Origin of the sequence: Blautia parvula (assembly GCF_020215665.1) — a bacterium.
Classification (GTDB): domain Bacteria; phylum Bacillota; class Clostridia; order Lachnospirales; family Lachnospiraceae; genus Blautia; species Blautia celeris.
In genome coordinates, this window is record NZ_CP084061.1 from 2579730 (window position 1) to 2693336 (window position 113607).

Consider the following 113607-nt stretch of genomic DNA (forward strand, 5'->3'; position numbering starts at 1 on the left):
GGCACGCCTCAAATGGTCCGTAAGGGCTGTCTGACCGCAGTATGGTTTCCATATGTCCGTATTCCGTGCCGCCTTCAGCCAGCATGAGATAATATTTTCCAAACCATTTATAAAGATGCGGGCCTTCCGCATACCTGCCGCCGCATCCTCTGCTGATCACCACACTTTCCGTGAGCCGCTCCCCTGTAAAAGGATTTACCTGGCAGAGGAAGATCCCGGTTTTTCCTTCACTGTCCATACTGGTGGACGCAAAATACACCGTTCCGTCATCATCAAAAAGCAGGGACGGGTCAATTCCCCCCTGATCTACCCAGGCAGGCTTGGACCATCCTTTTTTCATATCCGTGGTATGTACAATAAAATTTCCTTTACCTGATGTATTCGTTGTCGTCATAAAAAAAGTTCCCTGATGATAACGGATTGTAGGTGCATAGATTCCTCCCGAAGGCCTGCACCCATGTAAATCAAGCTGAGATTCTTCTGTAAGGCAATACCCTTCAAGCTCCCAGTTCACAAGGTTTCTGCTGTGATAAACGGGAACTCCCGGATAAAATTCAAAAGATGAATTAACAATATAGTAATCCTCTCCTACCCGGCAGATTGACGGGTCAGGATTGTATCCGGAAATAATCGGGTTTCTGTATTTCATTTAAGTTGTCCTCCATTTTGTCTTGTTATAGTTGTGATTGTCAGGAAATGTCTCAGCCTTTCAGACCGGACATTTTTATTCCCTGGATAAAATATTTCTGGCAGGTGGCAAATATCACCAGCACAGGCAGCAGAGAAATCAGTGCCATGGACATCATCTGCCCAACCTGGACATTTCCCTGAGAGCCTTTGAAAAACTGCAGTCCGATGGCAATTGTAAACTTATCATTGGAGTTAAGATAGATTAACGGATTGAAAAAATCATTCCAGTTAAACACCAAAGCCATCACCAGAACAGCCAGCATAACAGGTTTTACTGCCGGAAGCAGAATCCTTGTGAAAACCTGCAGGGAATTTGCACCATCAATTTTTGCCGCCTCATCCAGTTCCTTTGGCAGAGTCCTGAAGAACTGGATAAATAAAAAGATATTGAACGCGCCTCCCCCAAGCCAGCTTGGGATAATAAGCGGCCATATGGTATCCACCATTCCCAGTTTGTAATAAAGCAGATACTGTGGAATCAGTGTGACCTGCGTCGGCAGCATCATGGTACCCAAGAGCACCATAAACAGAATCTTTGATAATCTGGACTGGAACCGTGCAAACCCATAGGCGACTACAGAGGATGACAGTACGGTCCCTACTGTGGCAAGAAAGGTAATCACCGCAGTGTTTTTAAAATAAAGCTGAAAATTGGCCCCTTTCCATCCTTCCACAAAATTCTCGATTGTACCATTCTTGGGAATAAGAGTGGGAGGCATACTATAGATATCCGACATTGGCTTAAAGGATGTGGAAACCATCCATATAAATGGGAAAAGGCAGATAACAGCAGCAATGACCAGCACAAAATATGTCAGTATCCTTGCCATTTGCTTTGTCTTTTTTTGTGATCTTGTACGCATATTTTATCTCTCCTTCTCCTTAATCATCATAAAACACCCAGAATTTAGATGTGGATACAACTACAATTGTGATCAGCATGATCACCGCAAACATACTCCAGGCCATCATGGAAGCATATCCCATCTTCCCATATAAAAATCCGTTGTTATACAAGTGCATAGCCGCCGTATAGGTACTGTTCAGCGGACCGCCGTTGGTGAGAATCAGCGGCTGCTGGAATACCTGAAACGCTGCGATCACTGTAACAATAAGATTAAAATATATGGTGGGCGTACACAAAGGCAGCGTAATATAAAACGTCTGCCGCAGGGAGCCGGCCCCGTCAATCTGTGCGCTTTCATAATAAGACTGCGGAATATCCTGTATACCTGCCAGCATAATGATAATGTTATTTCCTATGGTCCACAGCGACAGGATCACTATGGAAATCATGGCTACATTTTTATCCCCCAGCCAGTTTGGCCCCTTAATCCCCACAAGGGATAGTATGTAATTGATAATTCCGAAATCCTTCTGGAAAATCCATCCCCAAAGGATTGTCACCGCAACCCCTGAGGTAATGTATGGGATATAAAATGCAGTACGGAAAAATCCCAGACCTTTTACTTTCTTGCTCAGAAGCAGTGCAACAAAAAAGGCAAGTATAATGCTGCACGGAACGAACATAAATACATATTTCAGGGTATTCAAAAAAGCTCTCCTGAATAAAGTGTCATCCGTAAATGCATATTTCCAGTTATCCAGCCCCACAAATTCCCCGATTCCCGTAAGATTCATATTTGTAAACATCAAATAAAAAGAATACAAGATCGGATACAATGTAAGTACAAGGAATCCGATCAGCCAGGGAGCTGTATAAATATAAAAATTCCTGGCTTCTCTTTTTTTCATGGTTGTATATTTTTTTTGTTTTCCCGGTTTCCTCAAAATTCCCATGCCTCCAATCGACCATAGAAAGTACACACTGTGAACCCGCTATTGTCATGAATTGTCAGAGGTTACCCCCCGGTTCAAAATAACCCGGCGGATAACCTCTGCTTCTGTGTCATCCTGACTGTCAGTTGCCGTTTGCCTCGTTAAATGCCTTTTCCAGAGCCGGATAGTATTCTTCCATAGCTTCCTCTGCAGTCTTGCCGTCTATGGTTACTGACTGCCAAATCTGTGTATACACATCGCCGGCTGCTGAAAATGCACCGCCCCATATATTCAGTTTCGCACCGGACAGACCGTCAAGAAAAGCGCTGTTTTTGATCGGTCCATACTCTAAATCTTTGTAATAGGTCTCTGCAATATTTTTGCAGGATGTAAGACCGATCTTACTGGTTTCTTTCGCCATATCTTCATTTGCATACGCTGCTTCTTTCAGGAAAGTCCAGGCTGCATCTTTGTTCTTTGAAGTTTTCAGCATGGCATAGCCTGTGGCGTACATGAGATTGTTCTTTCCATTTTCCACTTTAGGCATAGAGACAGCATCCCATGAAAAATTATCTCCCACTTCCTCTGCGATCAGCTTTGTCTCAAATCCGCCCAGCGTATACATGGCCGCGTGTCCAGATACAAATAACTGTTCCTTCGGGAGGCTCTTTGCTGCTGTGTCATCCGGCATTGCCTTGCTCTGAACCAAATCTCCGAATAAATTCAGTCCGTCTTTTACTTCCTGGCTGTTAACTTCACATGTCTTTAAGTCATCTGAGTATGCACTTCCGCCTTTACAGATCACAGACAATCCTGCATCAATCCAATGGTTTACTATTCCGTAGGTAGCATCCGCTCCTTCTCCTCCGGCAAACTTTTTAGCGTTCTCTGCCAGGTCGTCCCATGTCCAGTCATTGGTAGGATACTCTACACCAAACTTGTCAAACATATCTTTGTTATAAGCCAGGACAAAAACATTCTCCAATAAAGGCATAGCCTCAAGTTTACCATCCGGGCGGTAATACGGTTCGATCATTCCCTCTGTTATTACAGATTTGAGGTCAACGCCTTCTTTTTCCACATAAGGATTCAGGTCTTCATAATATTCCGTATATAACCCATAATAATCCGGGGACATCTGGATAACATCCGGGCCGGTACCTGCCGACAATGCTGCTGTCATCTTCTGATCCCATACATGGTCAGCGGTAGGAATCACAGAATGTTCCACCTCTATTTCCGGATGTGCCTTCTGAAATGCCTCCACCATTGTCTCTCTTGATTTCTTCTCCTCATCTGCTCCCCAAGACCAGATTACCAGTTTTTTCCTTTCCTTGCCGTCTGCTGTTTTTGCGTTTGCCTTTTCTGAATTGCCGCCGCAGGCTGTCAAACCTGCAAGCATGACTCCAACCAGTCCCACAGCTGCCAATTTTTTTAATTTCATCATTCTTCCTCCATCCATTTTCAATAAATTTATATATACATCAAAGCTGCGCGCTGTACTTTGATATATGTTCCTGATTATGTAAAAACCTGCTAAACAGATTCTATATTTTTTACGGTCTCTCCCTCCAGAATTTCAAACGGAGAGTAATTCATGTATTTATATTTGTTTCCTTCTAATACATTTATTAAAACATCTACGCATTCAGCACCCTGGCGTTCCGGGTAGATGGCTATTGTTGTCAGCTTCGGCTCATATCTTTCTCTTGTAAAAAGCCCGTCAATTCCTATAACAGAAACATCTTCCGGCACACTGTATCCCAAAGACTTTAACTCTTCCATCATTCCAAATGCCATATCATCATTAAAACAAATGATGGCCGTGGGCTTATGTGCAGATGCCTTATACATCCTCGCTGCCCTTCTGCCTATGAAAAACAAATCCAGGTATACAAACCCTTCCGCTTCGCAGCTGAAGTCCTTCTGGCTGCTGTTCTTTGGTTTTTCTGTTTTATTCAAATCTCCCTGTACATCCAGGATATATTTCCTGTAATCTTTCCCTATTTCCTGCATCATCCGCTCTTTCCAGTAGCGGTAGCGGAGATTTGCGTAGCCCTCGTTAAAAGGAAGCGCCATACCAATTTTTCGATGGCCCTTTTTCCGGAGATAGTCAATCGCCGTATTGATAACTTTTCTATTATCAATAATAACTGCCGGCATAGGTTTGGCAAAAACAACTGATGGATCAAAACTCGCCGTAACTGTCGGCAGATAATAGTTTTTTCCGATACTTTCCGCATATGCCTGTGCCACTGTCTCTGTAGGAAAAAGCGCACCGTCTGCCAATGTCTTTTTCACCATCTCGAAATCCCGTTCATTCATGATAGCCATAACATGGTATCCCTTTTTTTCAGCTTCCCTGGCCATGCCATGATACATCTGGTTATAGTATGTTCCTGTAAGGTCTCCGCAGAAAAATAACAGCTGGTATGTCTTCCTCTGCTGCAATGCCATTGCAACAGGATTTGGCATATACCCTACGCGGTTCGCAATCTCCAGAATTCGTCTCTTTTTTTCATTGTCAACGTATCCGCTGTTGTTAAGTGCTCTCGAGACCACAGACACCGAAACACCGGCCTCTTTCGCTATATCTTTTCTGGTAACATTTTTTTCCATGATTTACTTAATTTTTCCTTTTGTGTAATATGCACTATTTGTATAGTCACAATACTATATGATATGGCCGAAATCTTCAATATACAGAAACATGGTCACGCGTCCACTTAGGCAAGTTGGTTACTTACACTCTGTTCTTAACAGCACCTTATGCATTTTGCAAAATACTGCCAATCCGAAAGACTATGATTCTCGCTACCCGTAAGCCCATGTGGCAGACTGCAAAGGTATTTGCATACCTAAAAGGCCGTCCAGAATCTGCCCCAAATAAAACAGCACGTCCCGATACATCTCCATGTCATTTCCCATATACACAGACAGCATCTCCAAACCGTTTAGCATGGCCGCCCTCTTCACCTGGATATGGGTTACTTTCACCCCGACCTCCGTGTTAATCCTCCCGGGCCTGTAATACCTTCCGGTGTTCTCCTGCACCGCCTGCCGGAATGCCTTGCTCATCGGATACAAAAACGACACCTCCTTTTATGACACACAAAAAGCACCAATCATTCATGACTGATGCTTTAAAATAATCTTATTTTGTTGAAAAGTAATTCACTGCAAACTATTTTTCTATTTTCTTTCTATCTCATCCTCAATAAGATGACTGGCAATTTCAAAAGCCTTTACACGCCTCTTAGCCAATGTAATCTGAGATTTATACCGGGAAGCATTTTCTTTTGCTTCAAACGTTTTTATCGTTTCTCTCAGCTTGTGCAGAGTTGAATCAATCTGTCTTTTCGCTTCCATTAATTCATCCATCGAATAATCCATACTCGTATTCCCCATTATCTCTATTCTTCCGAACTGACAATCTAATATTTATAAAAAACACAAAATATAAACTTGCAACTACTGAAAAATTTCAACTTGAAATCATGATCTCTAAAACACTGCTTACCGCATATATGCCAGTACCGCCAGATTACTTTGTTGTTTTTACATCTGTATACTTTATGACTTTAATATTTTTTTGTTTGGCAAGTGAAATTGTTTTTTCCTTACTCCCCTTAGAATTTCCGCTTCCCGATGTCAGAATAAGTTCAATTTCTTTTCCTTCAGGGAGCAGTTCCAGAATATTATTAAAAGGTGTGGAGGGAAAGCCTGCCCAAATCGGAACCGCTACAATCACTTTTTCATACTCAGATAAATCAAACGTAACTTCTTTAATTTCTGTTTTCTTCTGCCTTCTGGCGGCAAGAGACCCACAGACATAAGCATTGAAAGTGGAACGATTCCTTTTTTCCTTTACCTCAATCAAATCGGCATCTATATCCCGTGCCGTTTTTTCAGCCAGTTCCCTCGTTTTTCCTGTATAAGAATAATAAATAATTACAGATTTCATCCCTATCTCTCCCTTGCGCGAATATTTTTTCTGCCCCCCCCTCAAATGACCGGAGGGCTTTCCCACGACAGTGGCATATTTTTTTGAATTTACATTCTGATTTCCCGATTCTTTTTCATCGTTCCGATTCCTTTTGCACAGGCGGGAACGGATTCTCCGCTGATGTATATGCATCAGGGATTGCTTCCCCTTTAAACAGAGCATCCCCATTGCGCACTAAAATATCTTTTCCTGACTCTGTCCCCCAAACGCTGTGCCCGGAGCCGGGTGCAATTACAAATCTGACATCGTCAAAATATTCCCTGTACTGGTAATGCATCTGCCATGGCACAACACCGTATTCCGGCTGCACAACCAAAACCGGAGGTGTATTCTTTTCCTTTAAGGCAGCTGTGAAATCAGGGGATTTTTCAAGTGATTCTGTATTCAGTGCATTGGAAAGATAATTCATATGTCTCATCGGTCTTCCATCTTCTGTAATTCTGCAATCCCTACTAAAATCAAGATTTCCTTATGAGAAGCACGACGGTTTCAACGTGCGGTGAAAGTTGTCTTTTATACTACATGGCAAAAGAATTTATTATAAAAGTGCGGTGGGTAAGTTTAGTCTGTCCATTCACCCCACTTACCCCTTTTTAATTAAAATCACCCCTTTATGAAGTAATTTCCCCCTTTAATTTATCACATAAATTTTGTGATATTTAAATATGATACTATTTTTCATAGGTTATTTACTTACCGACATCAATATTTGTTCAACTTTATCTAAAAGGTAATCCGATGGTTCCTCACCATTTTCCTTCATATATATCATTTTTATTAAATCATTATCATCCGAGCTAATAATTAATTTTCCACTTTCTTTTAAACACCCTAAAGATGCTTTCTGGGCATTTGAATCAAAACCTTTTCGTGAAATAATAAAAGCCACATTCCTTAGCGCGACAGGAAACAAGTATTTTTCTGTAATATATATTAAGTTTTGCGAAATGTAATCCGAATAATTTTTATATTCAAAAACAACAAATTTTGTATGATAAAATGTTATAAGAAATTTCCAAAACTCCGTTGTCCCTTTTAACGAGCACAACAGATCCATACGGAACATCTCATCATCTGTTTTATGCTGTTCTGAAATTTTAAAAAACTCTGTGTCAAATAGATATTTTATTATTTCTGTGCAAATTATTTCATACTTCTTATCTGCATTATCCAACCTACCCAATCTACACTTTTCCAGCTTCTCTTGAAAAACTTCTACATAAGATATTGTCTCTTCATCTATTGTAATATCATTTGTTTCTACTTTTATATTTATTGGTTTTTTTGCTTCTACTTCCAAAGTGGAGTATGGAATGCAACTTGTCAATAATTGCAATAGCTCCTTATTTTCCTCACATAAATATATCAGATTACGTATATCCCATATTTCTACATCAAATCTATCAAAAATTTCTCTTTGTGAATCTTCATCGATTTCGCATGGCATGACAATAACAAAAGAGATTTTTTCAGCTAGATTATTAGAAAGCATAATCTGTTTATATTGTAAAATTTGCTTTAAAGCATTATTAAGAATAATCTTTGAATTATATAAATTTCTGTAAGACTTCACTTCTAAAACTATTTTTTTATCTTTTTCCGCAACTATATCTGCTCGCATACTACTTTTAGGCTCGTTGGATATACTAACTTCTCTTAATATATTTTTATATCCTTGATAATCTAATAATTTTATTAAAAAGCGCTCTATAAATTCTCTTTCAGTTATATACCCACTATAACCATCTTTTACTGCATCTTTGGTCGTATATGTATATAAACATTCTGCATCATAAAACCAATCTTCAGATGATTCTAAATTTTGCAGCACACCCAAAGCCTTTATATGTTCTATATTCAACAGTTTAAGGCAACTTTCTTTTTTTAAAAATTGAGCCTCATCACAAATCATAAAATCAAATCGACTAAAGTTCAATCTGTTTTTAATAACATCTTGATATGTCGTAATTAGAATTTTTTGTTCTTTTAGTTCACGTACATGTGTTGCTATATTCACATATTCAATCATTTGAAATACTGCAGCTTTTATCTGCTTACACAGCATAGACCTCGATGAAAGAATTAGTATAGATGCATTATTATTTTTTAATATTGTTTGTATTGCAACCGCAATAATTAACGTTTTACCAAGCCCTGTTGATATATACATTTTGGCTTTACATTTATCAGATTTGAAAAATTCATATATATTTTCAACCGCCTCTTTTTGATAATATCGAAGATTTTCCAAATATGTCACTTCCCTTCTACTGCCATCCTCATGTATCTTTACCTTACTAATTATTATCCCTTACTGTCCCTATCTAATTGCTTTAATAAGGCGATATGCCAAGATATTCACGTTTTGCTAAAGGGTATGGGTTTTGCCGGATTGTATCTTTTGCCCAACGAAACCCTCATTTTCAAACTATCCGGCGTTAACCCCGTCTCCTTATCTGCGGAAACTTATCCATCTCACCTTCCGCAAAAACACAACTCCATTTTCTCCAAACAATCCCACACCCCCGCCTAAAATCAAGGTTTCCGCACGAGAAGCACGGCGGTTTCCACATGAACCGTCTGACAAAACTGATCCACACAACACACCCTCTCCACCCGATACCCATCCCTCAAAAACACTTCCAAATCCCTACTCAAACTACTGGGCTTACAAGATATATAAACCATCTTCTCCACCCCATACTCCACAATCTTCGGCAGCGCCTTAGGATGAATCCCATCTCTCGGCGGGTCCAGCACGATGAAGTCGGGCTTCTCCTCGATCTCATCGATCACCTTCAGCACATCCCCAGCAAAGAACCGGCAGTTGTCAATCCCATTCAGCTCTGCATTCTCCTTCGCCGCCTGCACAGCCTCCTCCACGATTTCAACCCCGATCACCTTTTTCGCCACCGGCGAAAGTATCTGTGAAATGGTCCCTGTTCCGCTGTACAGATCAAACACGGTCATATCTTTCGTATCCCCGATATACTCCCTTGCCGTATTATACAGCACCTCTGCCCCATAAGAATTCGGCTGGAAGAAAGAAAACGGCGTCACTTTAAATTTAAGCCCCAGGATCTCCTCATAAAAATAATCCTTCCCATACAGTATCCTGGTCTCATCGCTCTGCACCATATCAGAGAGCGCGTCATTGATAATATGAAGAAATCCCACTATCTCCCCCTCCAAAGGCAGCGCCAGCAGTTCTTCCTTCAGCGGTTCCAGATCATGTTCCTCCTGGCTTGTAGTTACCAGATTCACCAGAATCTCCCCGGTTGTATTGGCCCTTCTCAAAAGCAGGTGGCGCAGATATCCCACATGCTGCATCTTCTTATAATAACTCACATTCCTGCTCCGGAAATACTCGCCCACACACTGCAGAATCTTCGTCATATCCTCGTGCACCAGCTTACAGTCATAAGCATTCAGCACATCATAGGTACTTCCCTTCTTATGCAGTCCCAGCGCCAGAGGGCCGTCCTTGTATTCATCACCGAAGGAAAACTCCATTTTATTTCTGTAAGCAAACTCCATGGGACTTCCCTTAATCCCTTCAAACACATAATCCGGGCTGCCGTCCTCATCCACCTGACCGGCATTTACAATCACCTTGTCCAGCAGATTTTTAACCTGCTCTGCCTTCATATTAAGCTGGTCTTCATACTCCATGGTCTGATACATACAGCCGCCGCAGGCCGGGAAAATGCTGCAGACAGGTTCGCGTTTCTCCAGCGGGGATTTTTCCAGCACCTCCAGAAGACGTCCTTCCAGACGGTCTCCCCTCTTTTTATTAATCAAAAACCGCACCTTCTGGCCCGGAATGCCATTCTTTACGGTAACGGTCCTGCCGTCTATGATGATACGTCCCTTGTTGGGGAAGTCTACTTTTTCAATGATTCCTTCGTAAATTTCTCCTTTTTTCAAAACTGTTCCTCCTGATATTGTTTAACAGAAAAAGAAGCTCCGGTTTCCCGAAGCTCCCTATTACTCTTTTTATTTGTCTTCATCCTCGTCATCGTCTTCAAAATAATCATCGAAGTCATCGTCGAAGTCCTCTTCAAAATCTTCCAGATAATCCGGAGTGAAGAAACGGTATACTGCATATGCTATTCCGGCAACAGCAGCTACTGCTCCGATGATAGCCAGAATCCATAAGACGGTATTCTTATTTTTTTCTTCTTCTTTCTTCTGTAATGCTGTGATTAAATCCTCAATACGATTCATAGCCTGCACCATCCTCTCTTACTTATGACATCCTGCACTGCTGCCCCGACTCTCCGGAGTTGCTGCCGGCTGTCTGTCAGTCTTTGCCGAATGTACTGCAAATTCCTTTATTATAGTTTCCTGTAAAAAAACTTTCATTCGGCTTGTTTTTAATATTATATCACGATAGGCAAAATTTTACTATCCTTTATTCAATATTTTCATATTGATTTATCCCGAGTTATTATTCACACACCACTGTCCCGCAAGGTGTTTTCAGGCTGAAGGCATGAAAATCCCGAGACAGCCCGCGCGATATGGAGCAGAATGCTCCATATCTGTGCATTGCGAAGCGTGTTGCTGGGCACGCAGTGAACAGTAATTATCCCGGTACCGGTCACAGAGTGAGCAGTAACTTTATTTCTATTCAGCTTCTGCAGATTTCTCAAATCTTATTCCACTTTTTTCAGTTTTGCAAATGACGCAAACATTTTCTTAGTCCCTGACTTGTCGAAATCCACGGTCACTTCATAGTCACGGCCGCCTTCCACGATATTTTTCACAACACCCACACCAAATTTGATATGCTTCACCGTGTCACCCACATTGTAAGACAGTCCCGCTGATTTTTTCACCTCAAACTGCTTTGGTATGAATGCAGGCTGCTTAAACGCCTGTTTCATCTGCTTCATCGTATTGGGAAGCGGAATCTCCTTGATCTTCTGCTCTTTAAAGTCTCTTCCCAGGTCCACCAGTTCCCTTGGTATCTCCCGGATAAAACGGGAGGGCTTATTGTACTGTGTCTCACCGCGTATCATTCTCTGCTGCGCACAGGTCAGCGTCAGATCCTTCATGGCCCTTGTGATACCCACATAACAAAGCCTGCGCTCCTCCTCCAGCTCTGCCGGGTCATCTGCCGTGATGGTCATATAACTCGGGAAAATACCATCCTCCATACCGGCCAGATATACATAAGGAAATTCCAGACCCTTCGCACTGTGCAGCGTCATAAGAAGCACCTGGTTTCCATCCCCGTCCACTGTGTCAATATCGGCGATCAGGGCAACCTCTTCCAAGAATCCGCTGAGTGTGGGATCTTCATTTTCCTCCTCATAGGAAACAATTTTTGTGATCAACTCGTCGATATTTTCAATCCTTGCGTCTGCTTCCTCTGTGCCCTCAGCCTTTAACTCCATCACATATCCTGTCTCCTCAATAATATCATTGAGCAGCTCTGACGGCGAAAAATACTCCGTCTTACTTCTGAGGCTCTGGACAAATGTGACAAAGGGTTCGATTTTGGCTGCTGCCCTTCCAAGGGTAGGAATATTCTCTGCTTCTTTCAAAGCATCGTAAAAGCTCATGTCGTGCTCAGAGGCGTAATCCTGCACCTTTGCAAGTGTGGTTGCCCCGATTCCGCGTTTCGGCACATTGATGATACGGCGCACAGCCAGATCATCTCTGGCGTTGTCCACAGTCTTCAGGTAAGCCAGCAGGTCCTTGATCTCCTTTCTGGCATAGAAGTTGACGCCTCCCACCAGTTTGTACGGAATATTTGCCATAAGGAATTTTTCCTCGAAAAGACGTGACTGGGCATTGGTCCTGTACAAAATGGCACAGTCTTTATACTGGCAGTCTGCTTCCCGCACTTTCCTGCTGATATCTCCCGCAATGAATTCGGCCTCCTCATATGCATTCATAAACTGCCTGTAATGCACCAGGGAACCTTCCTCATTGTCTGTCCACAGGGATTTCTCTTTTCTTCCTATATTATTATGTATCACCTCATTGGCAGAATTGAGGATATTCTGGGTAGAACGGTAATTCTGTTCCAGTTTGATCACCTTAGCGTCAGAAAATACCTTCTCAAATCCAAGGATATTTCCGATATTTGCCCCCCTGAATTTATAGATAGACTGGTCATCATCGCCCACCACGCACAGATTCTTATATTTACTTGCCAGAAGGCTTACAAATTTAAACTGTGCCGTATTGGTATCCTGATACTCATCCACCATAATATAACGGAAACGCTCCTGGTAATAGTCCAGCACATCCGGACATGCCTGGAACAGCTCCACTGTCTTCACGATCAGATCGTCAAAATCAAGTGCGTTGTTTTTTCTCAGCTCTTTCTGGTATTCCTTGTATGCCTGGGCAATCTTTTTCTTGCTGAAATCAGACATATTGTTCAGCTCATATTCCTCCGGCGTCACCAGTTCATCCTTTGCCGAAGAAATGGCGGAAAGTATGGCCCTCTCCTTATGTACCTTCGTATCGATCTGCAGACGTTTGCAGATATCCTTCATCAGACTTTTCTGGTCATCTGTATCATAAATGGTAAAATTGTGGTCAAATCCCAGCCTGTCTATATATCTTCGCAAAATACGCACACAGCTTGAATGGAAGGTGGAGACCCAGATACTCTCAGAGCCGAATCCCACGATTTTATCCACACGCTCGCGCATCTCACCTGCCGCCTTATTGGTAAATGTGATAGCCATGATATTCCACGGATTCACACCCTTTTCCTCAATCAGATAGGCGATCCTGTGGGTCAGCACTCTGGTCTTTCCTGAGCCCGCTCCGGCCAGGATCAGCACCGGCCCCTCTGTGTGAAGGACTGCTTCCTTCTGCTGCGGATTCAAAGTGTCATATATACTCATAAATGTACCTCCATAAATCAACAATAGAAAGCACATTTTGTACTTTCTATCTCCATGTATCAAAACACCTGTTCCTACAATATAACACAGCTCCCCGGGGCAGGCAAGCGTTTGCCGGGGATTTCTGCTGTTTTCGGAAAAATCCATTTACAAATAGTTTTAAAAACTATATTTTTTAGTCAAAACCCACCAACCATGCGGGTTTCAAGCGTTACAAAATGTCCGAAAGCCGAAAAAGGGGACAAAAAGGGGATTATTTGAAAAAAATAATACTTTTTTCACTGGTCAAAACAGCTCAAAAGTATAGTACGCCCTCTACCTATATTATAAGATGCATCCAGATGAGCGACCCAGGGGATACCGATATGGGCCGCACGCATCCGCATAACTTCCATTATTTACCAGTAGCATTATTATCACCTCCGATATTAAACTTATTTTCGGAGGTGATGAAAATGTCAAACAGAAAGAAAACATATGACCCAGATTTTGAGGCTAATCCAGAATTTGAACAGGACCCAGGATTTCTTGAATGGATATGCCAGCGTGTCAGGAATGAGGCTGCAGGAAATCCAAAAGAAATAGATACTGAACCGGATCTGGAAAATTTTGAGCCGTCAGAGGAATTGTACGAACGTATGGTAAAAGAAGCACACGAACGTGGGCTGCTAAAAGAGGATTAATGTCGAAAACTGTCCACGATTATCTATTGCTCTAATTCCAATTATGTTGTAATATTTATTTGCAACCAAAAGTATCAATAAGTTTCTTAGTCGCGGAATGGCCGGCATTATAATGGTACCGGTCATTTTGCGTATCAGCTTGCTTCCTGCTCCGCATTAAATTTCTTATCATTTATTGACCTTATCGGTATTTTATAGCAGGCTTATCTCATATTATAAATAGAACTTAATGGTTCGCTCTTCTCTTTTTTATGGCCGGCATTATAATGGTGTCGGCTGCTTAATATTTAAAAATTGGGGGTACGTTTTTCTTCATTAAGCATAATATAACATTGTAACATCTACAATTATCAATCATGAGGGAAAAATTATGAATGAAGATATGAAAAGGCCTTGTCCTCCAAAACAACACGTTCACGAAGTGACCGGAAGCGTTAAGATTTCCGGGTGCTGTGAATATGCTCATAACCATCGGTTTGCTACAGTGTCCAGCGAAGCAATTCCCTGTGATGGTAGCCACGTGCATGAAGTAAAATTTCAAACCGATTCTTGTAATGGCCATACCCATGAATTTTGCGGCACATCCTCACCGGCAATTGATGTCGGTTGTGGAAAACACGTACATCTTATTAAAGGATGTACCTCTATGGACGCAGGACACAAACATGACTTTATCGTTGCGACTTTAATTGAAAACCCTGTTTGTGATTAAATACTTTCCCCGGCTTAGTCCGGGGAAATCCCTTATAAAAACTTTTCGACCAGTTATTTAGCAATTAAGACCATAAAGGTATCGTGCCCTGCAATACCATCCACGGTAAGCCTGTGGTCACGCTGGTACTGCAGCACAACTGCCTCCAGCCAATTGCAAACGTGTCATTAACGAAAACGATCAGGATTAAATGTCGATGTAACCAGAGGTATGGATAACCTCCGATTCGACTTGTTGGCCGGTGCTGTAATGGTGCCGGCCTTTTTGTGCTTCTTGACAACTGTTGACGGCCCATTTACAATATAGGGCAGAGGTAATGACAATGAATAGTAGGAGGTATCAAACGTCATGCCGGCACGCGTCGACTATACTAAATATGCGGATTCAGACTTATCCATTTTAACAATTCGGGAACGTGAAACTTTGATATTGAAAATGCAAGGTCTTTCAACTGTTGAAATATCACAACAGTTGAATTGTTGCAGACAAAATATAAATGCTCTGCTTTTGAAAGCCCGTAAAAAGCTTGATACCCCACAGCCAAATCTCTATATACATCGTAGGCAAAATATTGACTATACCAAATATACAGATTGCGACTTATCTGTATTGAGTAGGCTTGAGCGTATCTTTTTGTCAGAAAAAATTTCTGGCAAATCATATAAGGAAATTGCAGAACAACATCATTCCACGATAACCTCTGTCGGAACTTTGTTGTATCGAGCGCACAAAAAACTAGATAATCTGTATGATTAAAGACCCTGGAGGGATCCTTTTGGGTTGATGTGTGTAATTATATTGACAAAACCATTTAAAGTCGGCCATTCGGGTACAGTCTGTCATTTTATACTTGACATCAGAGACTCCACGCGTTATCATTAAAAACTGGTAATATATCCACCATTTCCTTCTTTATCTAGAGGCTATACTTTATGTATAGTCTCTTCATTTATGGCACTTAAAAGGCCCCGGTGGAGAAACCGAGACCTTACAGCGTTTTACAGTAGTGCTCCTGTTTTATCAGTATAGCACATCTTACCAGACTTGTCCACGTATCAGGCTGCCAGCATTTTTAGATTCTGGTTCATCACGAACTCCTTGATCTGTTCATATCCCCACCCGTAGTTCACCAAACCACTCACGATCATTTCAACTGATTGTACAGCCTTCCGTTCTTCCTCGCTAAAACATTCCCGAAGATTCTCCTTTTTGGATATGCCATATTCTTCGCGGAGACGTTTTGCGTCTTTTCCGAATACCGCCTTATATACGATATTCGTATATGTGGAATAAGCATGGCCATGCATTCTTTCATTTTCTTCTGACTGCTGCAAAGCGTTGGTAAGAGCCTGACGGACAGCAATGCCTTTTTCGCGCTCCTTCATTTTACCAATGAGAACTTTTTCCATAGCATTAAACTGACGGATATAGGCCTCTTTAAACTTCATAGCTTTTTCCCCAGTGTAGCCCATAACTAACATGGTAAACCCATCGCATGTCATATAATACATGGGCTGCCTTTTGTTTTGTGAATTGAGATAAGAGGACAGCTCAAAATTTAGCCGTCCAAATTCCTCACTGCAATCCATTTCCCGTATATCTTTCAAGACATTCTTATGTTCTTTTCCAAATGTCTCCGCTACATCCAAGCTTGTACATACTGTCACTTCATCTTTATTCATTTTCTTGATCTCTACTAACATAAAATCATCCTTTCGTTTTATTTTGTAGTGATAAGATATCTATGTTCTGTTTTTTATCTGAGCGCTCCCGTTTTGTCCGTGTAGCACATCTTTCCGGACTTGTCTACATAGTAGACTTTGCCCCCGGTCCTTACCAGCTCATCTGCCGCCATTGCTCCATTGGCTTTCAGGTAGTACCAGTTCTTTTTCCATTCGATCCAGCCGGTTTTCATCCAACCGCTACCGTCAAAGAAGAACCATACCCCGCCAATCTTTTCCCAATCATTTTTCACATATCCGCCGTCTGCATGACGGTACCACCAGCGGCCATCCCTTACCTGTATCCAGTTGTTCTTTTTGAGATATGCAGATACTGCAGATTTTGTCTTCTCTCCAACACATCCATCCGGATTAACACCCACAAGGCGCTGCACCCGGATAGTCTGTGCCTCTGTGTCTGGCCCGAAATCTCCATCAACATTTACACCGCTGCCGAATGTGTTCAAAATTTTCTGCCATGCTGTTACCGCTGTCCCTGTATCGCCCCTGGACAGCCAATCTTTAGTATCGCCGGATGGAGTATTGCCGGACATCGCACTTCCTGTAATACCGGAAACAATAGCATTCGCCATCCTCTCTGCTGTATACTTTGCGGCATCATTCGTATTATCACAAAAACAGCACTCAATCAACAGGGCTGGGCTGACCGTATGCCGCAGCACATAAAGACTGGGATTTGTTTTTACTCCTCCTCCCCTTTTTGTGTATCCCAGTTCCCCGATCCGGTCTGCGATCCTCTGAGCATAGGATTCGGCGGCAGAGCCCCAGTTATAGATAAATACCTCTGTTCCATGTGCCTGTCCATTGTAGCAGTTGAAATGGATGGACACATCCAGATCCACAGCATGCGCATTACAGTTCGCCACGATCGCGGCAAGATTGCCGTTCACAGTTCCGGAGCTTTCATCCGTACAGTCATAGACTGTATGGCCTGCCGCCTGCAGTTTACGGATCACCAGGTCTTTCACCTTTCGGTCCTCTGATGTTTCGGAAAATATACCGGACGCTCCCGGAACCTTAAAGTTATGTCCTGCATGTACATTGATCTTCATTCCTTTTTCCTCACTTTCTATATTTAAGATTTCCTGATGTATCTTCAGTATCTTCTCCCCGTATCCTTTGCCTGCCGCCCATCCTGTATGGTTTGGGTTCTCCTGTATCCCCAGCCACTCCACATATTCAGCCATCCCGCGTTTTACGAAGTGGAAGCGTGGGTCTACGCATCCCTGTTTTAATGGCTGGTCACAGGCATAGGCTTTTAGGTGCTGGACCTGCGCACGGATCCCCAGCCGTGGACTGGGGAAATTGTTCCCTTTCATTCCGGTGGCGGTCACTCCCATCCCACAGAAATTGTTCTGTTTTAGGCTGACTGCAGACCCGGCGAAGGTAAAATCCCCAGTCTCCAGACAGGATTGTGCAAAGGCGATATCACCTTTTACTCCCTCCGATTCTCCTTCTTCCAGATACAGCGGTATCATATCCAGTACGGACGGCTCCACACTGGGGTTTCTGCTCTTGATATATCTGCGCATCTGCTCTGCCGTGGCAGATGCTCTTCCCATGATCAATACACCCATTTCTTTTCCTTTCTACTCAGAAGAGGACGATCACTCGCCCTCTGGTCCTTCTTCCGTTTCTTTCTTCCCGTCTTTTTTCAACAAGTTCCGCAGCATCTCATAAAAGCCTGTGCTGGCCAGACCGGAGATCATACCGCCCAGAATTACCTCTGCATTAATGCCGCTGCTCATGTTTATGAGGATTGCAATAATAGTCCCCATCGTAAGAGCGGCAAGTGGGATATACCTGTTTTTGATCGCCGGTATCGCGGTCTTGATCACATAGCCCACCAGCAGGCAGATACCTAAGATCACAGGGTTGATATGATCCATTAAAAAATTTAAATCCATTTTATTTCTCCTTCTCTTCTAAGATCGTTATCCTCATCTCATGGTCGTTCAGTTTCCCATCCTGTTCCTCCATATGGTCCCACATCCTTCCATGGGATTTTTGATTTTTTTCCGTCAGCTCATCTACCCCTTCATCCAGACGGTTCAGACGGTCGATGAGCCGCACGATCGATGTATTGAGCTTGATGATCGGCGTCACGATCGACACCCCGAACGCTGCCAGGGCGGTGATCACGCCGAAGACTCCCCATTCCGTCATCTGCCCGGCCCTCCTTTTACGCGGTCCGTTTCCACATATAACAGGTGATGTACGGCGGCAGTGCGTTCGTGGATCCGGTATCTCCGTGTCCATGGCTTCCGCCGCTTCCTGTGTTCCCGATAGTAAGGGATTTTTCCCCAGTCACCTCTGTGCTCAGCGCCGGGCTCAGCCTCCAGTAATCCGGTCCGTTGATACCGGAATAAGCCACGGCACAGTCCAGCTTTGTCCCACTGAACACGATATCATGTTTATGGGACGGCATTTCTGCCGTGGTCAGCTTATGGCCCGCAGTCGTATGCTTATGGTCCTTGGCTCCCCCGGTCTTTTCTGCCGTCTTGAAATCCTCATCAGATGCACTGATCCCCACCGGCACTCTCCCTGCCCCCCAGGCGGTCCAGGTCCCCCCAAAGATACTCCCCGGGTTCGTTGCCGCAGTGGACAGATAGATGCTCCCGATGGGATGGAGGGCCAGGAACAAGGCCCCGATCTTCGTCCTTCCGGTCTTGGGGTCCCCAGTCTCCGGGTCCGTCTCTATGATGATGTCATCCGAAAGCTGGATGCTTTTCTGTTCTTCCAGCTCTTTGATCTTCTTTCCTTTTACTTCTGCCATTTCTTTTCCTCCTGACTTCCTGCGCCTCAATGCGGCACATATTCTATGGCGTTCCCCGCTGCGTCCTGCAGCATGTCCCCTGCTGCTTCTTCCACCGGGAACAAGATATCCTCTGCTGTCACCGATATCTGGAAGGTACCGGAAACGGTCACGGTCTGCGGGGTCAGCTTTACGTCTGTGATCTTGATGTTCAGCAAGATTTTACCTTCACCTCCACGCATTCGACAAATGTCTCCATGCCGATCTGGTAGATATACTTTAACAGATACATCCCCGGTCCCGGCGGCTTCACCATGGCCCGCAGCACATGCTTCTCGATGTCTGCTTCCCCGCTCTCCAGAATCTCTCCCGTATACTTCTCAGACAGCTCATATCTCGCTGCCAGGATCCGGAACGGATGGTGGTGGATACTGTGTATCACAATCTGCACCATCCTGGTCTCGCCGGTATCCATCTCATATCTCATGGCCATTTTTTACCTCCTTCCGCATGCTGGCTGTAACAATTCCGCGTAAAAGAGCGGCGGCACCACCTCTGCCTGATAAGGGCAAGGGATCAGGTGCGCGCAGAGGCTGGACGGATCAAACATGAGCAGCCACTTGAGGACGAAGCAGTAGTTTCCCGCATCATCCCATGCCGTGAGCTCCACGATATAGGTCCCATCCAGGTCAGCGGGGACGATGGCTTCCCACACGTCCCCATGTTTCCTCACAAACGCTACATCCCTGCCGTCGACCTTTCCCTCGAGGCGCGCGACCATATCAGTCCGTTACGGTGACGCTGATGATGAAGGTCTTTCCAGCATCTACCGGGTTCGGCGTGAGCACCACATCCGTGATCCTCGGTGCAGTAGTATCCAGGATGACAGTCCTTGTGACAGTCGCCTGTTTTCCGGCCTTATCCGTAGCCACGACCGTTATCGTATTGGTTCCTGCGGCCAAGGTCAATGCCTTGCTGAAGGTACCGTCCTCGTTCACGGTCACCGCTTCTGCGCTGCCGCTGTTGAGCTTGATGGTCACGGTGCACGGGCTGGATGTGGCATCATTGGTCTTACCGGCCACGGTGCAGGCTGCCTGATTGGTCTTCAAGCCTTCGGCCGGGCTTGTGATGCTCAGGGTCGGCGGAATGGTATCGATCTTGAATGTCACACTCTTCTGTGCGGCTGCGTTGCCGTCATGATCCATCGCATCCACCTTGATGGTGTGGCTGCCGTCAGGCAAGGCGGTTGTCGGCTTGAAGGTACATTCATATCCGCCTGTGACCTGTGTCTTTATGATGCCGGCTGTAACAGGCGTGCCGCTGTCGATGGTCACCTTGATGGTATCCGGATTGACGCCGGAATCGTCATCCGTCACCTTGAATGAGATCGTCGGCGTATTGTTGGACAGGTATGCCCCTGCGGTCGGTGCCGTGATGGTGATGATGGGCGCTACCTTTTCTTTTACGGTGAGCCTCAGTTTGCTCCCCAGGGTCGTGTCGGACGCATCTACGGTCGTCACGTTTCCCGCATCATCCGTTGCTTTTACAGTGACCGGGTAATAATGCCCGGACTGGTTATAACTGGACCTGTTGGGAGCGGTGATGGTCGCTTCCCATTTTCCAGATTCACTGTTCTTTGTCAGCGTCACGGTCTGGCCATTTATGATGGCCTGCATTGTTTTTACTGCCATATCTATTCCTCCACTATGATCGTATTTCCCAGTGCTGCCTTGATCTCCTGGATCTCGTTATCCACAGCCTCCGCACTGAAGTCTTTTAACTTTTCGTAGACTGCTTCTGCTCTTTTTGCTGCAGTCTCTGCATTTCCTGCTGCCGTACCCGCTCCTTCAGATGCCGTATCGGCTCTTTCCGCTGCCGTATTGGCCTCTTCGGATGCTGTGTCAGCCTTTTCTGCCGCTGTCTGGGCATTTCCGGCTGCCGTGTCGGCTCTCTCTGCAGAGGTCTCAGCCTTTTCCGCTGCGGTCTGGGCAGCCTCCCCGGCCTTCTCTGCTCTCTGGATGACTGCTTCTGCCTCTTGGATCAGTCTTTCCAGGACGGTGAGCTCATCCTTGCTCTCCACCGAACTGTCCACCAGGGACTTCTGCACCTCCAGGCGGAACAAAAAGCTCGTGACCCTTTCCTGTTCCCGGTACAGCTGGACCTGTCCCAGGCAGGTCCCGGTCTCCGCCAGCATCTGCGGCGTGATCTCGGCGTACACTTCATTCCCATGTATCTCGGCCTCCCTCCAGCAGGACAGGCCGCTGGGCTTCTCGATATAGATCTTCGCGCCCAGCCCCTCCGCAAGGATCATATCCCGCACCTGGAAGCAGGCTTCCCGTCCGCGGTCATCCTGCACCATACAAAGCCTTGCCTGTATCCCCTCCCGGAGGAAGTACACCGGCATCACATGTTCTACCATCTCCTCACTCCTTTCTTCCCGGGATCCACCGGACCAGATATACCCCTGTGGGAGGCGGCGGATCCGGCGGCTTCGGTGGTGCCCCGCCCTGTAAATACCGGCGCACCTCCACAAGCTTTCCGCTGTGGGTATAAGCACTGGCTGTCTTTACCCTGGGGCCGATCCCGGAGCCGTGGCCCACGAACTGATCATCCCCCAGGTACATCTCCACATGGGACGAACTTCCCGGGTCATCGTTCGGCCCCCAGAACACCAGGTCCCCGCGTTTTGCACCGGACTCTTTCTGCATCTCCAGAGAGAACACATCTTCATAGGCCGGGTTATGCCATACCAGCTCCCCATGACCCATCTGGTCCCCGGTCCAGGTGCCGATCTGGATACCGGCCCCCCGCTCGAACGCCTTCCACATCAGGGAAGAGCAGTCCGAGTATCCATTCGGTTCGTCGAAGACGCGCTGCCGCAGGCCGCCGTCCTGGGAATAGGTGTTCTTCCCTACACGGCTGAGCACTAACTGCACCACATCTTCCAGCCGGCTCCCGCCGTATTGCAGGTTTTCAAACCAGTACCTGGCATTCTGTTTTCTCTTTTCCAGCTCCGGGATCCCGGGTCTCTCATAGTTCTTCATAAAAGCTTCTGCCAGATATTCCGGAGCTTCCCCGGACTGGGTAAAAGCGGTAAATGAAAAAGGAAAGGCTGACGTGGCGATCCACTGCTGGTCATACCGGACTTCCCACAAGATCCGTTCCAGCTGGCCGTTCACGTAAACGGTCGGACTGCTGGTGTCTCCACCCCAGGGGTAGCCGTTCCGGTCAGCCCAGGAGGTATATTCCGTTGCCGGCGTCCACTGCACCAGACCGTACCCTCCAGACATGTTCTCATATTTGAGGTCCTGCCACAGTCCTGGATTCATGGTGGATTCCTGCTCCATGTTCCCCAGGATCCCCGCCACCGCATTCTGGGTCCAGCCATTTCCGATCAGATAGTCCGCGATGTACTGGGCATTGTCCGTCATCTGCGACCGCTCCAGGTATATATTACTTATAATAAGTGTCATCTTTTGTCCTCCTAAAAGCTCCCACTTTTGGTGTTGCCGCCTATACAGTATCCGTTCGCAAATTCCAAGTAGGTCCCATCCGAAAATTCTGCACGCCCACTCTTGGTCCCCTGGATGTAGGTCCCACTGTCTTTCGCTCCTGTCTTCCCGAACTTCCACGCGTTCAGAATGCTGTCTGAAAACTGGATCACGAAAGAGCCGCTCTTCGGCCCCAGAGTCAGCGAGGGGCTTATCCCCCTCAGGTCTCCGGTCGCCTCGTCTAGTACGGCTCCTCCGCTCAGCCGGAATACGCTCACCGTTTTCCCGTTATAATCGGATAAGAGGTTTACTTCCCCCGGCGTGATGCTCACGTACAGTCCGTATTCCGCACGTTTGGATTCAATCTCTCCCTTCAGCCGCGCATTGTTCATGGAGATCTCCCCGGTATCCAGGTTGATATAGAACCCTTCCCCAGTCTCCTCGTTGTAGTTCCTGGATGCCAAAAGGCCGGCCACGATACAGTCCGCGATGAACCCATAGCCTGTCCCAAATGTCCTCCAGTCCCAGTCCTTTCCATCTGCGGTACGCTCCGACGCGATCATGAACCCTTTCGTCCCGATGCACATAGCCCCATAGTTCTTACTCTTCGGGTCCGTGTCTTCACAGAGCATGGCCACCACGTCCAGCTTTTTCGCCTGGGTACGCTGCGCCCGCAGCTGGGTGACGGCTGCGTTCATGATCCCTATGATCTTTTCTCCTTTGAGGCCTCCCTCTTTGGTGATTGCATCCGCCGCTGCCTGCATAACCAGGGACATGTCGTCAAAATAGCTGCTCTCGATGTCCCCCACATGCAGGGCGGATACCTTCTCCCGAATGCAGTCATAGGTCAGGCTGGTCGCCCTCCCTTTCGTGATGATGTCAAGCCCTTTGTTCTCGCACTCCACACTGTCTCCCAGGCCGATCTGCACCAGGTCTTTCAGGTCCTCATATTCCACCGTGTCCTCTAGAGGGAAGAACTCGATATCATAGGAGACCTCCGGCTTGTCGATACCCACCTCGAAGTCCTGCATCGCCCGTTCCTTTAACGCTTTCCGCAGGCTCTCCAGATCCGGATATCCGGTCTCATCCTCTCCGGTACAGTCCTCCTGCAGCTTGATCTCACTGTACTGGACCACTTTGGTATAGACAATGGGGTATTTCTTTATGTTCGGGCTGTCCACCCATGGCCTCTCCCCTTCCAGCATATAGCCATTGTAGGCTTCCGGGATGATGCGGGTCACCACGTCATCAAAACGGACACGCTCTGTGATCCCCTGCAGGTTATAGCCGAAGGCTGCTCTGGCTCCATGATCCCCGCCCGCACGGCTGTTGATCGTCACGTGGTAGTTGTCATAGATGGGTTCGCCTCCCCATCGGTTGATGAAACTGTTCTCATCCTCCCCGCACAGGGCCTCCATCAGGTTCACTTTCTGGTAATAGGCCGTGCGTGCGCTCCGGATGTCAGACTCGGCTGTGTACGGCGTCCCCTGGGTCAGAATCTGCAGCGCCTCATCCCCGGTCTTGTTGGTGGGGCGTTTGTCCAGGATGGCTGTATTTTTCCCCGCATCAAAGAAGATCGGGTAGGCCGAGGCGTTCACGCCATTCTCTGATCTTTCGTGTTTATATATACGGAACAGCTGCCCTTTCCCAATGTTGGTATCTGCCTTGATGACAGCTCCGGATCTGATCAGGCCCGCGTTCTCATCATAAGGGTTCTGCAGGGACATCTCCCAGGTCCCCTTCAGGACTTCTGACACCGTACATGATAAAGGGTGCAGGACAGCGTCTCCATTCTTTTCATAGGCCTGGTTTGCGGCCTCATAGATCTGTATCATACTTCTCTCCACCTCGGTGTGATGTATATCGTAAAATCTCCGCTGGTCGTCAGTTCATTGTGTCCCGGCAGGAAGCGCATGGCACGGTAATCCCCCGACACCTTCCGGCCGGCCAGCTCTCCTTTTGGTGTGTAGGCAGCTTCCCGCTCGGTATCGATAAAGATCTCCCCGTCGACCGCCGCCTCCATCCAGTTCCCGTTCACGGAAAAACTGCAGGTCCCCTCCCCGGTGATCCGGAAGAGCGGGCAGCATCCGTCAAAGGGGTTCTGCAGTACCGCCATCCGACAGGTCGTCAGGATCTGCTCGCCGCCCGTTTCGAGGATCGGACTTCCGTCCGCAGCCAGAAGGTCAGCATCCGCCAGATCCTGCTCCTGTTCCATCTCTCCTGTTTTCAGATACTGGTACGGATCACAGGAAAAGACCGCACTGAACGTTCCCAGCTCCCGCGCAGTCCTGGCATTGGTCTCCAGGCGTACCGCATACACGTGATAAAAATAGTCCGCGTCATCCGACAGGCACAATCGTGCATTCCGGGCGGACAGCCACCGCTTGACATGCCTCCATTTTTCTGCCCAGGCTTCCGGCTTTTCCAGGTAATTGAACTCGATCGTGATCTCTATGGGATGATACCTATGGTTATCCTTATGGAGCACGCCGTCCCTTCCAGGGATGACGATGGCCTCCATATCATACTCCGGGGCCGGTATATCCGGCCTCCGCACCACATAGATCCCCAGGCTCTCCGCCCGGACCCCGGCATATTCTAAGTCATATCCATATCTCATCTTCCTCTCACCACCATCCTGCTCCTCTGTTTGTTTCCAATATACTGCTCTGTCTTCCGGTAGATGGGTTCTCCGTCCAGATCTACGGTGTTATAGATGTATACCGGCTGGCTGACCTGTGCGCTGTAGGTCATGGTGTTCTTTCCCAGGTCCATAGTACCCTGCATGTCACTGGCCAATTCCCGGACAGCACGCATCAGCTCCGGACGGCTGTCCTTTAATCCTTTCGTCATGAGGCCGATCATATCCGGCATCCACTCAGGCGCGCTGGTGAGCGGTCCCTCATCCGGCACGGAAAAATGCAGATGGGATGCGATCGTACCGGCCACATCCTTTACGGCGTTCTTTAATTTTGATATCATTCCTTTTATGCCATCTACGATACCCTGTATGAAGTCCTTCCCCCATTCCTTGGCCCGGCCTGGTAAAGACTTGATGTAATCCACTGCTTTCTCAAATCCATCTACCACGGCATCCTTGATGTTCCCGCCCATTTCTTTCGCACTGTCCGCAAGGTTCCCAAAAAATCTCTTTACGCTCTCCACCATATTGGATACTTTTTCCTTCAACTCCTCCATGAGCGCCGTTGCATTGTTCCTGAAATCCTCATTCGTATTCCAGAGATGGACCACAGCTGTTACCAACATAAGGATCAGCGTGATCACAAATCCAATCGGGTTTGCCGAGATTGCCTTGTTCAATGCTGTGACTCCGCCTGTGAGCCCCGGCAGTACCGTCGACAACGTAGTCGTCCCATTGAGGACACCGATAAGTCCCGATGCAAGCGAGGTCAGTTTCCAGGCTGCGAACCCTACACCGATGGTCTCCAGGGCCCCAGCCACAGAATCCTTGTTATCGATCAGAAAGCCAACAAACTCCACCACTAAGGGGATGATATCCTCCACGAGAAAATCAAATGCGCCGTCTATGACCTCTCCCAGCTCTTCAAAGTCTGCGCCCTCTGTCAACTCCAAGACCTTCTGCAGGATCTGATTGATCCCCTCCTGTACCGATACTGTCACCGGTGATAAACGCTCTGCCATCTGGGCCATACCCTGGTCAAAATCCGCAGCCGCCTGGTTCGCAGCCACCAAATCTTTGTTCTGTTCCTGCCATGCCTTGCCTGCCTGCATCAGCCCCTGATCGGCCAGCTCCTGCATGATGAGGTTTGTCCTCTCAGATTCGGAACCGCAGGCTGCCAGGCGCTCATTGAACGCGTCTTCGCTGGTCCCCGCCCAGTTCAGTACGTCTGCAAAGGTACCAGTCACGGTCCCCACTTTTGCCGTCTCGTTGATTGCTTCCGCCAGGCCGTCGATGGGGATGGAATCCCCATAATTCGCCCACGCGCCGACCGTACCGTTGATGAGCTGAGTCAGCTTATCCTGACTCAGGCCCAGGGCCTGCAGGTTCGCTGTGGTGGTCGCTGCGGTCTGGTCATCCCCCAGTACCCCGTAAAGTGTCTTATAGCTCTCCGTGGTCTCTTTCGTGCTGTACCCGGCTTTCTTACTGGACACCTCCAGACTGGACATGATCTTCCGGTATTCCTTTGTTTCTTCCATAAGGCCGGAGATAGCGGAATAGATGCCCTTCACCCCTTCCACGATCCCATTTCCCAGGATGCTCGCTTTTAAGCTGTCTCCAAAGGAACTGCTCTCCTTTTCGGCATCTTCTGCCGCATCCGCTACATCCCGCAGCCCCGTCTCCACATCCCGCAGCCCCTGTTCCATCTCATCCAGGGCGGTATTGTTTTGCTTCAGCTCATTTTCCAGCTTATTGAGTTCAGTCTCGGAACGGTTCACTGCCTGCTGCATCTTCATGGCCTGCGTGGACCCTTCCCCGAATTCCCGGGAAGCATCCGCCAGGGCCTTCTTGCAGGCCTCCAGCTTCCGCTTCTGAGTCTCGATAGAAGTGTTCAAGACTTTGTTCTTTGCGAGGAGTGCTTCCTGGCCATTCGCATTTTCCGCGTACCTGGATGTGACTTTCTGCATCTCCGTCCCCAGGGTCTGCAATGCCGTGTCGATCTCACTCAATTGACGCTCATACTCTGCTCCAGCCTTGACCTCCATACCGGTCTCCACATCCCGCAGCCCCTGTTCCATCTCCTCCAGGGCGGTACTGTTCTGCTTCAGCTCATTTTCCAGCTTATTGAGTTCAGTCTCGGAACGGTTCACCACCTGCTGCCACTTTAAGGTCTCCGTGGCATTTTCTCCGTATTTTTCCGCAGCCTCTGCCAAGGCTTTCTTGGATGCCTCAAGCTGTTCCCTCTGTTTCTCGATACTGCTCGTGAGCACCTGGTTCTTTGCGATGAGTGCCTCCTGGCCATTCGCATTCTCTGCAAATTCCGATACGACTTTCTGCATCTCCGTCCCCAGGGTCCTAAGGGACGTATTGATATTATTCAGCTGTTTCCGAAATTCCGCTTCCCCATCGATCCCGATCCGGGGGCCTATGTCATATGCCATCTTCTCACCTCAAATCCGGGATGTATCCCGTGTTCTTTTCTGCTTCCCGTGCGGCTCCGTTCCGGATCTGGCATACAGCGATCAAGTCCAGGAACTCTCCCACAGGCATGCAGGAATATTCCAGGACCGGCGCTCCTAGTTCTCTTCCCCAGAAGTCATACCACGCAAAGCTCAGCGGCCCTGCGTGGTCTCTGCGTTTTTTACGGTGCCCTCCACAGGCTCTGCCTCGACTTCCTGTTTCTTGGAGATCCCGATGCACTGCAGGATGCTCTTTACCAGGACCGCCAGGCCTCCCAGTTCCGTGATCCCCACCTCGATGGCCTCCGCCGGAAGTGGGATCCATTTTCCATCCGCATCCACCGGCGCGTCCTTCGGTGCCGGGATATCTTTTTCAAAATAATTTTTATATGCACATCCCTGCGCGATCAGCAGTTCCGTCATCCAGATGAGCATGTCCATATCCTGCTCATCCAGTCCTCTGCTCCTCAGATCTCCCAGACATTCCATACCGCCGTACCTGGCCACGATGGCCTTCTGCGCTCCCAGGGAAAAAGACATGGGATATCTCTTCCCGGCGATCTCCAGATAACTGATCATAGACCGCCCTCCCATTTCTTCCCGCATTTCCACATCAGGTACTCCACGGCCTCCGACTCCTTCGTGAACCAGGCGTCCTGCATCCAGGGATGCTTGTTCTCCTCATCCACGGCGTCGGACCGGAGGATCTTAGCTGTGACGCTCTTCGTCTGCCACTCCACGCTCTCCCCGCGGGTGGTCGCTGCCTCCTCCGGCAGATTGAAGCATACCTTCGGCAGGAAAACTGCCCGGTACTGGTCCACATCATCGATCTGATGCTCCTCGATGATCCCAAACCCCAGGTACGGTGCTTTCATATCATCGTCATAGGTCAGTTCTTTTACCTGGATCTTTTCCCCTTCCGGCCCGAACTCTGTCTCTTTTACTTTCAGCCCCAGGATCTTCATAGAGAGTTCCTGCGGCAGGTCTGCCGTGCCCAGGGTCAGCTCTCCGCTCTTAAAGGTCCCTCTGGCATTCTCGATGGTCTTGTTGTCCCCGTACAAGGGCGCATCGTCCCCCATCTCCCAGGACACGCCGTATTCTACAGCATGGTCCGCCACAAACGGCTCTTCATAGGACACCCTGTCCTCTTCTTTTTTATAGGTCCCACACACCGGGATCGATAATCCTTTGATCGCCATGTCATATCTCCTTTCTGATCTCTTCTTCTGCCCGTCTGCCCATGGCCTCTACGGCCTGCTGTTTCGCCTTCCGGGCGCTCTTACGCACCACCAGGGTTTTCCTGCGAAAGGAAGTCCCGCCTTCCACGGCGCGCATCAGCATCTGGTTTGGCACACCGTTTGGATATCTCTTTGTCTTCACTCGGCCGTATCCGGCCCATCCCAGCTTTGTGCTGATATACCCCGGCTTTGACTCCTTGATGGGCGCCAGGCCCATACCGTCTATAAGGTCTCCCTTCTGCTGCCTGGATACCCCTGATATCGGACGTTCCGGTGTTCCAAAAGGCGGGAGTCCGTTCCCGCCTTCCTCCACGGGTAATGTCTTGAGTGCTGCCTTTACCGCATCTGCGATCACACCAGCCCCTACATATACACTCGTTTTGATGACCTTTTCCTCGTTCTTTGCCAGGTCCTTGATCTTTTTTGTATATTCCTCCATACCCTTGATCTGCATGACGGCCATACTGTCTCCTCCTCTAACTGGTCTCAAAGATCCATTGGTAGTGGAGATACCCGGTCTCCTGCTCATAAGAGATCTCTGACAGCCGGAAAGCGATGCGCTTTCTCTTGAGTGCCCTCTGTATCCCCTCCACCCATGGATCTCTGTCCTTTTTGGTATACAGGTCTATGGTCCCCTCTATGCTCTGGAGCAGCTTTTGGTTGTCCCCATGCACACCTGCGCCTTCGCCGTCCTCTGCATATACAATGTAGTGGCAGCCTTTCTGACTGGCCTCATAGTGGGATACCTCTTCCGTGACCTCCAGAAGTGCCTCCTTTACCTTGTCCACTGCCTGTCCGATCATCTTTCTCCCAGCCTTTCCAGGGACAGCCGCGTGATCTTGAGCCCGTTCTCATCCAGGACATGCTGGACCATGGCGCACCGGAAGGATGCGCCCTCGATCCGGCAGACATCGTCCGTATGGATCGTGCGGTCCCTCCAGATGTGCACGACCTCCTCGATCTTCTCCTTTGCCTGCAGGGCAGTATAATAGCGGCTGATCCCCACGGTCTCATAACCGAAGGCATGGGAGCTCTGGTACCGCAGTTCCATCCTGGGCTTTTCCCCAGGATCTGCCGCATTGACCGTCCGATAGATCTCCAGCTTTCCGTCATCAAATGTCATTTTTCTTCCCTCCCATGACCTGGCTCATGAGCCTTTTGTTGAGTTCGTAGCGCAGGAAGCGCGGCATCCCCGTCTCGTTCACGTTCGCAGCACGCTTTCGGAAGAGCCAGGCCGCATAGTGCACCTGCACCATGCCGCTCTCCACGCTGTCATCCAGCTTGATCCCTTCCCGCCGGATCTCCCCTTCCGAAAGCTCCAGCAGCTTCCTGAGGTATTCGTCCTGTATATCCGTCATCAGCTGCAGATCCATCTTCAGGATGTCCAGCTGTTCTTCCCTTTTCATAGCTGCCCTTCCTCTCTATCTCATTCGGACTTCATTTTGTCTCTTCGGATGTATTCGCTTTGTCTTCCGGGAAAGTGGCGGCGGTCGTTGGTGCTTTTCCCGCTATGTTCAGGATCGCGAAGGCCTCCGCGATGACCGGCTTTCCGTCATACCTGGCCGTGCCCTTGAACACGGTCTGGTCTTCTAAGAACTTCACATGTTCGGACTGGCCCAGAGTGATCCCTTTTCTCTCGACCAGCTTATAGCTGCCCAGGTAGCCGAAGGCGATATCACCGTCCTCCATGAACTCCAGTTCCTCTAAAGCGCCCCCGATCACCGGCATGGTATCGGACATCCCGGACACGATGGCTGCTGCCATGTTGCTGCCCATGGCCTCCACTACCAGGTCCACGTGGGTGGACTTGTTCATGATCCACACCAGGCCTTCCTTGCTGTAATCATTGGCGATGGCTTTGGTAGCCTTTACGATCTCCTTAAAGAGGTCCACGCCTTTTTTTCCGGTCACAGTGATGAGGTTGCTGGTATGCAGGTCCTCCCATTCCCTCTCGGTCTCGGAATAACTATCCGGCTTCGTCTCCTGGGCCAGGCGGGTCACAAAGCCCAGAGGCATTTTCGCACCTTTTCCGTATACGATCGCCTTATCACAGGCTTTAGCGATAGCCGTGCCCAGAGCGTTCATGAGGCGCCCGGTCAGATCGGCGTCATTATCCTCTAAGATATAATTGCACACCTTGAAAAATCCGCCTACTTTAAAGCCGTCCATTTCCACATCCGTGAACCCTAAAGTCAGCTCGTTCAGTGTCCCGCACTGCTCCGTCCACACACCCTCCGGGTCTTCCCCAGCGATCACCATCCTGGCCGTTCCCGGCAGCACATCATGGCTTGTATACTTTAACAATTTCGATGTCCCGTATACGATCTGGTTCAGCATAGGCAGCATGATCTCCGGGATGATCAGCTCCGTGTTCCCCACTGCACGACGGTTCGAGATGACCTCCCTGGCTCTTGTGACAAATTCTTTTACTTCCGAACGGCTGAACATGCTCTCTCTCTCCTGGATGCTCATGTCCTCAAATCTCTTTCCTCTCATGGTCATGGTCCTTTCTCCCTTTCTTTCTGTCTGCGGCGCACCGGCTGCAGGTCCTGCGGGTGCTGCGGGTGCTACCGGCTGTGGCGGTACCGCGCTGCGCGCCTCTTCTTCCTTGATCTCGCCCTCGATCCGCTCGATCTCCCGCTCCAGCTCTCCCGTCTTCTGTTCATGTTCTTCTTTTTCCTTCTGGAAGGCTTCTGTCTGGTCCTCGACTTCCTTCCGCTCCTCTTCTGTGGTCTCCTCCGTCATCTCCTGGATCGCAGCCTCCAGTTCCGCTTCCCTCTTAGCGAAGTCCGCGTCCTGTCCCCGCAGCTCCTCCAGCTCTTTTTTCTTCTTGTCCAGTCTGCTCCTTAACAGCAATGCCCGTAATGCCATCTTCATTCTCCTTTCAGTCTTCCTAACATCCGTTCCCGCCAGGCTTCCAGGCTGCGCCTGCGCAGCGTCTCGATCTGGCTCTTCCTGGCACTCACGGAAGTCTCCGTGTATGCAGGGAAGGTCACAATGGATACTTCATACAGTTTCACTTTTTTGATGGTCCAGTGTACCTCGTTCCCACGGTCCTCGAACTCCTCATCCAGGATATCGAACCCAAAGCTACACTGATCCACGTCCCCGCGCTTCACCCTCTCATAAAGGTTCATGGCGTCCATATCGTTCCGGTTGATCCGAACCTCGCCCCACAGCCCCCGGCTGTCTGTCTTGAGCGTCAGGGTGCCGGCCCGGGTCCTTCCCAGCACCAGGCGTGTCTCATGGTCCGCTAAGCACCGGATGTCATCCGAGAGCGCTCCGTCAAAGGCTGTGTCCGCCACGCTCTCCGTGGCCCCTGGCCAAAGCTCATAGTCTGAGCCGAAGACGGCAAAATATCCGGAGATATAGAGGTCTTCGGAATCCTCCCGTGTCTCGAACTTCGATATCTTTCCTTTCATCTGCCGCATCTCATTTCCGCGTTCCTCACGCATCTTCCTCACCTCCCTGTATCAGTTTTTTCTGGTCCCCGATCATCCCCTGGGGGATATAGTTCTCTAAGATAATCAGCTCATCCAGGCCTTTTTTCGGTGACAGCCCGATCCAGTCCCGGACTTCGTTCCCGGCCATGATCCCTCTGGTGTAAAGGTTGCTCCCCACGTTCGACAGGGTGTTGATGTCATACGCGTACAGGGATCGCAGGTTGAACTTGAAATACCAGTCCGGACTCAGCAGGAGCTTCCGGGTGAGTTCCTGCTCCAGTGCGGCGCACAGCGTACGGATACGGGTATTGATGAAGTTGTTCCATTCCTTTTCATCGAACTGTCCTTCCCCCACCAGAAAAGACGGGATATCCAGGATGGCCGCCACGGTCCGTTTATCCAGCCGCACGGAATCCGGCAGGGCAATGTCATTTAAGGACAGCGGCCGGATCTCCTTGATATCGAACTGTTCCGCCGGGATCATCCATGGCTCTCCTGCCTCGGATGTCTCCAGGTAGCTCTCCAGCAGTTCCTTCCTGCCTTTCCGGTCGGCGAACTCCTCCGTTAGAGCATCCACCTTCACTACCATGGATGGCTTCCACTTGCTCTCCATAAAGCCTTTCTTTGTCTTGACCGCCTGTTTCAGGCTGTCCGCCACGGTCTTTAAGGCGGTCCGGTGCCCGGTCCCCTTCCATGGATAAGAGGGATCCGGATTGATGACGAAATGGAGTACCCCGTCCGGATCATATTCTTGTCCTTCATATAAGATCCGGTACCCGTATCCGTCCGGCAGAAAAGATACGCTCCCCGGTCTTGCCGGCACCAGGTCTTCCAGGTACCCGTCCTTTGTCACCGGGAACACCATGCTGTTCCCCTCTCCCTCCAAGAGGAGCGTGCGCACGACGGCGGAGATAAAGGTCTTCCGGGTCATGTACCGGTTCGGATGGATATCGATCTTCTTCGCCAGTTCATTCCGGATCCGCACGTCCCCGTTCTCTGTGTTCCCCATCAGATAAATGGTCATGCTGGAGATCAGGTCGCAGATCTTACCCACCCCTGCCATGATCTCCGGATTGTCGGCCAGGCTGGTATAGCCGCTGCAGCATAAGGTCTCATACGCCTCCATGCTGCACAGATAAGATACCGGCTCTGCACGGGTCTGTTTCTTTTTCTTCTTTGCCATGTCTCCTCCTTATGAAAACCATTCGCTCGCCTTCTGCTTCTTTTCGATATCGATCAGCATCTGCTTTGCCGCGATGACGTCCGCATCGAACAAGTCGATGCGCAGGTGCTTCTCCACTTTCTCGAACCGTACAAAGTCATCGCTGTCCTCAATAGCCTTCACGTTCTGGATGCAGTATTCATAGGCGCGGTTATGGCAGTAATAAAACCTCTGTTCCTTATACTTGTTCTCGATCTCGCGGAAGGCCTCCGTCTTCTCCACGTACCGCTGGGACTGATCCCGTACCCGGAATCCGGCTTTTTTCATCTTCAGGACGAACTCCCGGCTGTACCGTCTGTCATAACCAACCCACTTGATCTTAAAGCCCATTTTTTTCATTTTCAAAAACCACATCACCGGCTCCTCATAGTCGATGACGGTGCCGTTGCACAGGGTCAGCCATCCCTTTTCCTCCCACCAGAAGAATGGGATGCTGTCCTCATCGGCTTTCTGGGCTGCCAGCGCAGCTGGCATGAAGGCGTGGGTGATCGCGATATCGATATCCTTGTACCGGCCGTGAAGGGCCGTTCCTGTCAGGTCATGCATCAGGGAGAGGTCCGCCCCGCCGTACCAGGTCACCGGCAGCGCTGCCAGTTCCTCCAGGCTCCAGTCATACTTCTCATCCGATGCCTGCACGACTGCCATGTCAAAGTAAGTATCCACAGAGCTTGTGAAGACGTTCAGGGATTTTGCAAAGAAGTCCTTCCTCTGCTGCGGGTCGTTCTGGGCCTGCATCGCGTCGTTCATCATCTCTTCCGGACGGATAGACGCCCCATAAGCCGGGTTGGCCATCTCATGGACTGTAGGATCCAGGTAGTCGATGTATTCGCTCCCGTCCTCCCCCTTTTGGGGATCCGCTTCACAGATGAAGATGAAATACTGTTCATCCTCCACCTGTCCATCCAGGACGCGCTTGCAATACTTCACCCGGTTCGCTAAAAATCCATTGGGGTCATCTCCCGCCGTGGAGATGCCGATCATCAGCTTATTGGAATATGCCTTCATGGCCTCCTTGAACAGGTTGTACTGCTTCGGCCTCTTGAACGCGTGGATCTCATCCGCGATCGCTACGTTACAGTTGAAAGAGTCCTGGGCATCCGGGTTCGCAGCCAGGGCCTGCAGGCTGAAGAGGCCTCCTCCGATCTCGGCGCTGATGGAATGCTCGTTGTTGTTGTCGATGATCCGGAAAGTCTCCTCTTCTCCCATGCGGGTGATGTTGTATTTCAAGAACCCAAAGGTCTCCATGGTCTGCTTTTGCGCAGCGGCCACCACGTAGATCTTGGAACCGGACATCCGGTACAAAAGGCCCAGGGCATACGCCAGCCCTGCTGCAAAACTGGTCTTGACGTTCTTTCTAGGGATAAAGATGAGTGCTTCATGGAACCGGTTGACCTTTGTCCCTTTTATCTTGAACCCCAGCAGGTTATAAACGATGAACTTGTGGAAGTCCATCAAAAGGAACGGGGTCCCGCGCAGAGGCGTAGCGTCCCGCTTTTCTCCCTGCTGGTGACAGAGAGTGCTCTCGATGATGCGGATGCAGAACTCCGCGTCATTGGGGTCAAAGTCATAGGCCGGGTTCTTTAAGTCCTTTAGGAACCTTGCACAGCCCAGGATCCGGTATTTGTTCGCCCGGATCTTCCCCGACACCACACCCTTTGCATACCCCATGACGGCATCCCAGTTTTTATACTTCTCCATCTGCCTTCCGGAGCGCTTCTGCCAGTGCGCCGCCTTTCTTCTTTTCCAGTCCCTTTGTCTTTAAGAGCTTCAGCCCCTTCGGGGTCAGCCCCAGAACATTCTCCATCTCCGTCAGCTCCCTGCGCATGGTCTCCAGGGCAAGATAGAGTGCCGTCTTCCTCTGGTTCTTTGCCCCCGCCTTGTTCGTGTATACCTCTGTGATCTGGCAGTCGTTTTCATACCATTTTTCGTTCAATATGTCGTACTGCAGGCGCAGTTCCACGTACCTTTTGATAGGCGCCTCGAACTCACTTTTATATGTCCCAAGCGCCTCCATGCCGGCTTTTGTCTCCCGGTACAGCGCATTCCGCTTCCGGCTCATAGTCTGTTTTTTCACGGGTTTCCCCCCTTTTTCTTTTTTCCATCGGAGATGGAAGAACAGGTACTCCCCCAGTAGAGGAGCCTCAGGCCTCTTTTTCGGGACCAGGGGGGCTCTCCCGATAGATATGCACCTGCATCTCCTGGATATGGATGCTGCATCCATATGGCAGCATCGCTTCACAGCTCTCCTCCAGTACTCTCACCGGCATCGTGTCCGCCTGCTGCTGCAGGGTTTTGATCTGTCTGCCCAGTTCATTGACCAGATCGATCTGCCTGGTATCCCCGGACTTGACCGTGCCCTCCCGTAATGCCTTTAATAATTCATCCATGTCCTTTCCTCCAATCTTCCATCGGACGGATGAGACGCTGCAGCATCCGTCCTTCCTTTGTCAATTCTCCGGTCTTCCGGTTCTCTAACCGGTTGTGCGTGGCGCGGCTCACAGAGATCAGGTTCCAGTCCATCCATTCATACTCCGGGTATTCCTCTGCCGGATAGATATGGTGCACTGTGTCCGCGTCCCCGCTCCTGCCGTACATGGCTGCCACCCGGTCCCGGTAGCCGTCCAGCCGCAGGATGTGTGCCCGCTTCTTCTTCCATTTCCCTGACTGGTAATCCATCTTCCGCCTCCTGCCCATAGAAAGAGCGCCCAGCACTTCTGCTGGACGCTCTGATGTTCTATCTTCTTTTTTTCTGATTAAAAACCAGCCGCCAGGCTGTGACACCTGACGGCTGGAAAACAAAGGGGACTACATAAATGTAAGGGGATTATGAGCCGTTTGGTTCCGCCCAGTGGCTCTATTGTTAGTATAAAACGAATCCAACGAATAAAACGAACTATTTTCACTTTATCTTATATTTTTTCTATAATACACTAAAAAGGCACCTTCACTGAAAGGAAGGCGCCCTTATAAGTCAAAGGAATCACTTGAAAAAGGTATACCACAGTGTTATAATTCAATTGTCGAGAAAGAATTATAAACCAGCTGAACTGTGGTAACACTTTCAGCAAGTAACCAAGTACCTTGAGTGCTTGGTTTTTTATGTATAAGATTTCTCCTAAACATCATGAATTACATTATACTAATCGTTGCCGCCTGAGTTTGATACACCAACAAAATTACAACACCCAGTAGCCAAATTACAAAAAGGAGGATAGTCAACCTCCAAATGAGCCATTTGGTGTCGCCTACGGTATCTATTGTTAATATAACACAAACTACTTACACTTTATCTCATATTTTCCCGACGTCAAAAGGGCACGTTCCCGGAAAGGAATGCGCCCTTGTCTGCTCTAAACTGCTATCCTATCTATCACTTTCTTCTGTTACTCATCCTGCATTTATCTTCTCCAGCAGTGCCTCCCGGAGCACCTGAGAAAAATTGATATCCCTTGCCGTTGCCTCTTCATCCAGCCATTCCGGAATGCTTAATGTCTTCTTGACTGCCCTGCTGCTGTGCTTTCTTCTATATGCTTCCTGATCGAATTCTACGATGACCAGCACCCCGTCTTCTGTATCTACCTGATCCGCTTCCCTTGCAGCCGGTACCTCTTCTTTCCGCTTTATCCTATCTGTGAGTTCCAGGCCCAGCGCATCAACTGCCATCTCATACGCTTCCGCCATATCATCCCCCTCCGTCAGGCATTCCGGAAAGTCAGGGAATGATACCCAGTATCCTCCCTCTTCTGCCTTATGAAAAACAGCCGGATAAAATGTTTTTTTCATGCTTCCTACCTCCATACTCCTGCCGAAGGCAGGGCACTATCTCAGCCCTGCCTGTTTCAATATAGCCTGTTCCAGCCCCTTTTTCAAAGATCTGGAATGATAAGGTACGATCACTTGCTTTCCAGTCGCCTGGTTTCTCATTTTTACATGGGAACCATTTTGACTCACCTCTGCAAAGCCGTTGTCTTTCAGATGTTTTATCATCTCCTTTGAAGTCATTGGCATTTCCTCGTATCTCCTTTCCTTATCATATTTTTATTATATCACGTATTATTACGTATGTCAATCTTTTTTATACGTATTATCACGTGCACAAATAAGTGGCTGATGTATAGAATCTATTTTATCCCACACTTTTTTAAATATTTATCCCGTATCATCAAACGGGGATAGTCCGGACTGCTTTGATATCCTGTTTTGGCCGCGATCCGCTCCCAGGTCATTCCCTCCATGTAGAACATTCGGAACACGCACCGGGTCTGTCCGTCCTCTATCGATTCGATCCACATCTCTACCGCCCTGGCTCTCTTCCTCTTCTGCTCCAGGATCTTTTTTCTCTTCTCGAAGAGTTTCCAGTCCATGCCGACCACAGATTGTGCCCGTGGAAATCCTCTCTGATAATCAAACACGGTGCTGCTTATCAGGCCGCCTTCCCCTGTCTGCATCTCCTGAATCTCCATCTTCAGGACCGGGATCTCTCTTTTTATCTTTATGTAATCATCTAACATCTTCCTGGTCATCTTACTCTCCAACGGCCTCACCTCCTGCTGTCTATCCGAAAAATCCTCCCCACCATAAAATCCCCAAAGTGAGCAGACATCTGATACATGTTTGACCGAAACTCACTTTTCCGGCTCTGATCCGCCCGTTATTAGCAAAACTGTCCGCTATGCTGAACCCTAATAAAACTGCATATATGATCTGTGGTGCTCCCATCACACTTCTTCTCCTTCCTCTTTATCTGATCGTCTCATAAATCTCTTTCTTTTCGTTATAGTTCACAGCTACGGGACCTCCGCAGTCTATACAATTGATATCGAACATCTTTTCCTCTTTGTTGGTCATATATTCAAATTTTCTCCCGCACTGGCAATTCACCTGCAGCTGTTTCAATTCTTCTGTAAATGGGTGATATGCTCCGCATAGTTCACAATGATATCCTCCTATCTCTTTCTTTGTACAAAATCCTCTTGTATGCCCGCAGGAAGGGCACTTTAAATACAAGAATCCTTTGTATGTATACGCACCTCCCAGCTTCTTAGATGGTTCTTCTGAATCTTCTGGCTTTTCTTTCACTCTTGCTCTCGGTTGGATCTGCACCGGTATTCCTGGCAGCTGCTCCTTCACCAGTGTTTCCGACTGCTGCCCCTGGTCCATTCCATCTGCCTGCAGTAACTGCAGCACGATCGCTTTGAATACCTTTTCTCCCAGCTTCTTCTCTAAGTCTATCGCTACACTCTTACCTTCTGTCGTCACTCTTATCTTCATCCTATTTTCTCCTGTTCTATATGATATCGACGTTCCCAGGCTGCTATTGCCTCTTCTTCCGTTTTCTTTCTCCCTGTCTTTGCCCCGCAGTGGCAGCATATAATCTGATATACCTTTCCTCTTTTTGTGGGTATCTCTGCTGAGAACTTTTCTTTACAACCACAAAATGGGCATGGCTTTAACTTCGCATTACTCATGGCTCTCCTCCAATCTATCCTCAAATTCTTGATAGCACGCCGTACAGCCCAGAGTATCCACCAGACTACATGCTATGTACCCATCCTGATACACTGCCACATTGCACTTTAGACACTCCTTTACCTGGCAGCCTTTATATTTTGTAAACCCTGGGCAGTAATGGACCGGATAAAATATCCCGCCTCTACACCAGTGCGCCTGCTCTCCCGGCTTATCCCAGTTGCTCCAGGCAGTCCGTGGCGGCTTATCTGGATGAGCCTTGTCGTATGGCTCCACCTTTGCCCGGTAATCATCATAGCACTCACCGTATAGGCAACGACTTGACCACCAGTACAGGCAGCTCCGGCAGACACATTGGCCGCAATGTCGTATAGGTGTATTGTCTCTGGCCTGCATGTATTCTGATATTGATATTTGACCTGATCTCTTCATCCAAACATCATGTAATTCCTCGCATTCACCCTTTTTACTCAAATAAGGCTTTCTGCTCTGATATACCTCTTCTAATTGTCTCTCTGTTCTTTCACACAGTATTTCATACACCCCTATCTTTAAAACTTTCTCCCTTTAACCACTCGGTCAGACACTGCCGGCACCATTCATCCGGTACTGACCCTCCGCCTTGGATATTTACCAGTTTCTCACATTCCGGCTTATTTTCACTGTGGCAGAAATCAATCCCATCATCTATACCATGTTCCATAAAAAAATCAGCTATGCCCTCATCCGTCGCGAGCATACGCCTGATGTTATCACCTTTTGTCATGTTCTTTCCCTTCCCGACAGATATTCCGGATAATCAAAGATACTCATCTGTACCCCTTCCTGCTGCTCTGAGATCTGTCCCGTCTCTTCCCGTTCCGGTTCTCCCTGTCTCTGTTCCGCTTTTCCCCGATTCTGTTCCGTTTTTCCTCGATTCTGTTCCGGGAGGTACGGAAGGTTGAAATACCTGCAGGCAATCCACTGTGGCTGCCACTGCCTCGTTCCTCCAGCTTCTTGGTACAGCCTGCAGCAGAATCTTCTGTTCTCTCGGAAGAAGTTATCACACTCCGCGCATAGGTTCCGATAGTCGGTACCTCCGGAACGCTTATACATCTCACTGATCGCTCTCATGGCTATCACCTACGATTTTTACCGGGTGTCCGAGGGCCTGCTCTATCTCCGCAAAGGTCATTTCTTTCGGTTCTTCCCGTTCTTTCGGTGCTTCCCGGTCCCAGCACTCTGTGCAATGCCTTTTCTTGTCTTCGTCCGTTTCATCATCTAATGCTATACAATCGCTTTCTATCTCATATCCATATGTATCCGGGCAACCATTGCATCCTCCCCACCATTTTTCATTTACAAACGTGGGGAGTTCCTGTTGCAATTTTTCTCTAAATGTCATGTTCTTTCCCCCTTTTCAAATGCGATCTGATCCGGCTCCACATGTCTCCAGTCCTTTACCTCATCCAGCCGGTATTGGTAACTTTCCCGCCCGTTTACCTTTATGGCGATATATCCTCCGGTCTCTACAGATCCGTAATCCTTGCCATTTACATATAAATGGATCTCCTGCCCAGTCTTTTCTGCTATCTTCTCCAGGTTGTCCCTGATATTCCTGAGATACACCATGATATCCCCGTCTGTTTTTAACTTATCCATGTATTCCTCCTATCTTATGCTTCTGCAGATGCTCATGCACCTGCTCCCATAGTTCCCAGCATTTTACCGGTTTCCCATCATACTTTTTACCGCCGGATGCCGCCCAGTGGTCCAGCCAGCCATTCTTTACCGCCGATCCTATATGTGCCGGGGCGGACAGTTCCAGCTCTACCGGCTCCCGCAGGGCCTGAAGGCCTGCCAGCAGGGCTTTTATCTCCACTGCCGCCCGGGTGTCCCCAGGCCCCTTCTCCACCTGCTTCACAGATCTATGCGTTTTCCCGCTCTTATCCACATAGAGCAGGTTCGCTGTGGCTGTCTTTCCACATATCCGGATACTTATCTTCACTTTTTTCATGGCTGCCTCCTAAGAGAAAGGAAGGTCATCCATGGCCTCATCCGGGTAATGCATAAAACCATCCTCGTCCACCGGCACCGGCGTCACCGGTTCTTCTGCCTTCCTGCTCTCTGCAAATTCCTGGTCATCCACGATGACATCCGTGGTATATACCTTACGCCCCTCCCGATTCACATAGCTCCCCGTCTGGATCCGGCCGCTTACGGCCACTTTCATCCCCCGGCGGAAATATTTTGCGGCAAAATCCCCCTGTCTGCGGAAGGCCACACAGCGGACGAAATCCGCTTCTGCCTCCCCTTCCTTCTTCCGGGCCCGGTCCACGGCCAGGGTATAGGTCGTGATCATAAAGGGTTCCTCCCCCTGTGTATACCTGCTGTCCGGTTCCCTGGTCAGTCTTCCGATCAATACGACTCTGTTCATACGTTCTTCCCATACCTTTCATGTAATCTGTCCCATTCCGCGATCAGCTGCGGCGGGTATTTTCCCTGTTTTTTCCCTCCTTTGTCATCCAGGCCCCATTTCTTCATGTACTCCCTGACTGTCGTAGGAGACACGTCCATGCTCCTGGAGATCTGCAGCGCGTTCTTCCCTTCCAGAGCCAGCTGGTGCATCTCCTCCAGCTGTCCCAGGCTCATCCTCTGTCCCAGCTTCATCTTTTATCCTCCTCATCTGAAATCCTCATGGAAAAGTCCCAGGAAATCCTCATGGCTGTGATCCAGCTCATAGACCTGCTGGCACATTCGTTTCAGCATCCGGTCATAGTTCCGGTTCTGATGCACGGCCTCCGCCCCGTCGATATGATGGCGCAGGCACAGGTTCACTTTGAATCCCTGCTCCTCACTGATCTGCCTGCGTCCGCTCCCATAAAAGACATGATGGTCCTGCACCGGCTTTTCCCGGAAGTCCCCTTCCAGCAGCATACACAGGAAGCACTGTTTACAGGACTGGTCCTGTAGGATGCTCTTCCCATGCTTCTTTCTCTTTTTCTTCTTCCCCTGTTTGGGGTACATCAGCTCATTCACGCTTTCCTCCTGTCTGGATCCGGAATAGGGTATAATGCCGGTAAGGAAATCCGGTCACCTTGTTCCTTCCCTCAAAATATGATTCTTTATCTATGTACCAGCCCCTGGGCGCCTCCGGCTCTTTTGGCCAACGGTCCAGCTTTTCTTTCTCCGGCTCCGGCAGGGGCATGTTCCTAGAAACGGAGTAGTTTGCTTCTACGACCTTATGGTCCAGCACGCCCTTCTCGACATATTTCTCCTGGCTCTTTGCATCTTTCGTCAGATACTGGGCCAGTTTCTTGAAGTTCCCTTCCCGGTACAGCAGCTGCTTGTCCTTTACCCTGCCGTGCTTCCAGGCCGCCTCTATGATGATGTCCGTATCCGGGATCCGGTTCAGGGCTACATGGATGTGCCAGTTCCCGGTCGGGGTGCACTCGATGTTCCGGATCCAGCGCAGCTCCATGCCCCTTTTCTTGTATTCCTTCCCGGCGGCCAGATAAAACTCCCGAAAATCCGCCTTTGCCTGTTTCATATCTTTCGGCCGTCTGTCCTTTGGATAGGTCAGGGTGATGAGATAATCGTTCACCTTGAAATACTTCCGCAGGCGGTGCCTGGCCTTCTTCTCTTTGTTCCACTGGTTCACCTGGGCCACCTGCTCCGGGGTCGCCTTCTTCTTCACGCTCCTTTTCTCTCCTGGGGCCCCATACCTCCCGTCAAGGTATTCTTCCCGCTCGATCACATCCGCGAACTCATATGTTACCCGCTTCGTCTTCATATCTCATTCCCCTTGTGTTATCTCAAGTTTAATAGTCTTATCAAGTGATAAAAAGGGGATCTTCTCCCCATATATTGACATCTTTTTTTCATGATAGTAATATAGAATCGTACCCTGTAGCTCGGGGCGCCTTCTTTAGGAAAGGCAGGTTTCTTCGGTACCTGCCTTTCTTTGCACTGTATGATCCAGAAGAGCACACAGTTTCTGCCATTTTTTATTTTCTGATCCCTAATTTTTTTGAGGATATCTTGACATTTTTTAATGGCAGTGTTACTATACAGTCATGAGCTTCTTATCTTAATTTCTAAGCATCATAACCCTTGAGAAAAGGCGGCTGCTCCCTCGGTCTGCCTTTTCTTTTTTATATCAACAGCCTGAACGACGTAGTGCTGTCCCTCCGATGTTTGAATTCCCGGCGGGCCAGAAACCCGTCTTTTCCTGCGCAGCTCCCGCTGTACTGATCCGAAAGCTGGAAAGATTCCAGCGACAATGTGGTCAAGCCGTGTTTCTCTTTTACCTGCTCGATCTCCCGGAAGATCGGCTCGATGTCTGCCTGCAGGGTGCTAAATTTCTTCTGGGTCATATACGTTCACCTCTCTTTGCTCTGGATCATAGACCAGATAAAGGCTGTCCCCATTTTTATCTACCACTTTTGCACTTCTCCCGTTCATATATATCTTTACGCTCCCAGTCCGGAAATTCCCGTCTACCCATCTCCGAATCATTGCTTCTGCTATCGTACTGTACACTTGCATTTTCTCCTTTCTCCTGTTATTATGTATTTGACTATTTTGGTCTTGGGTCCTGTTTCGCGCCCCCGCTGACAGGGCCCTTTTATTTTCTTCCGGCTTGTCCAGCCCCAGTGCCTCCAAGCACCAGACCAGTGCAACTGCCTTCATGTTATTCTCCGGATCATTGCTCTTTGCAAGCTCTTCCGAAACGTGCCAGATCCCGGCCACTATTTCCTCTTCTACAAGCATGACTCTCATCTTATTCCTCTATCAATTCCTTAAATGTCCTTGCTGCTCCCCTGGAGACCGCAGTGCCTACCAGGAACACTACGATCGACCAGAGCGGAAGCTTATATACAAGGCACACCAGTATAAAAGCTATCACTGCATGTATCATTTTGATCTTCCTTCCTGCTTGTCCCATGGTCCCGCCCTTAGGTGGTTTTATCTTCCTTGTATTTTTCAATTTCCCCAAGTCTTCCCTAAGCCTTTCTCTGGTAGTAAATGTCTACCAGAGCATCTGTTAATCTCTGTGCACAGCCTTCCGTATATTCGGCGGTGCACTTGATCTCTTTTTTCTGCTTTGCCATGCTAAACACCTCCTGTTAAAGATATGCGGTACTGGTTGTACTTGTTTCATGCGGGCCTGCCCCCAAAAGCAGGCCCTCTTTATTACTCCTCTTTAACTACTGTGTCAGCACCCTGGACAGTCACCCATCCATGTTCCTTGCGGGCCTCCATCTCCATCATTTGAATCAGTTCTGGCGTAATGCTTTCAGATTTGAGTCTGTTTGCCTCCGCTTCTCCTCTGGCCTTTTCAATTTCAACCGCTGCGGCTGATTCTGCTTTTACTTTATCTGTCTCGGCCTGTGCTATCGCGGTCTGTTTATCCAGCTCTGCTTTCTCCGCATCCTGCTTTGCCTGTTCTTTTGCCTGCACCTTTTCTTTCAGTGCATCATCTAACTGCACATCAATGATAAGGGCTGACGCAACATTGATTCCATATTCCGGATCCAATTTCTCATTCAGGTATTCCGTGATCGCTTTGCTCACTTCCGACCTCTTTGTGCTGTAAATATCCATAACAGAAAACTGCGGCGTGACCTCTTTTATGTAGGCAATGATGGAGTTCTGTACCATACTGTCCACTATGGCGTCCCCGTCCATGCCATTAAATTTTTCATATAATCCCGTCACCCTGTCGGGCAGGAAATTATAATTCATAGTTATATTAAGTTTGACCATCCCGCCATCTGCAGGGGCATCCACGTGCCAGTCAGCATGTTTTTTCTCTCCGTAATCTGACGGATTGTTACTAAGGACCAACTGCTGCTGTGATACCGGATAGTCTTTCACTTTATCGGTCGGCCCGACAAAATGGAAACCTGGTCCCAGTGTCTTGTCCTTTACTCCGCCCTTCATGGAGTAAACAACCCCCACTTCGCCCTGACCTACGTGGGTCATGGACATGACCGTGTATCCTCCGCCGATCAGTGCCGCCGCGATAATAATTCCTACAATCACTTTTTTCATTCTGTTTCCTCCTGGATCTCTTTTTTTATTTTTTCATAAGCCTCTTTCTCTACATCGAATACTTCCTTTTGCCGTTGCATCCGAATGTAAATTTTGTGGCCTATAAACAAGATTAATAATGCTACCAGCCCAAATGCGGCTGCGGATAATAAAAATATAACCCACATGATTCTCTCCTTACTCCGTCAGGTCTTCTGTGTTGATTTTCTTTTTGCTCCCACCTATAATGTACTTACAGGCCCCCGCCAGGGCCGAGTACGAAAGAAAGAAGATTAGCATGTCAAATAACACGCTTTTATCTTTCCCTGCTAATGAAATAGAAGCACTCGCAATGCTTTATGTTCAACAGCAGGACATTTCAGGACTTTCTCCTGAAGAACTTCTTGACATTTACCAAAAGGCTTATGACAAAATAAAGACATATCACAGAGAAACATGCCAAGAACGTCACCATCTTGGTTGGTCTATTGAATAATTTATAGATTTCAACCATTGCAGTGGTTAATGGTGCCAAGCTACTCTCCACTGCCGTTTGTGACACCTCTGCTAACAGCTCCAACTGTTTGCGGAGGATTTCTTCATCCGTCATACCGTGAATCGGCTCTTCCATTTCACATCACCTCCGTAGCATAAAAACCTAATGCCTTTGCTATCTCCTTGGGATCATACTCTGGCGCATGTTTCCTTGCGTTTTTATCGCCCAGCATCTTGCGATATTTCCAGTAGTCTGTAAATGCCATGTAATTCACCCTTTTCAGGGGGCCTTCGCCCATTACAGCAAATTCTCCGTATCTTTCCCTGTTTGCTTCGATTTCTTTCATATATTTTCTTGCGGTACGGTCGCTGATATGGAACTGTTCACAGATTCCCTTTACATTCATTACTGGATTTCCATACATCTGTTTGATAATGGTCATACTGCTTCCCACCTCCTCTTGTTTTATTAGTTTCTCCTGTCTATAATGTACTTACAGGCGTTGCAGCGCCGAGTACAGAAGAAAGGAGGGTACATAAATGCCTGATAAAATTTATCGAATAAGAGAAATACGGGACGATCAAAGCGGTGAGTCCCAAGTTAATGCTCTTCTCGAAAAAAGCTGGGTATTCATATCAGCTTGTCAAGTTGGTACTCCTGAGGCAATGGATATTGTCTATATCGTCGGGCCTTAGAAGAAGTGTATACAGCTACTTGCCAAGAGGAATCTGCATTATCACATTTTTTTGGGTCAAAATTTCCAGGAATCTGATAATGCCTTGTATCGGAGTGCTTTGTCTGCTTGATAAAGCACTTCATTCATCTGTAAATAACTCATTTTGCTTTTTATTAGCAGTTCGCATATTTTCTCCGCTATATCTGATCCTTCAAGATCATAATCCACAGGTGTTTCGTTGGCCTTAACTATTTCATAAGGTTCTTGCATAATCTTCTCTTTTTCGTGATTTCTGTTCTGTAGTGCTGTTTGAATATTGTTCATTTCTCTCACCTCCTTCTTTCCCCCATTGACACAATTCTTATATTGTTCTTACAGGCCCCCGCCAGGGCCGAGTAAATATGGAGGGAGAATTTTACTCGGATAAAAACAAATTGGTTTATGACTTATCTCTTATATGTGTCAATCAATGTCTGCAAGATATTCAGCCCGCTTCAATGGACGAAGCATGTAAAAATTCCATTGACGCCTTTGAAAAAGCTTATTCTAAAATAAGTGCTTTAATCGAACCAGTCGTTGAAAGACTCAACACAAAATAGTGTTATTTTTTCATTACTTGCAATTGCTTTGACAAGGTCACAAATATCATTTAAATCCTTTACAGTTATTCCTTGCGATGAAAGTTCTTTTACAATTTTCTTCGCGAGGAATACCTTGTCTCTACGTTCCATACCTTACCTCTCTTCCTTTTTGCCGGCTCACAACAATTAACCTTATGGTAGGGGGTGCTTGTCATCCCCTATTCCTTAATTCATGGAGTATCTCATGCAGCAAAGCAGTCTGGTACTTGATTTCTTTTCCGATTAAAGAATCTGGGTTTATATATACCTGTTTCTTTTCCTTCTTCCTTGATTCTTCTACTTCTTTTAACTCATTTTTTTTGAACTCAGAAATTTCCCTTTCAATATCCATTGTATTTTTCCTTTCATTATGCCGTTTCCGTTTTCTTTTCAATTCCATATAATTCATTTGGTTCAACTTCTAAAGCGTTTGCAATTCTTATAACATCTAAATCTGTAATAATTTTTCTGCCATTTAGCATATTGCTGAACACTTTTCCGTCATAATCTGCCTTCTTTGCTATAGCTCCCTGCTTTAGACACTTCTGCTCAATAATTTTCTTTGCATTTTCTGCAACAATTGACCTAACCAAATAACCACCTCCCATATTTTTTGTATAAGATTCTTGTACTTCATTTGTATTATATTATCCTTTTCTTGAACTGTCAATATGCTTTCTCAATTTTCTTATACTTTTTATTGACAGTTCAAGAAACTGGGAGTATTCTATGATTATAGAGGAGGTGTAATTGTGGGAATAGGAAAAAGAATCAAGGAGGCCCGTAACGCCCTTAATATGACACAAGAAGAACTTGCAAAACTTCTTGGCGTTACTAAAGGTGCTGTAGCTAACTATGAAAATGAAACGAGCCATCCTAAAGAGCCAGTTATGTATAAAATGTTTGAAGCTTTACAGGTTGATGCAAATTATCTATTTCAAGATGTTGTCAATATACCAAAAAAAAATAATGACGTTACTATTTCAGAATATGAACATATAGAAAAGTATCGTTACCTAGATACAAATGGGCAGGAATTAATCGACCTTATACTTAACAGGGAATTTAATCGCACAAAAATATTAAAAGAAAAAGAAGAACAGCTTGCAGAACTTAATAAAGCAACATTGCCTAGATACGTTGTAACTTATTATCAGCGTATGGCCTCTGCTGGAAAAGGAATGTTTTTATTTGATGATATACCAACGGACCTTATTGAAGTTCCCGACACGCCAGTAGCTCACATGGCTGATTTTGTTATCGAGGTAATCGGTGATAGTATGGAACCCACATATCATGATGGAGATAAAGTATTTGTGAAAAAACTTGATGAAATGCCTAACGGTAATATTGGCATTTTCATAAAAGGCAATGATTGCTTTATCAAAGAATTGGGAGTTGACCGCTTAATATCTCATAATAAGGATTATCCAGATATACCAGCCAGTGAAGATATTCGGCTTGTTGGAAAAGTTTTAGGAAGGGTGGATGAATTTGACTTATAAAGAATTTTTAGAATATCTCGAAAACGATTTTGATGGTTATGAGATTTTTATGGAAAAGGCTACTGAATATCAACAAAATAAGAATCAAAAAAGGCCATCAAAAAGCCGTTGGAATCCCGGTAAAGTCGAAAAGGCCACAAATGAAATGTGGAAGAAAGCCATGCAACCTTTATATGATAATTTAAAGCGCGAGGTCAAATCTGCTATATCATATAAATGGATAGAATACATTGAACAACATGAAGTTCTGGAAGGGCTACGTGATGCAATGGCAGACCTCAATTTTGATGAAGCAAGTTGATTTCAAGTAAATAAAAGGAAAAGGTGATTACATTGGCAAAAGCAAAAAATATGGTAATCGCAGGTGATTATATTAATAACCCTGTAATAATCACCACAGGGATACCACAAATAATAATTAACTTTAAAGGCAAATGTGTAAAATTAGACTACCATAATGTTTCAGCATATGAACTCATTACAGATGAACACAGGAAAAGCGCTGCCTCTGGTGTTGCCAGGGGGATTGTTGGAGGAACTCTGCTCGGCCCCGTCGGTATGCTTGCCGGTGGTTTATCTGCAAAAAGCAAAGGTATATACCAAGTTGCTATAGAATTCAAAAATGGTAAAAAAAGCTTGCTGGAAATTAATGATGATATATACAAGGCTCTGGTAAAATCATGTTTTGCTCCTGCTCATGCAAATCATTCTCACTCCAAAAAGCCTTCAAAAAAGTCTAGCAAACTCCGTAAAATATTCCTATTTTTCTCATGGACTTTAGTTGCACTTTTATTATTACTTTTATTTTTTGCATTTAGTTCATCCCCTTCCGAAAAAGATTCTGTTTCTGATGAGTATATCGCAGAAATTGATTCCTATAATGCTGCTGTAAACGATACATGGGATAATGTTGTAAATACTTATAAAAGCTATGATTCAGGTGAAATCACTCTTGATGATTTAATGAGTTCGATGGGACATTCAAACCAAACTTTTATTATGACCGCCAGCGAAATTGACAAGGCCGAAGAAACAACTTACAGCCGTATGGTTGGGGAAATTACTGATTTGTACTATGATACAACTATAAATATTATGAACTTTCTTCATGAAGGCGATACGAGTTCTCTAGAAGATTTGGAACATGTCCCTGGGCAAATCATAGAAAAAAAGTCTGATATTGATCAGGCCCGTGACAAGCTTATTAAATAGCTAAAGGATCCGAACATACGATGTGTTTTTTATACAAGGAAAATATTGAAAAAACTACTAACACTTACGTGACTGAATACAACGACTGCTACATTATCATTAAAATGTACCCAATGCGGTGAGGAATATATTAACGGTGTAACGTTACAAAAAATCTGTTAAAGAAAGAATCATGGGAGCAGTTACAATCATGAGCGAAGAAGATGCTCTGAAAATTTTGGAACTGATTCAAGGAACATTCGTTCTTGCAAATGCTGAAGAGGCTATGCCTGATTCCTCTGAACAGCAGGCACTGGCAAAATTCAAATCCGGAGATTCTGATTATCAGCCTTCTATGACACAAGACAATTTGAAGGAAGAGCTCGGTCTGTAAATAATGTGCCGTTCTCCGCGAAAAAATAATATAACAGCAAACTATCGAAAGGAGTTCTATAAATGGAAATCGACAATAAAGAATTAGAAGAGATGTTAACTTTTTTGAACGCAGCTTGTGACGCCGTCAAGGATTGTCACAAAGCAAAATTCACCTGTCCTATATGCGGCTCTACTGCTCATGTCGTCAAGTCCCGCTACAACGGACATCGGCATGCAAGTTGTAGCGGCTGTGATGCAAACTTTATCGAATAACAGTTTCCAACAAAATCATGCTACCATTTCGATTAAATTGCCATAATGGTAGCATGCAATAATTAAAAGCCGCCCCAGTGTTACCAGCACCAGGACGGCTCATATCTCCGAAGAGATACACATATTACATAAGCAATAATATTGTATCATCTCCGGAGCAGCCACGCAAGCGGAACAATTGTTCTTGTTGGCTGTTATTTTTGTGCCCTTTTTCGGCAATTACAAAAAGAGAGGATGATATGAATGTGGACAGAAAAACAAAAAAACGGAAAATTCAAGTATGTGGAACAGTACGAAGACTATTTAACCGGCAAACAAAAACGTGTCTCTGTTACCCTTAATAAGAACACGGCCTCTGCCAGGAAGACAGCTCTGGAGACCTTAACGCACATGATCGAGGAGCGGCAGACTGGACACCAGAAAGAATCTGACCTTACACTCGGTAATCTGATTGAGAAATACCTGGACTTCCAAAAGCTGTCTGTAAAGAAATCCTCTTACAACTCTACCTATTATCTGTGTAACTCCATCCTCAATATTTTCGATGGAGATATAATGGTGAGCCGGATAACAGCCAATTTTCTGAAAGAAACTCTGATCAGGACAGGCAAGCCAAATAGTTATCTGAACAATATCCGGAGCAGAATAAATGCAATCTTCCGCTGGGGTTATGAGAATGATTACATAGCTGATATTTCTTTCCTGGGGAAATTTAAACCCTTCAAGGATACCATGCGCCGCGAAAAGCTGGAGGATAAATTTCTGGAATCGGATGAACTGCAAAAACTCCTATCTGGTTTTAAGAGTAAGAAATGGGAACTACTAACTAAGTTCCTGTCTCTATCCGGTCTGAGAATTGGAGAGGCTATTGCCCTAAATACACAAGACATTGACTTTGCCAAGCATGTTATCCACATTAATAAGAGAATTTTCCCCGCAAAGAAAAGTATAGATGCACCTAAGACGATCTCCTCTAACAGGGATGTGTATATGCAGCCAGAGCTCGAAAAGGCGTGCAGGGATATTCTACTTTTCACCAAACAAGAAAGTGTGTTCAAGGGTTACCGCACCAAATTGTTTGTCTGCAATACGCATGGTGACTATGTGTCTTACATCGTCTATAATAATGCCCTCAAACGGACTGCGGAGAGAGTTCTGGGCTTCGAGGTTACGCCTCATGTTCTCAGGCACACTCACGCCTCCCTATTGCTTGCCAATGGAATGACCCTTGATGCTATCTCTCGGCGCCTTGGCCATGAGGATAGTGTTATAACAAAACAGATATATTTACATGTTACACAGAAACTAAAAGAGCAGGAAGAAGAACAAATTAAAAATATCCATATTGTCGGGTGATTTTTAAGGGGACAAAAAGGGGACAAAAGGGGGAAAAAGGGGGATTTTTTTGGTATTCTTCGTTCCGCGAAAAAGCAAGCGAAAACCCTCGAAACCCTTGATTTTACTGGGTTTTTCCGCCATATAGTCACCAAAAGAAATCTGGTCTTTACAAATAGTTTTAAAAACTATATAATAGAGCGTAGAGGTGATAAGATGACAATTGATACCAAAGACATGCTGAACAGTATTCTGGCTAGTATTTCCCGTATTGACTATATAAAGCCTGAGGAAATTCCGGGAATTGATTTATATATGGATCAGGTAACCACTTTCATGGAGAATCACCTGTCCGCCTCCAAGCGCCACACGGACGACAAGATTCTGACCAAAACCATGATAAACAACTATGCCAAGAACGACCTTCTCCCGCCGCCGGTGAAGAAGAAATATACAAAAGAGCATCTGCTGATGCTGACCTTTATCTACTATTTTAAAAACATTCTGTCCATCAATGATATCCAGGTTCTGCTGGGACCACTCACAGAAAAGTATTTCAATAAGGACGGCGAGCTGAGCCTGACTGACATTTACAATGAAATCATGCATCTGGAGATAAAGCAGATTGACCCCCTGACAAAAGACATTGTCCGAAAATACAAAATGGCCTGTGATTCCTACGAAAATGCAGAGGAAGAAAACCAGGATTTCCTGAAAAAATTTGCATTTATCTGTATGCTGAGCTTTGACGTATATGTAAAAAAACAGGTGATTGAAAAACTCATTGATGACATGGCGGAACCGAAAAAATAAAAAAGTACAATTTAAATGCTGCTTTTGGGTTTTCACTCCCGAAAGCAGCATGTTTTATTCTCTATTCACTCTTCATTTTATGTCTGAACACCAAAACAGCGATCACATCCACCGCTGCTGCATAGACCAGCACCCACCAAAGTTCCGGCATGATCTTTCCGTATTCCCCTGCAAGGGCATATCTCCCTGCATCCACTGCGTGCAGAAAAGGCAGGCTCTTTGCCAGTTTTCCAAATACACCGCCAACCATGGCCGGATCAAACCAGGTCCCGGACAGCCATGCGCTCAGGTTGGTGAGCAGCGCGCCGCAGGCGCCTCCCACCTGTTTATCATTGAACACACTGCCGCACAGCAGGCCAATCCCGATAAACAGCAGTGCTGCCGGTATGGAGACAAGCACAGTCAGCAGAATATTCAGGCTGGCGGAAAGCCCAAGAAACAGGGCAGTGACAAAACAGATCAGAATCTGTGCCACTGCCATGGGAATCAGCGGAAGTGTATATCCGGCTATAAAATCACCTGACTCCATAGGTGAGGCAAAGAGCCGCATCATGAAGGAACTTGTTCTGTCCTTTGCAATGATCATTCCTGAAAAAAGTGAGAGAAAGGACATACCGAATACAGCGATCCCAGGTGTCAGCTTATCCACATCAAACAGATCCACCGGTGCATTTGCCCCGATAAGAGACAAAAGCAGCAGCAGGATCACGGGAAATCCAATCCCAAATCCCAGGCTCGTCTTGTCCCTTAATATTTCCTTGGCGTTACGTGATGCAAATGCCATTATTTTCATGATAAACTGCCTCCTCTGCAGAGAACGACAAACGCCTCCTCAAATTTTTCCTTTCCGGCCTTTTTCATCAGCTCCTCTGCAGTTCCAACCGCAGAAAGTCTGCCCCCGGCCATAATGCCGATTCTGTCGGAAAGGCTCTCCGCCTCCTCCAGATAATGAGTGGTGAGCACCACTGTCACTTTACCCTTTAATCCCTCGATCATTTCCCAAAGTTCTCTTCTTGCCAGCACATCCAGCCCCAGCGTGGGTTCATCCAGAAAGAGAATATCCGGTTCTGATATCAGTGCCATGGCAATAGAGAGACGTCTCTGCCATCCTCCTGACAGTGTTCCGGCTTTTTTTCCGGCTATTTCGTCCAGGCTGCATCTCTTGATCATATCCTCAGTCTTACCGGCTGCCTCCTCTTTTGTGATTCCGTAAATCCCGCAGATAAACTCCAGGTTCTCCCGCACAGTCAGGTTGGGAGCCACCGCTGTTTCCTGGGGCGAGAGATTGATTTTTTCTTTCACCTTCATCGGTGCTGTCACCACACTGTCCCCCAGCAGCCTGGCATCTCCGGATGTGGGCGCGGTCAGACAGGAAAGCATCTTGATCGTGGTTGTTTTTCCTGCTCCGTTCACACCCAGAAGCGCAAACAGTTCTCCCTGTTCCACAGACAGGCACAGGTCATCCACAGCAGTCACATCCTTATATTTCTTTGTCAGATTGTTCGTCTCGATTGCCCTCATCAAATCTTCCCCCTTTTTCCAGAATTTTCTTGGCAAGCTCCATGAAAATCTCTGTCTTCACCATGGCAAGGCCCTGCTCTTCATCCCCAAGGATCAGTAGACTGTCACCCGGTTTAATATTGAAAATATCCCTCGCCTTTTTCGGTATGACAATCTGTCCCCTCTCACCCACATTCACAGATCCAAATACATGCTTTCCCTTCGGCGGAATCTGCAGTCCTTCCTTCTTTGCCTGATAATTCACCAGATTATCTATGCTCACCCCATACAGTTCGGCAAGAGCAACGGTATTATCCAGATCCGGCACGGTCTCACCGTTCTCCCATTTTGCCACTGCCTGACGGGAAACACCGATTTTCTCAGCCACCTCTTCCTGGGAGTAGCCCATCTGTTTTCTCAGTGTATTCAAATTCACAGAAATCATATTTTTCACACTCCTTTCCATTAAGTATAACGCCCGAATGGGGATAGTTCTACCAATCTGTGTTAACAGAAACTGTTATTTTCAGTTGCGTAGCTGTAAATCAAAAAGAAAAAGCATGGCGTATACCGCTTTATATATCAGCGGCCTACCCATGCCTCTCCCCAATCAATTATCTCACCCATAAATCTCCGGATGCTCACTCAAAATCTTCTCCGCCAGCACCCGGCTCTCCACGCAGACTTCCTCCATGATCTTATCCACATCCGGGAATCTCCACAGACCCATATAGGACTTGAAGATCACATCAGGGATACTTCCCTCTATCATCTCCAGACTGTCATCGTAGAGCACCAGCGTCCGTTCCATGCTGACAGAGATAAAGTTCCCGTACCAGCCCATTTTCTCTGCCTCCTCGTCGGACAGATCCGGCCTGTAATTATCCCGGATACTCATGTAAGTCTCCACACCTGACTTTGCGATTACATCAAGCAGTATATCATTGCGCAGTATGTCCCGGTAGAATGCCTCATATTTCTCCGAGGAAAAGACCATGTAATTCAGATTGACAAGAAGTCCTGAGTACAGGATCGGCTTCTTGTGCCGGCTCACATACATTTTTGCAAATGCGGCAAACCGGTGGTACATCCGCTGCACGATCTCCAGCGCAATGTCACGTTTTGTCTTGAAATGATAGGCCACCAGTCCCAGACTCACATCAGCGGCAGCCGCAATCTGCCGCATACTTGTCTTCTCATACCCTTGCTCTATAAAAAATTCCCGGGATACTTTCAGAATCTCTTCTTTCTTATTTTCCTGTTTTTTTCCTTCTCCCGCATTTGTTCCCATAAATACTTCCTCAACTTTTCATAAATATTCCGGCACTCCCATAATAGCAGTCTTATTTTTAGAAGTCAACGATTATTGTCCACTTTCTGGCTTGTTCCCCCTCTGCAGGTAATAGTTCAGTCAAGATGAACCATTGCCTCTGCAGACACCCTGCCATATGTGTTCCTGCATAAAGAAAGAAAATCTCCCTGCCCATACAGAGAGATTTTCCTGTTTAGATTTCCTTACCTGCAGTTGCAGTCAATGGCGTCATTCGGACAATTCATGGCACAGCGTCCGCACTCCAGGCAGCCAAAATGTTTAATCTCATATTTGCCGTCAGCCGTGGGATGGATCACATCCTCCATGCAGACCTCCTCACAGGTGCCGCATCCCACACAGCGCTCCGGATCGATCACATAAGCCCAGGGACGGACCTGTGCGCCGCCGAAGCAGAAGCGCAGGCGGCAGACAATGTCATCCTCAGGAAGATGGAAAATCTCCCCCTCCCCGCTGTCCAGGATAAAGATACGGAACATATCCAGATCCTTTCTGTACAGTGCCTTGGTTCCCGGATTCAGTTCCCAGTATTTTGTATAGATCTCCGGGTGCTCTTTTGGATCAACCTCCGTCACATGGGCATTCAGCCTGACACTGGCAGACAGGCGCTTCACCGTCTCCCGGATGATCGTTCCTACCAGGTACGGATTCTTCTGCAGTTCATAATAGACCGGCTTGCCCTTGGCAATTCCTATATAAAAATTGCCTTCTCCATCCAGATAGTGTACCTCCAGACCTCTGGCTGTAGGCATTTTCCCGTCTATGGCCGTTGTGCCGAACACCATATAGCCCACTTCATGGACAAACTGAAACGCCGCGTTTTTTATTTCTTCATTGGAACTTTTCTCCGTCAGCCCCAGAGCCGGAGCCGGATTAAAATCTGACATTACAATACCTCCCCAATCTGATTTTTTCTTCAGTGAACCTTATGCTTCCTCGTAGCTGACCTCGATCTCGACCTTGTGGAATTTCTGACGGATCAGCGGATAAATACATGCAACAGCCAGATAGACCAGAATTCCGATCACATAATTCATGTGGATCTCCAGACACTCATAGTAAACAAATGCCGCGCTGACAATGGCACCCATGACACATAAAAATGTATATAATTTGTCATTGATATGGAACTGGGAGCGTTTCCAGATCTCCGGTATTTTCTTAGGCATGGTGATGATCGCCAGACACAGAATGACCTGTACGCAGTTTGCCAGTGTATTTCCGATATTCGCAATATCTCCTACGTTCATGCCGCTTAATATGATAACTGAGCAGAGCACATAGATGGTCAGGATAATATAATGAGGCGTACCAAACTTGTCATTACGTTTTGCAAAGATCTTCGGCCACCAGCCGTCCTCTGCTGCCTGGGCAATAGGAGCCTGCAGCCATCCCAGGTTGGCGTTCAGGGATGTGACCAGGGCCACCATAGCACCGCCCACGATGAAGAAAATGTACAGCGGAGCGGGAAGGATCTCCCTTGCCACCTTGGACAGGTTCTGGCCTGCCACGTGCTCTACCGGGAACACACCGGCTGCCACTACACCGACACCGATGTAAAGAATAGTAACAATCACGGTTCCCACAACGATACAGAACGGAATATCTTTTTTCGGATTCTTGGCTTCACGGCTCATATTGATGATAAAGGTAGCGCCGCTTGTAGCCATGGACAGCAGTGCCGCCGCAGACATAACTCCTGTAAAACCGCTTGTGAAGAACTGGTTCTCATCAAAATACCCCGGTTCCAGATGGATAATTCCAAACCCGGTAAACAGAAGCAGCGCAATGACCAGAATAATAACCAGCGCATACTGTACTTTTGCTGCCACCTGGATTCCGCAGAGATTTAAAACCACGAATACGGTCAGAATTCCGAAAGCCACCAGCTTGCCGTTGATCTCCGGAAATGCGGAGAGCACATAATCCGCAAAAGAAGCGGAATACATAGTTGCGCCAAAGAAATAACTGACGAACACAACAGAATACAGCCCAGCAAACCACTTGCCGCCGAACATGGCAGCCTGTGTATAGAAACCGCCGTTCATACGGATAGTCCCTGATAAAAAGAACTGCGGCAGCGCAACGATCGTAACCATGACCGCGCAGATAATATAGGACAGGACAATGGAGCGCCCTGTAATTCCAATGGCAAGACCGGTCATTGTCATAACACCGCCGCCAATCACGTTACCGATTGCGATCGCAAGCAGATCGCCGCGACCTAAACTTTTTGAACCATCAGCATTTGTTTTTGCCATAAATTTTCACCTCTCACACTCAGCCCAAACCTCAAGTTTCCCCTTGTTCCTTCAAACGGCAGATCAGTGCCGTGTCTGCCTGCGGACATTTCGTATAGCAGATGCCGCAGTCATCACAATCCATCTCTTTTATGTAATATTTTCCGTCATCTTTCTGATGGATCGCTTTCTCCACACAGTTTTCCTGACAGATACCGCAGCCCACACATTCCTCTGTGATGCGGTAGGTCATTGGCCGTATCTCTTCCCCGCCGAAGGCAAAACGCAGCCTGCGTATCCTTTCATTGGCATACAGATGGAAGATTTCCCCTTCCCCTCTGTCAATCCGGTAAAGAGCTACTATGTCAAAATTTTTCCGGTACATCTCTTTTGTACCGGGATTCAGTTTGAAAAATTCATCCCATACCGCCTGGTCTGTTGTCTCGCTGACCCATGCGCTCAGGCGCAGGGAATATCGCTCGTCAATCAGCGTATTCATCACAAGCTGCGGGCGTTTGCAGAGCTGTTCATACGTGGGTTTACCCCTGGATGTCATGAAATACAGATTTCCGTTACTGAGCCGGTTAAAATCCAGAATCCTGTTCTCAGGCCGTCCCTCATTCACAGTGGCTGCCGGCATGAAGCGTATCTTTCCGATAAGAGCAAATGCCTTTTCCCGCACTTCTTCCATGGTATTGGAATCCGTAAGGCCCCACAAAATGTCTTTCTCGTCCATATGCTTTCCCCTTTGTCTACTTGCTTTCTCCAACCTCAATGAACTTTCCGCCTATATTCTTTACAATCCTGCCGGCCTGCTCTCTCACATATTCACTGGTGAGCAGAATGGTCATGAAGCAGTGTGGGCGGATGATCTCCTTGTAAACGATGGGACAGTGCTTAACCCCTGCCGGACAGTAGATGCATGTATTTTTCGTTATGGTATAAGGCTCTCCGTCAATATAAAAATCAGCCTCCCCCCACACGGCATTGATATCATCACCCACACCGTTATAATTGGGCATGAAAAATACCAGCTCATCCACATCATGTACATGTTCATCCACATATGGATTCTTGTTTGGGATTTCATAGAACCAGGACAGGCTCATATTCACCTTACAGTCCGGAAATAAATCGGAGGAGCTATAGGTCTGCCCCAGTGTTCTCCCTGTCTTGATATCTCCTTTGTCATCTCTTTCATCATCCATCACCGGCGGTACATAATCCGGAGATATGATCAGATGTTCCCATTTTCTTTTATTCATTTTCTTACCTCCCATATGCAGCGCTTCTTTGGTGTGCACTTCCAAAAAGCGCTGGAATCTCAATGCCTTCCCACTAACTGAACGCGTTCAGTTGAATCTTGTCTATATTATACTGAACATGTTCAGTGGTGTCAAGTAAAACACTGCCTTTTTATTCTATTAAAGTGTATGTCCCCTGTCCCGGCAATATGATGGGCCAAAAAAAGAAAAGCCGGAACTTTTCCAAGTTCCGGCTTCGCTTTTTTATGCTTCTGTTTCTTCTTTTTTGTCTGCTAATCTCTCAAAGACCATCTCATATCCGTCATTGCCGTAATTCAGGCTTCTGTTGACGCGGCTGATCGTAGCAGTGGACGCCCCTGTCTTCTCAGAGATATCCAGATATGTTCTCTTATCCTTTAACATCTTGGCAACTTCAAAGCGCTGTGAAAGGGAAAGAATCTCATTTATTGTACACACATCCTCGAAAAAAAGATAACATTCTTCTCTGTTCTTTAAACTGAGGACAGCATCAAACAGGGAGTCTACTGCCTCCGTATGAATTTTCTTGCTCATATACATACATTCTCCTTATTGTTTAGTTTTCACCCCAAGTGTAGTAACACATCACCCGTATATATAGTAGCACACTAAAATTTTAAAGTAAAGCAGTCTTGTGCGATTTTTTTGTACTAAAGTATTAAATTTTTATTAATTTTTGTTTTTATGCACATATTTCTTCAATTCTTCCACAGAACGGTTGACAATCAGCTCCTCGGGAAACTGCATTGCCTCTATGATTTTTTCCGAATAGCAGCGGCAGCCGATCAGCTCGTCCACATGGGCGTCACTGTTCATGACAATGGGAACCTGATATTCCATACAGTATTTGAGCATGGTCTTCACATTCTCCTCCCCGTTCTCCCTGCTGCAGCGGGGGTCCAGGGAATTGTTGTTCAGCTCTAACAGTACATGGTACTCCTTAGCGGCCTGCACAAGTGCCAGAAAATCCACGGGATAACGCCCGTCATCCGGATGCCCGATAATATCCACATAGGGGTTCTTCATGGCTCCCAGATAGGCATGGGTATTCTCTTCCCGGGTTCCGGGCCTGATGGTGGGGATATGCATGCTGGCGATCACCACGTCCATGCGCTTCATAAGACGCTCCTCCATATCCAGGTTTCCGTTATAGTCCATAATATTGGCTTCCACGCCGAACAGCATTTCCACGCCGAACATGCGGCGGTTCAGCATTTTTGTATTGTCAAAGTAAAAGGCATTGCAGGTACCGGGCATGGCAACTCCATGCTCCGTGATGCCCAGCAGCTCCAGCCCTTTTTCAGATGCAGCCATGGCCATCTCACGGATTGTATTATAGGCATGCCCACTTGCAAGAGTATGGGTATGCACATCCAGAACGTATTTCATTATTTTCACCTCATATATCTCTCGATTACACTGGGACAGTATAGCACACTTTGCCGCGGGAAAGCAACATTTACCGGATAAGGATACGGAAAAAAACTGCTGCCGCAGGCTTATTATAGGCCTGCAGCAGCAGTAATCTTAACATTTCTTAAATAATCTCACTGAAAAGGTCTTTCACTGTGGGATAAATCTTTGCAAACTTGCGGTATTTTTCCTCATATTTTGCAGCCAGTTCCGGTTCCGGCTTCACAGTGTCGATCACTTTCACGATTTTGGCAGCAGCATCTTCCACAGAAGCAAATTCACCGTTTGCCACAGCAGCCAGCATAGCGCCGCCCAGGGCCGGGCCTTCCTCGGATTCGATGACATCCACCTTGATATTCAGGATATTGGCGATCATCTTCTTCCACAGCGGACTTTTTGCACCGCCGCCGCAGATTTTTGTGCGCTCGATCCGGATACCCAGGGATTTTGCCACCTCGAAGGAATCGCGGATGGCAAAGGCAACGCCTTCCAGTACGGCCTGTGTCATATCAGCTCTTGTGCTGTCCATGGTAAGACCAATGAAGGTTCCTCTGGCGTTAGGGTTGTTGTGGGGAGAACGCTCTCCCATCAGGTAAGGCAGAAAATACACATTATTCTCGCCCAGCTTCTCAATTTTTTCCTGTTCTCCTGCATAGTCCTTTGTGCCGATGATCTCATCCATCCACCATTTGTTGCAGGAGGCAGCGCTTAACATGCAGCCCATCAGATGATAGCATCCGTCTGCATGGGCAAACGCGTGAAGGGCATTGTTGGGGTCCACACCGAAATCCTTGCTGGAAATAAAGATAGTTCCGCTGGTTCCGAGGGAGATATTACACATGCCGTCGCCCACGGTTCCCGTACCTACTGCTGCGGCTGCGTTGTCCCCTGCGCCTGCCACGATTTTACAGGAGGCCGGAATGCCCAGCTCGGCGGCAAGCTCCGGTTTCAGAGTGCCCACCGTTTCATAGCTTTCAAAGAGTTTCGGCATCTGTTCCTCAGTGATTCCGCAGATATCCAGCATCTCTTTTGACCAGCAGCGGTTCTTTACATCCAGAAGCAGCATGCCGGAGGCATCTGACATGTCACAGCAGTGTGTGCCGGACAGTTTGTATGCCAGATAATCTTTGGGAAGCATGATCTTTTTGATCTTTTTAAAGTTTTCCGGTTCATTTTCTTTCACCCAAAGGATCTTGGGTGCGGTAAATCCCGCAAATGCGATGTTTGCTGTATACTGGGACAGCTTCTCTTTTCCGATCACCTGGTTCAGATAGTCTGTCTCCTTACCGGTTCTTCCGTCATTCCACAGAATAGCCGGACGGATCACATTGTCCTGCTCATCTAAGATAACCAGTCCGTGCATCTGTCCGCCGAAGCTGATGCCGGCCACCTGGCTTTTGTCGCAGTCTGCAGTCAGTTCCCAGATACCTTCCAAGCTCTCTTTCCACCAGTCTTCCGGCTTCTGCTCAGACCAGCCGGGATGAGGGAAGGAAAGCGGGTATTCCCTGGAAACGATCTTCTCTATTTTGCCTTCGCCGTTCATCAGAAGCAGCTTTACGGCAGAGGTTCCTAAATCCACGCCAATATATAACATGCTTGATTCTCCTTATTTCATATAAATACATGCTCCGCTTTGGCAGCATGTTCAGATAGAGGCTGCTCTTTCGGGCAGCCTCCTGGATTTTGTCAGCAGATCACTCTGCGGTTTATGCAAATGGATTTTCTGTGGGATACAGAACGCCCTTTGGCTGGTTGTAGTTGATCTCTTCCACTTCCACGCCTAAATATTTGAATACTTCATATAATGCTTTTCCAAAGTGTCCGAAAGCAACAGCTCCGTGATGCGGATAGTTCTTCTCAACCAGAACGTGGCGATAGAAACGTCCCATCTCCGGAATCGCGAACACACCGATTGCACCGAAGGAACGTGTTGCAACAGGCAGAACCTCGCCCTGTGCAATGTATGCGCGCAGCTTGCAGTCTGCTGTGCTCTGCAGGCGGTAGAATGTGATCTCACCCGGAGCGATATCTCCCTCCAGGGTTCCCTGTGTCACTTCTTCCGGAAGGGTTCTTGCCATGATCATCTGATATTTCATGGAGCAGAAGGACAGTTTTCCGGATGCGGTATTGCCGCAGTGGAAGCCCATGAAGGTATCCTTGTGTGTATAGTCGTATTTGCCTTTGATCTCACCTTCGTACATATCAGCCGGCACGGTATTGTTGATATCCAGAAGCGTAACGGCATCCTGGCTGATAACAGTTCCCAGGTATTCGCTCAGAGTTCCCCAGATATCCACTTCACAGGATACCGGAATACCGCGTCCTGTCAGACGGCTGTTCACATAGCAGGGAACGAATCCGAACTGGGTCTGGAATGCAGGCCAGCATTTTGTTGTGAGGGTCACATATTTTCTGCATCCTCTGTGAGCCTCAACCCAGTCAAGCAGTGTGATCTCGTACTGTGCCAGTTTCGGCAGGATTTCCGGTTTCATGTTGCCTTCACCAAGCTCGCTCTCCATATCTTTTACAACATCCGGGATACGCGGGTCATCTGCATGGTTCTTGTAGCTCTCAAACAGGTCTAATTCAGAGTTTTCCTCGATCTCAACACCCAGGTCATAGAGACGTTTGATCGGTGCGTTGCAAGCCAGGAAGTTCTGCGGACGCGGTCCAAAGCTGATGATCTTCAGGTTCTTCACTGCTACCAGCGCACGTGCAACCGGTGCAAAGTCTGCAATCATCTCTGCCACTTCTTCCGGTGTTCCTACCGGGTATTCCGGAATGTATGCTTTTAAGTTGCGCAGTTTCAGGTTGTAGCTTGCGTTCAGCATACCGCAGTATGCGTCGCCGCGGCCCTGAACCAGGTTGTCGCCTCTTTCCTCAGCGGCAGCCACTACCATGGACGGTCCGTGGAAATATTTAACCAGAAGTGTTTCCTCTGTCTCAGGTCCGAAGTTGCCAAGGTAAACAACCAGGGCGTTGCAGCCTGCCTCACGCAGCTCTTTTAAAGCTTTCTGCATGTCAGTTTCGCTCTCCACAACAGTCGGACATTCGTAGATCTCTCCTTTGTAGGATGCAACGACTGCTTTTCTTCTGTTCTCTGACAGAGACATTGGGAAACAGTCACGGCTTACAGCCACAATACCAAGTTTTAATTCCGGCATGTTTGTTAAATTCATAATTCTTATCCTCCTGAATTTTATCTTTATTTAAATTGCTTTCTGCTCAACAATCCTTTACGGACAGGTTTTCACCAATCAGTCCCTCAAATGCGCCTTCAATTTTGGCGTCCTTGTGGGCGATCAGCCATTTGTTTCTGGCAAAAAGGAGTTTGTCCTCACCGGTGTTATTCTGTGCAGCCGGCGCGTCTGTGTTGGTTCCTTTCGGAAGGATGACTGCCGTACAGAATTTGTTTCCGTTTACATTGCATGGAGCATAGTGCAGTGTGGTAGCGTAAACCTCGATCACGGTTCCTGCCGGCACTAAAAACGCTTCCATCTTTGATGTGTCATATGTACTGTCTGCTTCAATATCCTGCTCTTTTCCGAGAATCAGGATCAGATCGGTCAGCGCTACATTCACCTCGCTGTCCCTGTGGTATTCCACCGCGTTCAGCAGATAGTTGCTTCCGTTGCAGTAGCCTATCTGGATTGGCATTCCGCCGAACAGGCTGTATGCAATTTTCTCAGCACAATCACAGGCTTCCAGCTTCTCATCCGATGCAACATAGATGACATCGTCGGGCTTTGGCGTTTCCTCCAGCGCTTTCAGAAGACTGCTCACATCAAGACCTTCCACGACCTTACCATAGGCCTTGAATTCGGCATCCCTGACATTTAAAATTTTCATGGGAATTGACCTCCTTATGAATTAGTTTATCCATTAAACTATATACTCATGCTACCATTGACGGAGGGAAAAATCAAGATGTTTTTTGAAAAAATAACAAGTTTTTTGAGGATGGTGTCCGTAAGGCGGCCGACCGGCCCGAAATAATAAAAGAACAAGGCAGAATCCAGACGTTTCCGCATTCTGCCTTGTTCTTTACTTTTTTATTATGATATCTTTTTCCAGATACTTCTTGGAAATCTCACTCAGCGTTCCGTCCTTTATCAACGGACTCAAAGCCTGATTTTGTATGGCCGGGATAAGACAGCTTCCCTTTTTGCCAAATACGGCAAGTTTGGTATATTCCGCTTTTTCTCCCAGTTTATCCTGTACCGATGAAACATCTGCGTAGGCTTTTGTGGCGGAGTAGTGTTCTTTGTTCCACTCGGTTATGCCTACGGTAGAGATAACACAGTCATATAAGTCTGCATCCAGGGAATTCAGAAGATTTTCCTCTGTAGTGTCTATGATTTCCAGGGACAGTCCGAGTTTTTCTGCCACTTTGGCGGCTGTATCCGGGGCAAAGCCAGCCGGTTTTGCTGTGCTTTCATCCACATAACCCATGGAGCCGTCATTCAGATTGATGCCGACTTTCAGGACGCCTTTTTCAATCGTTGTGATCTTCCCCTCCCCTTCACAGTCCTTTGGGGCTCCGCATCCGGTCAGCACCGCCGCCGTCAGAACTGCTGCTGCCAGGGCACAGACCATACGGCGGATTTTATTTTTCTTCAATTATAACCACCTCATTCTTTGTTTTCCATTTTGCAAATACCTATGAAAAAACATAACATGCCCGGCTCTTTTTGTCAAATAACTGTGAAAATATTAAGGATACCCGCCGGCTAACCTTTCGTATTTTCACTTGTAAAAGATTTTTCCTTTTGGTATGATAATAGAAAGCAGACCGTAACTGTACTTCAACGGAACAGCTGCGGCATACAACGGAAAGGTTTCTGGATATGAATGCATGGAATGGAAAACCCTATCACTCTTTTGATCATATGCTGAAGGAGCGGTTTTCAGAAAAAGTTTATAAGGTGGCTTTGAATGGCGGCATGACCTGTCCCAACCGGGACGGTACGCTGGGAAATAGAGGCTGTATCTTCTGCAGCGCAGGCGGTTCCGGTGATTTTGCGGGTGACAGGGATCTGTCTGTCACACAGCAGATTGATGAGCAGGCAGCTAAAATACGCAGCAAAAGAAATGCGGCCCATTTTATCGCCTACTTTCAGGCATACACCAACACCTACGCACCTGTGGAATATCTCCGGAAGATTTTTACGGAGGCTGTTTCACATCCCGATATTGTGGCATTGTCCATCGGTACCCGGCCTGACTGTCTGGGGGAGGATGTGCTGGAGCTTCTGGCTGAATTAAATGAACAGAAGCCGGTATGGGTGGAGCTTGGACTGCAGACCATGCATGACAGCACTGCTGCATACATCCGAAGAGGGTATCCCCTCTCTGTTTTTGAGGATGCCGTGCGCAGACTGAGGGCACGGAATCTGGAGGTTATCGTGCATACAATTCTGGGACTTCCCGGCGAAACAAAAGAAGATATTCTGGATACCATGTCCTATTTAAATACACAGGATATCCAGGGAATCAAGCTGCAGCTTCTCCATGTCCTGAAGGGCACAGACCTGGCTAAGGACTATGAGGACGGCAGATTCTCTGTCTATACAATGGAGGAATATATAGATCTTGTCATTGCCTGTCTGGAACACCTGTCCCCCCGCATCGTAGTGCACCGGCTTACCGGGGACGGGCCGAAAGAGCTTCTCTTAGCACCGCTCTGGAGCAGTGCCAAGAAGACAGTCCTCAATACCCTGCACCATGAGTGCAAGGTCCGGGGCGCTTACCAGGGACGGCTCTGCACAGATTCCGATGTACCGCAGAGGGCATGAAAAAGGAGGATTCTTTATGGCTGAACCACTCACTTTATACAAACTGATCATACTATACATGCTGCAGAAGGTGGATTTCCCACTGAGCAACGCACAGATATCAGGATTTATACTGGACAAAGGATATACCAATTACTTTCATCTCCAGCAGGCAATCTCTGAGCTGATCGAGTCCGGCCTGGTGCGCTCCGAGACTGTGCGCAATGCTTCTTATCTGAAGATAACGGAATCGGGAAATCAGACATTGGAATACTTTGGAACGGAGGTATCCGAGGATATCAAAAAAGATATCGGGGAATTCTTCCGTGAGAACTCCATGGAACTGAAGGAAGAACGCTCCGCCATGGCTGACTACTACAAAAGTGATAAGGAAGGGTATCTCGTGCGCTGTCAGGCAAAAGAAAGAGATATCCCCCTCATAGATATGACATTGACCGTGCCCACAAAAGAAGCAGCAGAAGCGCTATGTGCGGCATGGAAGAACAAAAGCAAACAGGTATATGAAAGCCTGCTGGATATGCTTCTGTGAGCATTGTGTGGCTTATGGCATATTAGCTGTGCCATAAGTTCCACAATGCCCCCGGGCATACTAACCTCTATCCTCTGCGAATCCGTTCCAGATAATCTCTGATATTCTTTTCATACCCATTCTCCGTAGGCTCATAAAAATGACTCCCCAATATCTCTGCAGGCAGATACTGCTGCTCCACATAATGATTCGGATAATCGTGGGCATATTTATATCCCACACCATGTCCCAGCTTGGCTGCCCCTTTGTAATGGGAATCCTGGAGATGGGGCGGTACGGTTGTGCGGACAGACTTCACAGATTCGGATGCATGAAAAACTGCCATGCAGGCAGCATTGCTCTTGGGGGCGCTTGCTACATAGGTCACGGCCTGGGAAAGGGTGATCTGTGCTTCCGGCATGCCCAGGCGCTCCACTGCCTGCGCTGCTGCCACTGCCACCACCAGCGCCTGCGGGTCTGCATTTCCCACATCCTCTGAGGCGCAGATCATGATCCTTCTGGCAATGAACTTGATATCCTCACCTGCGTACAGCATCTTTGCCAGATAATAAACTGCCGCATCCGGGTCAGATCCACGCATGCTCTTTATAAATGCGGACACAGTATCATAATGATTGTCACCGGTCTTATCATAGCGCACCACCCGCTTCTGGATACATTCAGAGGCCACGTCCAGGGTCACATGTATCTTTCCGTCCGCCGCTTTTTCTGTGGTCAGCACAGCCAGTTCCAGGGCATTCAGCGCTGCCCTGGCATCCCCGCCTGCGATATCCGCCAGAAATTCCCTGGCATCCTCCTCCAGATCCACGTCATAGCTTCCCATCCCTTTCTCCACGTCCGTGGCGGCCCGAATGAGAAGCCTGCTGATGTCCTCACGCTCCAGAGGCTTCAGCTCGAAGACAATGGAACGGGAGATCAGGGCGCTGTTTACCTCAAAGTAGGGGTTCTCTGTGGTGGCGCCTATGAGGATCAGGGTTCCGTCCTCCACAAACGGAAGAAGGTAGTCCTGCTGTCCCTTATTGAACCTGTGTATCTCATCAATAAAAAGGATCGTTTTCTTCCCGTACATGCCCAGATAGTCCTGCGCCTTTTTCACCACTTCCTCCATGTCCTTTTTTCCGGCAACCGTTGCATTCATCTGCTGGAATTGGGCGCTGGTGGTATTGGCAATGACTTTGGCCAGCGTGGTCTTTCCCGTGCCCGGAGGCCCGTAGAAAAGCACACTGCCCAGCTTGTCCGCTTTGATGGCACGGTAAAGCAGCTTTCCTTTACCGATGATATGTTCCTGCCCCACCACCTCTTCCAGTGTCGTGGGGCGCATCCTGGAGGCCAGGGGCGATTCATTCTCCAGAGTCTGTTCTTTCATATAATCAAATAGATCCATTATGTTCTCCTATTCCAGCAACAGTTCATCCACTGTCACAAATTGGTACCCTTCCTCCGTAAGCGCATCCGCGATCTGCAGGGCAGCTTCCACGGAGGTATCAAAAATATCGTGCATTAAAATAATATCACCTTCCTCCACATCTTTCACTACCCTTTTTACAATTTTTTCTGTATTCTGCGTTTTCCAGTCCAGTGAATCCACATTCCAGGACACAGGGATCATGGTAATGCAGAAATCCAGGTTCTTTTTCCAGGCGCCGTAAGGCGGGCGCACAAATGAAGAATAGGTTCCTGTGGTCTCATATATCTTGTTACATCCCTTTAACACTTCATCCCTGGCTTTTGACTCAGATAATTTATTGAGCTGCACATGATTGTAGGTATGGCTGCCGATCAGGTGTCCTTCCTCCTGGATCCGTTTCACAAGCTCCTCATTTCCCTCAATATTCTTGCCGATCAGAAAAAAGGTGGCATGGATGCCGCGCTTTTTAAGACCATCCAGAAGTTTAGGGGTATAGACCGCATGAGGACCGTCGTCAAAGGTCAGCGCGATCTTTGGGTGCTCCTCATCGGACAGTTCACCAGCTGTCTGTATGTGCATCTGTCCGACAGACTCCGTACTGTATTTCAGTGCTGCCGCTGCTGTCAGAACCAGAAAGACTGCCAGACAGAGCCATATTTTATTTTTACTCATTTTGCAACTCCGGCCAAACTGTTCCTTCTATTTATATGTATTTATTTTTCTGAAAAGACTTTCTCTTCACACGTCAATATGATAAAATATCAAAATAATAATTTCACAATGTCTGCAGCAACAGGCCGGAACAAAACCTATCGTGCTGCCGGCCGAGGGAGGGAGTTTTGACATGACATTCGATGTATTATCTTCACTGGCTGTATACGCCCTGGTGACAGGATGGTCGCCCGGGCCTAACAATGTACTGCTTCTGAGTACCACAGGACAGTTCGGATTGAAACGGAGCATGAAACTGATCACCGGTATATGGACCGGATTTCTGATTATTATGCTTCTCTGTGCAGTCTTCAGTGTGGGGCTTGGAAAACTGCTGCCCGGAGTGGTACCCTATCTGAAATACATAGGCGCGGCTTATATCCTGTATCTTGCCTTTACAGTGCTTAAGAGAAAGCCTGTGCAGGCAGATGACGGCACAGGAAAAGCGCCTTCTTTTGCCTCTGGTTTTCTGCTGCAGTTTATCAATGTAAAAGTTATCCTGTACGGCATCTCTGCTCTGAGCAGCTATGTCCTGCCCTATGAAAGCGGGGTTCCGGCGCTGATCTTCTTTGCCTTTTTCCTGACATTCTTCGGCGCCACAGGAAATCTTGTCTGGGCTTTGATCGGGAGTATCTTTCAGAAATGGTACAATAAGTATTATATCGCATTCAATATCATCATTGCACTGCTGCTTGTCCGCTGCTCTGTAAAACTGATCCTGTAGGCTGTCAAACCTGAAATCCGTAAATCATACGGTCAGCTTACAGACAGACAAAAACTGCCGCCGGTACGGCTTCCCTCTCGGAATGCAGTACCGGCGGCAGTTCTTATTTTATACTATTTAAAAGCATTCACCAGATCCTGTCCGTCATCATATCCCTGTGATTTCAGTTCTTTGACAAACCAGTCATCAATCCCGTCAACTGCTTTTTTGAAGGAATCAATGTCCAGATCTTTATATTCGGTGATCTTCACGCCGTTCTGATTCGCCCAGCGCGTCTTGATCTCATCATCTCCGGCGCGGTTGATCTCACGCTCGTATTTTACCGCTTTTGCGCCTGCTTCATCCACTACCTTCTGCTGTTCAGGTGTCAGGCTGTCATACAGCTCCTGGTTGATGCAGAAAAACAGGCAGTCATAGTTGGCATTCCACATGGAGCAGTATTTCTGTACTTCCTGGACACTGGCTGCGTCGATAGCGGGAAGGGGATTCTCCTGCCCCTCCACAGTGTTCTGCTGCAGAGCCGTGTAAGTCTCTGACCAGTTCATATTCGTGGCATCAGCGCCCCATCTCTTGTAGCATTCCATCAGCAGATTAGAGCCTGCCACACGAATCTTCAGCCCTTTCATATCATCTGTAGACTTGATCTCCCGTACGGAGTTGGTCAGTTCCCTGAATCCGTTCTCCGCCATGCCCATACAGTGCAGGCCGTATTCTCCCAGGATCTCTTTCATCTTCTCTCCGCCTTCCCCATCCAGTTTCTTATCCGCGTCCTCCACGGACTGGAATAAGTACGGTATGGAGACCACATTGAAACGCGGATCAAAGGCTGAGTAGATCAGGTTGGAGTGCATGGAGATCTGTACCGGATCACCGTCCATCAGGGCCTGGATGCCCTCGGACTGGTTTCCGTTTGTGAGCTGGTCGGCAGCATAGACATTTACCTTTACTTTGCCCCCTGTGGCCTGCTCCATCAGCTCCCCGAATTTTTCACCGGCTTTTGCCCAGGTACTTGTCTCCGTGGTGGAGCAGGCAAAATTCCAGGTCTGTGCGTTCCAGTCAAGATCACTGGAATCCTCCATGGAATACTCTGCGGTGCTTCCCTCCGCAGAAGTAAACGCGCGGATCAGTTCCCTGACCTCTTCCTTGTCATACCCTTCTTTTACCAGTTCCTCCTCATACCACTGAGGAATATCCTCCACAGCCTTTTTGAAGGAATCAATATCCAGGTCTTCATACGCTGTCACATCCATGCCGTTTTCTGTCTGCCAGCGGTTCAGGATCTCATCATCACCGGCACGGTTGATCTCACGCTCATACTGCACGGCCTTCTGGCCGATCTCGTCCACAACCTCCTGCTGCTCCGGTGTCAGTTTGTCATAGACTTCCTGGTTTATGCCGAAGAAGAGGCAGTCATAGTTGGCGTTCCACAGGGAACAATACTTCTGTACCTCCTGGACACTGGCTGCGTCAATAGCCGGAAGGGGATTTTCCTGGCCCTCCACGGTGTTCTGCTGCAGAGCGGTATAAGTCTCTGACCAGTTCATATTGGTGGCATCAGCGCCCCATCTCTTGTAGCATTCCATCAGCAGATTGGAACCTGCCACACGAATCTTCAGGCTCTTCATGTCATCCACGGATTTTACTTCCCTGACAGAGTTGGTGAGCTGGCGGAAACCGTTCTCAGCCATGCCCATGCAGTGCACGCCGTAGCTCTCCAGGATCTCTTTCATCTTCTCACCGGCTGCCCCGTCCAGTTTTGCGTCCGCGTCCTTCACAGAATCGAACAGGAAGGGCAGGGATACCACATTGAAACGCGGGTCAAAGGCAGAATAGATCAGGTTGGAATGCATGGATATCTGCACCGGATCCCCGTTCATCAGGGCCTGGATGCCCTCGGACTGGTTTCCATTGGTAAGCTGGTCGGCAGCATAGACATTCACATGAATTTTGCCGCCTGTGGCCTTTTCCATCATTTCACCGAATTTACGCCCTGCCTCAGCCCAGGTGCTGGTCTCTGTGGTGGAGCAGGCAAAGTTCCAGGTCTGCTCCTCCCAGGCAAGGTCGCTTCTGTCTTCCACTTCATAATTACCTGATGTCCCGGAGGTAAAGGCTTCTATCAGTTCTTTTACCTCTGCTTCGTCATATCCCTCTTTTACCAGCTCCTCCTGATACCACTGCGGAATGTCTGCAACGGCATTCTTGAAGGAGTCAATATCAAGATTCTCATACGCTGTGATCTTCACGCCGTTCTGTTTGGTCCAGCGCTCTTTGATCTCATCATCACCGGAGCGGTTGATATCGCGCTCATAGTCAACAGCCTTCTTTCCTGCCTCGTCCACTACCTTCTGCTGTTCCGGTGTAAGGCTGCCGTACAGCTCCTCATTGATGCAGAAGAACAGACAGTCATAGTTGGCATTCCACATGGAACAGTATTTCTGCACTTCCTGCACACTGGCCGCATCGATGGCCGGAAGGGGATTCTCCTGCCCCTCCACCGTATTCTGCTGCAGGGCGGTATAGGTTTCAGACCAGTTCATATTGGTGGCATCAGCGCCCCATCTCTTGTAGCATTCCATCAGCAGATTGGAGCCTGCCACACGGATCTTCAGGTTTTTCATATCCTCCGCGGTCTTCACTTCTCTGACGGAGTTTGTGAGCTGGCGGAAGCCGTTCTCTGCCATACCCATACAGTGCAGTCCGTATTCCTCCAGAAGCGCATTCATCTTTTCCCCTGCCTCGCCGTCCAGTTTGGCATCTGCGTCCTCCACAGAGTTAAAGATAAACGGCAGGGATACCACGTTAAAGCGCGGATCGAAAGCAGAATAGATCAGATTGGAGTGCATGGAGATCTGTACCGGGTCTCCGTTCATCAGGGCCTGGATACCCTCGGACTGATTGCCGTTGGTAAGCTGGTCAGCCGCGTATACTTTTACGTGTACTTTGCCGCCTGTGGCTTTCTCCATGAGCTTTCCGAACTGTTCCCCGGCCTTTGCCCAGGTACTGGTCTCCGTGGTGGAGCAGGCAAAATTCCAGGTCTGCTCTTCCCAGCCCAGATCACTGTAGTCACCAATCTCATTGTAATCCTCAGAACTGTTGTCCCCGGCTGTACTGTCTGCATGATCTGTCAGCTTGGAGGTTCCCGTATAGGAGCTTCCGGCAAAAACCTTGGGCAGGCACACAGATATCTGGGGGATATAGGTGACCATCAGCAGCACCACTACACACGCTGCGATCATGGGCACAACTGCCCTGGATATCTGCTGCAGGCTGACTTCCAGTCCCTTTTTGATCTTAATACTGATGGCGACAAACAGATTGACACCCACAGGAGGCGTTACCTGCCCGATCGCCAGGTTGACGGTTGCCAGAATACCGAAGGCCACCAGGTCATATCCCAGCGCCTTGCAGACCGGCAGCATAATGGGAATAAATATGTACATGGCGGAGTTGGCATCAATAAAGCATCCCGCGATCAGGAAGATCACATTCACGATCAGAAGGAAAATGAACTGATTGTGGGCAACACTTCCTAAAAGCTCCGAGGCTGCCTGGGAGATTCCGAACTTTGTGCAGACAAAGGAAAACAGGGACGCACATGCCACAATGAGCATGATACCGCCTGTGGTCTTGGCTGAATCCACAAAGATATCGATCAAATCCCTGAACTTGACTTCCCTGTAGATGACCATACCCACAAAGAGTCCGTATACCACGGAAACGGCTGCTGCCTCTGTCGGTGTGAAAATACCGCCATAGATACCGCCCAGAATGATAACCGGCATCAGAAATCCCCAGAACGCGTCACCGAACGCGCGGAATCTCTCGCCCCAGGCGGCTTTCTTAGTTGTTGGCTGGATACCTTTTCTGCGGACTTCGATCATGATCACAAGGATCAGTGCAAGTCCCATAAGGATTCCGGGCAGGATACCGCCGGCAAACATATCCGCAATCGATACACCTGTGATGGATGCATATACCACGAACGCAATACTGGGGGGTATGACAATGGCAATGGAACTTGACGTTGCCATCATTGCCGTGGAAAACGGTGCCGAGAAGCCTCCCTCCTCCACCATGGCCGGGATCAGAACCGCGCCGAGCGCCGCAACCGTAGCCGGACCGGAGCCGGAAATTGCTCCGAAGAAGCAGGCCACAATAACACACACAATGGCAATGCCGCCTCTTCTGTGTCCCACACAGGTATTTACAAACTTAATGAGACGTTTGGATATTCCCGCCTTTGCCATAATATTTCCGGACAACACGAAAAACGGAATCGCCAGCAGCAGAAACTTGCTGATGCCGGAATACATATTGGTAGCCACGATCGTCAGGGATGTACCTGAGTACAGTATCGCGCACACGGAGGACAGGCCCAGACAGATGGCAATGGGAACATTCAGGATCAGAAAGATAAAAAAGGATAAAAACAATACCGCACTTACCATTTACGCCTCCTCCTTTCTCTTGACAAATTTAAAATCCGTACAGAAATCAATACAGTATTCCACAAAATGCAGGATCATGCAGACGGAGCCAATGGGCACAAAGGACCAGAAGATCCATTCCGGCCAGTTCAGCACAAAGGTCCTCTTTCCATTGGCAAGCTGGGTCAGCACCTTATCCATGCCGTATTTAAACAATATTACAGTAAATATCACTGAGAGCACAGTCACAAGAACGACAACGGGTTTCTTTGTCTTCCCGGGCAGCCTGTCCGTTACCAGCGTAAGGCTTACCAGCTCTCCTTCCCGGCAGGCCAGAGCGGCTGCCATAAGTGTGATCAATACAAAAACTGCCACCACCAGCTCTTCCGTAAATGACCAGGAGCGGTGTATTACTTTCCTGGAAAATACATTTCCCACGGTGAGAACCAGGATCAGCAGTGTGGATGCAGCCAGGATCAGCTTCTCAGCCGCTGCCAGCACATCCATGATCTTCTTGTAGACTTTCATCACATTTCCTCCTCTTGTTATAGTAAGACATATAAAATCGCACACATATGCCCGTGCAGGGCGCACATTCAGAGCATAAAAAAAGCCCCCCAATCATGAGGGACGAACTGAATCCGCGATACCACCCTTTTTCCGCGCAGGGTTGCCCCTGCCGGCACTTGCAACATACTGACATATGTGTTTCCTGTAACGTGGAACCTACGTCAGCGCCTAATCAAACATAACGGCCTTTCAGCGCTGCTTCTCCGGGATGATACATAAGCCTCCCGGACGCCTGCCTCACACCTGCCGGCAGTTCTCTGAACATCCATCCTGAAACTTATGCTTCCCTTCATCGAATTTACAAATTCTGATTGTTCACATCTAATATTTTATAATATCTTAATGGATATTTTACTTCTTTTTCAGAATTACGTCAATACTTTTTTACGGGGCCTTTGGCCTGAAAGCACCTGACGGGACAGCAGCGTGCGGTCCGTAACGCGCATCAGAAAAAAAGCCGCTGCCCCGGGATTGCTCCTTGGGGCAGCGGCTGTATGTTCCTTATGAATTAAGCAATTTTGGATTTAGCCAGCTCTGCCAGTGTTGCAAAGCCTTCTGCATCGTTGATAGCCATATCAGCCAGAACTTTTCTGTTCAGGTCAATGTTAGCCAGCTTTAAGCCATACATGAATTTGCTGTAGGACAGACCATTCATTCTTGCTGCAGCGTTGATACGTGCGATCCATAACTGTCTGAACTGACGTTTTCTCTGCTTTCTTCCTGCATAGGAGCTTGTCAGAGCTCTCATAACAGACTGTTTTGCAACTCTGTACTGTTTGGAACGTGCTCCTCTGTAACCTTTCGCCAGTTTTAATACTCTATTGTGTTTTTTCTTAGCGTTTAATCCGCCTTTAATTCTTGCCATTCTTAATTTCCTCCTGTTCTAGAACCTATCCTGTAATTAGATGTACGGTAAAATTTTCTTGATTGCTTTTACGTTACTTGCATCTGTGATAGCTGCTTTTCTCAGGTTTCTCTTTCTCTTCTGAGATTTCTTTGTTAAGATATGGCTCTTGTAAGCTTTATTTCTCTTTAATAATCCTGTACCTGTTTTTTTGAAGCGCTTAGCAGCAGCTTTCGTTGTTTTCATTTTTGGCATGTTTGTATTCCTCCTTAGACTCTTTTAGTGAACGTGTTTAACGTTTTTCTGTCAAATACATGGTCATAGTCCTGCCTTCTACCTTCGGTGCTTTTTCAATCACCGCGATATCAGCTACAGACTCTGCAAACTCATCAAGGATGTGTTTACTCTTATACATATGTGCCATCTCTCTTCCGCGGAAACGTAAGGTCACTTTGACTTTATTTCCCTTGGTTAAGAATTTCCTGGCATTATTGACCTTGGTGTTCAGGTCGTTTTCCTCAATATTAGGGGACAAACGCACTTCCTTAATCTCTATGGTTTTCTGTTTCCTCTTAGCTTCTTTTTCTTTCTGTGCTAATTCGTACCTGTACTTACCATAATCGATAATTTTGCATACGGGCGGTTTCGCAGTCGGGGCAATCTTTACAAGGTCAAGCCCTGCTTCCATTGCATGCTTCTGCGCATCTCTGGCAGACATGATTCCAAGCTGTTCTCCGTTCGCGCCGATCAGACGTACCTCTTTGTCTCTGATTTGTTCATTAATCATTAAATCGCTAATTGTAGTGCACCTCCATAATATTGATAAAACACTCTGTTCCTGGCCGGCCGTCCGGCCTTCCACCTCATAAAACATCCTGAAAGAAACAAGAAAAAAATGGATAGACGACAATCGACTATCCACACATATCCGCATAAAGAAAACGCTGAAGGCGCTTCGTTTATTACCGTATTAACCATAGTCACGCGATTGTGCTAAGGTGAGAGTGGATACTCTGCTTTCTTTTTCTTCAGACTAGGTAAGTTTATCACACCATTTTCGCCCCGTCAAGTGTTAAATATAATTTTGTTTATTATTTTTATAAGAAAAATCTTGTCTTTTGTCTGAAAAAATGGCATAATGTTTCACATACAACAAAAGATGCGCAAAGCATCGAAAAAAGGGAGAGAATCATGGAGAAAAAAAGAGGAGCATTTTCTAACAAGATGGGATTTGTCCTTGCCGCTGCGGGTTCCGCGGTCGGTCTTGGAAATCTCTGGCGCTTCCCGTACCTTGCAGCAAAATACGGAGGAGGCATTTTCTTACTCGTCTATCTTATTCTCGCCGTAACACTAGGGTTTACACTGATGGTTACAGAGATCGCCATTGGCCGGAAAACCGGTCTGAGCGCAGTCGGAGCTTTCAGAAAGCTGGACAAACGATTTGGTTTCGTCGGATATCTGGCCTGTATCGTTCCGTTTATCATCACACCTTACTACTGTGTTATCGGCGGATGGGTGATCAAATACCTGATCACTTTTGTCAGCGGCAATGTATCTGCTGCTGCCGGGGATGACTATTTTACCGGATTTATTACCCAGGCCGGTTCACCGGTGCTGTGGTTTGCAATTTTCGTTCTGCTGACTTCCATTGTCGTGATCGCCGGCGTGGAAAAAGGAATCGAAAAAGCCAGCAGGATTCTGATGCCTGTGCTGATCATACTGACACTGGGCATTTCTGTCTTCTGTATCACAAGACCGGGTGCAGGTGCAGGTGTGAAATACTATCTGCTGCCTGATTTCAGCCGTTTCTCAGCTACCACAGTGCTGGCTGCCATGGGACAGTTATTCTACTCCATGTCACTGGCTATGGGTATTATGATCACATACGGTTCCTATATGAAGAAGGACAACAGCCTGGAAAAATCTGTCCGCCAGATTGAAATATTCGATACCGGAATCGCCTTTTTGGCAGGTCTTATGATCATTCCGTCCGTATTCGCATTCTCCGGCGGCAATGAAGAGGCGCTGAGCAAGGGGCCATCCCTGATGTTCATCACTCTGCCTAAGGTATTTGACAACATGACACTGGGCGGACTGATCGGTGCAGTCTTCTTCCTTCTGGTGCTGTTCGCGGCACTGACCTCCTCCATCTCACTGATGGAGACCAATGTGTCTATCATCCGCGACAAACTGGGCTGGAGCAGAAGGAAAACTACCATTGTGGTCACCATATATGTACTGCTTCTGGGCGCGCTGGTATCCCTCGGTTTCGGACCGCTGGATTTCGTCCAGATCATCGGACTGGGACTTCTGGATTTCTTCGACTTCCTGAGCAACAGTGTGCTGATGCCGATCGTAGCCATTCTGACCTGTATCAGTATCGGTTTCTTCATCAAACCAAAAGCTGTGTGTGATGAAGTGGAGCTGAACGGACCGTTCAAAATGAAAAAATTCTATACAATAATGCTGAAATGGATCGCACCTATCTGCCTGATCATGATTCTGATCTTTGCAGTTTCTGAGGCAATGGGCTGGATCAAAGTCTGAGTAAAAGAGAGCCATACCTGTGAATTTCTCCACAGGTACGGCTCTTTTTCATATCTTATCGTTTTTCAAAGCTTCCGCATTTTGTCTCGTCACAGCGACAGGCACTTCCTCCTGTGATGGTGATTTTGTCTGCATGGCATTTCTCTTCTTTGTTGAAGGTACAGGTACATGCGCGGCAGTCCACATCAATGGTACGGCATCCGCAGCTTTCAGCAGCGGCTGAATTGGATGCAGATTCTCCTCTCTCCTCAAAGCTGCGGCAGCAGGTCTCGTCTGCAACCTTTGCATCGCTTCCGTCTACCAGAATGTCTCCCTTGGAACAGTATTCATCTTTGTTATAAATACAGGTTCTTGCAGTACAGCTTAATAATGGCATAGTCATTTCCTCCTTTAAATTTCGTCGGAAATAGTATGCGTCCGGCTGTACTTTTTTATACCATTGATTTTTTTATAAATTTATTTCTGCTCTTCTGCTTTCACTTCACGGATTTCCCTGCTTTTGATCTCTTCTTTGATGGCTGTGATAAATCCGCCCAGGTCTTTTTGACCCTCATCGCCCAGGAAACGGCTTCTCACGGACACAAGGCCCTCCTCCTCTTCTTTGGCGCCTACAACCAGCATGTACGGAATCTTTTCCAGTCTGGCCTCACGGATCTTGTATCCGATCTTCTCAGCCCTTGTATCCATATCCGCACGGATTCCCGCCTCCTGAAGCTCTGCCAGGACTTTTTTGCCGTAATCCATATATTTGTCGGAGATTGCCAGAACACGCACCTGGATTGGTGATAACCAGGTCGGGAATGCACCTGCAAAGTGCTCGATCAAAATACCGATGAAACGCTCAATGGAGCCGAATGCTACCCTGTGGATCATGATCGGACGGTGCTTTTCCCCGTCAGCGCCGATGTATTCCAGCTCAAAACGAAGGGGCAGCTGGAAGTCAAGCTGAATCGTTCCGCACTGCCAGGTTCTGCCGATAGAGTCCTCCAGATGGAAGTCGATCTTCGGTCCGTAGAAGGCACCATCCCCTTCATTTACCACATAGTCAAGTCCCAGGTCATCCAGAGCGCCCCGCAGAGCCTCTGTTGCCATCTCCCAGTCCTCATCGCTTCCCATGGAATCCTCAGGGCGTGTGGACAGCTCCACATGGTATTTGAATCCAAACAGGCTGTAAACCTGGTCAATGAGGCTGGCAACACCCTTGATCTCATCCCTGATCTGGTCCGGTGTCATGAAAATGTGGGCATCGTCCTGTGTAAAACAGCGCACACGCATGAGTCCGTGAAGCTGACCTGATTTTTCATGGCGGTGTACCAGTCCCAGTTCTCCCATGCGCAGGGGCAGGTCGCGGTAGGAACGCGGTTCAGACTGGTAAGCCAGAATGCCGCCCGGGCAGTTCATGGGCTTAATGGCAAAATCCTGTTCGTCAATGACGGTTGTGTACATATTCTCTTTATAGTGATCCCAGTGACCTGAGGTTTCCCACAGATGGCGGCTCAGCATGATCGGAGTGGAAATCTCCACATAGCCGGCTTTTGTGTGGATCTCTCTCCAATAATCCAGAAGGGTATTTTTCAGCACCATGCCTTTTGGCAGGAAGAAGGGGAATCCGGGTCCCTCATCCCGCATCATGAACAGGCCCAGCTCTTTTCCCAGCTTTCTGTGGTCACGCTTTTTGGCCTCCTCGATCCTTGCCAGATGTTCCTCCAAGTCTGCCTTCTTAGTAAATGCCGTGCCGTAGATCCTGGTGAGCATTTTATTTTTCTCGCTGCCTCTCCAGTAGGCACCTGCAAGGCTTGTGAGCTTGAATGCCTTCACCGGTTTTGTAGTCATGAGATGGGGGCCTGCGCACAGGTCTGTAAATTCTCCCTGTCTGTAGAAGCTGATCACAGCATCCTTTGGCAGGTCTTCGATCAGTTCTACTTTGTAAGGCTCCTCCTTTTCTTTCATGAAAGCAATGGCTTCCTCTCTCGGAAGTTCAAAGCGTTCCAGGGGCAGGCCTTCCTTCACGATCTTCTTCATTTCCGCTTCAATCTTTTCCAAATCCTCCGCTGTCAGGGGGATTTCTCTGTCAATATCATAATAGAAGCCGTCGGAAACGGATGGTCCGATTGCCAGCTTGGCATCCGGATACAGGCGCTTGATCGCCTGGGCCATGATATGGGATGCAGTGTGGCGGAATGCTGCCTTGCCTCCCTCATCCTGAAAGGTCAGAATGCTCAGCTCACAGTCGCTGTCCACAACTGTTCTCAAATCCACTGCCTGTCCGTCCATTTCTCCGGCACAAGCCATTCTTGCCAGACCTTCGCTGATATCAGAAGCGATATCAATCACAGACATGGCATGATCATATTCTTTCTTTGACCCGTCTTTTAATGTGATAATCATAATTCCTCTGCTTCTCCTTTTCTCTCTGCATTTGCTGGTTCCTGCGATGACGGCGGACTCCTTGGCAGCAAAAAACCCGTCCCATGCAGCCATTTCTGACTGCAAGGGACGGGTAACTGTCATTACTCGCGGTTCCACCCTTGTTGTACACTGTCTTCTTCTCAGAAGACCGGTTCACCACTCATTTGATGATAACGGAATCACCGGGCCGGATCGGGGCCGCTCGGAGGTAGTTTTCAAATGCTTCCTGAACAGGCTGCTTCCAGCATATGCAGCCCTCTCTGGGAACTTCCGCATTTTACTCGTCTCGTCATCGCGTTTTCTGTATGAATCTACTTTTCATTATAACGGCAGAAATATTTTTGTCAACCATTTTTCTCTGAGAGAACACAGGGACTCTGCCCGCATCCGGCACTATTTTAGCAGCTCCAGAAGATCCTCCCTGCTGATCCTGTGGTCTGCCACTGCCTGCCCTTCCATAACGTTTTCCGCAAGGCGGGCCTTCTTTTCCTGGAGAGACAGAATCTTCTCCTCTATGGTATTCTTCACCACTATTTTCATGACTGTTACAATATTCTCCTGTCCGATGCGGTGGGTCCTGTCTGTAGCCTGGTTCTGGGCTGCCACGTTCCACCACGGGTCATAGTGGATGACAACGTCCGCCTTTGTGAGATTCAGCCCCGTTCCCCCTGCTTTCAGGGAAATAAGGAAGACCTGGGCATCCCCGTTCTGGAACTTTTTCACCATCTCCCGGCGCTGTTCTTTTGTATTCTTCCCTGAAAGATAGAGATAAGAAATTCCCGCCTTGTCAAATTCCGCTGCAAGCAGTTCCAGCATGGTGGTAAACTGGGAAAACAGCAGAATCTTGTGTTCCGCCTGTACTAAATCCTGTACCAGCTCCACACAGCTTTCCTGTTTTGCGGAGCCGCCTCTGTAATTCTCGTAGCAGAGCAGGGGGGAGCAGCAGATCTGCCGCAGCCCTGTCAGCTCTGCCAGATATTTCATGCGCTGGCTCTGGTAATCCTCCTCGCTCTGGCCTGACAGCTCCATCTGCACTCTGGCAACCCTGGCGTCGTAGAGCTTTCTCTGCTCCTCCTCCATCTTCACATAGATGGTCTTCTCCAGCTTGTCCGGCAGGTCTTTTAACACATCCTGTTTCTTTCTGCGCAGAATAAAGGGGTTCACCATCCGTTTCAGCCGCTCCATGGCGTTCCTGTCCTCATTCTGGACAATGGGCTGTTCCAGCTCTTCCCTGAATTTTTTGTAGCTGTACAGATACCCCGGCATAATGAAGTCAAAAATACTCCACAGATCGCTGAGCCGGTTCTCAATAGGGGTTCCCGTCAGTGCCAGACGGTGTACCGCCGGTATCTCCTTCACAGCTTTTGCAGCCTGGGTGGCCGGATTTTTGATGTACTGTGCCTCATCTATGACCATATATGGAAAGGCCTTCTCTTTGTACAGATCCAGATCACGTTTCAGAAGATCATAGGAGGTCACCAATATATCTTCTTTAGACGCATGTTCTATGATTTCTTCCCTCTGCCGACTGTTTCCAACCGCCACTTTTACTGTCAGGTCAGGCGCAAACCGGAGGATTTCGCTTTCCCAGTTATAGACCAGGGAGGCAGGACAGACGATCAGCGCGCCCTCCTTCTTCATTTCCAGCAGTGTGATGACCTGCAGTGTCTTGCCAAGCCCCATATCATCCGCCAGAATGCCGCCGAAACCCCACTGGGACAGCATAGCCAGCCAGCGGAATCCGTTCTTCTGATATTCTCTCAGTTCCGCGTTCAATTCTCCGGGGATTTCAAAATCACTGTCCTGATAGCTGTTCATATCGCGGATGAGCTGTTTGAATTCCGTGCTTCGTCTGGCATCCACTTTGCCGGAATGTGTTTTCAGGGTTTCCGCTATATAGGAAGCCCGGTATTTTGGAGCCTGGAAACTGCCTTCCCCAAACTCTTTCTCGTCAAAGGAAAGTCCCTGGGAGAGTTCGGATACCAGGGAAAGGCCATTGTCTACCAGGCTGATAAAATCACCGCTTTTCAGACGGTAATACTTTTTCCGTCTGCGGTATCCCCGAAGGATATGTTCCATTTCTCCCGGATCCATGTCCTCCACCCGGATATCCAGATTCAGCAGATCTCCGGACAGACCAATGCCCACATTGACCTTCGGAGAGGGGAGAATGCGCATTCCACGGATCTTATCATCTACAAAAAGCGCTGCCAGTTCACGGATTTCATGGAATCCCATGTCCAGAAGCTCATACATTTTCTCTTCTGAGGTACACAGGCCGCAGTGTTCCCCTGTACCTTTACAGATGTCAAAATACTTTTCCAGGCATCTTTTCAGGTCCCCCTCCCTCTGCATATCGCGGTACTGGCTGGAGGGGTCCACGTCGTCAAAAAGATCATAGACCGTGGTTCCGTAAGCGGCTTGTGCACGCATACAGATGGCGTCCCGGATCTTCTCATCCACACTGAGGTAGACGCTGCACTCTGCCTCCTGGGGCTGGTATTCGTCAAAATCAATGTCATTCATCTGGATATCCGCATACTGTTCCAATATAGGGAGCAGAGCTGCACAGAACGCGGTATAATCCTCCCGATTGAGAAAAATGGTGCGGTCCCTGTGCTGATATTGGTAATACTGTATACTGTCCGTATTCAGCGCTTTGATGATGGGCATCATATCCCTGGAAAACTCCGGCGTACACTGATAGATCGTATCCTCTGTCTGCAGATAGTCATGGACCGTACCCCTGATCCACTTTGGAGAATGCAGGTAAATACTGGCGCCCTCCTCCTCTGTCTTTACGATTTCCATTCTGATCACCGGATTGCCGCAGATGACCTGATAAGGCTTTCCGTCTATCTCTATGGTTCCGCCTGTATATTTCTGCAGGACCCTGTCCATGCCGTAATTGCTCAGACCGATTTTACGGAAATTGGAACTGTATACCTGGCTGCTGAACTCCATGTTGTGAAACTGCGTCTTCAGGCAGTCGGTCAGCAGGTCGATCCAGGAAAGAGCCTCCGGAGTAAAGGCAGAGCGGTCGTGGATAAAGCCCAGGTTCTTTCCATAGGAATCATATTTTCCCTTTTCCACGCAGTCCAGCATTTTACAGATATTTTTTAAGACATACAGCTTGCCGGCACCTATTTTAAATTCAATGTGAAACTGGTTATAAGAAGAGGTGATGATCGGTTCCAGGCGTACCTGTCCGTAATACTCCCCCAGCAGATACGCATTGTTCCTCACCGCGTATTTTGCAATGGTATCCTTCAGGGTATCAGATGTCCTGCGGTTTGCGGGGGTTTTTGAAGGAAAATCAACGGTACCAAGAGAATCTGCCGGCATCTGGGTCTCCCGGTAGGCAAGCGCCACTGCCACGCAGTGTTTGCACATACCCAAATACGCTCCGGCTGCCGGACAGCTGCAGATATAATCCGTGATCTCATCCTCTGCATCAAAGACAACTGTTGTCTCATACCATTTGCCTTCGCTTCCCTTCACCTGGGCACTGACTTCTTTGTCGTCTTCCAGATAGTCCTCAACCAAAAAACTCTTATAGGCTTTTTTGTCAAAAAGTGCTTTCCCACGTTGATACATGGCAGGAAAACAATTATCTTTGATCGTACTGATTTTTAACATTTCTTCTTCTCCGATTGCTGAAAATTAACTTTTTTACTGCCTCTTACATATTTCCCACTGCTTTGTCCTTCAGGACCCCGAAAAATTCTCTCACAAGATAATTCACCTGTAAAAACGCATTGCTTTTTGCCGGGATTCCTTCCACATGCCTGCATCCCAGCTTTTTCCCAAGGCTGACACCTCTGTACACATGAAAATTGTTGGTAACTACCCCGATGGATGCCTCTTTTCCTCTGTTGTCTTCCTTTTTATCAATGATCTCCAGAGAAAATTTCAGATTCTCGCTGGTGTTTGTAGAATGCTCCTCTTTCAGAAGGCGTTCCGGGGAGATGCCCTTTTTCTCCAGATAGCGGTACATGGCCTCAGCTTCTGTGATATCCTCCCCTGTTCCCTTTCCCCCGGAGAGGACTGCTTTTGTTTCAGGGTTTTCCTCCAGATACTCCCCGGCACGCTCCACCCGGAGTCTCAGGGAGTTGCTCAGCTTTGTACCGTTTACCTGGGCGCCCAGCACGACCAGGTAGTCCAGATTTTCCGAAGGATGATGGAACATCCCCGTAAATATCAGAGCCTCCACTGTCAAAAAGACAAGGATGCAGAGGGCTGCCAGAACAATCAGACTGTTTTTTATAACCGGCGGAAGTGAAAATCCGGCCAGCACGCCGTGTCTGCTGTTCAGATGGAGAAGTACGGCGATTCCATAGAAGAAAACACCGCCTGCTGCCCAGATACAGGGAAACAGGGAGGACAGGCCCGCATAGACTGTGATTCCTATAAAATAGAGGGAACAAAGGCTCCCCAGGATCATGCATAAAGTCTTCATTCGTATCCTTTCTAAACACAAAGGGGCGGTTCTCCACCGCCCCTCTGAAAATACTGCATCTTATTTGATTATTTATTTCTGCCGCAGCAGTGTTTATATTTTTTACCGCTTCCGCATGGACATGGATCATTACGTCCGATTTTCGGTCCTTTTACGACGGTACCGGATTTCTTCTGCTCCTTGTACAGCTCTTTTTTCTGCTCCTCTGTGAAGATCTCGTCCCACTGGGGAAGCTCATACAGCCAGTCTGCTTTTGCGTCTACCATATTCTTGTAGAGCATTTCCTTATCAAATCCCAGATTTACCTCGGTATTCTCGTCCATCTCCTCAATCGGGTTCTGTACTTTCAGACTGTCATTGATGCCGTCCAGGAATCCGACCATGGTCATAACGTCAACTTCAAATTTATCAGCCAGGTCTTTCACTGTGCCGCGAACTACTTCGTCCGGATTGGTCAGAAGTTTCTCATAGATTCCTTTTTCGATCAGAAAATAGTTGGTCCAGAATTTCTGCAGCTGCGCTTTGTCTGCTTCCTGAGAATAAGCAACATCTCTCCATTCCTGTAATAATGCCATGTATCTTTACCACCTTTTACTTATTATCGTATTTTTGAGGCGTCCCGAAACGCCTGACAGATATAGTATATACGATATGGCGGATTTTTTCAATCCTTACTTTTATCAGGCGTATTCGCGGTTTTCCCCTGCCAGGATCCATTTTCCATTTGTAAAGTCAGGAATTGCCACGGGATGTCCGCCAAGGGCAATAGACTCTTCTGCAAGGGCAGTGACGGACATCCACGCCGCTGCATCGTACACATCAATGGGGCATGGTCTGTGATTTCTCACACTGTCAAAGAATGCTTCAAACTCCAGCCAGTCCATGCCGTCATGACTGCCCTTTATACCCTCTGCGAGAAATTTTTTCCATGTGGGATGCTCGTAATCCCTTTCATATTCAGCGGCATTACCCCATTTTTCTTTCCATTTAAAATCATACGCCGCGTCTATTTTATCCAGAAAAACGGAATCGGTCGCTTCCTCATACATGCCCTTTGTCCCCCAGACTGTGAAATCGCGGCTGTAGAATCTGGGCAGGGTGGTGTTGAGTGTGAGAAGAATGGTTTCGCCTCCGGCACATTTTATTATGGTGTTCACCACGTCTCCCTGAGCAAATGCGGATGTGCTGTCTGATAAATATTCCCTAAGGCCTTCCGCTTTGGATACTGTTGAAGTGAGGGTAAGCATCCGATTGCCTCTGTTGATATTCAGGATCTGGGCAATGGGACCTAATTCGTGGGTCGGATAGTTCTCCGCGTTTCTGTGTATGTAATTTCTCAGGCGGTAATGACGGTTTTCTTTTCCTCCGGCGATCTCTTCCCGCAGGTCGTGGAGATAGCCGCCTTTGCAGTGGATGATCTTCCCGAATATTCCTTTTTTTACCATGTTCATGACCATCATTTCTCTTCTGCCATAGCAGCAGTTTTCCAGAAGCATAAAGGGAACCTTTGTGGCTTCCCAGGCATCCACCAGATCCCAGCACTGTTTTACACTGTAGGCACCGCCTACCTCCATGCCCACTGCCTTCCCGGCATGCATGGCTCTCACCGCAATGGGAATGTGGCTTTCCCAGGCAGAAGCTATAACCACAGCGTCAACCAGGGGGCTGTCCAGTACCTCCTGCACATCAACTGCCGCCAGGGGCAGCTTACCGCCTGCTTCCTCTGCAAGTTTTGACGCTGCCTGTACTCTGTCCTTATATTCATCGCAGACTGCAGTCACCTCCACATCCTGCATTCTGAGAATGACATCCCGCATAAGGCTGTATCCTCTGCATCCTAATCCTATGATTCCGACTCTCAGTTTCTCCATTTGACCGGCTCCTTTTCTGTCTGTGTGATGTATTTTGCTATAGAGTGTTTTAAATTTTCAATATGTTTTAGTTGTAACATAGCCGAATACAAATTTCTATAGGTATTTGGGGATATTATATTTGATATCGGATAACATTTTGTGCAGATATATTCTGTTGAATTTTTCCGCAGCTTTATTGCTGCTGTTTTCTCAGATAGTTTGCGGGAGATTCCCCGGTAGTGCGTTTGAAAACTGTGCTGAAATAGTTCCTGTCACAGAAGCCCAGAACTTCCGCGGTTTCATTGATGCCGCATCCTTCTTTCAGCAGCTCCATGGCACGGCGTATCTTCATCTGTGTAAAATATGTCATGATGCCGATCCCGGCGTATTTTGAAAATGTTTTTTTCAGAGATGCCGGGCTCATATTGCAGAGTCCTGCAATGTCTGCCTGGGTGAGATGCTCTGTAATATGTTTTTCCAAAGTACGGACAATGGATCGGTAATTGTCTGCACTGACGGAAACATAGGCATCCATCCCGGGAGTTTTTTCGGTGAGAACGGACAGAAGAAAACTCTCAAAGGTATTAAAAAAGATCTGGGACTCCGCCTCTTTTCCGGAATGGACCCCTTTTACAAGAATTTCCCGGTCTCTGTTAAAAATGCTGCCCGCTCTTTCCATAAGGCCGGATATGGTGTTGTATTCTTCTTCGGTCAACTGAAACTGCTTTTCTTTTATCTGAGGCATAACATCCGCGGCAAAAGAAATCACACAGATATGAGGCTCTGTCTTTTTTTCCGACCAGAGACGGTGGAATTCCATGGGACGGTGCAGAACGGACTGGCCTCTTTCCAGAATACATACATCTTCCCCGGCCGTCACGCCCAGTGAGCCGTCCAGTACACAGACAAATTCCCAGAAGTCGTGGGATTCGCCGTCAAAATAATAGGTATCTTCAAAGATTTTTTCGTATATGGTGAATACGGATGTGATGTTGACATACTTGTTCACTGCACATCCCTGGAAGTATTTTTTCATGATTTTGCTCCCTGGATAAAAAAAAATAATTTTTTTCATTTCTTTTGTATAGCTTGTTTGATACCGGTCATACTATAAGTAGTCCACGGAGGGAAGGCACAAAGATGTGACGCTCTTCGAGGATTACAAAAGAAAAAGTAGAAATACTTATCCTCCCCTTTGAAGCCTCTGTAACCAGAAGAAGCCCACTGGTTACAGGGGTTTTACATAATGTGAAGTGGTAAAGTGGGCCTAAAAACTGTTGTCAAACTGTTGTCAAAGTGTTGTCAGAATTTCAGGAACCCTTATGTTTCCAGGAGTCTGGGGTTTGTCAGGAGATATGTCTGTTTTCGTGGAAAATCCCTGGATGCCAACACCATCCCAAGTTATAATGATTACAAGATTGATTTTAAAACGTACGAAAATGACATGGTAAAAGCATTTGGTCATAGACAAAAGGAAATCGCAGAGGAGAAAGAAGTATGCCAAGACGCCTGTAAATTCAGGTGGTTCCAGACATACTTCTTTTAAAGCTAAAACATTTGATAACATAACAAAATGCAGCAGATTGTATCAATTCATTCGTAGTAATTTAACAGAGCACAGCCCTATTTTATATTCCCACATTTCCGCTGTTTCTTCCCAACCCTGTATTCTCTGTAGGAAGCCATTCCATGGCACGTTTGATATAGGTATCCCAGAAATCCCATTCATGAGCCCCTGCTCCGCTTTCATATACTGCATTCACCCCGTTTTCTTTCAGAAAATGATACATATCCAGATTAACATCTCTCAGGCTGTCCTGCTCTCCGCATGCTATGTACACTTCTGGAAACTCTGCATTCTCTTCTTTTATTCGCCTGACAAGATATTTGGGGTTATTCTCACTTTCAGCCACTTGATCAAGATTTCCCCAGATGCTCTCTGCGTAATCTCTTCTTTCAAGCACATTTACGGTATCGTTTGTCCTGTGGGGCAGCTCCTCTATCAGGAACGCTCCGGAAAGAGACACAATATATCCGAATGTCTCATGATACTTCAGCCCGTTTAACAAAGCTCCGGCTCCGCCCATTGACAGGCCACCGATAAAGGTATCTTCCCTTTTTCGTGAAAGAGGAAACATTTTCCGGGTCATCTCCACTAACTCTTTTCCCACAAACTTCCCGTAATTGTTCATGGCTTCCGGGTGATCCACATAAAAAGAATTATCTCCTGAAGGCATGACAACCGCCAGATCGTGCTCTTCCGCATACCGCATAATCTTAGTCCCTGTCACCCAATCCATATAGTTTCCGAAGATTCCGTGGAGCAGGTAAAGCGTTTTGTATGGTTTCTCCTCCCTGGCCGGCATTCCCGGCATCTGCTGCTTGTCTACCGGCAGGATCACATTCACCGGAACTGTACGCATTAAATTTTGTGATAATATATTCATTTGGATAAAGGCCATAATCTGTTTTCTCCTTTTATTAATTTTGACATGCGAGTACTGCAATCCCTTCTTTTGCCGGAAGACGGACTTCAATCTCTCCCTCTGCTGCCGCATAAATCTGTGTCCGGGTCATTTCCCAGACATCCAATACCTCAACGCTGTAGCAGCCGGCTTTCGGAAGTTTCATAGAACAAATAGAAGGACAGCTACGGGCAAAATACCGCAGATATACTTTCTCTTTAAAATGTCCAAAATACTGAGGATCTGCAAGCAGCATTTTTTCTTTTTCTTTTTCCGTTAATTTTGTCATTGCAAAAGCAAAACCTCGAATGGACTCCGGAAGCTGCATCAGCTTCTGCAGCAATGCACTGTTATCTTCCTGTGTATCCACTGATCCCTGTTGTTCATATCCGGAAACTATCGGAGACAAGGCTCCCGGAAAACTTTCCAGAATTTCCTTCAGCCATTGAATGCGCCTTGGGCTCTCCCCCTTTAAGCGGCCGCCTTTTGCCCACCAGAGTACCTCATGTTCTGCATAATAAGTTTCCCCATGGGAGGCATAAGCTCCCTGTGTGTATACACACCAGAACCGGTTCACTACTTCAAAAGCAGAAAGATTCCCCCAGTTTTGCTGCAGATTCCCTTCATATCCCATCTCGTCATAAATTACCGGTTTTCCATACCTTTTCATTAGAGTCCCTGCCTCCTGATACCAGCAGGATTGTATGGAAACATGACTTATGGTATCGTGAGAAGAATCATAAAATTTCTGCCAGTTATGACAGCTTATAAGATGTTTCTGAGTATCATTATCTGCAAGAAAACTTTCCAGTTCCCTCCAGTCCTCCTCCTTAAAATCATACATTACATCATATTCATTTGCAAGACTCCACCAGACATTCTTTCGAGCTGAGATTCGCTGAATAATATAGGATAGATATTTTTTTCGTTCACTCATGGTCAGATGCGCAAATCCCCATTTATCATATGGATGGAATAAAATGAGGTCTGCCTGCACACCCATTTCCTCCAGTTCATCCAGAACTGTCTCTAGGCGCTTCCAATATATTTCCACCGGACGATCTACACATATCTTATTCCCTTCCATTTCAAACGGAAACACATCCGGTTCTTCACGTACATACTCATAATATTTTGGAAAAATACAAAACCTGATTTTGTTAAACGGTGAAATCCTGAGTGTCTCCAAAGTCTCCCTGATCCTGTATTCCGGCTGATATAACAATGCATACACCGTTGTGCCAAAAGGGATATACGGTGTACCGTCCTCATACTCAAACCTGGATCCTTTTGTTAATACCTTTCCGCATTTCCTGTTCCCATTCATTTATCTGCACCTTTCTTTCTCCTGATTTTTATCTGCCGCAGCAAATTTATCTGTATCTATAACGCTTCAAGTTCATCTGAAAGAGATGTCAGTATTTCATTCAGTTCTACTGCATCCGGTACCATGGATATCATCACCATACCAAGAAAATCCGCAAGTTTGTCATTCAACATCATAGCCAGATCCCCTTCTTCCATCTTCTCCAGCAGTCCATCTGTATATTTATTTACGATTTGTACTGCGTCTTTATTCTTTATCACTTCAGAAACTCTGCTGTTTCCGTTTAGTTTGTATGCACTCTCCCCAATGATCCGCAGGGGAATTTCTGCAATGATATCCTCCTTGGCTGAAGATGTAGCTACATAAAGTTTAAACTTTCCAACCGGCAGTATCCAGCTCTTTTTATCAGCATCAAAGTACCGGAATGCATCTTTTGTTATCTGCACAGATATTTCTTGTTCCTCCTGGGGCTCCAGCTCTGCTTTTGCAAATCCAACCAGTTCCTTAACCGGCCGAAGTACATGAGGATTTTCTTCTGACGCGTAAATCTGTACCACTTCACTTCCCTTGCAATGACCTGTATTTTTTACTATAACAGAAATATCAAGCGTGTCTTCCTCCAGAACGCGGAATATCCTTTCCTTTTCCCTGCAGCTTATTTCAAATTTTGTGTAGGATAAACCGTAACCAAAAGGATACTGTACCTCCACTTTACGTTTTTCATAACTGCGGTATCCCACAAAGATCCCTTCCCCATAGTACACATGGTTTCCTTCCCCTGGGAAATTCGGATAGCACGGTGTATCCTCAAGCCTTTTCGGAAATGTCACCGGCAGCTTTCCTCCCGGATATGCTTCGCCAAACAGCATATCTGCAGCTGCTACGCCGCCCATACATCCCGGTATAAAAATACACAATATACTGTCAGCATATTTCTCCCATGTTCTCATGTCCACCGGACCTGCCACGTTCAGAAGGACAACTGTCTTTAGCCCTTTTTCTTTTGCCAGCTTCAACACCCGGGGAAGCCTCTGCCTGTCTTCCTTTTCTATATCCATGTCTGCACGGTCCGCATTCTCCCCCGCCGGTGCCGTAACGGTATAGACCAGTACATCGGCATTATCCATATCCTCATATGAAATCACAACATCCCTGTATTTTTCACATGCTTCAAATACATTACTATGTATACCTGTTATCACTGCAGTAGACCCGGTGCCGCATTCCATAAATTTCTTGCTGCGTTTTCCGTAAAATGTAACCCTACCGCTCTGCTTCAGTGGAAGCCCCCCTCCTTCATTCTTTAACAGAATACTGCCGGCAGCAATGCAGCGGCGCATTTTCTCACAAATTTCCTCCCGCTTATAAGTAAACTCTTTCCCAGCCCTGCTGTCTCGTATCCTAAGAATCAGATTCAGAATCCGCTCTACAGATCTGTCCAAGTCTTTTATAGAAAAAGTACCATTTTCCAGCTGCTTTTTTACCTCTGTCATATCCGTCGGACCACAGAGAATCATGTCCATACCCGCCATGATCGCCTCTGCTTTTCTCTCTTTTACCGCTCCCCAGTCACAGACAACTGTACCATCAAATCCCCACTCTTTTCTGAGCCAATCATTTAGAATTTCCCCGTTATAAGATGAAAATTTTCCATTAATAGAATTGTACGCGCTCATGATAGTCAGAACGTTTGCCCTCTGAACCGAATCCTGAAATCCTCTGCCGTAAATTTCCCGCAGCGCACGTTCCGATACATGTGTATCTGCAGTATTGCGGTTTGTTTCCTGGTTATTAGCCAGAAAATGTTTTGCGCAGGCGGCTGTTCCGGCGGACTGTATTCCTTTGATCACCTCGACTGCGGTATCTGCCACCAGTCTTGGGTCTTCGCCGTACATCTCATAACCACGTCCACCAAGGGGATCCCTGATAATATCCACATTCGGCCCCATGCAGTTATCCACCCCTGATGCCCGCATTTCCTGTCCTATAGCCTCACCGATGTCTCTTGCTACAGTTTTATCGAAGGCAGCGCCTATATTAATCCCCGAGGGAAAGCACAGAAACTCTTTTCCCCGAGGACGAAAGTGTTTCATATGCTGAATCACATTTAGCATCATTGGTTCTTCTTTATACTGTTTTTCTGCCTCATCGAGGTCTATTTCATTCAATACCGCCAATTCTGTAAATCTGGTAAACAGTTTTTTTGTCTCCTCTACAGCATCTGCACGCTCCGGCGCACTTAAATAGTCGAGTAATATCTGATTTCCATTAACACCGGTTGCCCCATCCAGCAGATACAAAGAAGGAATGTCCATATCCGGAATCGCCAGCGTATGGCACGCAGAATATTCCCCCACAAGATTCAGCTTTTCATCAATGGTCAATTCTCCCATAACCTTCTTAACGGATGCTTTATCAATTAATTTTGTTCTTGTTTTCATTCTTGTTCTCCTTAATCATTCTATCTTGTTCTAAAATAAAACAACACCCGTATTTTTCATATCACGGATGTTGTTCTTTTAATACGTATATTGTTTTTCTGTTACTGTCTCTGTCTTTGATAACTTTCTATATATTTATTCTGTTTGCGGTATTCTTTTGGTGTCACTCCATATACATCCTGAAACTTCTTTGTAAAATGGCTCTGGCTGGAAAAACAAAAATAATTCGCAATGATGGAAATCGGATAATTTGTATACCGCAGCATATTGGATGCGTGTTCGCAGCGTTCCCGCAAAATATACTGCTGTATTGTCATTCCTTCATTCTGTGAAAAGATTTTGGACAGATATGTCCGATTAATCGATAATTCATCCGCTATGTCATGTACTTTAAAGTTTGTCCGCAGATGATTGGCAATATAATCTTTACATCTTTCCACATGCAGGTTTTTTTTCTGTCGGCTCTTCTGTTTGCGTACTAATTTCGCATAGGTAAGCTCCATGTCAAAAGTTAATTTTTTCATATCTTTCATGTCCTTTGTCTGCTGCAGCTTCTGCAGGAAATAATCAGACAGATCATATGCCTCCTCCGGATTTGCTCCGCCGCGTACCGCTGCACGGCAGCACAGCGTGACACTTGCCACACAAAGATATTCCATCCGTTTCTTTTCCTCCCAGGCAACCTGTCCGACACCTTCCGGCTCCGGCATTTTTGAAAGTTCAAATAACTTCTCCAAATCCCCTCGTTCGATTGCCTCTAAGAATACAGTCTCATATTCAATACTGTTATGGATTCTGTTCCATTCAGACTTATCGAGCAGATACATTTCATATCCTTTTGCATCCTGCAGTATATGATATTCTCCCACCCAATGGATCTCCACCTCCTCTTCTATCATCTGTCTGCCAGTCAGAAAGAAATAAGAGGAAGCTGTCACATTGGCCAGACGCCGCAGGTCTTCCTGTACCGGTCCCCACACGACGGCTGTACCTGCATCATCTGTGAACATTCCATAGAAATGTGTCTCTGTACTGCCGTAAATAAACGGTTTTCCAATTTCCTCAAGTTGTTTCATCCAACGGGCTATCGCCTCATCATCTCTATTCCACTCCACCGCATCCGTATTTTCTTTTGGAATGCAGATATGTTTTACGGTTTCGTCTGACTGTCTTTTATATATACTTACAGGAACCCTGCTCCCAACATAAAGTCTGTTCAGAAAAAATTCTATTCTATCCATACCAATCACCTCATTTCATTCTATCACATTTTGAGGCTTTATTCAGCACAAAAAGCCCTGCCCAAAATTCTTCTGAACCGAGCAGAGCTTCTTTGAATATGATTCTTTTATTGTACTGCAGCCTTTCGCCTTTCTTCCAGTTCTTCACGGATTTTCGGCATCTTCTTATCCAGATCAAACAGTCTGATAAAGAGAATCAGAAATGCATACAGTACTGCAGGTATCCAGCAGTACAGCGCCACAATAGATCCCATTGCTGTTGAAGACTGGACAGCCAATGTCCCGTCGAATCCACAGATTCCCATCAGAAGTCCTACACCGCCGGCAGCAATCCCACCTGACAGTTTCCCGGCAAAGCTGTTGATCGCACTCAGTACACCCTCCACTCGTACACCCTTTTTCCATTCATGGTAATCCATAATATCAAGGAGCAGCAGAACTGTATAGTAAGAGGGCGCCATACTTGCAAGTGACTGGAATAAGCTGCCCAGAACCAGCAGTGGTATATTGGCCCCTGCAATACCTCTGATTACGCTTCCGATGATTCCAATAAAAAATGAATACAGAAACAACTGTTTCAGGGATATCTTACTCAGCAGTTTTGGCATCAGCAACAAAAGGAATGGTGTGATAAGTCCCAGCATATTCACAATACTCAGAAGCTTGATATCACCTACCACATATGCGAAATAATAAGTTCCAACACTGGAAACGGAATTGCTAATCAAGTTTACAAATAAAGTGATTCCACAAAAAATCCATATGTATTTATTCTGCATTGCCGGAACAAAATCCTTAAATCCTATTTTTACTGCAGCACCTGCCGTTGTATCCACCTTTTCTTTTACAAGCAGGAACCGTCCCATACCAATCAGCATCATCGGGATTGCCATGATCAATGTCATTGTCGTCCATCCGCCTTTTGTCGTTCCAAGAGTTCCCATCAGGATTGGGAAAACCATACCAGCCGCCGTGCAGAAGAGCATGACAAGCAGACCGTTTACAGACAATAATTTTGTTCTGTCATCTTCATACTTAAAGGCACGGACAAGATAAACCGCCTCAGAAGCATTGAGCAGTGTTACACAGATACAGTTGATGAACGAATAGATTGCAAAAACCCACACTGCCTTACCGAGATTTCCCAAATCCGGACAGCTGAAAAGTAATACTGTTGCTGCCCATACAAACAATATACTGAATTCATACGGTCTTGCCTTTCCCCAGCGTGTCTTTGTTTTGTCAATCAGTACACCTGCAAAGATATCTGTAACACCATCAAAAATCTTACTTGCCATTAACAGCGTACCTACAAGAACCGGTGACATAGCAAGGATATTCGTACAATAAAAGGTAATCTGCATAAGAACAATTACATTGACTGCTATGGAAATTGCTCTCCCGGACCATCCTGCCATCTGAATTGGACGCATTCTATATGGATCCTGTTGATACTTTTTTTCTTTTTTCATTTTTTATTCTCCTTCTCTGTTGACTGCCTCAACCAACTGCTCCAGCATTTCATATGTAAGCCCCGGAGCAAAAGATAACATTGCCCGCAGAGGCATTGCGTTGGACGTGGCTTCCAGTGCCTTTTTATTCATAAATTCATCTTCTATATCTTCATCCTGCTGTTCCTGCATATGAGGAAAGAACTGCCCCATAAGTTTCATGGCTTTTGGACTTTTTTTGAAATCACCCATGGGCGAATTGATGGTAAATCTTTCTTTTTTTAAATATTTAGGCTTTACTTTCACTTCCGCTGTGTGCAGAATCTGCTCTGCTGACGCCCCAATCTGTATCGCATAACTTCCCTCCGGTACATACCAGTCATGCAGTCCTTTATCCCACTGTGCAAATGCTCTCCTGTCAAGCCGGATATGTATCTTTTTCTTTTCCCCGGATTTCAACTCTGTTTTTTCAAATGCACGAAGCTCTCTGACTGGCCGGACTGATACCCCATGTAAAGGTTCCACATATATCTGGACCAGTGCTTTTCCTGTTCTATCACTGATATTTTCTACATCGACAGATACATGCAGTGTTTCACAATCTGTCATTTCCCTGCGGTCAAGCTGCAGGTTAGAATATCGAAATTCAGAATAAGACAATCCATGGCCAAACGCAAACAAAGTCTCCTTTTTCACCGTCCCGTAATATCGGTATCCCACCAGCAGTCCTTCTCTGTAAATAATATCCTCTTTTTCTCTGCCATAATACGGATAGACAGGTGTATCCTCCACTCTCAGTGGAAATGTCTCCGCAAGATGCCCGGAAGGATTGACATCACCAAATAAAAGCCGTACAGCCGCCTCACCGGCAGCTTCACCTGCAAGATAAAGTTCCAGGATTCCCTTTACCTGATTCACCCACGGCATAGTAACAGGCGCCCCGTTATGCAGCACCACAACCATATTAGGATTAACTTTTGCCACTTCACAAATCAGATGGTTCTGATATTCCGGCATATCCATTTTGTTTCTGTCCAGCCCTTCTGATTCGAAGTATTCCGGAAGTCCGGCAAAGATTACCACCTTGTCCGCATACTTTGCCAGCTCTGCCGCTTCTCTAAGCAACCTGTCATTATTTTTACCCTGATCACAGTATCCTTGAGCAAAAGTAATGTTTTCCATATCCGCCACTGCACTTTTTGCTGATGTAACTCTATATGGATGGATATGGGAGCTTCCTCCGCCTTGATATCGAGGTTTATCCGCATATTCCCCAATGAAAAGTATCTTGTCTTCTTTTTTCAAAGGAAGAATCTGCTCCTCATTTTTTAATAATACTGCACTTTCCTCTGCAGCTTTTTGTGCAGCTGCATGCCCCAGTTCAAAATCATATGCCGGCATACATTCCTGCTTTGCTGCCCGCTGCTGAATATCCAGAACTCTTCCAACTGCCCGGTCCAGAATCTCCATCTTTACCTTTCCGTCTTTCACTGCCTCTTCTATGCGCCTCACATTATCCCTGGCTGGTCCCGGCATTTCAAGATCCAGCCCTGCCTGCAGACTTTCTACCGGATCATTACAGGCACCCCAATCGGTCACAACGACTCCATCGAATCCCCATTCACTCCGTAAGATATCTGTCAGATATAAGCTATTTTCGCATGCATAAGTCCCATTTACCCTGTTATAAGAACACATCACTGTCCATGGTTTTCCATCTTTTACTGCCATCTCAAATGCAGGAAGATAGATTTCCCGCATTGTCACTTCATCCACCACAGAATTACTTGTCTGGCGGTAATATTCCTGATTATTTGCCAGAAAATGTTTTGGACTTGCGCCCACTCCCTGGTTCTGTATACCTTTGATGAATCCAACTGCTATCTTTCCTGAAACATAGGGATCCTCCGAATAATACTCAAAACTGCGTCCGCAAAGGGGAGACCGTTTTATATTAATGGACGGTCCTAATACCACACCAACGTTTTCCGCTCTGGCCAGTTTTCCAATCTCTGTACCTACCGCTTCCGCCAGATCCGGATCAAAGGAAGATGCAAGTGCACATCCTGCCGGAAAACAAACTGCGGTATTGCTCTCATTCAGTCCCAGATGGTCTGTAGCTTCAGTCTGCTTTCTCAGACCACTCGGCCCATCTGTCATCAGCATGGGCGGTATACCGGATTCTTCATCTCCCCATGTCTGCCAAAAATCTTTGCCCGCACACAATCTGGCCTTTTCTTCTATAGTCATAGACTGTAATCTCTCTTTTATCTCTCTACTGTACATGATCCGCCTCTTTTCTCATCCCCTCACCTTTATGATTTTACCTTCTGTTATACCATTTTCGTTAAAGGTATCTACGCGGATGTAAACCGGCTGACCGGCTACCAGAGCTCCTATTCGGCCTTCCGTGGCACCCATGATTGTTCGGCTGTGATACATTTTATCCGGTGCATATCCCCACAAAAGATTGGCATGTACACCTTCTTCTGCCTCCCAGGTCACCTTTAAATCCATCTCACTCTCCGGTACAAAGCTGACTTCCCGGGCCATTGCAGGCATTGTTCCATTTCCCTTTCCGAATATACGGATTCCTGAAATGCATGGATTGGCACCATATGGAACCTTCATAACCGTCACTTTTATAAAACGGACTCTCTTCGGGATTTCCCACTCCAGGAAATCATGGGGCAGATCAGACCTTGCCTGTGATTTATCTTCAAGCACCTCATAGTCTGACCCGTTTGTTGATCCTTCCATAACCCAACAAGTAACCTGTTTTTCTAAATCCAGCCATCGTTCTTCGTATGGAAGCACCTTTGGCTCTTGTCCTTTTGGAAGTTCACGCAAAATTCCGTCATCTGCAAAATTAATCTGCACGGCTGACACATCATATACTTCTCCCAGATCGATCTCTGCCCATTCTCCCGGAGCAGCCGCTGCTGCCTTCCAAATCGTCTGGATATTTTCATCTGTAACGTTCTGAGCACCGTCACCGGACGATACCCTCACTTTTTTTCCGTAGGAAAGCAACATCCAGTCTGGTTTTGCAAAGGCAGGAGCATCCATGGCAATTGGCCAGTCTCCAAACCGCTGGTCACAAAAAAGTTCACCATCTTCATCAAATCCGGCCTTCCACAATCCAAGTCTTCTCTCAAAATTCTCATTATGGCTGATACGCATGGATGATATATGCCAATACTTTCCTTTTCTGTCCTCTAAGGTTGAGCCATGGCCTGCACCTGTAATAAACCCTCCGGGCTTATAGGAATAAGGATTGTTATTTGCCGGTTTAAATGGACCAAGCGGTGAATCTCCTATATAAGTTCCATCTCCATAAACATTATACTCCGTTCCTGGTATTGCATACTGGAGGTAATATCTTCCTTCATGTTTTGTCATCCAGGCTCCCTCGATATACGGCCGGTTGCTGAAATATCCACGAAGCTGCGCCTTTACTTGTTCCTCCGGAAGCGGCAGTTCTGCCCCCTCTTCTTTTGCCTGATCCTTCATCATGGAAATCATGTTTTCCACCTGTTCCTCGATATCCGCATCTGTATGGGGAGCCACATGTTCTTCCCCAAATCTCTCATACCCGCGCACATCCTCATGACTGCGAATCATTACCTGCTTTTCCGTGACCGGCTGCATGGTTTTGGAATCAAGTTCGACTCCATAGATTGGCTCCATATTGGAACATCCCCAGTAAAAATACACACGCCCATCATCATCAATGAACAGATTTGGATCCCAGAACGGGAATGTGGCCGGAATTCTCTCAAAGGCCTCTGTCCGTGGATCTTTTGTCCGATAGAACGAACCATTCTCCCCATTTCTGGACGCGGAAAAATACATATAATCTCCCATAACACGAACATCAGGTGCATAATCATAAACGGGGATCTCATTTCCTAATCTGTAATAGTTCCAGTCATGCAGATCTTCACTTGTAAAAAATCCAGCTGTCATGGATGGAAACAGATAGTACAATCCCTTAAACGCAATCAGTGTCGGATCTGCTGCCTCACGGTATACTTTATACAGATCATTCTTCCCCGATTGATTCGGACGTCGAAAGAATTGATAGCGATATTCCAGATTCATAGGATTACAATAATGTTTCATTAAATTTCCTCCTTATACTTTCACGTCTTATAACGATTCAATATCTATATTATAATCATCCAGGGAATTCTTTTTTACTATATTTGTTGTTATTTTTTCATGTATATTGTTTTATTGAAACATTTCAAAGTTCCCCTGTCTCTCCTAATATCTCATTAGTCTCAGCCCGCTGACAAATCGTTTTTGTGGCATTAATTTTTATTTACACGGGAGTTTGACAGTCGAACATTAGAAAAGATACTCGCAGGTCGCAAAAAACCTGCTTTTTTATGTCAAATCTTTTGTCAGAATAGATTAGCAAAGCTCTAAGTCAGGGATTCAAAATCAGAAGCCTGATAAGAAGACCTATGGCCTCCTTGGATAGCGGTCCCAGTCACGATGCAGAACATACTGATAGAAATCCCTGAGTTTTGCAATATAAACATTGACTGTACGGGGATTAAGATGTCAGCTATCCTTCAGAAATAAGAGTAAGTCACAACAGTACCGGGGACAAGATTACGAAAAGAAAGGATGTCGATTTGCTGTTTCAGATAGTTTGTATTTTGTTCATTCATGGAATGAGTCCTCCTGTAAAATATGTTAATTTGTAAGGTCACAAAAAAACTTTACAGGCGGAACAGAAATGGACTTGTAAAAAAGCGAAAAAGTCGATATACTCATACACGTGGAAGCCCTACGGAATGGGAAACTGCGTCGTCAAACAAAGACCTCATCTGTGGGGCTATTCCTTTATTTAAGATGCGCCAATTATAAAATAAAAAATCTGCCAGTACAATACCGGCAGAGAAAAATAAGAAAGGGCTCTTCGTGGAGAACTGTGGGGTAAAACATCTCACAGCCCCACTGGTTATGCGGATTGCTCCCTATTTGATTTTCGATTTGGAAGTGGAATCACCAAATTTTACCGCAGTGAGGGCATCAGTTTTGCACTCTTGACATTGCATAAAGAATTAGCTGAAGCCATCTGTGGATATTTCCTTTCGGTAAGAGTTTGGATGCTAATACCATAAGGAACCACAGATGGTTTTCAATATTTATTTTCTAATATCTAAAAATAGGGCATCAAAAACATTTTCTGCGTTTAGCTAATCTTTCATATAACACTTCTGCATGGAAACTTAAAGGATACTACATCCGCCTGGGATAACAATATATCCATATCGCTCCAGTCCGCGACTACAAATCCATACCCCGCTGCATCCTCTAACCGCCACATTGAGCAGTATTCAGGACAACATTCTGTTTCCCGATTATCTGCAAATTTTTACGGAAGCACGATCTTATTACGTGAGCCTTCCGGAATACCTGTCAAAAAGGAAAATACTGCATCCATTTTTCCTTCCCAAAAGTCTGTTTCATGGTCTCCGTCGCTTTCCTGGTAAACGATGGGCACACCTGCCTTCTGCAGTTCCTCTGCAAATCTCTTATCTTGCTCATATACAAGCCTGTCCTGTCTGCCGCAGGTCACATACACTTCCGGCATCAACTCTTTTTTCTCAAAGGCATCCAGATATGTCTTGGTAAGATTGGTATCGCCAGCCAGAAACTCTTCCCGGCTGCCAAATATATTATCCAACAACTCGATGGAGAATCCGGCATCCGGTTGGTTTTCGTGTACCTCATAAGTATCAATTGCCGGAGACATCGCCGCAATCCTGCCGAAGGTATCTGCATAACGCATTCCATTCAGAAGTGTTCCATATCCTCCCATAGACACTCCTGCAAGATAAGTATCCTCCCTCTTATGGGACAGCGGGAGCAGCTTCCTTGTCATTTCCACCACTTCCTTGCCTACAAAAGTAGAATAATTCATATTTCTCCGGGGATGATCCACATAAAAGGAATTATCTCCGTTTACAATCACTACTGCCACACCTTTTAAATCAGACTGTCTCCGCATACTCAGATATGTGTAGATTTCATCACTGTCTCCGCTGTAACCAGGAAGGAAATACAGGGTTCTGTACGGAAACGGTACTTCTGCGCCCCATCCGTCAGTGGGCAGAAATATCTCCAGGGACACGCCCCGTGTTAATGCTGCTGATTTGTACTCCAATTTCATGTGTGCCATAATTTATCTCTCCTTTTATTTTTTCCCAAAATTCAACATAGACTTCAGTATCGGCAGTCCATCTCCCTGCTCCTTTGCCTCAGTATAACATACAGGCCGAATATCCAGTTCTTCCCGCCATTTTGTCCACGCATGTGCCGTCACTGCCATGTACTCCTGGTTTCTCTGTTTCTCTATCACACGTGCCGGTATTTCCTCATTGTAGAATAACCGCATTTCTTCACACCCCACCGCGGGGTGTGTCACATAACTGTACTGCCTTCCCTGCTGCAGACCTTCCAGCCACAGCCTTACCCCTTTCAGATAAACTTCATCCTTATCCGTAAAAGGGGGCTGTCCCTGTTTCGCAACAGAATAATAATTTCTCGCACTGATCAGACCTTTTTTCAATGTCCAGTCCTCTATAGCCTCAGCCAGCCCGGGTACCCACAGTTCAGGTCCCATATGGCTGTCCGCATAGGCAGCGGAAAGTCCCAGTTTTGTCAGTCTGTCAAGCTGAGCGTCATACTCCTTTATAATCCCGTCCACATCCGGTTTTCTCCCGGCCAGCTCCCACTGTGTCTGAAAGAAATACCCTCTGTCATCCGTTATCTGTCTATTGTCTGTAAGCGCGCCCCAGCGCACTCCATTCCACTCAGAGTTCAGGGTCAGATGCAGCCCGATATCAATGTGGATATACTTCTTTAGCAGCTCTGCCCCCTCTTCTATATAAGGGGCACAGGCTATACAGGACACATTCCGCACTACATATCCCGTGTCTGCGGCCTCCAGGATTGCCCTGTTGGCCGCCCGGGCGGAGCCGAAATCATCCGTCCTGCTCAAAAGCTGAATACTCAAGTTATCTCCTCCTTATATTTTGTCCATTTCCCGCCGCTGCATATATGTAAAATACTGTTCCGTCTGTACATAATGTACAGGTACCTCTTCGCAGAGCAGTTCTTTTATCCAGTCCGCCGCGTAGCGCATTCCCAGCTCTTCCATATTGTAATGGCCGATATTAAAACATGCTTTCGCCTTACCCAGGGACACTGCATCGTGGATATAAGACAACAATGTCCATTCTATGATCTCTCCGGGAATCACCGCGTCAATACAGTCCTCTTCCTCCATCTGGCGCATGATCTGTGACGAGTAGTCCCGGTAATATCCATCCTCCCGGATCTCATCACCCGGCTGCGGATACAGATGAGCCACAATGGCAATGCGGCGGATCACATCCCCGGGTCTTCCCACAAACCGGATTCCGTTCATTCCCAGCCTGTCCATCAATAATTCTGCCAGTTCCTGCACCGTAACAGGCGGTATCTCGAAGGCGTAATATAGAGGGATCTCTCTCCGGGCTTTCAGCTCATATGCTTCCCAGCCCAGATATTTCACAACTCCTTTGAAAATCAGATCCGGCTGGTGGGCATGGATATGGTCGTGATTCCTCCACACGGTGATCCCATAACGCTCCAGCAAAGCTTTTTTCTCATCATAAACCCGATTTTCAAATTCTCCCTTCCATTCAGGGTAATCCGGGGTCTGATAATAGATCGGCTCATGGGTCACCAGCAGGTTACAGCCAAGCTCCGCCGTCTTCCTGATCACATCCACTGTGGGCACCAGAGCGCTGACCACCCCTGTACACTCATCCGACGGATTTCCCGATTTATACCCGTCACATCCGTCATAATCCGGAATATCAGGGTGGAACTGCAAGATACGGTCAATAACTTCTTCATTTTTCATTTTATATTTATCCTTTCACTGCCCCCACTACTACACCCTTGATGAAATATTTCTGCACAAAGGGATAGATGAGCAAAATGGGCAAAATTCCGATCACCGCCATTGCCATACGGATAGATGTTCCCGGAAGGCTGACAGCGCCGGTCCCCATCAGGCTTCCCGTATTCTGCTTCAAGGCGTTGATATTGTTCATGATCTTCAGCAGCAGAATCTGGATGCTGTACAGCTTGGCGTCATTGATATAATACAGACCGTTGATCCAGTCATTCCAGTAGGCCAGACCTGAAAAGAGGCTGACTGTGGCGATCGTAGGCACGGACAGCGGAAGCATGACCTTCCAGAATATCTTCATCTCCCCTGCCCCGTCAATCTGTGCCGCTTCGATCAGAGAGTCGGGAATGCTGTTGGTGTAATAATTCTTCACAAGAAAGACATTAAACGCTGTCACCAGGTAATTCGGCAGGATCAACGCCCATATGGTATCCTTGATCTGAAATACCCTTGTCCACATAATATAGGAAGGTACAATACCTCCGCTGAACAGCATAGTGAAAAATACGAAAAAGGTTAATATTCCTCTGTACTTAAAAGCCTTTCTCGACATGGGATATGCCAGCATGGCTGTGATCAGGACACTGCCAAGGGTGCCCACAAACGTCACCAGTATGGATACACCGTAGGCCCGTACAATAATCGCCCCCTGCTTTACCATGTAAATGTAAGCGTCAACGCTCAATGCCCCAGGCAAAAGAGAATATCCGTCGCGCAGTAAGGTTTTCTCCTCTGTAAAGGATGCGATCACGATCATCAGGATAGGTACCATAGTGACCACCACCAGAATCCCCAGGATCACAGTGGCTATGACATTAAATTTTTTGGAATCAGACATCTTCTTTCACCTCCCTTAGAACAGTGCATTTTCCGGGTTTATTTTTTTCACAACCGCATTGGCTGCCACCACCAGTACAAATCCAATAACAGACTGGTAGAATCCCGCCGCTGCCGCCATACCTACATTGTTGGACTGCATCAGTCCCCTGTATACATAAGTGTCAATGGTCTGGGTAACTGCATACAGCGCTCCGGAATCCTGCGGCACCTGATAAAACAGACCGAAATCAGAGAAGAATATCCTTCCCACCGCCATCAGGGTCAGAATCGTGATGGTCGGGACCAGCATGGGCAGTGTGATGGAAAATATCTGTTTCAGCTTGGAAGCACCGTCGATAGATGCCGCCTCGTAGATAGATTTGTCAAAGCCTGAGATACTTGCCATGTAAATAATGGACTGATAACCTGCATTTTTCCATAGAAAGACCAGCACCAGTATCAAGGGCCATACATTTGGCTGCATGTACCAGGAAACACTCTCCTTCCCCATGGTGCGCAGAATCGTGTTGTTGATAAAACCTGTATCTGCACTTAAGAAAGCAAATCCGATGATACCTATCACAACCCAGGACAGCAGGTTCGGCAGAAGCAGGCAGGACTGAAATATCTTCACCCGCATCCGCTCACCCAGCTCGCACATCAGTATTGCAATAAAGATAGCTGCCACAGTTCCCAGGACGATAAACACCAGATTATATAAGATTGTGTTCCTAGTCATGATCAGGGCATCGTCTGTTGCAAACAAAAACTTAAAATTCTTCAGGCCACACCAGTCACTGCCAAAGATTCCCTTGGAATACTTGTAGTCCTTGAATGCCAGGAAGATCCCGAACATGGGTATGTAATTGTTGATGATCAGGTATACAACACCCGGCAGAGCGATCAGCATAAAGGGAAGCGTGGTTTTAGAACTTTTTCTCATATTCTTTCCCTCCCCTTAAGCGTCACTGAGCTGCCAGCCATGCATCCAACTGTTTCTGTTTTTCAGCTATGACATTTCCAAGTCCGGCGCTCTCCAGCGCTTTGTTCAGCTTCGGAATCTCTGTTTCCGGTTCCACGTTGCCACAGAACAGTCCAGGCAGATACTGACTCAGAACATTTGCGATTGCCGTATACTCCGTGCTAACAGGTGCTGTGTCAAACACAAATCCCATAACTGGTGAGGAAGCAGCCTCTTTGTTCTGTTCTTCTTCCCATTTCAGGGAATCCAGATTATTGCCTTCCATCTGATACTGAATAAAATAATTTCCCAGTGTACCGCAGCTAAGCTGTGCTGTGTAAGGAACTGTAGAGGCATCCTCCCCCTCCGGATAATTAACAATGTCTTCTTCCTTTACCACATAATCTCTGCCCTCGATTCCAAAAATCAAAAGATTCACAATCTCCTTATCTGAATAAGTCAGATTCAGGAATTTGAGAGCCGCCTCCGGCACTTCACAGTTAGTAGAAACCATGAAGGTCACTCCATTAACTGTTGACGTATCAATATAAGCCTCTTTCAGAATCCTGGCTCCTGTCGGATAACCCCATTGAGTCTGTAAGCTGGCTGCTGTATCTTCTTCCGGATAACTGTAGGAAGCAATAGCACAGAAATAATTTCCTGAGGACAGCAGTTCCAGAGACATACTCGTGGTCGTAGCCGCATCTTTCATGATATAGCCCTTGTTATACCAATCCCTTGCCATCTTGCAGACATCCATGAACTCCTGGCTTTCAAAGAGATTCACAACCTTGGTGTCATCACCCAATAAAACACCCTTTGGTGCGGTATAATCATCGCCAAGGTAATCCACATTTGTACTGTAGAGCCTGTTCAGTCCTGTATCTCCCGGTGCAATTGGGGCCAGCGGTGTGATATCCGGACGGCCTTCCTGGACCTTTTTAAAAACTGCGTCTAAATCCTGCACACTGTTTACCTGGCTCATGTCAATCCCCAGTTCTTCGGCAATATCTTTGCGGTAAGTGATCATAGGCGTGAGTGCCAGCGGTTTATATACAGGTATTCCATAAATCTTACCGTCTGCAGTACATGCATTCATCCACTCTTCACCCACCAGCTCTAGTGCCTCGGGTGCAAATTCCGGCGCCAGCTCTGTGATATCCATAGCCATATCCGCGGCAACACAGTCCGGGAAATTAAACAGACTCTCAAAGAGATCGATCTGCTCGCCCGCCTGCAGGGACAGACTGATCTGATTGTTGTAATCCGCGTAGGCGATAGGCTTTAACTCCACCTCCACGCCAATCTTTTCCCTTGTGATCTTGTTCACAGCTTCCTGTACCTCAGCAAGTCCTTCTTCTGAGGGAACATTGTTAAAGGTCTGGTAGGCAAAAACTACCTTTTCATACTTGTCAGAGTCTGCCTTGGCGCCTTCTTCCTTCTTGCCGGAACCCCCGGAGCCGCCGCAGGCACAAAGACCGGCTGCCATGCTCATGCCCAGAACCACTGCCATGATTTGTTTCATTCTTTTTTTCATTTTCCTTACCTCCTTTTGATACTCCCATTATAGGTGATATCCATGGCCTGATTCTTGCAAAAACAAGTCTTCCTTTTTCAAAAACAAGCCTCATACGCCTGATTCACGCTTCCTGTATTCATTCGGGGTAAGACCCGTATACTTTCTGAAAAGGGTAGAGAAATAAGAAAAGTTATCCATCCCCACCTCTATAGCCACATCGCTCACCAGCTTATCTGTCTGCGCGAGAAGCCTTTTCGCCTGTCCGATCCGGTATTCGTTCAGATAATCCTTCAGGCTTGTGCCTGTTTTCCTCTTATACATCTTCGCCAGATATTCCGGGGTCAGAAAGAAATGCTCCGCTATCTCATTTCTGCCGATTTCCTCCCCGTAATGCTTATGGATATAATCATTGATCTGCCCGATCATGGTATTGGATTTCCGGATCTCCTCCTCATAGGCAAAGGTACGTTCCAGCAGATATGCCGCCCAGCGCATCAGATCTAGGACAGAGCGCACCGCCTTCTTCTCCATATCCACAGACAACTGGTCCCCCAGAAGCCTGGATGCCTGGATTCCCCTCTCCGTGAGGTAGAAATAATCGGCCTGCAATAGCTCCTGTTTCACCTTGATCAGCATTTCCCGGTCCAGATTACCTGGTTCATGCATCAGCGCCGTACATCTTTTCAGATAATTTAATAGTCCGCTTTTGTCCTTTTTGTCCAGGTATTCCTTCAGCTTACCGCCATCCAGTAAAGCATCTCCGGTCCTTTGCTTCTCTGAAATCTGGCTTTCCAGCACCACTTTGCCGTAAATTCCCACATTCCAGGACATTTTCTTCAGGATTCTGTGATATGTCTCAAAGAGCTGGCTGACATCACAGACCCGGCTTACGCAAACCGTCATCACACAATCTATATACTGCCTGACGGAATCCACCAATATCCTGGCACGGTCAAGCATAGTCTCATCCGAATCCACATCGCAGACTGCTGCCAGTAGCAGCTCGTCGTCTTTCTCCTGACAGATGACCCGCTCATTTTCCGGTGTACTGCACAGGATCTCTGAAAACAGATTGTTCAGGACAAATTTCAGAAGCTCTCTGCCGTATTTGGCAGTATCCTTCTCCACATCTGTAAATTTCGCTGCCAGTATCCTGTACTCTGTTCCCAATTCCAGTTTCTGGCCGCCGGATATCAGTTTGCTGTTGTCCCCATACATTTTTAGAGTGAACGGTTCCTTCAGCAGGCGTTCCACAAAGGACAGCTTGATATTCTTATAGTTGTGCTGGAACCAGGCTTCATACTCCCGGGATTTTCTGTTTGCCTCCTTCTTCCTGATGTTCTGAATGCATTTCTGAAGGGCCATCTCCAGCACTTCTGCATCAAAAGGCTTCAGGATATACTCAGCCGCCTGCATTTTCAGTGCATTGGCAGCGTATTCAAAATTCTCATGGCAGGTCAGAAGCAGAAATTCCCCGTCCAGTTCCTGTTCCCTGTACCACTTAAGGAGTTCCAGGCCGCTTCCCTGGGGCATCTCAATGTCACTGATGATAAGTTCTATTTCCTGCCTGTCCAAAATCTGCTTTGCATCCTCTATGTTGTATGCCTTGCAAACCTGCTCCACCATAAGCCTGTCCCAGTCCACTGAACTTTCAATGGCATCCACGATCGTGATATCATCATCAATAATCAACACATTCATTTTCTTCACCCAATTTTGTTCTGTACGGTTTCTTCCTTCATCTCATGCTTCGCTTTTTCCGGAATGAGCAGGAGATTCCGGCATCCGTGAGGCTCCACATTTGACATCTGGAACAGATCCGTCCTCTCATACATCAGATACAATATCTTTCGTATGCTCCACAGACCGATCCTCGTCCCCTCCTCCGGATACTTGTCGTGATATTCCCCCATCTCCTTCAGAACATTTTCCGGATAGCCCTGTCCGTCATCCTCTATCTCCACAGACAGCATGGTTTCATTTTGGAAATGAGCCAGGGACACCCGGATCAGAATGCTCAGTGTTTTTCCCGGAGAGACTGCGTATTTGTACTCATTTTCGATCAGGGTGTGGATCAGAAGCTGGGGAATCCTCCACTCCTCACACTCCTTTGCCATCTCCACGAAATAAAATACACTTCCCGGATACTTCAGCTCCTGCATCTCAAAATAATTTTCCACGTGGCTGATCTCTTCCCGGACAGGAACTGTATGCAGCCCGGAGCGGAACATATACCGGATATTTTTCGACAGAGATTTCACATAGGCATCAATCTCAACATTTTTATTCTGCATACTCAGACTGGAAATCGTAGTCATGGCATTCAGGAAAAAGTGGGGACGCAGGGTCAGCCTGACACATTTTAACTCTGTGTCTTTTAATTCTAACTGTTTCTCGTAGCTCTGGATGCGCAGCCCCACGATCTCATCCATCAGCCGGTTAAATGTCTCTGCCAGACGGATAAACTCCCGGCTCTCATATCCGCCCTGAAACCGCAGCTCGTAACTGCCGTCAGAAATCTCGTCCATCACGCTGGTCAGGTGCTGCATGGGATGCAAAAGCTCTCTCCTGATATAGCGTATGACCAGAAGCGCAAACACGATGCTTCCCAGGATCAGCAAGATAATAATGACCGCACTGTAGCGGATACTGCCCAGCACATCATAGGCCTTCACAAAGGATTCCAGGCACACCTGCCCCTCCACGATCTCCATCTGCCTTTTCACAAACTGCGGCTCCTCCAAATTCTTCCCTTCCTGCGAAAGCAGCTTCGGATCATTTAAGAATCCAACCGATGTCCAGACTGTGCCATCTCCGTCAGTTATGGTAAACGCCTGGTTTCCAAAATCCGTATTGTCCCAGAAATGCGTCAGTCTCTCCATAGACAGAAAGGCTGCCTCAGCCCTGGTTCCGCGCATATAAATCCTGTAGATATAATGCTTCCCTTCGATAGAAGTAAAGTACCACCTGGCCTTTTTACTGCCCTTTCTGGACATTTCCAGCACAAATTCCCGGATAGCCTCCCCTTCCTGAAAGCTCACCCCATCTTCCTCGGCACTGAGACAGATATCGTACTCCCCTTCTGCAATCACCAGCATCTGAGCGCTGTCATCCCATGCCGTCAGATCTTTGATCTGATTACTGAGAGCCAATGAAGCGTAAAATCTCTCGCTCTCGTCTTTGCTCTCCAGTTTTGCGAGGTTAATATTCTGATATACAATACTGTTGAGCATCTTTTCCATCTTATCCAGCCGGTCTTTGATCTCTTTGCCGTAAACCTGCAGGAAGTTATCAGAGGACTGTATGATTTCCTCTCTGGTCTCGGCATAGGAGAAATAGACAAATACACAAAAAATGAATATCAAAAACAATAACTGGGCCGTGACCAGCGCTATGATTCTGCGGACAATTGATTTTTTCATAGATAACCCTCTCTGCTGTGAAAACAGCCCCCTGTCCGTAAGACAGGGAGCAGTATTTACGTCAGGAACACCTGATCTCGAACGTATGTCTCTTTAAATCTGCATCCAGTACAGCAAAATGTTCCCCCTGTTTTCTGGTAATGCGCAGACCGTGTTCCCCTGTCAGCGCCACCTCTATCTGCCCTTCCAGGGAAAACGCCGGGTGTTGATTGCGAAACCGCATGAGTGCCAGCAGATCCTTTATCACAGGACGCTTTAATTCCTCTTTTACCTCCTCCGCCGAATAGCAGTGCCTGTTGATATCTCTTCCGTTCTTCGTTGATTCCATGAGTGCAATATCATTTGCGCCTGCCAGCATTCCCACATAATACACCTGAGGGATGCCGGGAGCAAAGAACTGGATGGCCCTTGCCAAAAGATAAGCGTTGTCATTTTCTCCCAGGGCTGCATAATAGGTGGTGTTGACCTGATAAATATCCAGATTGTTATAGGCCTCTGTGTTGTATATCTTCTTGACATTTGCCCCCTCGGCAAACATCTTATCCTTGGTAAATTCTATCTCCTCATCCGGCAGCAGATCCTTAACATCCACGATTCCGATACCATCATGAGTATCCAGTGTGGTGAACTGCTTCATGGGTGACATGAGCAGCCATTCCCTCAGATATTTTCCCTTCCCGCTGTACAGGGCATGAAGCGTCAGGACCGGAAGGGCGAAGTCATATATCCAGAATTTCTCTCCGGCAATCTCCATCTGGATCGAGTAATGTTCATGTATCTCCGGCAGGATCTCCACCCCGTAAGGTTTCACCAGGGCTTCTGTCTCACGCAGCAGATTCCAGATATCCGGCTTCACGAAGAAACAGCTGGTGTCCGGCTTCTTCACCGCATAGGCAAAGGCATCCAGCCGGATAATGGACGCACCGTGGCTGCACATGGAAACCAGATTCTCCCGGATAAATTTCTTCGTTGCAGCGCTTTCCACATTTAAGTCAATCTGTTCTTCACAGAACGTACACCACACCTTCTCCCGGCTGCCATCTCCGAATTCCACGTCCGTGTACGGCGCACGGGGCTTTCTCTTATAGATTTTGTCCACCTGTTCCGCAGTCGGCTCCCCGTTCTCCCAGAAATCCTTATACCGGATAAACAGATCCCGGTATTCAGACTGGTCTTTCTTCTTCTCAAAATCCCTGAAGAATTCCGAGCTTCTGGAAATGTGGTTGATCATAAAATCAAACATCAGGTAATAACTCTTCCCAATCCTCTCCACATCTGCAAAGGTTCCGAACTCAGGTGAAACCCTATCATACCTCATAGGTGCAAAGCCCCTGTCCGCGGAGGACGGGAAAAAGGGAAGGATATGTACTCCACCCACTGCGTCCTTGATGTCATTTTCCAGGATATCCCCCAGTTCCTTCAGATTACTGCCCAGGCTGTCCGCGTAGGTGATCAGCATGATCTCGTTTTTTAACTGCATTGTATATCTCCTTTCACTACTCTGTATCCTGTCCTCATTATACCACTGTCCGGCATCGAAAATCTTTTGTAAAAGGGGTTGTCTCTTTCAATTTCAAGATATTTCAAGCATCGTTTCTGTCAAATACGCGGTCCGGCGTATAGGTAATGGAGATATCCTTATAATAGAAGCATTTCGCCGGACCGAAGGGCATCTCTATATCTTCTCCCTCCGCCTTTTTATCCAGCAAAAGGTCAGCGGCTTCACGGAACTGTTCCAGTATCTCAGGAGAAACAGGAATTTTGTGATGCGCCGGCCAGGTCAGATCATACTGCTCTCTTATGGACAGCAATTCCTCTATAGTCCTTTTATAAGTCTCCACTGTAGTGGTATATTCCAGGTTCAGCAACACAGAAGCCCGGCAGCAGGTATCCCCTGTAAACAGCCATTTTCTCTCCACATCCAGAATGCTCACAGCTCCTAAGGTATGGCCCGGTGAAGAAACCAGGCGGAGTGTCCGCCCGCCGAGCTGAAATTCTTTCTCCCCTGTGTACCAGATAATATTATCCCTCTGTCCGCGAAATTGATAATCGGGATAATAACTTCTGAACTTATCGCAGTGCAGACTAAATACCTCTCTGTCCAGCTCATTGATATAAACCTTCTCAAAGAAGCTGTTCCCGCCGATATGATCCAGATGTGCGTGTGTTGCCAGTACATCCACAGGCAGTGATGTCAGTTCAGCCGTTATCTCATCCAGCGGAATCATACCCAGGCCTGAATCCAGCAGCATGGCCCTCTCGCTCCCCTCCAGGAGATACATATATACACTGGATGTGTCATCAAATTCCTCAATTCTCCAGGTGTGTTCATCCATTTGTACAACTTTGTAGTCCATATTTTTTTCTCCTAAATTCATTATTTTTGTGCCAGAAATGCAAATACAGGATCCATAAATTTCTCCCAGAACATTACATCATGGCCGCCGTCATCTTCCCGATAATCAACCGGAATCTGATTTTCCTGCAGAAATTTTACAAAGCGGACATTATTCTCATACACCAGCTCATCCTGACGTCCGCAGCACATAAATAGTTCCGGGATCTCTTCTCCTGCCTTCTTCGCTTCCAGATAAGCCGGGTCCAGACCCAGGTCTGTGCGCTCAAACTCCTCCCTGCTTCCAAAAAGCCCGTCCAGGTATTCCCGGGTAAAACCGTTCACACCCCGCTCCATAAGATCATAGAAATCAAGTCCCGGAGACATAGCCGCAATCTTCCCAAAGGTCTCTCTGTAACGCAGGCCGTTCAACAGCGCCCCATATCCGCCCATGGAGATTCCGCCGATGAAGGTGTCTTCCCGCTTAACAGAGAGAGGGAAAATACTCCTGGTCACCTCCACGATCTCGCTGCCGACAAACTTACTGTACCAGGCAAACCGGTCCGGTCTGTCCACATAAAAAGAATTGTCCCCGTCCGGTATCACCACTGCAATCCCCTTCATCATGGACTGCAGGCGAAAACTCAAGCTAGTGCTCAGCTCTTTTCCGCTGGCACTGAAGCCCGGAAGAAAATACAGGGTTTTGAAGGGTTTCTCCGCATTTTCCCAGCCGTCACAGCAGGGCAGAAACACATTCAGGGATACACTCCTCATAAGACTTTCTGATTTGTAATTCATTTCAATATACGCCATCTTCTATTCCTCCATAAACGATTTCGCCGGGGACAGGAACGCAAAACAGGGTTCCAACATTTTGCTCCAATATACAAGGTCATGAACTCCCTCTGTCTCCTCAAAATCCACCGGGATATTCTGTTCTTCCAAAAACCGCAGAAATTCTTTGTTTACATCATACACCAGCTCATCCTGGCAGCCGCACCGAAGGAACAATTCCGGAATTGCCTTCCCGCTTTTCTTCCTGTCAAGCAGCACTTTTTCCGGATTTTTATCGGAATGGAGATACTCATCCTCTGTCCCGAAA

Annotated in this window: 128 protein-coding genes and 1 other annotated feature (2 of these 129 running past the window's edge); of the genes, 15 read left to right on the top strand and 113 right to left on the bottom strand. The window is 47.1% G+C overall.

The window, feature by feature from the left end:
- The 13 genes from LC508_RS12010 to pcrA all read right to left on the bottom strand — a co-directional run.
- Window positions 1–649 carry the 5' end (the start) of a glycoside hydrolase family 43 protein gene (locus tag LC508_RS12010; RefSeq protein WP_054351809.1) on the bottom strand. 884 nt of this gene lie to the left of the window's left edge, so the window shows 649 of its 1533 coding nt (coding positions 1–649); it begins with the start codon at window positions 647–649; its stop codon lies beyond the left edge, outside the window.
- 52 nt (window positions 650–701) lie between these two features.
- Window positions 702–1553 (bottom strand): carbohydrate ABC transporter permease, encoded by an 852-nt coding sequence (locus tag LC508_RS12015; protein WP_103732457.1) that lies wholly within the window; start codon window positions 1551–1553, stop codon window positions 702–704.
- 19 nt (window positions 1554–1572) lie between these two features.
- Window positions 1573–2490 carry a carbohydrate ABC transporter permease gene (locus LC508_RS12020; protein ID WP_054351808.1) on the bottom strand — a complete coding sequence of 306 codons (918 nt, stop codon included), beginning with the start codon at window positions 2488–2490 and terminating at the stop codon, window positions 1573–1575.
- Between the two features lie 121 nt (window positions 2491–2611).
- Window positions 2612–3916 carry an ABC transporter substrate-binding protein gene (locus LC508_RS12025; RefSeq protein ID WP_158587293.1) on the bottom strand — a complete coding sequence of 435 codons (1305 nt, stop codon included), beginning with the start codon at window positions 3914–3916 and terminating at the stop codon, window positions 2612–2614.
- An 89-nt stretch (window positions 3917–4005) separates the two neighbouring features.
- Window positions 4006–5088, bottom strand: coding sequence for a LacI family DNA-binding transcriptional regulator (locus tag LC508_RS12030; RefSeq protein WP_054351806.1), 1083 nt, complete (start codon window positions 5086–5088; stop codon window positions 4006–4008).
- Window positions 5089–5283: 195 nt separating this feature from the next.
- A complete protein-coding gene (locus LC508_RS12035) occupies window positions 5284–5556 on the bottom strand; it encodes a hypothetical protein (protein ID WP_054351805.1) in 273 nt (90 codons plus the stop codon).
- Window positions 5557–5661: 105 nt separating this feature from the next.
- Entirely contained in the window at window positions 5662–5862 is a 201-nt protein-coding gene (locus LC508_RS12040) for a hypothetical protein (protein WP_103733204.1), read from the bottom strand.
- A 151-nt stretch (window positions 5863–6013) separates the two neighbouring features.
- Window positions 6014–6433, bottom strand: a complete 420-nt coding sequence (locus LC508_RS12045) for a flavodoxin family protein (RefSeq protein ID WP_054351804.1) — start codon at window positions 6431–6433, stop codon at window positions 6014–6016.
- Window positions 6434–6548: 115 nt separating this feature from the next.
- Window positions 6549–6893, bottom strand: coding sequence for an alpha/beta fold hydrolase (locus tag LC508_RS12050; protein WP_054351803.1), 345 nt, complete (start codon window positions 6891–6893; stop codon window positions 6549–6551).
- 267 nt (window positions 6894–7160) lie between these two features.
- Window positions 7161–8726, bottom strand: coding sequence for a DEAD/DEAH box helicase family protein (locus LC508_RS12055; protein ID WP_158587292.1), 1566 nt, complete (start codon window positions 8724–8726; stop codon window positions 7161–7163).
- Between the two features lie 284 nt (window positions 8727–9010).
- Window positions 9011–10402, bottom strand: coding sequence for a 23S rRNA (uracil(1939)-C(5))-methyltransferase RlmD (gene rlmD / locus LC508_RS12060; protein ID WP_103733179.1), 1392 nt, complete (start codon window positions 10400–10402; stop codon window positions 9011–9013).
- A 69-nt stretch (window positions 10403–10471) separates the two neighbouring features.
- Window positions 10472–10702: a DUF4366 domain-containing protein gene (locus tag LC508_RS12065; protein ID WP_018594181.1), complete on the bottom strand. Its 231-nt coding sequence runs from the start codon at window positions 10700–10702 to the stop codon at window positions 10472–10474.
- A gap of 431 nt (window positions 10703–11133) precedes the next feature.
- Window positions 11134–13347 (bottom strand): DNA helicase PcrA, encoded by a 2214-nt coding sequence (pcrA, locus tag LC508_RS12070; protein ID WP_033144137.1) that lies wholly within the window; start codon window positions 13345–13347, stop codon window positions 11134–11136.
- A gap of 455 nt (window positions 13348–13802) precedes the next feature.
- On the opposite strand from pcrA, the gene LC508_RS12075 reads away from it, so the two are divergent.
- Together LC508_RS12075 and LC508_RS12080 are read left to right on the top strand one after the other, a co-directional pair.
- Window positions 13803–14030 carry a hypothetical protein gene (locus LC508_RS12075; RefSeq protein ID WP_033144138.1) on the top strand — a complete coding sequence of 76 codons (228 nt, stop codon included), beginning with the start codon at window positions 13803–13805 and terminating at the stop codon, window positions 14028–14030.
- A gap of 370 nt (window positions 14031–14400) precedes the next feature.
- Window positions 14401–14742: a YmaF family protein gene (locus LC508_RS12080; RefSeq protein WP_081960569.1), complete on the top strand. Its 342-nt coding sequence runs from the start codon at window positions 14401–14403 to the stop codon at window positions 14740–14742.
- Between the two features lie 53 nt (window positions 14743–14795).
- On the opposite strand, the gene LC508_RS28740 is transcribed toward LC508_RS12080, so the two are convergent.
- Window positions 14796–14891, bottom strand: coding sequence for a peptidoglycan-binding domain-containing protein (locus LC508_RS28740; protein ID WP_081960570.1), 96 nt, complete (start codon window positions 14889–14891; stop codon window positions 14796–14798).
- A gap of 199 nt (window positions 14892–15090) precedes the next feature.
- On the opposite strand from LC508_RS28740, the gene LC508_RS12090 reads away from it, so the two are divergent.
- Window positions 15091–15498 carry a sigma factor-like helix-turn-helix DNA-binding protein gene (locus LC508_RS12090; RefSeq protein ID WP_033144139.1) on the top strand — a complete coding sequence of 136 codons (408 nt, stop codon included), beginning with the start codon at window positions 15091–15093 and terminating at the stop codon, window positions 15496–15498.
- 299 nt (window positions 15499–15797) lie between these two features.
- Here LC508_RS12090 and LC508_RS12095 read toward each other — a convergent pair whose 3' ends face one another.
- From LC508_RS12095 to LC508_RS12330, 48 genes are all read right to left on the bottom strand, one after another.
- Window positions 15798–16445 (bottom strand): Rha family transcriptional regulator, encoded by a 648-nt coding sequence (locus LC508_RS12095; protein WP_103733280.1) that lies wholly within the window; start codon window positions 16443–16445, stop codon window positions 15798–15800.
- 53 nt (window positions 16446–16498) lie between these two features.
- Window positions 16499–18061, bottom strand: a complete 1563-nt coding sequence (locus tag LC508_RS12100) for an N-acetylmuramoyl-L-alanine amidase (protein ID WP_186971044.1) — start codon at window positions 18059–18061, stop codon at window positions 16499–16501.
- A 30-nt stretch (window positions 18062–18091) separates the two neighbouring features.
- Entirely contained in the window at window positions 18092–18391 is a 300-nt protein-coding gene (locus LC508_RS12105; protein ID WP_033141024.1) for a phage holin family protein, read from the bottom strand.
- A gap of 1 nt (window position 18392) precedes the next feature.
- Window positions 18393–18650: a hypothetical protein gene (locus LC508_RS12110; protein WP_033141025.1), complete on the bottom strand. Its 258-nt coding sequence runs from the start codon at window positions 18648–18650 to the stop codon at window positions 18393–18395.
- Between the two features lie 16 nt (window positions 18651–18666).
- On the bottom strand, window positions 18667–19260 hold the full coding sequence (locus LC508_RS12115; protein ID WP_033141026.1) for a phage baseplate protein: 594 nt from the start codon (window positions 19258–19260) through the stop codon (window positions 18667–18669).
- 26 nt (window positions 19261–19286) lie between these two features.
- On the bottom strand, window positions 19287–19481 hold the full coding sequence (locus LC508_RS12120; RefSeq protein WP_146051716.1) for a hypothetical protein: 195 nt from the start codon (window positions 19479–19481) through the stop codon (window positions 19287–19289).
- Window positions 19451–19732: a hypothetical protein gene (locus LC508_RS12125; RefSeq protein WP_033141027.1), complete on the bottom strand. Its 282-nt coding sequence runs from the start codon at window positions 19730–19732 to the stop codon at window positions 19451–19453. The genes LC508_RS12120 and LC508_RS12125 overlap by 31 nt, the downstream gene beginning before the upstream one ends.
- Window positions 19733–19735: 3 nt before the next feature.
- Entirely contained in the window at window positions 19736–20020 is a 285-nt protein-coding gene (locus LC508_RS28585) for a PF13754 domain-containing protein (protein ID WP_033141028.1), read from the bottom strand.
- A 1-nt stretch (window position 20021) separates the two neighbouring features.
- Window positions 20022–20930 (bottom strand): Ig-like domain-containing protein, encoded by a 909-nt coding sequence (locus tag LC508_RS12135; protein WP_103732242.1) that lies wholly within the window; start codon window positions 20928–20930, stop codon window positions 20022–20024.
- Between the two features lie 2 nt (window positions 20931–20932).
- Window positions 20933–21658 (bottom strand): hypothetical protein, encoded by a 726-nt coding sequence (locus LC508_RS12140; protein ID WP_103732243.1) that lies wholly within the window; start codon window positions 21656–21658, stop codon window positions 20933–20935.
- 4 nt (window positions 21659–21662) lie between these two features.
- Window positions 21663–22712, bottom strand: coding sequence for a phage tail tip lysozyme (locus tag LC508_RS12145; protein WP_103732244.1), 1050 nt, complete (start codon window positions 22710–22712; stop codon window positions 21663–21665).
- An 11-nt stretch (window positions 22713–22723) separates the two neighbouring features.
- Complete coding sequence (locus LC508_RS12150) at window positions 22724–24565, bottom strand: phage tail spike protein (RefSeq protein ID WP_103732245.1); 1842 nt, start codon at window positions 24563–24565, stop codon at window positions 22724–22726.
- Complete coding sequence (locus LC508_RS12155; RefSeq protein WP_103732246.1) at window positions 24562–25350, bottom strand: distal tail protein Dit; 789 nt, start codon at window positions 25348–25350, stop codon at window positions 24562–24564. Before LC508_RS12155 ends, LC508_RS12150 begins: the two co-directional genes overlap by 4 nt.
- Window positions 25347–27812, bottom strand: a complete 2466-nt coding sequence (locus LC508_RS12160; protein WP_103732247.1) for a phage tail protein — start codon at window positions 27810–27812, stop codon at window positions 25347–25349. The genes LC508_RS12155 and LC508_RS12160 overlap by 4 nt, the downstream gene beginning before the upstream one ends.
- A gap of 171 nt (window positions 27813–27983) precedes the next feature.
- Entirely contained in the window at window positions 27984–28409 is a 426-nt protein-coding gene (locus LC508_RS12165; RefSeq protein WP_033141863.1) for a hypothetical protein, read from the bottom strand.
- Window positions 28406–29029, bottom strand: coding sequence for a major tail protein (locus tag LC508_RS12170; protein WP_033141862.1), 624 nt, complete (start codon window positions 29027–29029; stop codon window positions 28406–28408). The genes LC508_RS12165 and LC508_RS12170 overlap by 4 nt, the downstream gene beginning before the upstream one ends.
- Before the next feature lies 1 nt (window position 29030).
- Entirely contained in the window at window positions 29031–29531 is a 501-nt protein-coding gene (locus LC508_RS12175; RefSeq protein WP_033141861.1) for a hypothetical protein, read from the bottom strand.
- Window positions 29532–29544: 13 nt separating this feature from the next.
- Window positions 29545–29871 carry a hypothetical protein gene (locus LC508_RS12180; protein WP_033141860.1) on the bottom strand — a complete coding sequence of 109 codons (327 nt, stop codon included), beginning with the start codon at window positions 29869–29871 and terminating at the stop codon, window positions 29545–29547.
- On the bottom strand, window positions 29868–30191 hold the full coding sequence (locus tag LC508_RS12185; RefSeq protein WP_033141859.1) for a hypothetical protein: 324 nt from the start codon (window positions 30189–30191) through the stop codon (window positions 29868–29870). The genes LC508_RS12180 and LC508_RS12185 overlap by 4 nt, the downstream gene beginning before the upstream one ends.
- Complete coding sequence (locus tag LC508_RS12190) at window positions 30181–30474, bottom strand: hypothetical protein (RefSeq protein ID WP_033141858.1); 294 nt, start codon at window positions 30472–30474, stop codon at window positions 30181–30183. Before LC508_RS12190 ends, LC508_RS12185 begins: the two co-directional genes overlap by 11 nt.
- Before the next feature lie 31 nt (window positions 30475–30505).
- Window positions 30506–31939: a phage major capsid protein gene (locus LC508_RS12195; protein ID WP_054353792.1), complete on the bottom strand. Its 1434-nt coding sequence runs from the start codon at window positions 31937–31939 to the stop codon at window positions 30506–30508.
- 2 nt (window positions 31940–31941) lie between these two features.
- Window positions 31942–32523 (bottom strand): HK97 family phage prohead protease, encoded by a 582-nt coding sequence (locus LC508_RS12200; RefSeq protein ID WP_033141856.1) that lies wholly within the window; start codon window positions 32521–32523, stop codon window positions 31942–31944.
- The gene (locus tag LC508_RS12205; RefSeq protein ID WP_054353791.1) at window positions 32516–33694 is read right to left on the bottom strand and encodes a phage portal protein; all 1179 of its coding nucleotides are present in this window, start codon (window positions 33692–33694) and stop codon (window positions 32516–32518) included. The genes LC508_RS12200 and LC508_RS12205 overlap by 8 nt, the downstream gene beginning before the upstream one ends.
- A gap of 9 nt (window positions 33695–33703) precedes the next feature.
- Window positions 33704–35431 (bottom strand): terminase large subunit, encoded by a 1728-nt coding sequence (locus LC508_RS12210; RefSeq protein WP_199688305.1) that lies wholly within the window; start codon window positions 35429–35431, stop codon window positions 33704–33706.
- Window positions 35418–35807: a P27 family phage terminase small subunit gene (locus tag LC508_RS12215; RefSeq protein ID WP_158587376.1), complete on the bottom strand. Its 390-nt coding sequence runs from the start codon at window positions 35805–35807 to the stop codon at window positions 35418–35420. The genes LC508_RS12210 and LC508_RS12215 overlap by 14 nt, the downstream gene beginning before the upstream one ends.
- Before the next feature lie 67 nt (window positions 35808–35874).
- Complete coding sequence (locus LC508_RS12220) at window positions 35875–36120, bottom strand: hypothetical protein (RefSeq protein WP_103732542.1); 246 nt, start codon at window positions 36118–36120, stop codon at window positions 35875–35877.
- Window positions 36113–36409, bottom strand: a complete 297-nt coding sequence (locus tag LC508_RS12225) for a hypothetical protein (protein ID WP_033144009.1) — start codon at window positions 36407–36409, stop codon at window positions 36113–36115. The genes LC508_RS12220 and LC508_RS12225 overlap by 8 nt, the downstream gene beginning before the upstream one ends.
- A 711-nt stretch (window positions 36410–37120) precedes the next feature.
- Window positions 37121–37516, bottom strand: a complete 396-nt coding sequence (locus LC508_RS12230; protein WP_103732842.1) for a type II toxin-antitoxin system HicB family antitoxin — start codon at window positions 37514–37516, stop codon at window positions 37121–37123.
- A 36-nt stretch (window positions 37517–37552) separates the two neighbouring features.
- The gene (locus LC508_RS12235; protein WP_054353790.1) at window positions 37553–37741 is read right to left on the bottom strand and encodes a type II toxin-antitoxin system HicA family toxin; all 189 of its coding nucleotides are present in this window, start codon (window positions 37739–37741) and stop codon (window positions 37553–37555) included.
- 113 nt (window positions 37742–37854) lie between these two features.
- Window positions 37855–38268 (bottom strand): hypothetical protein, encoded by a 414-nt coding sequence (locus tag LC508_RS12240; protein ID WP_225305372.1) that lies wholly within the window; start codon window positions 38266–38268, stop codon window positions 37855–37857.
- Between the two features lie 205 nt (window positions 38269–38473).
- A complete protein-coding gene (locus LC508_RS12245; RefSeq protein WP_033144173.1) occupies window positions 38474–39004 on the bottom strand; it encodes a hypothetical protein in 531 nt (176 codons plus the stop codon).
- Complete coding sequence (locus tag LC508_RS12250) at window positions 39001–39201, bottom strand: Lar family restriction alleviation protein (RefSeq protein WP_033144174.1); 201 nt, start codon at window positions 39199–39201, stop codon at window positions 39001–39003. The genes LC508_RS12245 and LC508_RS12250 overlap by 4 nt, the downstream gene beginning before the upstream one ends.
- Window positions 39202–39737: 536 nt before the next feature.
- Window positions 39738–39968: a hypothetical protein gene (locus LC508_RS12255; RefSeq protein WP_103732844.1), complete on the bottom strand. Its 231-nt coding sequence runs from the start codon at window positions 39966–39968 to the stop codon at window positions 39738–39740.
- Window positions 39965–40315 (bottom strand): hypothetical protein, encoded by a 351-nt coding sequence (locus tag LC508_RS12260; RefSeq protein ID WP_033144028.1) that lies wholly within the window; start codon window positions 40313–40315, stop codon window positions 39965–39967. Before LC508_RS12260 ends, LC508_RS12255 begins: the two co-directional genes overlap by 4 nt.
- Complete coding sequence (locus tag LC508_RS12265; protein ID WP_103732845.1) at window positions 40299–40586, bottom strand: hypothetical protein; 288 nt, start codon at window positions 40584–40586, stop codon at window positions 40299–40301. Before LC508_RS12265 ends, LC508_RS12260 begins: the two co-directional genes overlap by 17 nt.
- Window positions 40583–40843, bottom strand: coding sequence for a hypothetical protein (locus tag LC508_RS12270; RefSeq protein ID WP_103732846.1), 261 nt, complete (start codon window positions 40841–40843; stop codon window positions 40583–40585). The genes LC508_RS12265 and LC508_RS12270 overlap by 4 nt, the downstream gene beginning before the upstream one ends.
- Window positions 40836–41198: a ribonuclease H family protein gene (locus LC508_RS12275; protein ID WP_103732847.1), complete on the bottom strand. Its 363-nt coding sequence runs from the start codon at window positions 41196–41198 to the stop codon at window positions 40836–40838. Before LC508_RS12275 ends, LC508_RS12270 begins: the two co-directional genes overlap by 8 nt.
- 9 nt (window positions 41199–41207) lie before the next feature.
- Window positions 41208–41618, bottom strand: a complete 411-nt coding sequence (locus LC508_RS12280) for a single-stranded DNA-binding protein (RefSeq protein ID WP_103732848.1) — start codon at window positions 41616–41618, stop codon at window positions 41208–41210.
- A complete protein-coding gene (locus tag LC508_RS12285; RefSeq protein ID WP_054353784.1) occupies window positions 41615–41851 on the bottom strand; it encodes a hypothetical protein in 237 nt (78 codons plus the stop codon). The genes LC508_RS12280 and LC508_RS12285 overlap by 4 nt, the downstream gene beginning before the upstream one ends.
- Before the next feature lie 12 nt (window positions 41852–41863).
- Window positions 41864–42220: a hypothetical protein gene (locus LC508_RS12290; protein ID WP_118594208.1), complete on the bottom strand. Its 357-nt coding sequence runs from the start codon at window positions 42218–42220 to the stop codon at window positions 41864–41866.
- Window positions 42213–42974, bottom strand: a complete 762-nt coding sequence (locus LC508_RS12295; protein ID WP_103732654.1) for a rolling circle replication-associated protein — start codon at window positions 42972–42974, stop codon at window positions 42213–42215. Before LC508_RS12295 ends, LC508_RS12290 begins: the two co-directional genes overlap by 8 nt.
- Window positions 42975–43335: 361 nt before the next feature.
- On the bottom strand, window positions 43336–43557 hold the full coding sequence (locus tag LC508_RS12300) for a hypothetical protein (RefSeq protein ID WP_054353782.1): 222 nt from the start codon (window positions 43555–43557) through the stop codon (window positions 43336–43338).
- Entirely contained in the window at window positions 43538–43963 is a 426-nt protein-coding gene (locus LC508_RS12305) for a hypothetical protein (RefSeq protein ID WP_103732653.1), read from the bottom strand. Before LC508_RS12305 ends, LC508_RS12300 begins: the two co-directional genes overlap by 20 nt.
- Before the next feature lies 1 nt (window position 43964).
- Entirely contained in the window at window positions 43965–44171 is a 207-nt protein-coding gene (locus tag LC508_RS12310; RefSeq protein WP_146051750.1) for a hypothetical protein, read from the bottom strand.
- Between the two features lie 206 nt (window positions 44172–44377).
- A complete protein-coding gene (locus LC508_RS12315; RefSeq protein WP_103732652.1) occupies window positions 44378–45238 on the bottom strand; it encodes a prohibitin family protein in 861 nt (286 codons plus the stop codon).
- On the bottom strand, window positions 45235–45405 hold the full coding sequence (locus LC508_RS12320) for a hypothetical protein (protein ID WP_158588533.1): 171 nt from the start codon (window positions 45403–45405) through the stop codon (window positions 45235–45237). The genes LC508_RS12315 and LC508_RS12320 overlap by 4 nt, the downstream gene beginning before the upstream one ends.
- Before the next feature lie 191 nt (window positions 45406–45596).
- Window positions 45597–45848 (bottom strand): hypothetical protein, encoded by a 252-nt coding sequence (locus LC508_RS12325; RefSeq protein WP_158588532.1) that lies wholly within the window; start codon window positions 45846–45848, stop codon window positions 45597–45599.
- Window position 45849: 1 nt separating this feature from the next.
- The gene (locus LC508_RS12330; RefSeq protein ID WP_033143028.1) at window positions 45850–46155 is read right to left on the bottom strand and encodes a hypothetical protein; all 306 of its coding nucleotides are present in this window, start codon (window positions 46153–46155) and stop codon (window positions 45850–45852) included.
- A 97-nt stretch (window positions 46156–46252) separates the two neighbouring features.
- On the opposite strand from LC508_RS12330, the gene LC508_RS12335 reads away from it, so the two are divergent.
- Complete coding sequence (locus tag LC508_RS12335; protein WP_158588531.1) at window positions 46253–46408, top strand: hypothetical protein; 156 nt, start codon at window positions 46253–46255, stop codon at window positions 46406–46408.
- Window positions 46409–46464: 56 nt separating this feature from the next.
- Here LC508_RS12335 and LC508_RS12340 read toward each other — a convergent pair whose 3' ends face one another.
- From LC508_RS12340 to LC508_RS12355, 4 genes are all read right to left on the bottom strand, one after another.
- A complete protein-coding gene (locus tag LC508_RS12340; RefSeq protein ID WP_103732650.1) occupies window positions 46465–46713 on the bottom strand; it encodes a hypothetical protein in 249 nt (82 codons plus the stop codon).
- 236 nt (window positions 46714–46949) lie between these two features.
- Window positions 46950–47120, bottom strand: a complete 171-nt coding sequence (locus LC508_RS12345) for a hypothetical protein (protein ID WP_156120890.1) — start codon at window positions 47118–47120, stop codon at window positions 46950–46952.
- Window positions 47121–47181: 61 nt separating this feature from the next.
- Window positions 47182–47361 (bottom strand): hypothetical protein, encoded by a 180-nt coding sequence (locus LC508_RS12350; RefSeq protein ID WP_103732649.1) that lies wholly within the window; start codon window positions 47359–47361, stop codon window positions 47182–47184.
- Window positions 47362–47377: 16 nt separating this feature from the next.
- The gene (locus LC508_RS12355) at window positions 47378–47602 is read right to left on the bottom strand and encodes a helix-turn-helix domain-containing protein (RefSeq protein WP_054352226.1); all 225 of its coding nucleotides are present in this window, start codon (window positions 47600–47602) and stop codon (window positions 47378–47380) included.
- 159 nt (window positions 47603–47761) lie between these two features.
- Between LC508_RS12355 and LC508_RS12360 the strand changes: the two genes are divergently transcribed.
- The 7 genes from LC508_RS12360 to LC508_RS12390 all read left to right on the top strand — a co-directional run bounded on the left by LC508_RS12360 (window position 47762) and on the right by LC508_RS12390 (window position 52501).
- A complete protein-coding gene (locus tag LC508_RS12360; RefSeq protein ID WP_103732648.1) occupies window positions 47762–48514 on the top strand; it encodes an XRE family transcriptional regulator in 753 nt (250 codons plus the stop codon).
- Entirely contained in the window at window positions 48498–48815 is a 318-nt protein-coding gene (locus LC508_RS12365) for a hypothetical protein (protein ID WP_225305373.1), read from the top strand. Before LC508_RS12360 ends, LC508_RS12365 begins: the two co-directional genes overlap by 17 nt.
- 32 nt (window positions 48816–48847) lie before the next feature.
- Window positions 48848–49726: a hypothetical protein gene (locus tag LC508_RS28345; RefSeq protein ID WP_306800645.1), complete on the top strand. Its 879-nt coding sequence runs from the start codon at window positions 48848–48850 to the stop codon at window positions 49724–49726.
- Window positions 49727–49916: 190 nt separating this feature from the next.
- Complete coding sequence (locus LC508_RS12375; RefSeq protein WP_054352223.1) at window positions 49917–50099, top strand: hypothetical protein; 183 nt, start codon at window positions 49917–49919, stop codon at window positions 50097–50099.
- 62 nt (window positions 50100–50161) lie between these two features.
- Window positions 50162–50353: a hypothetical protein gene (locus LC508_RS12380; protein WP_103733078.1), complete on the top strand. Its 192-nt coding sequence runs from the start codon at window positions 50162–50164 to the stop codon at window positions 50351–50353.
- Between the two features lie 243 nt (window positions 50354–50596).
- Window positions 50597–51709 carry a tyrosine-type recombinase/integrase gene (locus tag LC508_RS12385; RefSeq protein ID WP_054352222.1) on the top strand — a complete coding sequence of 371 codons (1113 nt, stop codon included), beginning with the start codon at window positions 50597–50599 and terminating at the stop codon, window positions 51707–51709.
- Between the two features lie 195 nt (window positions 51710–51904).
- Entirely contained in the window at window positions 51905–52501 is a 597-nt protein-coding gene (locus tag LC508_RS12390) for a DUF1836 domain-containing protein (protein WP_033141607.1), read from the top strand.
- Window positions 52502–52562: 61 nt separating this feature from the next.
- Here the strand turns inward: LC508_RS12390 and LC508_RS12395 are convergent, their stop codons facing one another.
- The 14 genes from LC508_RS12395 to LC508_RS12460 form a co-directional block, all read right to left on the bottom strand.
- Window positions 52563–53294: an ABC transporter permease gene (locus LC508_RS12395; RefSeq protein ID WP_054352221.1), complete on the bottom strand. Its 732-nt coding sequence runs from the start codon at window positions 53292–53294 to the stop codon at window positions 52563–52565.
- Window positions 53291–54022, bottom strand: coding sequence for an ABC transporter ATP-binding protein (locus LC508_RS12400; protein ID WP_103732679.1), 732 nt, complete (start codon window positions 54020–54022; stop codon window positions 53291–53293). The genes LC508_RS12395 and LC508_RS12400 overlap by 4 nt, the downstream gene beginning before the upstream one ends.
- Window positions 53982–54446 (bottom strand): helix-turn-helix domain-containing protein, encoded by a 465-nt coding sequence (locus tag LC508_RS12405; protein ID WP_181014517.1) that lies wholly within the window; start codon window positions 54444–54446, stop codon window positions 53982–53984. Before LC508_RS12405 ends, LC508_RS12400 begins: the two co-directional genes overlap by 41 nt.
- 174 nt (window positions 54447–54620) lie before the next feature.
- Window positions 54621–55292, bottom strand: a complete 672-nt coding sequence (locus LC508_RS12410; RefSeq protein WP_103732677.1) for a TetR/AcrR family transcriptional regulator — start codon at window positions 55290–55292, stop codon at window positions 54621–54623.
- Between the two features lie 224 nt (window positions 55293–55516).
- On the bottom strand, window positions 55517–56218 hold the full coding sequence (locus LC508_RS12415; protein WP_052099498.1) for a 4Fe-4S binding protein: 702 nt from the start codon (window positions 56216–56218) through the stop codon (window positions 55517–55519).
- A 39-nt stretch (window positions 56219–56257) separates the two neighbouring features.
- Window positions 56258–57592: an APC family permease gene (locus LC508_RS12420; RefSeq protein ID WP_033141612.1), complete on the bottom strand. Its 1335-nt coding sequence runs from the start codon at window positions 57590–57592 to the stop codon at window positions 56258–56260.
- 31 nt (window positions 57593–57623) lie between these two features.
- On the bottom strand, window positions 57624–58307 hold the full coding sequence (locus LC508_RS12425; protein WP_103732676.1) for a 4Fe-4S dicluster domain-containing protein: 684 nt from the start codon (window positions 58305–58307) through the stop codon (window positions 57624–57626).
- Window positions 58308–58323: 16 nt separating this feature from the next.
- Entirely contained in the window at window positions 58324–58836 is a 513-nt protein-coding gene (locus LC508_RS12430; RefSeq protein WP_054352217.1) for a cupin domain-containing protein, read from the bottom strand.
- A 243-nt stretch (window positions 58837–59079) separates the two neighbouring features.
- Window positions 59080–59388, bottom strand: a complete 309-nt coding sequence (locus LC508_RS12435) for a YerC/YecD family TrpR-related protein (protein WP_033141622.1) — start codon at window positions 59386–59388, stop codon at window positions 59080–59082.
- Between the two features lie 135 nt (window positions 59389–59523).
- Complete coding sequence (locus LC508_RS12440) at window positions 59524–60243, bottom strand: phosphatase (RefSeq protein ID WP_118593757.1); 720 nt, start codon at window positions 60241–60243, stop codon at window positions 59524–59526.
- A 148-nt stretch (window positions 60244–60391) separates the two neighbouring features.
- The gene (gene xylB / locus LC508_RS12445) at window positions 60392–61861 is read right to left on the bottom strand and encodes a xylulokinase (RefSeq protein ID WP_054352216.1); all 1470 of its coding nucleotides are present in this window, start codon (window positions 61859–61861) and stop codon (window positions 60392–60394) included.
- Window positions 61862–61973: 112 nt separating this feature from the next.
- A complete protein-coding gene (locus LC508_RS12450; protein WP_033141617.1) occupies window positions 61974–63446 on the bottom strand; it encodes an L-fucose/L-arabinose isomerase family protein in 1473 nt (490 codons plus the stop codon).
- A gap of 46 nt (window positions 63447–63492) precedes the next feature.
- Window positions 63493–64116 carry a DUF4867 family protein gene (locus LC508_RS12455; protein ID WP_054352215.1) on the bottom strand — a complete coding sequence of 208 codons (624 nt, stop codon included), beginning with the start codon at window positions 64114–64116 and terminating at the stop codon, window positions 63493–63495.
- Window positions 64117–64311: 195 nt separating this feature from the next.
- The gene (locus LC508_RS12460; RefSeq protein WP_052099500.1) at window positions 64312–64887 is read right to left on the bottom strand and encodes a transporter substrate-binding domain-containing protein; all 576 of its coding nucleotides are present in this window, start codon (window positions 64885–64887) and stop codon (window positions 64312–64314) included.
- Window positions 64888–65114: 227 nt separating this feature from the next.
- Here LC508_RS12460 and LC508_RS12465 point away from each other — a divergent pair, with 227 nt between their 5' ends.
- Window positions 65115–66062, top strand: coding sequence for a TIGR01212 family radical SAM protein (locus tag LC508_RS12465; RefSeq protein ID WP_033139427.1), 948 nt, complete (start codon window positions 65115–65117; stop codon window positions 66060–66062).
- 16 nt (window positions 66063–66078) lie between these two features.
- Window positions 66079–66591 carry a DUF4364 family protein gene (locus LC508_RS12470; RefSeq protein ID WP_033139426.1) on the top strand — a complete coding sequence of 171 codons (513 nt, stop codon included), beginning with the start codon at window positions 66079–66081 and terminating at the stop codon, window positions 66589–66591.
- 67 nt (window positions 66592–66658) lie between these two features.
- On the opposite strand, the gene LC508_RS12475 is transcribed toward LC508_RS12470, so the two are convergent.
- Both LC508_RS12475 and LC508_RS12480 read right to left on the bottom strand, forming a co-directional pair.
- Window positions 66659–67975 carry a replication-associated recombination protein A gene (locus LC508_RS12475; RefSeq protein ID WP_103732140.1) on the bottom strand — a complete coding sequence of 439 codons (1317 nt, stop codon included), beginning with the start codon at window positions 67973–67975 and terminating at the stop codon, window positions 66659–66661.
- A 9-nt stretch (window positions 67976–67984) separates the two neighbouring features.
- Window positions 67985–68671 (bottom strand): polysaccharide deacetylase family protein, encoded by a 687-nt coding sequence (locus LC508_RS12480; protein WP_033139424.1) that lies wholly within the window; start codon window positions 68669–68671, stop codon window positions 67985–67987.
- Window positions 68672–68843: 172 nt separating this feature from the next.
- Here LC508_RS12480 and LC508_RS12485 point away from each other — a divergent pair, with 172 nt between their 5' ends.
- The gene (locus LC508_RS12485; RefSeq protein WP_103732141.1) at window positions 68844–69434 is read left to right on the top strand and encodes a LysE family transporter; all 591 of its coding nucleotides are present in this window, start codon (window positions 68844–68846) and stop codon (window positions 69432–69434) included.
- Between the two features lie 113 nt (window positions 69435–69547).
- Here the strand turns inward: LC508_RS12485 and LC508_RS12490 are convergent, their stop codons facing one another.
- The 5 genes from LC508_RS12490 to infC form a co-directional block, all read right to left on the bottom strand.
- Window positions 69548–73882 (bottom strand): DctP family TRAP transporter solute-binding subunit, encoded by a 4335-nt coding sequence (locus LC508_RS12490; RefSeq protein WP_118593758.1) that lies wholly within the window; start codon window positions 73880–73882, stop codon window positions 69548–69550.
- The gene (locus LC508_RS12495) at window positions 73883–74389 is read right to left on the bottom strand and encodes a TRAP transporter small permease (protein WP_033139422.1); all 507 of its coding nucleotides are present in this window, start codon (window positions 74387–74389) and stop codon (window positions 73883–73885) included.
- Window positions 74390–74484: 95 nt separating this feature from the next.
- Window positions 74485–74733, bottom strand: a binding site (T-box leader).
- 206 nt (window positions 74734–74939) lie between these two features.
- Window positions 74940–75296 carry a 50S ribosomal protein L20 gene (gene rplT / locus LC508_RS12500; protein ID WP_033139421.1) on the bottom strand — a complete coding sequence of 119 codons (357 nt, stop codon included), beginning with the start codon at window positions 75294–75296 and terminating at the stop codon, window positions 74940–74942.
- A gap of 36 nt (window positions 75297–75332) precedes the next feature.
- Entirely contained in the window at window positions 75333–75530 is a 198-nt protein-coding gene (rpmI, locus tag LC508_RS12505) for a 50S ribosomal protein L35 (RefSeq protein WP_033139420.1), read from the bottom strand.
- Window positions 75531–75567: 37 nt separating this feature from the next.
- On the bottom strand, window positions 75568–76062 hold the full coding sequence (gene infC / locus LC508_RS12510; RefSeq protein WP_033139419.1) for a translation initiation factor IF-3: 495 nt from the start codon (window positions 76060–76062) through the stop codon (window positions 75568–75570).
- Between the two features lie 404 nt (window positions 76063–76466).
- Between infC and LC508_RS12515 the strand changes: the two genes are divergently transcribed.
- Entirely contained in the window at window positions 76467–77822 is a 1356-nt protein-coding gene (locus LC508_RS12515) for a sodium-dependent transporter (protein ID WP_103732171.1), read from the top strand.
- Window positions 77823–77877: 55 nt separating this feature from the next.
- On the opposite strand, the gene LC508_RS12520 is transcribed toward LC508_RS12515, so the two are convergent.
- From LC508_RS12520 to LC508_RS12645, 26 genes are all read right to left on the bottom strand, one after another.
- Window positions 77878–78198, bottom strand: coding sequence for a DUF1540 domain-containing protein (locus LC508_RS12520; protein WP_033139417.1), 321 nt, complete (start codon window positions 78196–78198; stop codon window positions 77878–77880).
- An 80-nt stretch (window positions 78199–78278) separates the two neighbouring features.
- On the bottom strand, window positions 78279–80210 hold the full coding sequence (gene thrS / locus LC508_RS12525; RefSeq protein ID WP_033139449.1) for a threonine--tRNA ligase: 1932 nt from the start codon (window positions 80208–80210) through the stop codon (window positions 78279–78281).
- A 414-nt stretch (window positions 80211–80624) separates the two neighbouring features.
- Window positions 80625–83870, bottom strand: a complete 3246-nt coding sequence (locus LC508_RS12530) for an SNF2 helicase associated domain-containing protein (protein ID WP_103732168.1) — start codon at window positions 83868–83870, stop codon at window positions 80625–80627.
- A gap of 43 nt (window positions 83871–83913) precedes the next feature.
- The gene (locus LC508_RS12535; RefSeq protein ID WP_225305374.1) at window positions 83914–84690 is read right to left on the bottom strand and encodes a YdcF family protein; all 777 of its coding nucleotides are present in this window, start codon (window positions 84688–84690) and stop codon (window positions 83914–83916) included.
- 68 nt (window positions 84691–84758) lie between these two features.
- On the bottom strand, window positions 84759–85265 hold the full coding sequence (locus tag LC508_RS12540) for an SEC-C metal-binding domain-containing protein (RefSeq protein WP_033139414.1): 507 nt from the start codon (window positions 85263–85265) through the stop codon (window positions 84759–84761).
- Between the two features lie 105 nt (window positions 85266–85370).
- Window positions 85371–86561: a Gfo/Idh/MocA family protein gene (locus tag LC508_RS12545; RefSeq protein ID WP_054352210.1), complete on the bottom strand. Its 1191-nt coding sequence runs from the start codon at window positions 86559–86561 to the stop codon at window positions 85371–85373.
- 175 nt (window positions 86562–86736) lie between these two features.
- Window positions 86737–87579: a helix-turn-helix domain-containing protein gene (locus LC508_RS12550; RefSeq protein WP_103732169.1), complete on the bottom strand. Its 843-nt coding sequence runs from the start codon at window positions 87577–87579 to the stop codon at window positions 86737–86739.
- A gap of 592 nt (window positions 87580–88171) precedes the next feature.
- A complete protein-coding gene (locus tag LC508_RS12555) occupies window positions 88172–89005 on the bottom strand; it encodes an alpha/beta hydrolase (protein ID WP_054352206.1) in 834 nt (277 codons plus the stop codon).
- A 19-nt stretch (window positions 89006–89024) separates the two neighbouring features.
- Window positions 89025–90335, bottom strand: a complete 1311-nt coding sequence (locus LC508_RS12560) for a DUF5605 domain-containing protein (RefSeq protein ID WP_118593759.1) — start codon at window positions 90333–90335, stop codon at window positions 89025–89027.
- 56 nt (window positions 90336–90391) lie between these two features.
- Window positions 90392–92776 (bottom strand): glycoside hydrolase family 3 N-terminal domain-containing protein, encoded by a 2385-nt coding sequence (locus tag LC508_RS12565; RefSeq protein ID WP_054352204.1) that lies wholly within the window; start codon window positions 92774–92776, stop codon window positions 90392–90394.
- A gap of 101 nt (window positions 92777–92877) precedes the next feature.
- The gene (locus LC508_RS12570) at window positions 92878–94017 is read right to left on the bottom strand and encodes an AraC family transcriptional regulator (protein ID WP_054352203.1); all 1140 of its coding nucleotides are present in this window, start codon (window positions 94015–94017) and stop codon (window positions 92878–92880) included.
- Window positions 94018–94124: 107 nt separating this feature from the next.
- Window positions 94125–95489 carry an MFS transporter gene (locus tag LC508_RS12575; RefSeq protein ID WP_103733142.1) on the bottom strand — a complete coding sequence of 455 codons (1365 nt, stop codon included), beginning with the start codon at window positions 95487–95489 and terminating at the stop codon, window positions 94125–94127.
- Between the two features lie 3 nt (window positions 95490–95492).
- Window positions 95493–97754, bottom strand: coding sequence for a glycoside hydrolase family 3 C-terminal domain-containing protein (locus LC508_RS12580; RefSeq protein WP_118593760.1), 2262 nt, complete (start codon window positions 97752–97754; stop codon window positions 95493–95495).
- 15 nt (window positions 97755–97769) lie between these two features.
- Complete coding sequence (locus LC508_RS12585; RefSeq protein ID WP_118593761.1) at window positions 97770–99593, bottom strand: family 43 glycosylhydrolase; 1824 nt, start codon at window positions 99591–99593, stop codon at window positions 97770–97772.
- A gap of 1267 nt (window positions 99594–100860) precedes the next feature.
- Window positions 100861–101667 (bottom strand): alpha/beta hydrolase, encoded by an 807-nt coding sequence (locus LC508_RS12590; protein WP_054352200.1) that lies wholly within the window; start codon window positions 101665–101667, stop codon window positions 100861–100863.
- 15 nt (window positions 101668–101682) lie between these two features.
- Window positions 101683–102504 (bottom strand): ChbG/HpnK family deacetylase, encoded by an 822-nt coding sequence (locus tag LC508_RS12595; RefSeq protein WP_054352199.1) that lies wholly within the window; start codon window positions 102502–102504, stop codon window positions 101683–101685.
- A 12-nt stretch (window positions 102505–102516) separates the two neighbouring features.
- Window positions 102517–103398 (bottom strand): Nif3-like dinuclear metal center hexameric protein, encoded by an 882-nt coding sequence (locus LC508_RS12600; RefSeq protein WP_103733136.1) that lies wholly within the window; start codon window positions 103396–103398, stop codon window positions 102517–102519.
- Between the two features lie 7 nt (window positions 103399–103405).
- A complete protein-coding gene (locus tag LC508_RS12605) occupies window positions 103406–104287 on the bottom strand; it encodes a carbohydrate ABC transporter permease (protein ID WP_033139401.1) in 882 nt (293 codons plus the stop codon).
- 15 nt (window positions 104288–104302) lie between these two features.
- A complete protein-coding gene (locus LC508_RS12610) occupies window positions 104303–105211 on the bottom strand; it encodes an ABC transporter permease (RefSeq protein ID WP_103732703.1) in 909 nt (302 codons plus the stop codon).
- 22 nt (window positions 105212–105233) lie between these two features.
- Window positions 105234–106766 carry an ABC transporter substrate-binding protein gene (locus LC508_RS12615; protein ID WP_103732704.1) on the bottom strand — a complete coding sequence of 511 codons (1533 nt, stop codon included), beginning with the start codon at window positions 106764–106766 and terminating at the stop codon, window positions 105234–105236.
- 90 nt (window positions 106767–106856) lie between these two features.
- The gene (locus LC508_RS12620; RefSeq protein WP_146051756.1) at window positions 106857–108449 is read right to left on the bottom strand and encodes a helix-turn-helix domain-containing protein; all 1593 of its coding nucleotides are present in this window, start codon (window positions 108447–108449) and stop codon (window positions 106857–106859) included.
- 5 nt (window positions 108450–108454) lie between these two features.
- The gene (locus LC508_RS12625; RefSeq protein ID WP_054352191.1) at window positions 108455–110170 is read right to left on the bottom strand and encodes a sensor histidine kinase; all 1716 of its coding nucleotides are present in this window, start codon (window positions 110168–110170) and stop codon (window positions 108455–108457) included.
- A 61-nt stretch (window positions 110171–110231) separates the two neighbouring features.
- Window positions 110232–111650, bottom strand: a complete 1419-nt coding sequence (gene gtfA / locus LC508_RS12630; protein ID WP_103731133.1) for a sucrose phosphorylase — start codon at window positions 111648–111650, stop codon at window positions 110232–110234.
- Window positions 111651–111753: 103 nt separating this feature from the next.
- Complete coding sequence (locus LC508_RS12635; RefSeq protein ID WP_158587214.1) at window positions 111754–112527, bottom strand: MBL fold metallo-hydrolase; 774 nt, start codon at window positions 112525–112527, stop codon at window positions 111754–111756.
- 20 nt (window positions 112528–112547) lie between these two features.
- Window positions 112548–113318: an alpha/beta hydrolase gene (locus tag LC508_RS12640; RefSeq protein ID WP_054352188.1), complete on the bottom strand. Its 771-nt coding sequence runs from the start codon at window positions 113316–113318 to the stop codon at window positions 112548–112550.
- 3 nt (window positions 113319–113321) lie between these two features.
- Window positions 113322–113607 carry the end of an alpha/beta hydrolase gene (locus tag LC508_RS12645; protein ID WP_054352187.1) on the bottom strand. The gene runs 503 nt beyond the window's last position, so only the last 286 of its 789 coding nucleotides appear in the window; its start codon lies off the right edge, out of view — the gene reads right to left on this strand; its stop codon occupies window positions 113322–113324.

What these genes read in the sequence shown, in the direction of transcription:
- LC508_RS12015 (WP_103732457.1), bottom strand. Translation starts at nt 1,553, where the DNA reads ATGCGTACAAGATCACAAAAAAAGACAAAGCAAATGGCAAGGATACTG.
- LC508_RS12020 (WP_054351808.1), bottom strand. Translation starts at nt 2,490, where the DNA reads ATGGGAATTTTGAGGAAACCGGGAAAACAAAAAAAATATACAACCATG.
- LC508_RS12025 (WP_158587293.1), bottom strand. Translation starts at nt 3,916, where the DNA reads ATGATGAAATTAAAAAAATTGGCAGCTGTGGGACTGGTTGGAGTCATG.
- LC508_RS12030 (WP_054351806.1), bottom strand. Translation starts at nt 5,088, where the DNA reads ATGGAAAAAAATGTTACCAGAAAAGATATAGCGAAAGAGGCCGGTGTT.
- LC508_RS12040 (WP_103733204.1), bottom strand. Translation starts at nt 5,862, where the DNA reads ATGGATTATTCGATGGATGAATTAATGGAAGCGAAAAGACAGATTGAT.
- LC508_RS12045 (WP_054351804.1), bottom strand. Translation starts at nt 6,433, where the DNA reads ATGAAATCTGTAATTATTTATTATTCTTATACAGGAAAAACGAGGGAA.
- LC508_RS12050 (WP_054351803.1), bottom strand. Translation starts at nt 6,893, where the DNA reads ATGAGACATATGAATTATCTTTCCAATGCACTGAATACAGAATCACTT.
- LC508_RS12065 (WP_018594181.1), bottom strand. Translation starts at nt 10,702, where the DNA reads ATGAATCGTATTGAGGATTTAATCACAGCATTACAGAAGAAAGAAGAA.
- pcrA (WP_033144137.1), bottom strand. Translation starts at nt 13,347, where the DNA reads ATGAGTATATATGACACTTTGAATCCGCAGCAGAAGGAAGCAGTCCTT.
- LC508_RS12075 (WP_033144138.1), top strand. Translation starts at nt 13,803, where the DNA reads ATGTCAAACAGAAAGAAAACATATGACCCAGATTTTGAGGCTAATCCA.
- LC508_RS12080 (WP_081960569.1), top strand. Translation starts at nt 14,401, where the DNA reads ATGAATGAAGATATGAAAAGGCCTTGTCCTCCAAAACAACACGTTCAC.
- LC508_RS12090 (WP_033144139.1), top strand. Translation starts at nt 15,091, where the DNA reads ATGCCGGCACGCGTCGACTATACTAAATATGCGGATTCAGACTTATCC.
- LC508_RS12095 (WP_103733280.1), bottom strand. Translation starts at nt 16,445, where the DNA reads ATGTTAGTAGAGATCAAGAAAATGAATAAAGATGAAGTGACAGTATGT.
- LC508_RS12100 (WP_186971044.1), bottom strand. Translation starts at nt 18,061, where the DNA reads ATGGGTGTATTGATCATGGGAAGAGCATCTGCCACGGCAGAGCAGATG.
- LC508_RS12105 (WP_033141024.1), bottom strand. Translation starts at nt 18,391, where the DNA reads ATGGATTTAAATTTTTTAATGGATCATATCAACCCTGTGATCTTAGGT.
- LC508_RS12110 (WP_033141025.1), bottom strand. Translation starts at nt 18,650, where the DNA reads ATGACGGAATGGGGAGTCTTCGGCGTGATCACCGCCCTGGCAGCGTTC.
- LC508_RS12115 (WP_033141026.1), bottom strand. Translation starts at nt 19,260, where the DNA reads ATGGCAGAAGTAAAAGGAAAGAAGATCAAAGAGCTGGAAGAACAGAAA.
- LC508_RS12120 (WP_146051716.1), bottom strand. Translation starts at nt 19,481, where the DNA reads ATGCGTGGAGGTGAAGGTAAAATCTTGCTGAACATCAAGATCACAGAC.
- LC508_RS12125 (WP_033141027.1), bottom strand. Translation starts at nt 19,732, where the DNA reads ATGGCCATGAGATATGAGATGGATACCGGCGAGACCAGGATGGTGCAG.
- LC508_RS28585 (WP_033141028.1), bottom strand. Translation starts at nt 20,020, where the DNA reads ATGGTCGCGCGCCTCGAGGGAAAGGTCGACGGCAGGGATGTAGCGTTT.
- LC508_RS12135 (WP_103732242.1), bottom strand. Translation starts at nt 20,930, where the DNA reads ATGGCAGTAAAAACAATGCAGGCCATCATAAATGGCCAGACCGTGACG.
- LC508_RS12140 (WP_103732243.1), bottom strand. Translation starts at nt 21,658, where the DNA reads ATGGTAGAACATGTGATGCCGGTGTACTTCCTCCGGGAGGGGATACAG.
- LC508_RS12145 (WP_103732244.1), bottom strand. Translation starts at nt 22,712, where the DNA reads ATGACACTTATTATAAGTAATATATACCTGGAGCGGTCGCAGATGACG.
- LC508_RS12150 (WP_103732245.1), bottom strand. Translation starts at nt 24,565, where the DNA reads ATGATACAGATCTATGAGGCCGCAAACCAGGCCTATGAAAAGAATGGA.
- LC508_RS12155 (WP_103732246.1), bottom strand. Translation starts at nt 25,350, where the DNA reads ATGAGATATGGATATGACTTAGAATATGCCGGGGTCCGGGCGGAGAGC.
- LC508_RS12160 (WP_103732247.1), bottom strand. Translation starts at nt 27,812, where the DNA reads ATGGCATATGACATAGGCCCCCGGATCGGGATCGATGGGGAAGCGGAA.
- LC508_RS12165 (WP_033141863.1), bottom strand. Translation starts at nt 28,409, where the DNA reads ATGATCAGTTATCTGGAGATCGCCGGGAAGAGATATCCCATGTCTTTT.
- LC508_RS12170 (WP_033141862.1), bottom strand. Translation starts at nt 29,029, where the DNA reads ATGGCGATCAAAGGATTATCGATCCCGGTGTGTGGGACCTATAAAAAA.
- LC508_RS12175 (WP_033141861.1), bottom strand. Translation starts at nt 29,531, where the DNA reads ATGGCCGTCATGCAGATCAAGGGTATGGAGGAATATACAAAAAAGATC.
- LC508_RS12180 (WP_033141860.1), bottom strand. Translation starts at nt 29,871, where the DNA reads ATGATCGGACAGGCAGTGGACAAGGTAAAGGAGGCACTTCTGGAGGTC.
- LC508_RS12185 (WP_033141859.1), bottom strand. Translation starts at nt 30,191, where the DNA reads ATGACATTTGATGACGGAAAGCTGGAGATCTATCGGACGGTCAATGCG.
- LC508_RS12190 (WP_033141858.1), bottom strand. Translation starts at nt 30,474, where the DNA reads ATGAAAAGGGAAGAACAGCTGGACATCCTGAAGATGGATCTGCAGCTG.
- LC508_RS12195 (WP_054353792.1), bottom strand. Translation starts at nt 31,939, where the DNA reads ATGGCATTACGGGCATTGCTGTTAAGGAGCAGACTGGACAAGAAGAAA.
- LC508_RS12200 (WP_033141856.1), bottom strand. Translation starts at nt 32,523, where the DNA reads ATGCGTGAGGAACGCGGAAATGAGATGCGGCAGATGAAAGGAAAGATA.
- LC508_RS12205 (WP_054353791.1), bottom strand. Translation starts at nt 33,694, where the DNA reads ATGGCAAAGAAGAAAAAGAAACAGACCCGTGCAGAGCCGGTATCTTAT.
- LC508_RS12210 (WP_199688305.1), bottom strand. Translation starts at nt 35,431, where the DNA reads ATGGAGAAGTATAAAAACTGGGATGCCGTCATGGGGTATGCAAAGGGT.
- LC508_RS12220 (WP_103732542.1), bottom strand. Translation starts at nt 36,120, where the DNA reads ATGGATGAATTATTAAAGGCATTACGGGAGGGCACGGTCAAGTCCGGG.
- LC508_RS12225 (WP_033144009.1), bottom strand. Translation starts at nt 36,409, where the DNA reads ATGGATTACCAGTCAGGGAAATGGAAGAAGAAGCGGGCACACATCCTG.
- LC508_RS12230 (WP_103732842.1), bottom strand. Translation starts at nt 37,516, where the DNA reads ATGAAAAAAACATTTTATCCGGCTGTTTTTCATAAGGCAGAAGAGGGA.
- LC508_RS12235 (WP_054353790.1), bottom strand. Translation starts at nt 37,741, where the DNA reads ATGCCAATGACTTCAAAGGAGATGATAAAACATCTGAAAGACAACGGC.
- LC508_RS12245 (WP_033144173.1), bottom strand. Translation starts at nt 39,004, where the DNA reads ATGAAGATAAGAGTGACGACAGAAGGTAAGAGTGTAGCGATAGACTTA.
- LC508_RS12250 (WP_033144174.1), bottom strand. Translation starts at nt 39,201, where the DNA reads ATGAGTAATGCGAAGTTAAAGCCATGCCCATTTTGTGGTTGTAAAGAA.
- LC508_RS12255 (WP_103732844.1), bottom strand. Translation starts at nt 39,968, where the DNA reads ATGACAAAAGGTGATAACATCAGGCGTATGCTCGCGACGGATGAGGGC.
- LC508_RS12260 (WP_033144028.1), bottom strand. Translation starts at nt 40,315, where the DNA reads ATGAGAGCGATCAGTGAGATGTATAAGCGTTCCGGAGGTACCGACTAT.
- LC508_RS12265 (WP_103732845.1), bottom strand. Translation starts at nt 40,586, where the DNA reads ATGACATTTAGAGAAAAATTGCAACAGGAACTCCCCACGTTTGTAAAT.
- LC508_RS12270 (WP_103732846.1), bottom strand. Translation starts at nt 40,843, where the DNA reads ATGGATAAGTTAAAAACAGACGGGGATATCATGGTGTATCTCAGGAAT.
- LC508_RS12275 (WP_103732847.1), bottom strand. Translation starts at nt 41,198, where the DNA reads ATGAAAAAAGTGAAGATAAGTATCCGGATATGTGGAAAGACAGCCACA.
- LC508_RS12280 (WP_103732848.1), bottom strand. Translation starts at nt 41,618, where the DNA reads ATGAACAGAGTCGTATTGATCGGAAGACTGACCAGGGAACCGGACAGC.
- LC508_RS12285 (WP_054353784.1), bottom strand. Translation starts at nt 41,851, where the DNA reads ATGAAGCTGGGACAGAGGATGAGCCTGGGACAGCTGGAGGAGATGCAC.
- LC508_RS12295 (WP_103732654.1), bottom strand. Translation starts at nt 42,974, where the DNA reads ATGAAGACGAAGCGGGTAACATATGAGTTCGCGGATGTGATCGAGCGG.
- LC508_RS12300 (WP_054353782.1), bottom strand. Translation starts at nt 43,557, where the DNA reads ATGACCCAGAAGAAATTTAGCACCCTGCAGGCAGACATCGAGCCGATC.
- LC508_RS12305 (WP_103732653.1), bottom strand. Translation starts at nt 43,963, where the DNA reads ATGAGAGTCATGCTTGTAGAAGAGGAAATAGTGGCCGGGATCTGGCAC.
- LC508_RS12315 (WP_103732652.1), bottom strand. Translation starts at nt 45,238, where the DNA reads ATGAAAAAAGTGATTGTAGGAATTATTATCGCGGCGGCACTGATCGGC.
- LC508_RS12320 (WP_158588533.1), bottom strand. Translation starts at nt 45,405, where the DNA reads ATGTGGGTTATATTTTTATTATCCGCAGCCGCATTTGGGCTGGTAGCA.
- LC508_RS12325 (WP_158588532.1), bottom strand. Translation starts at nt 45,848, where the DNA reads ATGGAAGAGCCGATTCACGGTATGACGGATGAAGAAATCCTCCGCAAA.
- LC508_RS12330 (WP_033143028.1), bottom strand. Translation starts at nt 46,155, where the DNA reads ATGACCATTATCAAACAGATGTATGGAAATCCAGTAATGAATGTAAAG.
- LC508_RS12335 (WP_158588531.1), top strand. Translation starts at nt 46,253, where the DNA reads ATGCCTGATAAAATTTATCGAATAAGAGAAATACGGGACGATCAAAGC.
- LC508_RS12340 (WP_103732650.1), bottom strand. Translation starts at nt 46,713, where the DNA reads ATGAACAATATTCAAACAGCACTACAGAACAGAAATCACGAAAAAGAG.
- LC508_RS12345 (WP_156120890.1), bottom strand. Translation starts at nt 47,120, where the DNA reads ATGGAACGTAGAGACAAGGTATTCCTCGCGAAGAAAATTGTAAAAGAA.
- LC508_RS12350 (WP_103732649.1), bottom strand. Translation starts at nt 47,361, where the DNA reads ATGGATATTGAAAGGGAAATTTCTGAGTTCAAAAAAAATGAGTTAAAA.
- LC508_RS12365 (WP_225305373.1), top strand. Translation starts at nt 48,498, where the DNA reads ATGAATTTGACTTATAAAGAATTTTTAGAATATCTCGAAAACGATTTT.
- LC508_RS12375 (WP_054352223.1), top strand. Translation starts at nt 49,917, where the DNA reads ATGAGCGAAGAAGATGCTCTGAAAATTTTGGAACTGATTCAAGGAACA.
- LC508_RS12380 (WP_103733078.1), top strand. Translation starts at nt 50,162, where the DNA reads ATGGAAATCGACAATAAAGAATTAGAAGAGATGTTAACTTTTTTGAAC.
- LC508_RS12385 (WP_054352222.1), top strand. Translation starts at nt 50,597, where the DNA reads ATGTGGACAGAAAAACAAAAAAACGGAAAATTCAAGTATGTGGAACAG.
- LC508_RS12390 (WP_033141607.1), top strand. Translation starts at nt 51,905, where the DNA reads ATGACAATTGATACCAAAGACATGCTGAACAGTATTCTGGCTAGTATT.
- LC508_RS12395 (WP_054352221.1), bottom strand. Translation starts at nt 53,294, where the DNA reads ATGAAAATAATGGCATTTGCATCACGTAACGCCAAGGAAATATTAAGG.
- LC508_RS12400 (WP_103732679.1), bottom strand. Translation starts at nt 54,022, where the DNA reads ATGAGGGCAATCGAGACGAACAATCTGACAAAGAAATATAAGGATGTG.
- LC508_RS12405 (WP_181014517.1), bottom strand. Translation starts at nt 54,446, where the DNA reads ATGATTTCTGTGAATTTGAATACACTGAGAAAACAGATGGGCTACTCC.
- LC508_RS12410 (WP_103732677.1), bottom strand. Translation starts at nt 55,292, where the DNA reads ATGGGAACAAATGCGGGAGAAGGAAAAAAACAGGAAAATAAGAAAGAA.
- LC508_RS12415 (WP_052099498.1), bottom strand. Translation starts at nt 56,218, where the DNA reads ATGTCAGATTTTAATCCGGCTCCGGCTCTGGGGCTGACGGAGAAAAGT.
- LC508_RS12420 (WP_033141612.1), bottom strand. Translation starts at nt 57,592, where the DNA reads ATGGCAAAAACAAATGCTGATGGTTCAAAAAGTTTAGGTCGCGGCGAT.
- LC508_RS12425 (WP_103732676.1), bottom strand. Translation starts at nt 58,307, where the DNA reads ATGGACGAGAAAGACATTTTGTGGGGCCTTACGGATTCCAATACCATG.
- LC508_RS12430 (WP_054352217.1), bottom strand. Translation starts at nt 58,836, where the DNA reads ATGAATAAAAGAAAATGGGAACATCTGATCATATCTCCGGATTATGTA.
- LC508_RS12435 (WP_033141622.1), bottom strand. Translation starts at nt 59,388, where the DNA reads ATGAGCAAGAAAATTCATACGGAGGCAGTAGACTCCCTGTTTGATGCT.
- LC508_RS12440 (WP_118593757.1), bottom strand. Translation starts at nt 60,243, where the DNA reads ATGAAATACGTTCTGGATGTGCATACCCATACTCTTGCAAGTGGGCAT.
- xylB (WP_054352216.1), bottom strand. Translation starts at nt 61,861, where the DNA reads ATGTTATATATTGGCGTGGATTTAGGAACCTCTGCCGTAAAGCTGCTT.
- LC508_RS12450 (WP_033141617.1), bottom strand. Translation starts at nt 63,446, where the DNA reads ATGAATTTAACAAACATGCCGGAATTAAAACTTGGTATTGTGGCTGTA.
- LC508_RS12455 (WP_054352215.1), bottom strand. Translation starts at nt 64,116, where the DNA reads ATGAAAATTTTAAATGTCAGGGATGCCGAATTCAAGGCCTATGGTAAG.
- LC508_RS12465 (WP_033139427.1), top strand. Translation starts at nt 65,115, where the DNA reads ATGAATGCATGGAATGGAAAACCCTATCACTCTTTTGATCATATGCTG.
- LC508_RS12470 (WP_033139426.1), top strand. Translation starts at nt 66,079, where the DNA reads ATGGCTGAACCACTCACTTTATACAAACTGATCATACTATACATGCTG.
- LC508_RS12475 (WP_103732140.1), bottom strand. Translation starts at nt 67,975, where the DNA reads ATGGATCTATTTGATTATATGAAAGAACAGACTCTGGAGAATGAATCG.
- LC508_RS12480 (WP_033139424.1), bottom strand. Translation starts at nt 68,671, where the DNA reads ATGAGTAAAAATAAAATATGGCTCTGTCTGGCAGTCTTTCTGGTTCTG.
- LC508_RS12485 (WP_103732141.1), top strand. Translation starts at nt 68,844, where the DNA reads ATGACATTCGATGTATTATCTTCACTGGCTGTATACGCCCTGGTGACA.
- LC508_RS12490 (WP_118593758.1), bottom strand. Translation starts at nt 73,882, where the DNA reads ATGGTAAGTGCGGTATTGTTTTTATCCTTTTTTATCTTTCTGATCCTG.
- LC508_RS12495 (WP_033139422.1), bottom strand. Translation starts at nt 74,389, where the DNA reads ATGAAAGTCTACAAGAAGATCATGGATGTGCTGGCAGCGGCTGAGAAG.
- rplT (WP_033139421.1), bottom strand. Translation starts at nt 75,296, where the DNA reads ATGGCAAGAATTAAAGGCGGATTAAACGCTAAGAAAAAACACAATAGA.
- rpmI (WP_033139420.1), bottom strand. Translation starts at nt 75,530, where the DNA reads ATGCCAAAAATGAAAACAACGAAAGCTGCTGCTAAGCGCTTCAAAAAA.
- infC (WP_033139419.1), bottom strand. Translation starts at nt 76,062, where the DNA reads ATGATTAATGAACAAATCAGAGACAAAGAGGTACGTCTGATCGGCGCG.
- LC508_RS12515 (WP_103732171.1), top strand. Translation starts at nt 76,467, where the DNA reads ATGGAGAAAAAAAGAGGAGCATTTTCTAACAAGATGGGATTTGTCCTT.
- LC508_RS12520 (WP_033139417.1), bottom strand. Translation starts at nt 78,198, where the DNA reads ATGCCATTATTAAGCTGTACTGCAAGAACCTGTATTTATAACAAAGAT.
- thrS (WP_033139449.1), bottom strand. Translation starts at nt 80,210, where the DNA reads ATGATTATCACATTAAAAGACGGGTCAAAGAAAGAATATGATCATGCC.
- LC508_RS12530 (WP_103732168.1), bottom strand. Translation starts at nt 83,870, where the DNA reads ATGTTAAAAATCAGTACGATCAAAGATAATTGTTTTCCTGCCATGTAT.
- LC508_RS12535 (WP_225305374.1), bottom strand. Translation starts at nt 84,690, where the DNA reads ATGAAGACTTTATGCATGATCCTGGGGAGCCTTTGTTCCCTCTATTTT.
- LC508_RS12540 (WP_033139414.1), bottom strand. Translation starts at nt 85,265, where the DNA reads ATGGCATTATTACAGGAATGGAGAGATGTTGCTTATTCTCAGGAAGCA.
- LC508_RS12545 (WP_054352210.1), bottom strand. Translation starts at nt 86,561, where the DNA reads ATGGAGAAACTGAGAGTCGGAATCATAGGATTAGGATGCAGAGGATAC.
- LC508_RS12550 (WP_103732169.1), bottom strand. Translation starts at nt 87,579, where the DNA reads ATGAAAAAATACTTCCAGGGATGTGCAGTGAACAAGTATGTCAACATC.
- LC508_RS12555 (WP_054352206.1), bottom strand. Translation starts at nt 89,005, where the DNA reads ATGGCCTTTATCCAAATGAATATATTATCACAAAATTTAATGCGTACA.
- LC508_RS12560 (WP_118593759.1), bottom strand. Translation starts at nt 90,335, where the DNA reads ATGAATGGGAACAGGAAATGCGGAAAGGTATTAACAAAAGGATCCAGG.
- LC508_RS12565 (WP_054352204.1), bottom strand. Translation starts at nt 92,776, where the DNA reads ATGAAAACAAGAACAAAATTAATTGATAAAGCATCCGTTAAGAAGGTT.
- LC508_RS12570 (WP_054352203.1), bottom strand. Translation starts at nt 94,017, where the DNA reads ATGGATAGAATAGAATTTTTTCTGAACAGACTTTATGTTGGGAGCAGG.
- LC508_RS12575 (WP_103733142.1), bottom strand. Translation starts at nt 95,489, where the DNA reads ATGAAAAAAGAAAAAAAGTATCAACAGGATCCATATAGAATGCGTCCA.
- LC508_RS12580 (WP_118593760.1), bottom strand. Translation starts at nt 97,754, where the DNA reads ATGTACAGTAGAGAGATAAAAGAGAGATTACAGTCTATGACTATAGAA.
- LC508_RS12585 (WP_118593761.1), bottom strand. Translation starts at nt 99,593, where the DNA reads ATGAAACATTATTGTAATCCTATGAATCTGGAATATCGCTATCAATTC.
- LC508_RS12590 (WP_054352200.1), bottom strand. Translation starts at nt 101,667, where the DNA reads ATGGCACACATGAAATTGGAGTACAAATCAGCAGCATTAACACGGGGC.
- LC508_RS12600 (WP_103733136.1), bottom strand. Translation starts at nt 103,398, where the DNA reads ATGAAAAATGAAGAAGTTATTGACCGTATCTTGCAGTTCCACCCTGAT.
- LC508_RS12605 (WP_033139401.1), bottom strand. Translation starts at nt 104,287, where the DNA reads ATGTCTGATTCCAAAAAATTTAATGTCATAGCCACTGTGATCCTGGGG.
- LC508_RS12610 (WP_103732703.1), bottom strand. Translation starts at nt 105,211, where the DNA reads ATGAGAAAAAGTTCTAAAACCACGCTTCCCTTTATGCTGATCGCTCTG.
- LC508_RS12615 (WP_103732704.1), bottom strand. Translation starts at nt 106,766, where the DNA reads ATGAAAAAAAGAATGAAACAAATCATGGCAGTGGTTCTGGGCATGAGC.
- LC508_RS12620 (WP_146051756.1), bottom strand. Translation starts at nt 108,449, where the DNA reads ATGAATGTGTTGATTATTGATGATGATATCACGATCGTGGATGCCATT.
- LC508_RS12625 (WP_054352191.1), bottom strand. Translation starts at nt 110,170, where the DNA reads ATGAAAAAATCAATTGTCCGCAGAATCATAGCGCTGGTCACGGCCCAG.
- gtfA (WP_103731133.1), bottom strand. Translation starts at nt 111,650, where the DNA reads ATGCAGTTAAAAAACGAGATCATGCTGATCACCTACGCGGACAGCCTG.
- LC508_RS12635 (WP_158587214.1), bottom strand. Translation starts at nt 112,527, where the DNA reads ATGGACTACAAAGTTGTACAAATGGATGAACACACCTGGAGAATTGAG.
- LC508_RS12640 (WP_054352188.1), bottom strand. Translation starts at nt 113,318, where the DNA reads ATGGCGTATATTGAAATGAATTACAAATCAGAAAGTCTTATGAGGAGT.